A 114139-nucleotide genomic window follows, 5' to 3' on the forward strand; every position below is an offset into this window, starting at 1 on the left:
CTGGACGTGGACCTCGCCTTCGACCGGACGAAGTCGCTCAACGAGGGAGCGATCCTGCTGCCGGGCTTCCGGGCCGGCAACTGGCAGTGGAAGATCTACGCCCACTCGGGGCTGTTCGACAACGACAGGCCGCTGGCGGACTACACCGAGGGCGAGTGGGACACGCTGCTGCACGGGAGCGAGGCCGACGTCACCTTCGAGGAGCGGGGCGGTACGGCCCCGCAGAGATACGAGGGCGTGGTCGAGAGGTTCGACCGGCTCCACGTCAGGCGCGACGTCGAGGGCACAGCGAGCCGGGACGCGATGGCGGCGTTCACCTCGGTGCGCCCCTGCCCGCTGTGCGCGGGAGCCAGGCTCAACCAGGCCGCGCTCGCCTGCAGGATCGGCGGGCGCAACATCGCCGAACTGGCCGCTATGGAGGTCCGGCACCTGGTCGGCGTGATCGCGGAGATCGACGCCCCGGTCGCGGCGACGATGGTCCCGGCGATCCTGAAGCGGCTGCGGCACCTGGTCACCATCGGCCTGGGCTACCTCAGCCTGGACCGGCCGACGCCCACCCTCTCCGGCGGGGAGTCGCAACGGATCAAGATGGTCAGGCACCTGGGCAGCAGCCTGACCGACATGACGTACATCTTCGACGAGCCGACCATCGGACTGCACCCGCGCGACGTGACGCGCATGAACGAGTTGCTGCGCGAGCTGCGGGACAAGGGCAACACCGTGCTCGTCGTCGAGCACGACCGCGACGTGATCGAGGTCGCCGACCACGTGGTGGACGTCGGGCCACGCGCCGGGACGCACGGCGGTGAGATCGTCTACCAGGGCGGCGTCGAGGGCCTGCGGCGGGCCCGCACCCTCACCGGGCGGCATCTGCGCCGCAATCCGCCGCTCAAGGCCTCGTTCAGGGAGCCGACCGGCGCGCTCACCGTCACCGGGGCCACCGCGCGCAACCTCAAAGACGTCACGGTGTCCTTTCCCACCGGGGTGCTCACCGTGGTCACCGGGGTCGCGGGATCGGGCAAGAGCACCCTGGTCAACGAGGTGTTCCTCGGCGAGCATCCGAAGGCGGTGGTGATCGACCAGGCCGCGGTCGGCACCTCGATCCGCTCCAACCCGGCCACCTACACCGGGCTGATGGACGAGATCCGCGGGCTCTTCGCCGCCGCGGGCGGAGTCAGCCCCGCGCTGTTCAGCTTCAACTCCAAGGGCGCCTGCCCCGAATGCCAGGGGCTCGGGGTCATCCACACCGACCTGGCGTTCATGGACGCGATCACGTCCGTGTGCGAGGTGTGCCGGGGACGACGGTTCCGGCCCGAGATCCTGAGGCACACGCTGCGCGGCAGGTCCGTCTCCGACGTGCTGGAGATGACGATCGGCGAGGCCGCGGAGTTCTTCACCGAGCCGAGACCACTGCGCGTCCTGGAAACGCTGAACGAGGTGGGCCTGGGCTACCTCAGGCTCGGTCAGCCGCTCAGCAGCCTGTCGGGGGGCGAGTGCCAGCGGATCAAGCTGGCGGGGGAACTCCACAAGAAGGGCAGCGTGTACGTGATGGACGAGCCGACGACCGGGCTGCACATGTCGGACGTCGAGCACCTGATCAAAATCATGGACAGCCTGGTGGACGGCGGCAACACGGTCATCGTCATCGAGCACAACCTCGACGTGATCAAGCAGGCGGACTGGGTCGTCGACCTCGGCCCCGACGGCGGCGACCAGGGCGGCACCGTGATCTTCGAGGGCACGCCGTCCCGTCTCCTCGACGAGCCCGGCTCCTTCACCGCCGAACACCTCCGCCGCGACCTGGCCCGCCCTTGACACACGCCGCCCGATCGCCCGGGGCCGATCATCGGCCGCGTTCGCCCGCGGCGACGCGGCGCGTGCGGCCCGACACATCCCCGCGCGTCCCCGCGCGTCCCCTCAGGGAGCGCAGGTGACGCGGACGCGGGACCAGGAGGTGTTGGCGTACCCCTTGGGATTCCACACGTGCCGGGGCGATTCCGGCTGGGTGGCACCGGCGCTGTCCCACGCGCGGGCGACGATCACGGTCTCGCCCTCCCCCAGTTCGGCGACGGTGTGCCAGTGCCGCCACGCCCAGGGCCCCACCTGCTCGCCGAGGTCCGCCTGGATCCAGGTCTCGCCCTCGTCGAGGGAGACGTCGACGCGGGCGACGGTACGGCCGTCCCCCGCGTAGGCGTAGCCGGTGATCCGGGTGAGACCCGACCCGAGGCGGTCGCCGTCGCCGGGGCTCAGGATCGCGGTGTTGAGGACGACGGGCCCCAGGGAGATACCGTCACCGGGCCCCGCCTTCGCGGGATCGGCCCCGGAGGGCAGCAGGCGATAGGCGACGGCCTGGAAGTAGTTGTCGGAGGGCTCCTCCCGCGCGGTGACACGCTGGAGCCACTTGACGCTGCGGGCGCCGATCCAGCCCGGGACCACGACGCGGAGCGGGGCGCCGTGGGCCCTGGGCAGCGGCCGGTCGTTCATCGCCCAGGCCAGCAGGACGTCTCCGCCGACGGCCTTGGCCACCGGGATGGAGGCGCCGTAGGGCTGGGCGGGATCGGCGAGTTCGGAGACGTCGGGGGCGGCGAAGGCGATGTGCGCGGCCCTGGGAAGCAGCCCGGCGCGGGCGAGGACCTCGGCCAGGCCGACACCGCTCCAGCGCGCGGTCGAGGTGGCTCCGGGCCCCCACGGATCCTCACCGGGAATGTCGCGGACCTCGACCAGACCGGCACGGCGGTTGCCCGCGCACTGCAGGGTCGCCACCAGCGTGACCTCGGAGAACTCGGAACGCAGCTCCTCCAGTGACAGCGTCAGCGGGCGCTCGACCAGACCGTCCACGGTGAGGCGCCAGGAGGTCGGATCCAGGTCGGGGACGGGGCCGTGGTTGCGGCTGTAGAAGGTGTCGAGCGGGGTGAGGATGTGATCGGCGAGGGCGCCCGGCGGAGCCTCGGCGTTGTACGGCTCGCTGCCGTGGACCACCATGTCATCTCTTTTGCCCCACACGTTCACACGACTCGGAGTACCCGGGAACGAGGGCGTGACACGGCTCGCGGCCCAAGCGGAAGGAGACCATGGATCTCCCGATGCCGTCCGAGCGCCGCCCCGCCGTTCCGACGCCCCCGAGCACGGCCCCGTGACGACCGGAGTTCCGCCCCGGCCCCCGGTGTGACGGGCCGAGCCGACACCGAGGAGCACCGAGGGCCACCGAGGACCGCGCAGGACCGCAGAGGACCGCAGATGACTCCGTCGGAGACCCGGCTCGCCGTCGGCGTCAGCCGCCCGAGGTGTCGCTCTCGGCGTCGGCGCTGGGAACCGCGAGATCATAGGGGTCGTCCAGCCACCCGGCGGGCAGCTGGACGCGGTCGCGCGGGTTGGTCTTGCCCCGGGGGGTGTCCACGCCGTCGGGCCACGGCTGGGCGGCGTCGAGTTCGGCGAGCCCCTCGCGCAGGTCCGACAGGCTCTCCGAGGTGGCCAGGCGGCGGCGGAGGGCGGCACCGACGGTGAAGCCCTTGAGATACCAGCCGACGTGCTTGCGGAAGTCGACCACCGCGTGCCGCTCGCTCTCGAAGCAGTCGACCATCAGGGTCGCGTGCCGGTCCATCGTCGCGGCGACCTCGCCCAGCAGGGGCCTGCGCCGCTCCTCCCCGCCCTCGCACATGGTCGCCAGGTCCGCGAACAGCCACGGGCGGCCCAGGCAGCCCCGGCCCACGACGACGCCGTCACAGCCGGTCTCGTCCATCATGCGGCGCGCGTCGGCGGCGCTCCAGATGTCGCCGTTTCCGAGCACGGGGATCTCCGTCACGCTCTCCTTGAGCCGCGCGATCGCCTCCCAGTCGGCGGTGCCGCCGTAGTGCTGGATCGCGGTGCGGCCGTGCAGCGCGATCGCGGAGACGCCCTCCTCGACGGCGATCCGCCCGGCGTCCAGGTAGGTCAGATGGTCGTCGTCGATGCCCTTGCGCATCTTCACGGTCACCGGCAGCGTCCCCGCGTTGCCCACGGCCTCGCGCAGAATCGACCGGAACAGGTTCCGCTTGTACGGCAGCGCGGAGCCGCCGCCCTTGCGGGTCACCTTGGGCACCGGGCAGCCGAAGTTGAGGTCGACGTGATCGGCGAGGTCCTCCTGCACGATCATGCGGACGGCCCTGCCGACGGTCACCGGGTCGATCCCGTACAGCTGGAGGCTGCGAGGGCTCTCCTCGGGCTCGAACCGGATCATCTTCAAGGTCTTGGGGTTGCGTTCCACCAGCGCCCGCGTCGTGATCATCTCGCAGACGAACAATCCGCCGCCCTGCTCCCGGCAGAGGGTACGGAAGGGCGCGTTGGTGATCCCTGCCATCGGGGCGAGGACGACCGGCGGCCACACCTCCAGTGATCCCAGCTTCAACGACTCCACCTGGCTTTTCTACCGCACCGCGACGAGCGGGACGAATCGTCGCTGGGTATTGTGTCCCTGCGTGGATCAACGTGACATGGGAGGCCGCGGATGCTGCTGCGACTGCGGATCGCGCTGCCCGACCAGCCGGGCTCGCTGGGGAAGGTGACCCGCGTCCTCGGTGTCGCGGGCGCCGACATCACCCAGGTGGTCGTCCTCGACCGGGGCGAGGGCCAGGCCCTGGACGACATCACCGTCTACTGGCCCGACTCAGCCCCCAGGGAAAGCCTGGTCGAAGGGCTGGAGAGCGTTCCGGGAGTGAGGATCGAGGGCATCTGGGGCACGCGCGAGGCGCCGGGGACCTATCCGGAGCTGGAGATCCTCAAATACATCACCACCGCGGGCGACCGCGCCCTCGCCACCCTGATCGACTCCATGCCCGTGCTGTTCAGCGCCGACTGGGCGGCCGCGGCGACCGAGAAGAGCCCGCGCACGGTCGTCCACTCCAGCTGGCGCGCCCCCGAGCAGGTGCCCTTCCCCGACGAGACCCCCGCCCGTCCGAGGGCCTTCACCCTCGACTCCGGCCTGCATGTGATCGCCGCCCCGCTGCCCCCGCTCGCCCTCACCTTCCTGCTGGCCCGCGCCGACGGTCCCGCCTTCCACCGCATCGAGGTGCACCGTCTCACCCGCATCCTGGAGATCTTCCTCACCCTGCCCGCCGTGGAGCGCGTGGTCACGCGCCAGCTGCGCCGCCCGGCCGAGCAGGACGGCTGAGCAGGACGGCTGAACGAGAGGGCTGAACGCCCACCTGGCCGGATGCCCGCCTGGACCCGCACCGTGTGGGAGTCCGCGGACGGGTGCCGCCGCCCGGGTGCCGGTCGGCGGATTCGCGCGACGGCCACGGGGCCGGCGGCTGAACGCGCGGTTACACAACCGCCGGGAAAACCCGCTAGAGTTCTCTCGTCGCCACCGGGTACGAAACCCGGAGGAAACACGCGGAAGTGGCTCAGTGGTAGAGCATCACCTTGCCAAGGTGAGGGTCGCGGGTTCGAATCCCGTCTTCCGCTCGAAGGGTCTTCGGGCTCTCACTCCGGTGGAGTGGCCGAGAGGCGAGGCAACGGCCTGCAAAGCCGTCTACACGGGTTCAAATCCCGTCTCCACCTCTGGTCCTTTCCATGCGGACGATTAGCTCAGCGGGAGAGCGCTTCCCTGACACGGAAGAGGTCACAGGTTCAATCCCTGTATCGTCCACCACCGCCCATGACATCTATGGGCCGATCACGGCAAACGGCCGCCAAAGTCCCAGCTCGGGAGCCTTGGCGGCCTTCCGGCTTCTCGGGCCGACATTCGGTGTTCCGGCCCTCACATCGACTTCTCGGCGACGACGATGACGTAGTCCAAGCCGGCGAACTTCTGCCGCATACGCGTGTCGTCGGCCAGCTCGCGATGCAACCAGCGGCGGTAGACCCAGGTGACCTTCTGCTGAAATGCCTGGTCGTCCAGCTTCCGTTCCGCCCATTTGCACCACGGTTCGTAAACGTGGTCACGGATGGAGGTCAACTGGACATGGGCGAATCCGGCGGCCCGGAGGCGGGCGACATACTCGTTGCCGTCGTACAGGTTTTCTTCGGGGACCGAAGTGGAGAAAAGCTCTCGGCGGCCGCCGTTGTCGACGTTCAACGGCACGACATCCGCCGTCGCGAGCACCCCGCCCGGTCGAAGGACGTGGTGAGCCTGGCGGAAGAATTCGTCCCTGGTCCGGAAATGCAGGGCCGACTCCAGGGCGACCACCCGGTCGAAGCTACCGGGCTCGAACGTCATCGCGGTCGCCGACCCCTCCTGGAAGATCAGCCGATCATCCAGACCGCGGGCGCGGGCCTTCTCCTGAGCGATCCGCACATGCGTCGGCGTCACGTTCAATCCGACGATCTTCGCTGGATCGTGCCGCTCCAACCACATGAAGTCCTGGTCGCCGTATCCGAACCCGGCATCGAGAATGCGATCGCCCTCCCGAAAGCCCGCGGCGTCCCCCAGCTTCTCCGCCAGCGCCTCGCACGCGTCGTCGAGCGTGTCGGGCCCATCACGCCAGTAGCCGAAATTGAGGTACGAACTGTGCTCGTTCAGCGCGGTCCAGGTGCTCGGCGGAAAGATCTCGTAGGCACGTTTGGCACGGGTCTCCGGCGACGCCATGCTGAGCCTGATGCTTCGGCTAACGGCGAGCACGTCATGCCAGAGTGAGATCCGCTGCGGGGTGGTCATGGGGGACCTCCTGGGTGTGCTCATGCTTCAGGTACGACAGGGCGACAGCCTTGATACTGGGTACACCGGCGCTAAGGATTTCCACAGATATCGAGTTGTCCCGCACATCGGTGGGCTGATTTACCGGCCTTTATCCGGCGGTGCGGCTTTATCCGGCGGCGCGGCGAGGCCAGGAAGTTCGCGGTGCGCCGGGGAGCTCACGGACGATCCCTCGGTCACCAACTCGCCATGGGGAGCGCCGAGCCGTCCATCGGCCCCTGCGGGCTGTAGACCACGCACATGACGTCGCGGTCGCCGCCTGCCCAGGTCTTCCTGGTCGGCATGACCGGGTAGAAGTCCAGACCCGAGGCCGACGCGCCGCTCCAGTTGCCGTCGAACCCCCGCCGGCAACTCTCCCTGGCGAACACGGCCAGCGCGGCCGGATCCCATTCACCGTCGGGGGCGTGCACGAAGCCGTACGACTGGTTGGCCGCCCGCTCCTTGCAGGGCGTGTAGAGGACGACGACCTCGCCCGCCTCCGGGGAGTAGGCCGGGTCGGTGAAACACTCCCCCGCCTCGATGTGCAGAAGCCCGCCGGTCTCCGCGGTGACGAAGGTCTCGTCCTTGATCGTCGGTCCCGTCGAACCCGCCGTGGACGACGGCAGGAAGAGCGCGCCGAGCACCACGAGGCCGGGGAGCAATGTCCGGCGGGCTGACCGCCGGTCACCCGCCTGCCGGGGGCCGATCATCGAGCACCTCTCGTTCGGGAACGTCGGTCTCGCCCGCTCCGGGGAAACGGGGCACGACGCCGCGTACCGGACCCGTCGAAACCCGGGCGAGGCCACCTGCCGTGTGACGCGGGTCGTGAAGCGGGCGCACGCGTTCCGCCTCAGCCGAGCCCGCTCGCCCGAGGTTAGGGGTGTTCCAGCGAACGCGAGGGCAACGGAAGGCGTCGAGCGCATGACCTTCTGGCGACATCAATGGGGCTTTTGGGGCTAGAGATACATAAGAGGAGGTGTTCATCCTGATGTAACCCCCTATATGAGCTTTTGTCCTTCTTTTTTGGATCAATACCGACGTCCACCGCACTCCCTCGGTGGAATGCGATCCCTCCCTGGAGAAGAGCTCATGATGGGCGAAGCCAAACTGCCCCGATCCGCCGGATCCCGGCGTACCAGGCTGACGGCGGTGAGCGCGGGCGTGCTGATCGCCGGCGGCCTCGCGTTCAGCCCGGTGGCGTTCGGCGCGGCCGCGCCGCCGAAGTACCCCGCCGCCGATATCCACAAGCCCTCCCCCATGCCCGACCGGGTCATCCTCACCCCGACCACCACGCCGGCGGCCAGCCAGAAGGTCACCTGGCGGGCCGTGACCGACGCCGAGTCGGCTCAGGCCCAGATCCTCGAGGCCCCGCGCGCGCTCGGCGACGTCGCGCCGTCCGCGGGCGCGGTCGCCACCGTCAAGGCGCTCAGCACCACCCCGGTCAACACCACGCTGGGGTACGCCTCCGTCTACCACACCGTCGAGTTCACCGGCCTGAAGCCGAACACCCGCTACAGCTACCGGGTCGGCGACGGCACCAACTGGAACGAGTGGAGCGACTTCACCACCGCGGCGGCCGACCTCCAGCCGTTCTCGTTCATCTACTACGGCGACGCGCAGAACTACATCGACTCCGCGGTGCCGCGCGTCTTCCGCCAGGCGTTCGCCGACCGCCCGCAGGCGAAGGTGATCGTCAACGCCGGTGACCTCATCGACAACGCGAACAACGAGGAGCAGTGGGGCCAGTGGTACAAGGCCGCCGGCTTCATCGACAGCCAGGTCAACAACATCTCGATCCCCGGAAACCACGAGTACAGCGGCGGCCTGTCCACCTTCTGGCGTCCGCAGTTCCCCTATCCGGACAACGGACCGGGTAACCCTGAGCTGAAGCAGACCGCCTACACCGTCGACTACCAGGGCGTGCGCTTCATCGGCCTGGACACCAACGTGCAGAGCAACGCCACGCTGATGGCCGCGCAGACCACCTGGCTGGAGGGTCTGCTCAAGGACAACCCGAACAAGTGGACCGTGGTGACCTTCCACCACCCCGTCTACTCCACCACCGGCACCCGCAACAACCCCGCCGTACGCGGCCAGTGGGGCCCGCTGTTCGAGAAGTACGGCGTGGACCTGGTCCTCCAGGGCCACGACCACTCCTACGGCCGAGGCAACGTGGCGACCGCCCGCAAGTCCGTCACCGTCAACAACGGTGTCGCCTACGTCGTGTCCGTCTCCGGCGGCAAGATGTACGCGCTCAACAACGGCGAGAACTGGACCGGCAACGGCGCCGAGGTCGTCAGCAAGAGCCAGAACACCCAGCTCTACCAGCTGATCGACATCGAGGCCGACAAGATCACGTTCGAGGCCCGTTACGCCAACGGCGAGCACCACGACGGCTTCGTCGTCCGGAAGAACGCCAAGGGCGAGCGCACCGTCAACGAGGTCCGCACCGCGGAGAACACCGTCGGCGAGCAGGTCGCCGTCGACAAGACCGCCGTCGAGCACCGCGGCGAGCTCACGATCTCCGCGTACGGCTACGACCCCGCCGAGCGGGTGTCCGTCGTCATGAGGAAGGCGGGCGACGACAAGCGCGGAAAGGGGCACGACACCGTCCCCGTCGGCACGCGGGAGGCCGATGAGCTGGGTCGTCTCACCTACACCTTCAAGGTGCCGAGCAGCCTGAAGAAGGGCGAGTCCTACGTGGTCCACCTGGACAGCGCGAACCAGGAGATCACCAGCCCGGCCGTCACGGTCAACAAGAAGTAGCCCTTCCCGGGGACGGGGACGCCGCCGCGGCGGCCCCGTCCCTCGGACGTACCGGAGCCCCGTCGGACAGGAAACGCATTGAAAATCCACGCCCGTACGCTGGCGGGCGCGCTGCTCGTCGGCGCCCTGGTCGGCTGGGCCACCCCAGCCTCCGCCCATCCCTTCGGACCGCCGTCCACCGCACGGATCGGGGCCGACGGCTCGCAGGTGACCATCTCGTGGCTCCCCGCCGAGGATGACTGGGTCGCGCTCGGCCAGTCGCTCGGCGCGTTCGAGGACCCCTCCACCGGCACGGTCTCGACGGAACTGACCGGTGAGCAGAAACTGGAGCGCTCAACGGCCCTCCGCGACTACCTGCTGGAGAAGATCACCGTCGCCCAGGCAGGCCGGCCGTGCCGGAGCCGGCTGGAGGAACTGCGGGCGCTGCTCGTCGACGGCGCCCGGTTCGTCTTCGAGTGCCGGAGTCCGGTGACCGAGGTGGAGGTGACCGTCGCCGCCCTCACCGATCTCAACACGGCGTACCGGACGGTGCTCATCGCGGACACACCCGCCACCCCCGAACGGATCCTCTTCACCGAGGCGGCCGGCACCCAGCGCCTGATCTTCTCCGGCACGGCGGCGGCCGGCACGTCCTGGCAGACGACGGGCGTCGCCGTCGGCGCCGCGGTGCTGCTGGCCGGATCGGGCGCGTTCACCATGCTGCGGACCCGGCGCAGGACGGGCACGACGAGTACGGCAGGTAGGCGACCATGACGGAGCTCAGCGGCTTCGAGAGCCGGTTCATCTCGCTCTTCGACAACAGGGGCGTCTTCTGGGCGGTCCTCGCCGTCGCCCTCGTCGCCGGAGCGATGCACGCGGTCGCCCCCGGGCACGGCAAGAGCGTCACCGCGGCCTACCTGGTCGGCACCCGGGGCACCTACCGTGACGCGCTGCGCCTGGGAGTCATCGTCGCCCTGATGCACACCTTCTCGGTGCTGGTGCTGGCGTTCGCCTGGGTGGGGCTGAGCAGCGCCGCGAGTTTCGGCACGAAGAGCGTCACCGCCTGGATGCAGGTGCTGGCCGGCGTGATCACGATCTGCGTCGGTATCCACCTGACCTACCGCCACCTGCGAGGGCGTCGGCTTCGGGCGCAGGCCCAGCACGGCCACGGGCACGGCCACGGGCACGGGCACGGGCACGGCCACGGGCACGGGCATCAGTTCGAGGACGGGCCGGATCCCTGGTCGCGGCGTGGCCTCGTCGCCCTCGCCCTCTCCGGTGGGCTGCTGCCCTCGCCGTCGGCGTTCGTCGTCCTGATGAGCGGGCTGCTCACCGGCCGGGCCTTCGACGCCGTCACCCTCGTCGCCGCCTTCGGCGTGGGGATGGCCCTCACCCTGACCGGCGTGGGCATCGTGACGATCCGCGGCCTCACCCTGCTGACCCACGGAACCCACCGGTGGTCACTCGCCTCCACGGCGATGGCCTGGGCTCCGGCCGCCGCCGGCCTCGCGGTCTCCTCCGCCGGAGGCCTCTACCTCGTCGCGGCCCTCGGCACCATCACCGGCTGACAGCCCGGCCGCCCATCAGGGTGCCCTCAGAACCGGACCGCGGCGAAAAAGATCGTTCTCAAGGAGCTCTCGGCCGAACGGCTGGACATGACGCGTCCGGCGTTGCTAACTTGCGCCTATGTCCAGCCCCGAGGCATCCAGACGCTAGCCACCGGTCATCCGGTGGCCGGCCACCGTCGTCGCGTTGAGGCTTCGCGGCCAATGAGGCCGCGCTCACTGCCGTCCGCGACCACTGCCACTGGATCGCCATAGCGCAGGCTGTGCTCGACCTGGACCGAGCGTCACCTCCGTGACGTCGGCAGGGTCTCCCGCGCGATGGCCGCACCCCGATCGGACGGTTCCTCTCTCCGACGCCGGCGCGGCCCATCGCCTCCTTATCGATCCACAGTGTGGTCGCGGAGTTTTGTCATGCCATTCGTTGTTCACCTGCTCGGACTGGCGGTCTTCGCCCAGGCCACGTCCGAGTTCATGCTGTCCGGCCTCGTGCCGGGCATCGCACGGGACCTGCACGTGTCCATCCCCGCCGCGGGATTTCTGACCTCGGCGTTCGCGGTGGGGATGGTCGTCGGCGCGCCGCTGATGGCGATCCTGAGCCTGCGCCGGTCGCGACGTCGCTCGCTCCTCACCTTCCTCGTCACCTTCCTGCTCGTCCATGTCCTGGGCGCGGTCACCACCAGCTACGGGGTACTGCTGGTATCCCGGGTCGTCGGGGCGCTGGCGTGCGCCGGGTTCCTCGCGGTGGCCCTGGCGACCGCGATGAGCCTGGTCGCGCCGAACGCCAAAGGACGCGCCACCTCCGTCCTGCTCGGTGGGGTCACCGTCGCCTGTGTCGTGGGCGTTCCCGGCGGCGCGTTGCTGGGGCAGCTGTGGGGGTGGCGCTCGGCGTTCTGGGCGGTGGCAATCCTGTCGGTGCCGGCCATCGTCGCGATCCTGCGGTCGGTGCCGGCCGACGGCCCCGAATCCGACCGCACGAGCGCGCGTGACGAACTGCGCTCGCTGCGCGATCGGCGGCTTGTGGTGATCCTGCTGCTGGGATGCCTCGTGAACGGCGCGACGTTCTGCTCGTTCACCTACCTCGCGCCGCTGGTCACCACCGTCACCGGAATCGAATCCGCATGGGTGCCCGCCATGCTGGCCCTCTTCGGGCTGGGGTCGTTTCTCGGGGTCACCGTCGGTGGCCGGATGGCCGACGTACGACCCGTCGCGCTCCTGGTGAGCGGCGGGGTGGCCCTGCTCGTCGGCTGGACGGTGTTCGCGGTGGCCGCCGGGAGTCCGGTGGCGACGACGGTGCTCGTCTTCGTCCAGGGAACCCTATCGTTCGCCGTCGGGTCGACGTTGATCTCGCAGGCACTCTACGCGGCGGCCGAGGCACCGGCCCTGGCCGGTGGGTTCGCCACGGCGGCGCTCAACGTGGGCGCCGCGCTCGGTCCCTGGTTCGGCGGGATCTCGATCGGCGCGGGACTCGGTTATCGCTCGCCGCTGTGGGTCAGTGCGCTGCTGGTGGCCCTGGCACTCGCCGTCGCCGGTGTCGCCCGGGGGATTCGGCGCGGGGCGGCCGGCTCCCACGAGGAAGTCGTCGCGCCGTAGCCGACCGGGATCGAGGCGGCGCCGGGTCGATCCGATCGTCCGGCGGCGCCGACGGATCAACATGAGGGAAGCCCCCCGGCCTGGCCGGCCGGGGGGCTTCTCATCGGTGTGTCTCATATGCCGCCGAGGACGCTGCGAGAGTCCTCAGTTGCCGGTGGACAGTTTTTCCAGGTCCGATCGGGTGAGCTTGATCGTGTTTTCCCGGAGGGATTCCAGGTTGCCCGCCGCGTCGATCGGATACTTTCCCTGTTCCGAGTTGAGCAGGGCGGCCGGTGAGTTCGGGTAGGTCTCCAGGAACAGGACGTAGGTCCGGCTCCTCTGAAGTGACGAGGCGCCCGCCTCCTCGTACTTCGTGCCGTTGAGGGTGCCCCCGAGTTCTTTGACCTCGATGGTCTCCCCGGGCTTCGCCTCCCCCTTGAAGACCTTCACCACCTGGGCCGGATAGACCGTGGTGACCAGAGGCTCCTCCTGCGGGGCGGCCTCCGTCCCCGCCTTCGGCGCGTCGGCGTTGGGGTTGGAAAGCGGGTCGGTGTTCTGGCTGTCGGGGATTCCCTTCTCCAGGACGGTGCGCGCCGTGTCGCCGAGGCGGACCTCCACGACGAGAAGTGCCTTCTTGTAGAGCTCGGCGGCGCTCTGGTAGGCGGGATAGTCGACGTGATAACTCACCGTGGGCTGCTCGGCGGAGCAGGCGGTGAGAAGAACGGCGGCGAACGCGGCCGCGACGAGTTTTCTTGGAAGCGTCTTCATCCGTCTCACTCCCCACGTTTCCTAGTAGTAGGCGTTAACGTCGCTGACGTCATGCGACTGGGGTGTGGTCATAGTGTTCCTAGGGCGGCCGTGGTTCATTATGGATGTGAGGTCGTTGTGCGCGAGAGAAAGGGCGTGGCCCAGCTCGTGAACGAAGACGCTCGTCACGAAGTTCGAGAAGTTCGAGGCGTCGGCGCTGATCGTGCGCGAGTTGAGCTGGATTTTGAAGTAACTACCGTAGGACGTGTAGAGCCCGTACCAGGTGTTGCTGTAGGACGCCGCGACGATCGTCGACGAGGATCCGGAGGACTTCCCGATGTAGGCGGGGGTGGCGGTCGCGTTCCAGTTGCTCAGCGCCCGGTCCATGGGGCCCTGCCAGGAACTGTTGTAGCTGTACGGGCGGACCGTGAAGTTGGGTGCCGCCATGCCCACGTTGTAGTAGTGCGCGGCGGCCGGGGTGGCGCCGGCGACCACGCAGAGTGTTCCGGTGAGACCGATCGCCAGGATCTGCCCGGCCCGTGGCCTCACCTTTTTCAGAAATACTTTTGACAGCCTCATTGAATCAACTCCGTCCCGTGACGATGAATCGGGTGAACAGGGGAGCAAAAAACGGCCGACCCCGTATCGGCGATCACTCCCACCCGCGTTCACATGATCGAAAAAGTTTCGAAGAAAATCAAGGGATCTCAGGGGTTTCTTCCGGGCGGATTTCGGTGGACGGTTGAGGCCGAAACCTCATGCGCGACTACGCTGTGTTTCAGGTCGAACGCGTTTCGAGAAAAGAGGCCGACGTGCGCCCCGGCGTGCGTGGTCCGTCCGTTCGGAACCGGCCCGCGTGCGCCCCGCGTATGCGGTCGCCCGTTCGGAACCGATCCGCGCGTCCCGCCCCGTGGGGTCTGCCCGTTCGGAACCGACAGGAAAGGGGCCTCGACATCCGCTCTCCGATCCGGCCTCGCCTCTCTCCTCCCGCTCCGCCGCGGACGACCGCTCCAAGGTGCGGGCGTGCCCCCGTCGCGGGTTTTCCGAGGTCCTGGGGGTCGGATAGCGAAGGAATAGGGGGCCGATGCCAGGCTTTCCTACGTTTCGGACATGAGCACTCCGATCTTCGCGCTTTGCGATGAGTACGTCACCCGCTGGGCGGCACTGGACCCGATCGCGACAGGTGCCGAGGGCATCGTGTCCGACTTCGTAGCCGCCACCGACCACAGCCCCGCCGGGAGCGCCGCCCGGGCCGAGATGATCCGTTCGACCCTGAAGCGCCTCGACGAGCTGGTCCCGACCGGTGAGCCGGACGTCAGGGCGGCCACCCACCTGCGGGAGCGGCTGGAGGCCGAGCTCGCCTGGCACGACACGGGCGAGCCGCTGCGCTGGGTGGCGGCGCCGTACGGGCTGCCCTACCGGGTGCGCTCCAGCGTCGTCCTTCTCCCGCACGGCAACGACGACGAATGGCGTGATGTCGCCGCCCGCCTCGCGGCGATCCCGGGGATGCTCGCCGGGTGGCGGGAGAGCCTGGAGACCGGTCTGGCAATGGGGCTGCGGGGCGCCCGCAGGCAGGCGCTGGCCATGGCGGACCAGGCCGACCAGTTCTCCGGCGCCGGCGGGACTCCCCCGGCCCACGACGCCTTCGTCGCCACCTACGGTGAGGGCCCGGTCAAGGAGGAGCTGCTCAGCGCCGCGGCGGCGGCCCACGCCGCGTACGCCGACGCCGGGCGCTACCTGCGCGAGGAGTACGCCCCGAGGGCGGACGAGGCCGACGGGGTGGGCCCCGAGCGCTACGCGGTCGTCGCCAGGATCAGCCTGGGCGCCGACATCGACCTGCGCGAGGCCTACGAGTGGGGCTGGGCCGAGCTGGAGCGCATCGGAGCCGAGACGGCTGCCGAGGTCGAGCGGATCAAGCCCGGGGCGACCATCGAGGAGGCGACCGCGATCCTCAACGAGACCCAGGCCGTCGACTCGCTCGAGGAGTACCAGGCGTGGCTGCAGGAGCGCCACGACCGGGCGATCGAGCAGTTGAACGGCACGCACTTCGACATCCCCGAGCCGCTGCGGCGCATCGTGGCCGAGGTCGACGTGAGCTCCACCTCCGGTGCGGCCTCCTACAACGCGCCCAGCGAGGACCTGTCGCGGCCGGGTCGCACCCTGTGGCCGGTCGGGGGCCGGACCCGCTTCGCCACCTGGAGCGAGCTGACCACGATCTTCCACGAGGGCGTGCCCGGCCACCATCTGCAGTTCGGCGCGATGCGCATGGCCGGCGACACCCTGTCCAGGTTCTCCAAGGTCTCCTGGGTGGACGGCCACGGCGAGGGGTGGGGCCTGTACGCCGAGCGGCTGGCCGACGAGCTCGGCTGGTTCACCGACCCCGGTACCCGGCTGGGCATGCTCAACTGGTCGGCGCTGCGTGCCGCCCGGGTCGTCATCGACCTGGGCGTCCACCTCGACCTTCCGCTGCCCGACGGTTCGTCGTGGACCTTCGAGAAGGCCTGCGAGGTGCTGCGTGAGCAGGGCCGCTGCGAGCCGCATCGGGTCGAGGCGGAGGTGGTGCGCTACTTCGGCTGGCCTTCCCAGGCCATCTCCTACAAGCTGGGCGAACGAGCGTGGGTGCAGGCCCGCGAGGAGGCCAAGCTGCGCCTGGGCGACGCCTTCGACCTGCGTGCCTGGCACACCGCCGCGCTGGAGCTGGGACCTGTCGGCCTGTCCAGTCTCGCGGAGGCTCTGCGCCGCATCTGCTGAGCACCGGCGATCCGGCGCCGATGGTCTCGTGACCGGCCGGCACGACCGGTCACGACCGCCCGGAGAGGTCCCTTCCGGACCTCTCCGGCGGTTCGTCGCTCACGTCTTCGGAGTGCGACGGACCGCTCGGCTCAGGGCACCGACATCCCTTCGCTTTCGACCCGGTCGAGTTCAGGACATTTCGCCCCGGTCGGGTTCAGGACAACGATGCCCTCGCCCCGGGGCGCCCAGGAACTCGGAGCCCTCGACCGTACGGGGCTCAGGACGCCGGTACCCTCCGTGCCCGGCCGGGCAGGCGTGCATGACCGGGCGAAGGAAGGTTCTCCAGCTGGGCGCGCACCCTGGCGGCGATCGCGGGGGGCATCGTGTCCGCCAGTTCGAGCGCCTCCTCGGAGACGCTCCGCGCCGCCTCCTCCTCGTCGACGGCGAGGTACGCCGCGGTGAGCATGACCAGGACGCGCACCTGGTGGAGCGGCGCGTCGATCTTGTGGAACAGGCCGAGGGCCTGGTGGAAGCGGCCGATCGCCTGTTCGGTCTGGTCGCCCGCGAGCGCCAGCTCACCGAGCCCGAGCACGACCCTCGCCTCGGCGAGTCTCTCCCCCGCGGTGCCCGCCACCTCCAGGGCGTTCTGGAGAGTGGTCTCGGCCTCCTGGAGGTCCCCCTGGCGCAGCTTCGTGATGCCCAGGCCGTGCAGGGCGTACGCCTCGCCGGTCGGGTCGCCGATGTTGCGCACGGTCGTGAGCGCCTGCTCGAAGACCTCCGCCGCCGACGCGAACTCCTCCAGCCTGAGGTAGGTCTCGCCCAGCCGGTGCAGGACCTGTGCCTCCACCCTGCGGCTGCCACCGATCCTGCTGAGTTCCAGCGCCTCGCCCAGCAGACGTCTGGCCTCTTCGAGTTCGTCGCAGTCGAGCCTGATCTGGGCCATGCTGTGCAGCACGTAGGCGGAGGCGACCTGGTCGCCGGTGCCGCGGAAGATGCCCAGCGCGCGATCGTAGCGTTCCACCGCGTCGTCGAGCTGGCCGCTCATCCGGTCCAGGAAGGCGATGTTGCGGATGACGAGGGCAACCCCCAGGTCGTCCCCGGCCTCCTCGAACAGCTTGGCCGCCGACTCGAAGTCGCGCCGCGCGTCCCCGAAGCGCTGCTCGGCGATGTAGAGCGACCCTATTGAGTAGAGCATCGCCGCCTGCCCTCGGCGGTCCCCGGCCTGCCGGGTGGCCGCCAGCGCTATCTGGTGGGTCTCCCGCCAGTCGTCGAAGTAGATTCTCGACTCGAACAGGGTGACCGCGCTGATCGCGAGGTCCCAGCACAGCTCGACGAACCCGGCCTGCGCCGCCTGGCGGATGCCCGAGACCAGCGTCAGCCGCTCGCGCTCGTACCAGGGCAGCGGGGCCATGACCAGCTTCTCGACCAGCCGTCCCGGCAGCGGCCAGCGTGGTGCGTCGCTGTGGACCTGCACGTAGTCTCCGCCGTACTCTCGGCGGTGCGCCTCACCGGTCAGGAAGAGCAGGCCACCGAGCACTCTCTGCAGCGCGGCGTTGCGGTCGGCGATCGCCTCCTCGCCGGCGAGACGCTCGCGGGCGAACACGTGGATCAGGTCGTGGAAGCGGTACTGGCTCTGCACGCCGTACCCGGCGTCGGTCGTCTCGACCAGCTGGGCGTCGGCCAGGTCGTCGAGCAGGTCCTGCGCGTCGGAGGGATGGCAGTCGAGCAGCGCGGCGGCGACCCAGCCGGAGAAGTGCCGGGACTCCAGGATGGCGAGGCGCCTGAACAGGCGGCGTGCGTCCTCGCTCACGCTCTCGTACGTCAGCGAGATGCTCGCCCTGATGCCCAGGTCGCCGTGTTTGAGCTCGTCGAGCCTGCGGGTCTCGTCCTCCAGTCGTCCCACGAGCTGGTCGATCGTCCAGTGCGGCCGGGCGGCGAGCCGCGCGCCCGCGATGCGCAGCGCCAGCGGCAGGTGGCCGCAGAGGTCCGCCAGCTCGGCCGCCGACTCCCGCTCCGCCTGCACCCGCTCGATGCCCGCGATTCTGGAGAGCATGTCCACCGACTGCCTGGAGTCGAAGAGCCCGACGTCGAGGTGGGCCGCGCCCGGCAGGCCCGCGAGCCGGCTGCGGCTGGTGATGATCACTGCGGCCTCGGGGTTGCCGGGCAGCAGGGGCAGCACCTGGCTCTCGCTTCTGGCGTCGTCCAGGACGATCAACATCTTGCGCCCGGCGAGCAGCGCGCGGTACATCTCCGCCCGTTCGTCCACCCCGTCCGGGATCGCGTTGCCCGGCACGCCCAGCGCGCGGAGGAAGCGTTCGAGCACCTGCCCGGAACCGATCGGATGGGACTCCCCTCCGTGCAGGTCGGCGAAGAGCTGGCCGTCCTCGTAGCGTCCGGCGACGCTGTGCGAGACGTGCACCGCGATCGTGGACTTGCCGATGCCCGGTTTGCCGACGACGGCGATGACGGGGACGGCGAGCCGCTGGCGGTCCTCCGCGGCGAACGTGAGCTGGCGGCGGATGGCCTCGACCAGCTTGATCCGGCCGGTGAAGTCGGCGATGTCGGTGGGAAGCAGACGGGGAACCGTCCGGCGGGCGGCCGGCGCCTCCTGCGTCTCCGGGTGGCGCTGGGAGGTTTGCTGTTGCTGTTGCTGTTGTTGCTGCTGTTGCTGCCGCCCCGGCGCGTCGATGCTCTCGTCGGAGGTGAGGATGGAGTACTCGAGCTGCTGGAGGCTCTCGTTGGGTTCGATGCCCAGCTCGTCGATCATCGTCTGGCGGGCACGACGATAGACCGTGAGCGCCTCGGCCTGGCGTCCCGAGCGATAGAGCGCGAGCATCAGCAGGCCGCGCAGCCGCTCCCTGAGCGGGTGTTCCTCGACGAGCTCGCTGAGTTCGCCCACCAGCTCGTGGTGCCTGCCCAGTTCCAGTTCGATCTCGACGCAGTCCTCGTTCACCGTGATCCGGCGCTCGCTCAGCCTGCCGACCGCGGCCTGCACGAGCCGGCTCTCCTGGCCGTCGAGGGCGGGCCCTCGCCAGAGGGCGAGCGCGGTCCGATAGTGCCTGACGGCGTCCTCCAGCCGGCGGTCGTCGCGAGCCTGGCGGGCCTGGTTCAGCAGGCCCTCGAAGTTCTGGGAGTCGAGTTCTCCCTCGGCGACTCGCAGCGTGTATCCCTGGGAGTGGGTCGCGATGACGTCGGCTCCGCCATTGGCGGCGAAAAGCCGCCGCAGCGAGGAGATACAGATCTGCACCTGCGCGCGGGACGTGCTGGGAAGATCCTCACCGTAGATCGCGTCCGTCAGCCGTCCAATGGTGACCATTCGGTTGGCCTCCAGCAGGAGGCAGGAGAGGACGACCTGTTGCCGAGGCGCGCCCAGATCCAGGCGGCGCGCGTCGGCGAGGACCTCCAGGGGGCCGAGGATTCGATACTCCACCGAATCTCCTTGCAGAATCGCGGCCTGACCAGGAATTCTCCGCACGGTTGGCGTAAGGGAGACATCAGGGATCTAACCGCTGCCTTAAAGCAGGCAACAATAGACTCAACCCCCACCTCTCCGCGATCTTCGGACATATAACCCGGCGATCACGGCGAGCAATTTTATATGCATGAAACGTGTTCTGTCCGGGATCATACAACGTCACTGATGGGAGAACCAGTGGGGTTTGTGAAGGTCTGGCCCAACTTGCGACTAACGTGCGGGTTTGTGACATGAACAAGCGGCCGGGCCCTGGAAGGCTCCGACCGCTCCGGTGAACTCCCACCGCCGGCGACCCCGCCGGGTGGGGGTGTGCTTCAGCCCCAGGGGGTGTTGCTGGCGAGCACGGTGGTCTTCGCGGCCCCGTCGGCGACCGAGGGGACGACGGCGGCGAGACCGAGGCATCCGAGAACCGCGATGGCGGAGACGATGATCCGGAGGGTGTTGATGCTCGCGAATTCCCGCATTTCCTGTACCTCTTCTTCGTGTCTCGCAGGCCGTTCACTGCTGTCCGCCTGTCTGCTTCAAAACGTAAACAGCCCCCCTATCCACGCCTTATCCGATCTCTTCTGATCCGATATCCGGCGCAAAGATAGGCTCGGGTAGCCGATGGATAGCGGGCCGAAAGCGGACGGATAGCACTCCCATGGAGCCTGATAGGGCCGAGGTCGCGCGATACGGGTCACGCGGCCCCGAACCAGAAGATGGGTATCCTCACCATGAGCATCGCCACGCAGGCACTTGACGGCGTCTACGGCCGATCCGCGGCCGGTGTCCGAGCTCGCCTGGAGCGCGCCTCGGGTAACGGCTGGGAGCCGGTATCCGAGGGCGAGACCGACATCGACGGAAATGTTAAAGAATGGGTGGACGAATTCATGGAGCGCGGGCTCTATCGTCTCATCCTCGCCACCGACCACTATTTCGCCGGGCTCGGCATGACCACCTCCTACCCGGAGATAACGGTCATGTTCAGAATGCACGACGATCGCATGCCTTATCAGGTCCAGGTCGTGCTGGCTCCACACTCGTACTCGACGTGCTTCGGCGTCCGCGGGTGAGTCCGCGAGCGGCGGAGTCCGTCCTCCCAAGGGAAGCGAACATGCCCGTTCAACAATTGGCGAAAGCCGGCCCCCACAACCCCGGGCAGGACGAGGGCACCCCCTCGGTCATCGCCCGATGCCTGAGCAACTTCCGCCTGGAGGTCGACGGGCAGGCCGTCTCACACTGGCGGGCCGGCAAGTCGCGGGCCCTGTTTCAGTACATGCTGGTCAACCGTGAGCGGTTCGTCCACAGGGACCGGTTGCGCGAGGTGCTGTGGCCGGAGCGGGAGGGCCACCCCTCCAGCTCGCTCAAGGTCGCCGTGCACGGCGTGCGACGGGTGCTCAACGAGTTCGAGGGGAGGGACGGCTTCTCCCTGCTCCACCAGGACCACGGGTACGTGCTGCGGACGAACAGCGCGTGGGTGGACATCGAGGAGTTCCAGCGTGCCTTCGACCGAGGCCGGAGCGCGTGGGTGGCCAAGGACTACGACACCGCGATCGCGTGGTTCCAGCGGACCGCCGACCTGTACGTCGGGGACTTCCTCTCCGGCGAGACCGGCGGCTGGATCAACGAGCAGCGGCAGTGGATGCGCGCGACCGCCCTGCGTGCCCTGACCTCGCTGCGCACCGAGGCTCTGGAGCGCGAGGACTGGCCGGCCGCGATGCACTGGTGCCGCAGGGCCCTCGACGTCGATCCCCACCACGAGACCACCTACCAGACCCTGATGATGATGCACGGCGAGCTCGGCGAGCTCGGCCGCGTCCTGAGCTGGTACGAGGTGTGCCGCCACCGGTTGCGCACCGACCTCGACGTGGAGCCGAGCGAGCGCACCGAGCGGCTGCTGGCCACGCTCATGCGCGGCCGGAGCCGGCCGCCCCTGACAGGTCAGCACCGGTGAAGATGCCCGCGACCTCCCTTGACCGGGGGCCCGATCTGGAACGCCTGCGCGCGGCGGTCGGCGAGTTCGCCCGCTACGACGCGGCCGACAGGTCATGGGAACGGCTGCTGCTGGCGACCGGGCCGCGGGTCGACCCCGCGCTCGCGGCCCATCGCCGGGCACTGCTCGCCTGGTTGAACGCGTGGGGGTGCCGGCTGCGCTATCCGCGTGACGGCGAGCCCGATGTCTTCGGCGCGGAGACCGCGGCCTGGTGGGAGCGCTGGAGGGAGCACCTGCCCGGCCAGGACGCCACGCTCGCGACGCTGGGCGACCCGGAGATCGACGTGCTGGGCGGGTGTTACGCGGATCTGTCGGCGATGCGGGCGACTCCGGGGGCCAGACCCCGTTCCCTGGGGCCGACCGCCGCGACCAAGATGCTGCACGCCCTGCGCCCGGGGGCGCTGATGCCCTGGGACGCGGCCATCGCCGAGGCCCTGCACGGGGCGCGTACGGCGGACGCCTACCGTGCGCACCTGCGGATGGGCCGGGACTGGGCACGGCGTCTGCTCGAGGAGGCGGGTCTCGGCGAGCGGGAGCTGGCGGTGGAGCTGGGCCGCCCCGGGCGTCCGCTCGCGAAGATGCTGGACGACTACTGCTATCTCGCGTTCACCGCGGCGACCTGACAGTCCTCGCCGCGACCGGCGAACCCGCCACACGGCCGCGGAGACGAGCGACCCCACCGGGCTCCTCTGCACCGCGGCGCTCACGACCGGCGACCCCGCCGGATGGCCGCCGAGACAGGCGCCCCCACCGGGCTCCCCCTCACCGCGGCGCTCACGACCGGCGATCCCGCCGGATCCCGTCTTCGGAGCGGCGGGGACGCGACCCGCACGGGCCGCGTCCCCGCGCTCAACGCAGCGACCTGACCAGGCTTCGCGCGGCCGTGCGGCTCGCGGCGAGCACGGTCTTGCCCGCGCCGCCGCTCCCTCCGGTGAAGGTGTAGACGCCCTTGGCCAGGGGACGCAGTGACAACCCTCCCGTGGGGTGGTAGCACTCGACCGCGGTGACGGCCTTGACCGACCCGTCGGCCGGCCGGTATCCGATCCTGGCCTCGGCGACGTCGAGGATCCTGCTGGTGAGCACGGGGTCGGTCGGTACGGTTCCAGGGGTGATGTCCCATCTGTCGGTCGGCAGCCCGAGCAGGACCCGCCCCTCGGCGTAGGACCTGCCGTACAACCCGGACGTCTCGTCGACGAACGCGTTGGGTCCCCTGCCCGAGGTGGGGCCGAGCACGTACTGGATCACCTTGGTGCGCAGCCCCGCGTCCGACAGGCCCGTACGGGCGAGAAGGCTCTGGGTCCACGCCCCGGCGGCCACCACGACGGCGTCGAACCTGGCCGGGCTGCCCTCGGCGGGGCGGACCTCGGCCTCGGCGGTGATGCCCTCCACCTGCCCGTCGGTGACGAAGGCGCCCGACCTGGCGAGCTCCACCAGGAGCCGGTCGCGGAAGGCGTTCGGGGAGAGGTATCCGGCGCGCTTCTCGACGACGGCCACGCTCCCCTCCGGTAGTTCGCGGAACGTGCCGCGGCTGCTGAGCTCCTCACCGCTGACCAGGGAGATCGAGCCGGGCAGGCGGCTGCGTACCAGCTCGACCAGGCCCTCGGTGCCCGGCCCGAGGCCGGGCAGCAGGTACACCGAGCCGGTCTCCCGGTAGGAGGCCCATTCCCGCAGCTCCCGGTTCGAGTGGAGCTCGGCCAGGCTGTCGGCGGCCTCCAGGCACAGGGCGGGGTCGGGCTCGAAGGCCCTGGTCAGGCCCCCGGAGGCGGCGCTGGCGTCGGCCCTCCTGTGCGGTTCTCCGGTGTAGAGGTGGACGGAGCTGCCCCTGACGACCTCGCACAGGCGCCAGGCGAGCATCGCCCCGGCGATCCCACCGCCCACGACGGCGATTCTGATCATGTAACTCCTCCGTTCATGTCGCCGAGGCGGTCGCGGTGCGCGACTCGTCGGCCTTGTTCGGGTCCCGCATGCCGATCAGGCCCGCCACGGTCGCGATCGCGGAGAGCAGGGCGGCCCACAGCCACACCGAGCGCCCCACCTGGAACCACACCAGGGTGCCGATCACCGGCCCGATCGCGGTACCGAGCCCGAAGACGCTCTGCATGGCGCCGATGTAGCGTCCGCGGAGCCGCTCGGGGCCGGCCAGGGCGGGGTAGGCGAACGTGGTGGGTCCGCCGATGATCTCCGAGAGCGTCCAGACCAGGGTGCCGAGCATGAACCAGATCGGGAGCGGGGAGATCGCGTAGATGGCGTAGCCGACCGAGACGAGACCGAGGCCGAGCAGCGCGGTCAGCCGGATCGGCCACTTCTGCACGACCTTCGTCATCGCCAGCTCGCAGGTGATGACGATCAGGCCGTTCAGCGAGACGGCCGCGCCGTACCACCACAGGCTGAGGCCGGCCGCGGAGATGTCCAGCGGGAGGGTGGCCGTGTACTGGCAGTAGACGATGGAGGTGAGCAGCATCGCGAGCAGGTAGACGCTGTAGCGCCAGTCGGCGAAGACCGCGAGGTAGCCGGAACGGCCCTCCATCGCCCCCGCCTCCGCCGCCTTCGCCGCCTCGGCCTGCCTGGCCGCGACGCGCACGGCCTTCGGCGCGCGCCGGGGCAGCGCGAACATCACGATGCCGCCGAAGATCAGTGCCGCGGCGGCCTCTCCCCAGAAGAGCGCGTTGTAGGAGACGGCGAGCAGCGCGGCGCCGATGAGCGGGGCGGCGGTCATGCCGAGGTTCAGGCCGAGCCGGTACATCGCCGTGATCATCACGACCCGGTGTCTCGGGGTGAGCTCGGTGAGCATCGTCTGGGCCGCGGGCCGGTAGAACTGGCCGACCGTGCTGACCATGAAGACGGCGGCCAGCAGCAGGGCGTAGGTCGGGGCGTAGAGGATGGACACGATCAGCAGGGCCGAGCCGCCCATGCTGATCAGGGTGACCGCCCGGGCGCCGAGCCGGTCGGAGAGCGAGCCTCCGGCCAGCGAGCCCACCACCGCGCCGGCACCGTACACGCCCAGCGCGAGCCCCGCCTGGGTGGCGGAGAAGCCCCGGTCGGTCAGGAACAGCACCAGGTAGATCTGGATGAACGCGGCCAGCCTGCTGATGAAGCCGCCGAAAAGGAGTGCCTTGACGGCGCGCGGGGCCTCTCGCAGGGTGACGAACACCCCGTCGTCCTGCTTGCGCGGGGGTGTCCCGGACAGTTCGTTCTCGTTCTCGATAACGGCGGTCATGCGGCTGCCTTCACCTTCAGGTGTGCCTCGGCGGCGTCCAGCGCGGCCCGGCACTCGTCGACGGTCGGGGATAGCGCGGTGGCGTAGGCGATACGCCCCCACAGGGTGCCCTTGGGCGGTGGTGAGACGGTCGCGCCCGCGGCGACCACCGGGATCGCCCGGTCGATCTCCGCGGGCAGGCCGGTCTCGTCGAACTCGATCGACTCGATCGTGGTGTCGTCCTCGGCGACGTAGAAGAAGCGCACGCCGCCGACGAGCTTGCGCTCGGGGGCGATGTCGGGGGTGCGGCCACAGGCCACCGCCGCGGCGGCGAGGCCGGGGTCGATCCCGGTCGTGATCATCCCGAGGTAGGGGATCATGTCCCCGCCGAGGCGCGCGTTCACCTCGATGACGCGCAGTCCCCTGGAGGAGAGCTTGACCTCGGTGTGGGTGAAGCCGTCGGTGAACCCGAGCGCGGTGTGCGTGTCCTGCAGGACGCGGCAGAACTCGGGGTCCTGCAGCAGCTCGTCCTGGGCGTCGACGAAGTGGCCCACCTCCTCGCAGTAGGGCTCGTAGCCGAGGACCTTCCTGCCGAGGAAGAGCGGGGTCACCACACCGTTCTGGACGACGGCGTCGACGCTGACCTCGGGGCCGTCCGCGAACTCCTCGACCAGGACGGGGATCTCGAACGTCGCGCCACCGGGGACCCTCAGGTCGTGGACGAAGGCGAACCGCTCCGCCAGTTCCTCCGGGTCCTCGACCTTGATGACGCCCAGGCTGCCGCCGAGGCCGCGCGGCTTGAGGATGGCCGGGTAGCCGACCGTCTCGGCGGCGCGCAGGGCCTCGTCGAGCGTGGAGACCGCGAGCGACCTGGGCTGCGGGACGCCGAGCGCGTCGAGCGCGACGCGGGTGAGGTGCTTGTCGCGGCAGCGGCGCACCATCTCGGGGTCGCCGCCCGGCAGGCCGAGGGCCTCCGAGACGTGCGAGGCGGCCAGGATCGTCGCCTCGTCCCAGCAGAGCACCCCGTGCACGGGCTCGCGGGCGGCGAGCTCCAGCGCGGCGGCCGCCAGCGCGGGGCCGTCGGCCAGGTCGGCGACGACGGTCCAGCCGGTGACGTACTCCCGCTCCCAACCGGGCTCCGCGGTCACCATGAGGTGGACGCGGTACTCGGTGGCGATGGAGCGCAGCAGGTATTCGCGGTAGTGCCGCATTCCCGTCGCGACCACGAGGAGCAGCGGCCTGGTGTCGGTGATCATGTCACGCCTCCTTGGCGGTGGTCACGAGCTGTCTGTCGGCGCCGTCGGCGCCGTCGGTGCCCTGCAGGGTGTCGAAGAACTCCTCGCGGACGGCCTCGCCCTCGGTGGGGGCGATCCTGGCCGCCGCGAAGCGCAGCAGGGGCGGCGCCATCATCGAGGTCACGACCGCGACCAGGACGATGACCGTGTAGGACGCCGTGGTGAGCACGCCCAGGCGGAGGCCCACCATCGCGATGATCACTTCGATCACGCCGCGGGAGTTGAGGCCCGCGCCGAGCGCGAGGGCCTCCCAGCGGGTTCTGCGGGCGATGCGCGCCCCGAGGTAGGCGCCGCCGAACTTGGCGGCGATGGCGACGGCGAGCACCACGATCCCGGCCACCAGCACGACCGGGTTGGCCAGTTCCGTCAGGTCCATCCGCAGGCCCGCCGTCGCGAAGAAGATGGGTGCGAGCACCGCGGCGACGAGCGTCTGCAGGGGCGCCAGCCTGGCGACCTTCAGATCAGGAGAGGAGCCGACGAGCGCGCCGCAGACGAAGGCGCCGAGGATGGCCTCGAAGCCCATCGCCTGGGTGGCGGCGGCCGAGAGCAGGATCATGATCGTCACCGCGGCGATCGTGGTGACGCTCCCGCCCCTGTCCGCGAGGCGCAGCACCTTGGCGACCACCCTGCGGCCGAGCAGGACCGACACGACCACGAGCCCGACGAGCAGCGCGATCGCGGTGAGCGCGGCCTGCCCGGTGCGCGCCCCGGCGGTGGCGAGCGCGGAGACCACCGAGAGCAGGAACCAGCCGACCACGTCGTCGATGACGGCGCTGCTCAGGATGAGCTGGCCGATGTCGCGGTGCAGCAGGCGCATCTCCATCAGCACCTTGGCGATGACGGGGATGGCGCTGACGCAGAGCGCGACGCCGAGGAAGAGGGCGAAGACGGTGTGGTCGACGCCTTCGGCGATCATCTCGGAGGGGGCGAGGAACCCGATCCCGACGCCGAGGACGAGCGGGACGGTCAGTCCCGCACCGCTGATCACGGCGGCGGTCTTCCCCTGCCGGCGGATGAAGCCCAGGTCGAGGTGCATGCCCGTCAGGCCCACCAGCAGCAGGACGCCGACCTGGCCGACCGCGTCGATCATGTGGAATCTGGCCGGGTCGGTGGGCAGCAGCCAGGCGGAGAACTCGGGGGCGACGTTGGCGAGCAGCGAGGGCCCGACCAGGATTCCCGCGCTGAGCTCACCGAGCAGGGCGGGCAGGCCCAGCCGGACGGAGAGACGCCCCAGGACGGTGGCCAGCCCCAGGAGCAGCCCGAGCTGCAGCAGGAGGATCATGAGGTTCTCGGCGGGGATGACGGCGACGGGAGCCATGGCGATCGGCGCGGCGATCGGCGCGGGGATCGGCATGGGGATCAGTCACCGTTCTCGACGTAGTACCAGTTCTCCGGGCTGATCATCCCGAAGGGGTTGATCGGCTCGAAGCCGCGGAGGTTGTTGGCGACCTCGAACAGCCGCAGCGAGAAGTTGGGGATGAAGATGACGGGGACCTGCTCGGCGATGTAGTCCTGGTACTCGTAGAGCGCGGCGGGGTCGTCGCTGGTCAGGGTGCGGTCGATGAGCTCGTCGGCCTTCGGGTCGGTGTAGTGGCCGAAGTTGCCGCCGGCGTCGGTCCGGAAGAGGATCTCGCCGCTCGGGTAGTGGTAGACCCAGCCGCCGCCCCAGGTGCTCAGCTCCCACAGGCAGGGACTGTCGGGTCCGACGACGCAGGGGGCGTCCTCGGCGACCAGGACCGAGCCGTAGACCTCCTGCAGCCGCAGCTCGATGCCGGCCTTGACCGCGTCGTCACGGAACTGCTCCATCAGCCGGGTGAGCGCGGGACGGCCCTCGGCGTACCTCAGCGAGAAGCTGAGCTTGGTTCCGCCGGGGATGCCCTCCCCGGCCTGGCCGGGGCCGGTGCCGGGGTTGACGCAGACGGCCGGCGTCGTGCTGGTGTCCCAGCCGTTCGCCTCCAGCAGCTCGCGGGCCCGCTCGGCGTCGAAGGGCAGGATCGGCGCGCCCTGCAGGGTGGGCGAGACCAGGTCGCTCACCGGGTAGCGGGGCACCGGCCCGTCCTGCCGGTAGGCGTAGCCGTGGTAGATGTCGCGGGCCGCCCGGTCCTGGTCGAGCGCGTGCTGCATCGCCTGCCTGATGTAGGTCTGGGCGAGCATCTTCCCCGCGACGGTCGGGTTGTTGTAGTTGAGCGGGATGTAGCGGATACAGAAGGCCGCCTGCGGGACCAGCGTGTAGTTCTCACCCAGTGGGTTGGGGCCGCCCTTGGTGGGGTCGTCGGTCGGCTCGGTGCTGAAGCTCAGCGGGAGGTAGCCGACCTGGATGCCGTCGGGTCCGTCCGGTCCCTCCAGCAGTTTCTGGTACTCCTCCCCGTCGGACATGAAGGGGATCTGCCGGAACTCGTCCAGGTGCGGCTTGTTCGGCCCGGAGTAGTGCTCGTTGGGGACGAAGGTGACGACGCCCTCCATGGTGTAGCTCTTCAGCCGCCACGGGCCGCTGACCACGCTCCACACCGGGCTCGTCGCCCAGTGCACCCGGTCGGAGTTGTCCTCCTCGATGACGCCGCCGTTCTCGCCCATCAGGAAGTCGTAGACCGCGGCGACGTTCTCCAGGCTGTACGAGGCGTCGGAGGGCCCCTCGGCGGTGCGGTCCCAGGCCTTGGGCATCGGGGTGATGGTGCTGAGCTGGTTCATCAGCACCCAGCGCTTGGAGTAGACCTTGTCGAAGGTGAAGTAGACCTTGTCCTCGGCGAGCTTGCCGTAGGAGACGAGGTTGTCGGGGAAGCAGCCCGGCACGTACTCGCCGTAGCGCTCGCCCTTGACCGCCATCATGTTCACCCAGAACAGCACGTTGTCCGCGCAGATCGTCTCGCCGTTGGACCATTTCCAGGGCTTGACGGTGACGGTGACGGTGAGACCGTCCTCGCTCCACTGCGGGGGCTCGCCGATGCTGAGGTCGTAGTCGACCTCGGGGGTGCCGTGGGTGCCGAAGAAGTAGAGCGGCCGGTACATCAGGATCTGGAACTCGAGCAGGTTGCGGGTGCCGAAGCGCTCGGGCGGGGTGAAGGGGAAGATGATCGAGGGGGGGAATCCGGGGGCGCAGGCCCAGGTCACCGTGCCGCCCTTGACGGGCCGCTCCACGTTCGGACGGGCGATGGTGTTCAGGGTCATGATCAGCTCTCAGTCCTCTGGTGGGGCAGGGCGAAGGTCTCGGGGTCGATCTCTTCGAGCAGCGACACACCGCTGCTCGCGTGGGCTCCGTAGCGCTCCCACGTCTCGTGGAGCAGGACGCGGCCGTCCGGGAGGAGTTCGGGGGTGCTGCGGCAGTGGCCCGACACGACGGCGCCGGTGTCGAGGACCATGGTGTAGGCGAAGTCGAGGGTGCCGTCGGGGGCGCAGAGCCCGGTGAGGGTCCCCCGGCGGGCGTGGCCGCCGGAGAACTCGCCCCACAGCAGGTCGCCGTCCTGGCGGTACAGGGCGATCGGGTGCTCCTCCCCCGCCGGGACGCCGCCGGTGGTGAAGCGGCGTCCGTTGTAGTCGATCATGAGCGGGCCGCCCGGAGTTCGAGGGTGCAGCACTTGGCGCTGCCGCCGGACTTCAGCAGCTCGGAGAGCTCGACGCCGATGGGCTCGTAGCCGCGCTCGCGCAGTTCGCCCATCAGGTGGGTGGCCGCGGGCGGCAGCAGGACGTGGCGGCCGTCGGAGACGGCGTTCAGCCCGAACACCTCGGCGTCGGCCTCGTTGGCGATGATCGCGTCGGGGTACAGGACGCGCAGCACGCCCTGGCTCTCCCTGGAGAAGGCCCCCGGGTAGTACATGATCTGGTCGCGGTCGAGCACCGCGAGCGCGGTGTCGAGGTGGTAGAAGCGCGGGTCGACCAGTCTCAGCCCCGCCACGGGCATCCCGAAGAACCTCTCCGCCTCGCGGTGCGAGCGGATGTCGGTGCGAAAGCCGGTGCCGGCCAGCAGGTACCGTCCCGCGTGCAGGTAGTCGCCCTCGCCCTCGTTGACGAAGACGGCCTCGCGGGTCTGGTAGCCGCGGGCGCGGAACCACTCCAGGTAGGCGGGGCCTTCGGCGGCCCGCTCCTCGTGACGGAACCTGGCCGACAGCACCTTGCCGTCGATGACCGTCGCGCCGTTGGCGGCGAAGACCATGTCGGGGTTGCCGGGCAGCGGTTCGATGAACTCCACCTGGTGTCCCAGGGCGCGGAAGGCGCGCAGCAGGCCGTCCCACTGGAGCCTCGCCAGCGCGCCGTCGACCGGTTTGCCAGGGTTCATCCAGGGGTTGATGGAGTAGACGACGTCGAAGTGGGTGGGAGGGCACATCAGGTAGCGGCGGGTGCGGGCGACCCTCAGGGTCCGCTGCGGCGCCTCCTCGGCCAGCTGTGTCATGACGCTTCTCCGTCCTGGACGAACGTGACGTTGATCTTGGAGGCGTAGTCGAGCATCGTCTCCCTGGCGTCCTCCAGGGAGGTGCCGGTGGTGCCCAGGAAGCCGAGGATGCTGTTGCCCTCCGGCGGGCGCCGGACGACGTCCCCGGGCTTGGCGGTGATCTTGAGGAAGAAGACCCGCTCGGACTCGGAGACCTCCTCCGGCACGTCGATCGCGGCGATCTTGCCGGCGTCGCACATCAGGCACATCGCGGTGATGTGGACACCGGTCGGCCGGTAGTGGCGCACCCTCGGCGCCGCGCCGCGGGCCACGTCCATCACGGCGCGGATCGGGTTGTGCGCGGCGGTGATCCCGGCGATGAGGTCCAGCCCGCCGCCACCGGGCCTGATCGCGATCTCCAGCAGGTACGGCTCGCCCTGGTGGAAGCGCACCTCGGCGTGCAGCACGCTGCGGCGCAGCCCCTGGGAGTGAGCGCCGGCCCTGACCACGCGGTGGACCGCGTTCACCTGCTCGGGGGTGAGGGCGGTCGGCCCGTGGTGCACGTCGTCGTCGAAGGTGCCTCCCTCGACGGTGATGCGGTCCACGATGGAGCCGAGGTAGACCTCGCCGTCCCAGGCCACCGCCTCGATGAGGAACTCGTCGCCGTCGAGGAACGCCTCGACGAGCAGGCCGTGCGGGCCGAGATCGAGGCCGTGCGCCTCCATCTCGAACCACGACATCCCCTCGATGCCCTCCAGCGCCTGCGGGAACAGCTCCGCCATCTCCTCGGCGTCGTCGACCTTGAACACGAAGTTGCTCGCGGCACCCAGGGTGGGCTTGAGGATGACCGGGTAGCCGAAGTCGCCGGCCGCGCCGAGCGCGGCCTCCAGGTCGGTGACGAAGCGGAAACCGGGGTGCGGAGCGTCGTATTTGCGGTGCGCCTCGCGCATCAGCAGCTTGTTGCGGCTGGTCCTGGCCGCCTCGACGCCCACGCCCGGCAGTCCGAGCGCCTCGGCGACGGCCGCGACCGTGGTCACGGCCGACTCCGAGAAGGTGATGATCCCGTCGAAGCGCTCCTGCTCGTGCCACTCCTTGGCCTCGGTGATGAGGTCGTCGATGTTCTGGGAGCCCACGACGCGGTAGCGGTCCTCCGGCCAGAAGTCCGGGGTGCCGATGCCGTTGAGGACGTAGAGTTCGGCGCCGTAGTCCTGAACCTGCTGGTAGCGGGAGTGGTAGTAGGTGGCGTTCTGGCGTGCTTCCATGGCGAGGAGTTTCATCGGGGGCTCCCGGGCAGTCGCGGTAGCGTGAAGGCGTCGATCGTCTCCGCGGAGGTGTCGAGGGTGAGCTCGACACCGGCCGCCTCGGCCTCGGCCGCGACGTCGATGAGGACGGGGGCGGCGCAGGAGAGGAAGGCGCGCACCTCCATCAGGAGGTCGCCGGGCTCGTCGCGCTCGGCGGTCAGCAGCCTCGCGAGCTGGGTGACGATGTTGTCCGCCGCCCGGGTGAGGCTGAACGAGGTGAGGTCGTAGCAGAGCCGGAACCTCTCGACGACCACCGCGGCCCGGCGGCGTCCGGCGTCGGTGACCTTCAGCTCCTCCCCCGGGTCGGTGACGAGGGCGTCGAGGCGGTCGGCGAGCGCGTTCCACGGCTCGCGCAACCTGCGGGAGGTGACCTTGTCGAGCCCCTCCCTGGTGAAGTTGGCCCGCTGGTCCTCGGGGCAGGTCAGGGCGAGGTAGAACCGGACGAGGTCGCGCGGCACCTCGGCGACCAGGTCGGCGCCGCGGATGAGGTGGTTGCGGCTGGTGGAGAACTTCTCGTTCTCCAGCTCATAGAACTCGTTGCAGATGTTGGTGTCGGGGGTGATGTAGCGGTCGCCGTGGGCGAGCAGCATGACCAGGTCGACCATGCCCCAGAAGTAGACGTTGTCGAATCCGTGGAAGTAGACGAGGCTGTTGCCGCTCTCGGCGAGCCATGCCTGGTCGACGGGGCCCGCCGGCTCGCCGGCCGCCTTCCAGGTGCTGTAGATCGAGGCGGGCATCGCCTCGACCCACGGGTAGAGGATCTGGCCGGGCGTCTCGGCGAAGGGGGCGTCGATCCCCCAGCCCGGCGAGGGCACCGTGATCGGGATCTCGGGGAGCGGCCTGGCCAGGATCTCGCGGATGAGCTGCTTGCTGTGTCCCCTCCAGGTGCTCTCGCGGGCGGCGTAGTAGGCGGTGAGCTCCTCCCGGTAGTTCTCGATGGGCAGGACCAGGACGGTGACCTCGCGCGAGGTCACCGGGTCGGCGGGGTCGAGGACCGAGCGCGGGTCGCCCAGGTCGTCGAAGTGGTTGGGGTGGCCGCAGCCCTCGCACGACCCGCCGCAGCTCTCGGTCAGGCAGGCCGGGCACTCGCCCTTGACCAGCCCGTCGAACAGGTAGGTGCCCGCGTTCTCCGCGTACGGCATGCGCACGGTCCGCGTCTCGAACCGGCCCTGCTCGTGCAGGGCGGTGACGAAGTCGAGCACGGTACGCCGGTAGACGTCGTCGATGGGCGGCATCGGGGCGAGCGAGATGCCCATCGCCTCGACCGACCGCTGGATGCGGGCGGTGGACGTCGCGCACAGCTCGGCGGGCGTGGTGCCGTGCTTGTGAGCGGTCGAGATCATGTACGACTGGCTGTCGTCGGTGCAGGTGTTGTAGTTGACCCCGCGGCCTTCGGCCCGCAGGTAGCGGGCGTAGACGTCTCCGGCGACGTAGGGACCCGCCATGTGACCGACGTGCAGGTCACCGTTCGGCGTCGGCGTCGCGGCGATGACGATCGTCTCCGTCATCTCTCCTCCTGGTGGCGGTTCTCGAACGTGCGGGTCATGTCGTGGTCCCACCAGATGCCGTACATCTCGAAGCTGGCGGTGCCGTCGTTGACGACCCGGTGGTCGGTGCCGGGCGGGAAGTAGACGACGTCTCCGGCGGAGAAGGGGCTGCTCTCGCCCTCGCTCTCCAGAACGGCCTCGCCGGAGACGGCGATGAAGATCTCGTATTCGTGGTGGGCGTGCCGGGTCGAGGCGGTTCCCGGTTCGATGACGCACCAGGCGCCTTCGAAGGGGGCGTTCAGCGTCTCCCAGGGCAGCAGCCGCTTGGCGAGCAGCCCGTTGTCCTGGCGCAGGTGGGCGGGGTCAAAGGTACGGAGGTCCACGGGGGTTCTCCTCGAAGGTTTCCGAGAGGCTCGGCAGGGGTCAGGAGGCGATCGGGAGGGCGAACGGCGTGAGGAGCTCGGCGGCGGCGTTGTTGCCCTGGATGTCGTAGACGATCTCCTCCGCCCGGTTGGCCAGCGTGCTGAGCAGGGAGTCGGCGATGCCGTGCGTGTCCTCGTTCACGCCCTGCAGGTAGCAGGCGGCGCCCGAGCCGGTGGGCAGGGACAGCTTGTAGAAGCGATCGACGCCGATCTCGCCGAGGCCGGCCTTGGTGGCGAGGTCGCGGATCAGCGTGGGCATCCGGCGGTCGAAGCCGGTGCCGAGCAGCAGGACGTCGCAGGTCAGCTCGTCGTGGTCGCCGCTCTTCCTGTCCCGGAGGGTGAGGACGATCTCGTCGCCCTCGATCCTGGCCCGGGAGATCTCGGCCATCGTGATCATCCGGATCCTCTCCTGTCCGGCGAGGCGCTCCAGGTAGATCTGCCGGTAGAGGTTTTCGAGCAGGCCCGGCGACAGCCCGGCGTAGTTGGTGCGGTGCATCTCGCCGAGGAGCTGGCGTCGTGCCTCGGGACGCGACCGGTGGAACTCGTCGACGAAGGAGGCGTAGAAGAGCTCGTTGGTGAACTTGCTGCTCTCGTAGCCGGTGAGGCCGATGGAGCGCATGATCATCGTGCACTGGGCGTTGGGCATGCTCTGGTGGGTGGCCCACAGCATCTCGGCCGCGCTCTGCGCGCCGCCGATGACCGCGACCCGGTGCGGGGCGTCGTGGTCGATCTCGGTGATCACCTGGCTGTACTCGGTGCTGTGGATGATCCGCTCGCGGGGGAGCTCGTCGAACACCTCGGGGATGTGGGCGTCACGGCCCGCGCCGACCACCAGGGTGCGGCAGCCGATGGTCGATCCGTCGGCGAGCCGGACGATCCACCGTTCGACGCCGCCGTCCTCGGCCATGACCGGCTCGACCGCCACGCAGCGCCGGCCGTACTCGATGCGCACCTGGGCGAGCGACTCCGCCACCCAGAGCAGGTAGTTCGAGATCTCCGTCCTGTACGGGGTGAAACTGCCCAGATTGACGAATTCACTGAGCCTTCCCACGGAGTGCAGGTGGTTCACGAAGGAGAATCTGCTCTGCGGGTTTCTCAACGTGACCAGGTCCTTGAGAAAGGAGACCTGGCTCTGGGCCCAGGGCAGCAGCATTCCCCGATGCCAGACCACGTTCTCGTGCTGTTCTATGATCAGCGTTCTTGTGGCCAGTTCCGGAGCGAGCTCTTCGAGGGCCACGGCGAGGGCGAGGTTGGACGGCCCTGCGCCGAGAGCGAGTAACTCGACTTCCTGGTGCTTCACGATGGTCGCCTCCCGGACGACTTCTCGGGCTCGGTGCCCGTGACGAATGGTTTTCTGGGTTTCTCCTGGTCGGCTCACTGCCAGCCGGCGCCGCCCGCCGGGGTGCGGGCCGCGGTGTGGGCCGAGGTGGCCGCGAGGCCGGCCCTCATCCCGGGCACGGCCGCGGCGACGAGAAGGGCGGTGAGAGAGTGGGCGCCGAGTGCGGGGGCTATGCGACGGACCGTGGTGCTCATTGTTCTTCTTTCCTTTCGACCGGCGATTCTCGGCGCCCTTTTTCTGTTTCGCGGGCGATCTCCGAATTTCATTTCCGGATATTTCCCGCTTCGTTCTGACACTTCGATTCTTGGGCGATCGCGGTTGGTTGCGGAAGCCCTGGAGCCTGTCAGCGCGCTGCAATGGCAGGACGCTGACAGGCCTCCTCGTCGAAGGACTCAAGACGCCCGAGCGCGAGGTCGAGGTCGGTGCCGCAGGCCACCAGCGACCACCCGGAGAGTTCGGGAACGCCGTGCAGGGCACGCAGGCACAGCCGGGCCGCGGCGCTCTCGGCCTCGTCGAGGGTGGGCCTGCGGATGAAGAGACCGAGATGGATTCCGGCGGGATGCTGCTCGCTGTAGATGTGCTCTATCCCGTCGGCGGGCTCCGCCAGCACCAGAAGAAGGTGGCGGAGTTCACGCGCGGGCATCCACCCGCCGTCCGGGGCCAGGTGGCCTTCGATCTGGGGGGCACGCAGGCGCGCGTTGATGAGATACATGAATCGACCGTGGTTCGCGCGTGGCGAATCCACCAGGTGTTTCCCCTGTCAGGTCCATGGCGTGGCAGCATCATGCCAGCGCGCCCCGCTCCCGCGGCCCGGCGCCGGCGTCCCCGCACGGCGTCCCCGCGGACCCCGCGCACCGCCCCGGCAGGCCCCTCGGAGGACGCCCCGCCACACCCCGCGCCCGAAGGGCGATCCCGGCGGACCGGCACGCCCCGGCGGGGGCGGGGCGATCGCGTAACCCGGTCATCACTGCGCCCGGCTACTTTTCAGGCTGTGATCGTCGTGGGTCCCGCCCACCGGATCGTGTCTCGGTCATGCTCGAACCGTGGAGGAGTCGTGCTCATGCTGCTTGGCATCGGGTCCGCCGAGGAAACCGTCTACCGCACCATTCTGGAGAACCCCTCCTTCGGGGTGACCGAGCTGAGCCTGGAGCTGGGATGGCCGGTCCACCGGATCCGCGCCACCCTGGACGAACTGGCCAAGTTGTCACTCCTGCGCCCATCTTGGGAGGAGCCGGACGTGCTGCGCCTGGTCCGCCCGGAGGTGGGACTCTCCGCGCTGCTGGCCAGGGAGGAGGCCGCGCTGCTGGCCAAGCAGCAGGAGATCGAGCGGAGCCGGACGGCCGTCGCCCAGATGATCGCCGCCTACGGCGACCACCACCCGGCGCGCTCGGACGGCGACTCCGAGGCGCTCGTCGGCATCGACACGATCCGCGGCAGGATCGAGGAGCTGGTCGGCGGGTGCCGGCAGGAACTGCTCGGATTCGAGCCCAAGAGCGCCCAGACCCCGGAGAACATCCTGGCGAGCCGCCCGCTGGACGAGGCTCTGCTCGACCGTGGTGTGGCGATCCGCATCATCTACCCCGACAGTGTCCGCAACGACCAGGCGACCACCGGATACGCGACCTGGCTCACCGGTAACGGCGGCCAGGTCCGCACCACCCCCGGGCTCCCGCTTCGCATGCTCATCTTCGACCGCCGGACGGCCCTGCTGCCGACGGACCCGGCGGACAGCAGCGTCGGAGCGGTTCTGCTGCGCGGGGCGGGCGTGGTCGCCGCCCTGGTCGCCCTGTTCGAGCAGACCTGGGGGACCGCCGGCCCGCTGGGCGAGGAGCGCAGGCGCGACGAGAAGGGCCTCAGCGACCAGGAGCGCGAGGTGCTCCGCCTGCTCTCGACGGGGCTGACCGACGAGGCGGTGGCCCGCAGGCTCGACGTCTCGGTGCGCACCCTGCGGCGCGTCACCGCCGAACTGATGGAACGGCTCGGGGCTCGCAGCCGGTTCCAGGCCGGGTGCCTCGCGGCGGCCAAGGGATGGCTGCCGTCCTGCCCGTGACGGCGCGGGCCGGCCGTACGGCGATCGATCAGGGTTCGTAGGCACGCGAGCGGGGCCACCAGCCCGGCACCGCCGCACGGTATCTCTCGTAGTCGGCGCCGAACGCGCGGCGCAGGGTCGGCTCCTCGTACCAGCGGACGAACGCGACGACCGGCACGGCCACGGCGACGGCGTACAGCAGCAGGACGGGGCGGCCCAGGAGCAGCGCCTGCCCGCAGATGACCGCGAGGACCGACACGTACATCGGATTGCGGACGTGGGCGTACAGCCCGCCGACGACCAGGTGCTCGGTGGGCGCGATCGGGGCGGGGGTGCCGAGACCTTCCACGACGAACCGGACGAACGCCCTGACCAGCACCGCGGTCCCGGCGAGAACGAGTGCCGCGCCCGCCAGGCGCAGCGGCACCGCGCCCCGGAGCGGCGCCGCGCGCAGGAGGTCCCCCTCCTCCCAGCGGGTGATCCACCAGGGCAGGAACCCCGCGACGGTTCCCGGCGCCAAGGCGAAGAAGATCGTGGTCCCGACCGCGGCGGATGTCCTGCGCATGGCGTCACGCTCCCTTGCCGTGGCCGCCGCAGAGGTCCCGGCCTCGCCGTACGGCAGCTAATTCACTACGCGTTGAGTTTAAGATCGCACCGGAAGGGACGTCAACGCCCGGTAGGCCCCCACTGCCCTCTGGGTGAAATATGCCCGAAAGGGAAGGTTCGTGTGGGGTACGGCCTCACGGAGGAAATGCGTTAACCCCGTGCACGTAGGCTGTCCCGGGCCCACAGGGGGCGTACACATGGGGGAAGACAGTGATTCCGTTACCGGCCGGCACCGGTGTGCCGTCGCGAGCGCTCCTGCCCGGAGGGATCGCGCCGCAGGTCAGGACGTTGCTGGACATCCTCGACCAGACCACGCGACGGCACCCCCACGCGCTCGCCCTGGACGACGGCAAGACCCGTCTCGACTACACCGGGCTGCGGGCCGAGGCGAACCGGATGGCCCTGGAGCTGCGGGCGGCCGGGATCGGGCGCGGGGACCGGGTCGGGGTGCGGATCCCCTCGGGCACCGTCGGCCTGTACGTCGCGATCGTCGCCGTGCTCACCGCCGGGGCCGCCTATGTGCCGGTGGACGCCGACGACCCCGACGAGCGGGCTGACCTGGTCTTCGGCGAGGCGAATGTCCGCGCCGTCATCGGCGACGGCGGGAAGATCTCCCCCTACGGCGACCCGTACGAGCACCTGGGCGCCCCCTCCTCCGGTGACGGCGCGGCGCACCCGGCCGGCCGCGACGGGCACCCCGGTGAACCCTCCGCCGAGCAGGGTGTCGAATGTGAGATTCACCACCCTCACGGCCCCGAACACCTCACGCCCGAGCCCCGGCGCACCGGCGGCTCCGAACTCGACTACGCGGCCGAGTTGCACGGCGGGGGCCCGTACCGCGGGCGCGGCGCGGACGCGACGGGCGGGAGAGCGGGCGAGGAGCGAAGGCGGGTCGGCGAGCGCCCCGGCCCCGAGGACGACGCGTGGATCATCTTCACCTCCGGCTCCACCGGCAGGCCCAAGGGGGTGGCGGTGACCCACCGCAGCGCCGCGGCGTTCGTGGACGCCGAGGCGCGGCTGTTCCTCGCGAAAGAGCCGATCGGCCCCGGTGACCGGGTGCTGGCGGGGCTGTCGGTGGCGTTCGACGCCTCCTGCGAGGAGATGTGGCTCGCCTGGCGTCACGGCGGCTGCCTGGTGGCGGCGCCGCGCGCGCTGGTGCGCACCGGCATGGACCTGGGGCCGTGGCTGCTGGACATGGGCATCACGGTGGTGTCGACCGTACCGACGCTGGCGGCGCTCTGGCCCGTCGAGACGCTCGACGACGTACGGCTGCTGATCTTCGGCGGCGAGGCGTGTCCCCCGGAGCTGGCCGAGCGGCTGGCCGTGCCGGGCCGCGAGGTGTGGAACACCTACGGCCCGACCGAGGCGACGGTGGTGGCGTGCGCGGCGCCGCTCACCGGCGAGGGCCCGGTGCGGATCGGGTTGCCGCTGACGGGCTGGGACCTCGCCGTCGTCGGCAAGGACGGCGAGCCGGTGGCGATGGGAGAGACCGGAGAGCTGGTCATCGGCGGGGTCGGGCTCGCCAGATACCTGGATCCGGTCAAGGACGCGGAGAAGTACGCGCCGCTCACCTCGCTCGGCTGGGAGCGCGCCTATCGCAGCGGCGACCTGGTGAGGGCGGAGCCGGAAGGGCTCGTCTTCGTCGGGCGGGCCGACGAGCAGATCAAGCTCGGCGGGCGCAGGATCGAGCTGGGCGAGGTGGACGCGGCGCTGCAGGCGCTGCCCGGGGTCGCCGGGGCGGCCTCGGCGGTCCGCACGACCGGCGGCGGACACCAGTTGCTCGTCGGCTACGTCGTGCCCGGTGAGGAGTTCGACCAGCAAGACGCCAGAGACCGCCTCCGCCACTCCCTGCCCGCCGCGCTCGTCCCCAGGATCGCCCTCGTGGACGAGCTCCCGACCCGCACCTCCGGGAAGATCGACAGGGACGCGCTGCCCTGGCCGCTGCCCGGCAGACCGGGAACGCCGGAGACACCGGACGCCGGGGTGCCGGACGTCGACCCGTGGGTGACCGAGTGCTGGACGGACATCCTGGGCGGCGTCGAGGGCGACTTCTTCGCCGAGGGCGGCACCAGCCTCGCGGCGGCGCGGCTGGTCTCGGCACTGCGGACCCGCTACCCGGCGGTCACCGTCGGCGACGTCTACGACCACCCGACGCTGGCCGGGCTCGGCAGGCACCTGTCGGCGCTCGACGCGCCGGAGATCGTGACCACCGACCGGATCGTCACGCCGATGCCGCGCCGCGCCGCGATCGCGCAGGCGGCGCTCACCGTGCCGCTGCTCAGCGTCGGCGCGCTGCGCTGGGTGGTGGCGCTCGCCGCGCTGAACAACCTGGCCGGATCTCCCTGGGCTCCCGCCGTCTCGTGGTGGTGGGTGCTCGCCGGCGTGCTGCTGTTCGTCAGCCCCGCCGGGCGGATCGCGCTCGCCGCGGGCGGCGCCAGGCTGCTGCTGCGCGGTCTTGAGCCCGGCACATACCCCAGGGGCGGCGGCACGCACCTGCGGCTGTGGTTCGCCGAGCGGCTCTCCGAGCGGCTCGGCGTGGGCGAGGTCTCCACCGCCCCGTGGCTCACCCACTACGCGCGGGCGCTCGGCGCCCAGGTCGGCGACGACGTGGACCTGCACTCGATGCCGCCGATCACCGGAATGCTCAAACTGGGCAGGTACGCGGCCGTCGAGCCCGAGGTCGACCTGAACGGCTACTGGATCGACGGCGACCAGGTGCGCGTCGGCGAGATCAAGATCGGCGCCTCCGCCACGGTCGGTGCCCGCACCACCCTGTTCCCCGGCACGAAGATCGGCAAGAACGCCCAGGTGGCGCCCGGTTCGGCGGTGGCGGGCTCGGTGCCCTCCGGGGAGCGCTGGGCGGGCGTGCCCGCGAGCCGGACGGGCAAGGCCCGTCCCGCGGCCGTCGACCGCCCCCCGCGCTCATGGCCCTGGGCGACGGCGTACGGGCTGTCCGCGCTGGTCCTGAGCCTCTTCCCGGTGATCGCCGCGCTGCCGGGCCTCGCCGTCCTGCTGCGCGACGGCGCACCCTCCCTCGCCTCCGTCCTGTACGGGGTGCCGCTCGCCACCCTCGCCTCGGCGGCCACCCTCGCCCTGCTCACCGTGGCCTCGGTGCGGCTGCTCTCGGTCGGCCTGCACGCCGGGCAGCACCCGGTGCACAGCCGCCAGGCCTGGCAGGCGTGGGCGACGGGCCTGCTCATGTCGATGGCGCGGGTCTGGCTGTTCCCGCTGTACGCGAGCATGGTCACCCCCGCCTGGCTGCGCGCCCTGGGGATGAGGGTCGGCCGTGACGTGGAGCTGTCGACGGTGCTGGCGCTGCCGTCGATGACCTCGGTCGGCGACGGCGCCTTCCTCGCCGACGACACGATGGTCGCGCCGTACGAGCTGGAGGGCGGGCGGCTGCGGGTCGGCCACGTGCGGATCGGCAAGCGCGCGTTCCTCGGCAACTCGGGGATGACCGCGCCGGGGCGCAAGGTGCCCAAGGACGGGCTGGTCGCGGTGCTGTCCGCGGCGCCGAAGAAGGCCAAGGCGGGCTCGTCGTACCTGGGGATGCCTCCGGTGGAGCTGCGCAGGGCGGCCGAGGAGGGCGACCGGAGCCGCACCTACGACCCGCCGCCGAGGCTGAGGTTCGCCCGCGCCGCGGTCGAGGTGTGCCGCGTGGTGCCGCTGATGTGCACGGTCGCCGTGGCCGTGCTCGTCGCGGCGGCCGTGGAGTGGCTGGCCGGGGCGTACGGCTTCGCGGCGGCGGCGGCCCTGTCGGGCGTGGCGGTGCTGGGCGGCGGGGTGCTCGCCGCGGCGACGGCGACCGTGGCCAAGTGGGTCCTGGTGGGCAGGATCGCGGTGGGCGACCGGCCGCTGTGGAGCTCGTTCGTGTGGCGCAACGAGCTGGCCGACACCTTCGTGGAGGTGCTCGCCGCACCCTGGTTCGCCCGGCACTGGCTGGGGACGGCGCCGCTGAACCTGTGGCTGCGCTCCCTGGGGGCGCGGGTGGGCAGGGGCGTGTGGTGCGAGACCTACTGGCTGCCGGAGGTCGACCTGGTCAGCCTGGGTGACGGGGTGTCGGTGAACCGGGGATGCGTGTTGCAGACACACCTGTTCCACGACCGCGTGATGAGCATCGATACTGTCGTCATGCGGGACGGATCCACACTCGGCCCCCACGGGGTGGTCCTGCCCGCGGCGACGATCGGGGAGAACACCACGGTCGGACCGGCGTCCCTGGTGATGCGCGGCGAGTCCGTGCCCGCCGGGACCCGCTGGTTCGGCAACCCGATCGCGGCCTGGGCCCGGCGAGGATAGCGCGCGAACAGAGGAAGCCGGTGTGGCTTTGAGCACGACCTCCACCCTCCAGCTGTACTTCCCCACGCACGGCGACGACGGCTACCGGGTGGAGCACTACGACCTCACCCTCGACTACCGGGTGGGCCCCAACCGCCTGGGCGGGGTGGCCAGGATCTCCGCGGTGGCGCTGCGGCCGCTCACCCGGGTCGCCTTCGACCTCGGCGCCCTGCGGGTGAGCGGTGTGCTGGTCGACGGCGCGCCGGTGCGTTTCACCCACCGCGGCGGCAAGCTCCACCTGTCGCCCCCCGGGCTGCGCCCCGGCCGGTTCACCGTCGAGATCCGCTACGCGGGCACCCCCCGCCCTGTGAGCAGCCACTGGGGCGGGCTCGGCTGGGAGCAGCTCACCGACGGCGTCATCGTGGCCGGCCAGCCGATCGGGGCGCCCTCGTGGTTCCCGTGCAACGACCGGCCGGACGACAAGGCCACCTACCGGATCTCGGTCACCACCGCCTCGGTGTACCAGGTGGTCGCCAACGGCGAGCTCGTCTCCAAACGCCGGGCGGCCTCGACGACCACGTGGGTGTACGAGCAGGCCGAGCCGATGTCCTCCTACCTGGCGAGCGTGCAGATCGGCCGCTACCAGCAGGCCGAGGCCGGTCCGGGGACGCGGCTGGTCTTCCCCGCCGGATACGCCACGCGGGTGCGCCACGACTTCGGGCGCCAGGAGCGGATGATGGAGGTCTTCGGCGAGCGGTTCGGCCCCTACCCGTTCGGCTCCTACACCGTGGTGGTCGTGGACGACGAACTGGAGATCCCGGTCGAGGCGCAGGGCATGTCGATCTTCGGGGTGAACCACGTGGACGGCAGACGAAGCGAGGAGCGGCTGGTGGCGCACGAGCTGGCCCACCAGTGGTTCGGCAACAGCCTCACGGTGGCCGACTGGAGCGGCATCTGGCTGCACGAGGGGTTCGCCTCGTACGCGGAGTGGATCTGGTCGGAGAGTTCCGGCGGCCTGTCGTCCGACGACCACGCGCAACGCTGGCACCGCCGCCTCTCCGCGCTCCCGCAGGACTTCACGCTGGCCGACCCGGGTCCCCGGCGGCTGTTCGACGACCGCGTCTACAAACGCGGCGCCCTCACCCTGCACGCGCTCCGGCGCACCGTCGGCGACGACTCCTTCTTCGCGCTGCTCAGGGAGTGGACGGCCGGGCACCGCCACGGGACCGTCACCACCGACGCCTTCACCGCGCTCGCCGCGCGCCGCGCGACGCGGCCGCTGGACGACCTGTTCGCCGGCTGGCTGCACGGCCGCCCCCTGCCCGCCCTCCCCTGAACCTTCACGCATCGGACGACTCGATGGCCCTGATGGAAGATCCCTCCTCCCGCACGCGCCTGCTCGCCGCGTTCGCCGCCGTGGCGACCGTCGCCGCCGGGCTCACCGTCCGCGCGGTCACCGGCGGCTGGTTCGGCAAGTACGCGGGCGACGCCCTCTACACCGTGCTCGTCCACGCGCTGGTGGTGCTGGTGTGGCCCCGGATCACGCCGGTGCGGGCCGCGATCGGCGCGCTGGCGTTCAGCTGGGCGGTCGAGCTGGCCCAGCTGACGCCCGTTCCCGCCGCGCTCTCCGAGGTGAGCGTCGTGGCCAGGCTGGTGCTCGGCAGCACGTTCGGCGCGGCCGACCTCGTGGCGTACGCGGCCGGTGCCCTGCTCGCCGCGTCGGCCCACGCCCTGGCCCGGCGCCGTTCCCGGCGTCGGCGGGAGCGGGCGTCCGCGGTGCCCTGAGCATCGCCGCGCGGATCGTATGATTCTCACAATCATGCCTGAAGGACACACCATTCATCGCCTCGCCCGAGAGCACCGGCGGGCGTTCGGCGGGCGGGCCGTGCACGCGGAGAGCCCTCAGGGACGGTTCGCCGCCGGAGCCCTGCGGATCGACGGGCGGGTGCTCACCGAGGCCGACGCCCACGGCAAGCACCTGCTGCTGGGTTTCGACGACGAGCGGTGGCTCCACGTCCACCTGGGCATCTACGGCAAGTACGCCTTCGGCCCGGTCCCCGTGCCCGCCCCGACGGGGATGGTGCGCCTGCGCCTGAGCAACACGGGCGAGTACGCCGACCTGCGCGGCCCCAACACCTGCGAGCTGCTCGACCCCGAGGGAAAGGCCGCGCTGCACGCCAGGCTCGGGCCGGACCCGCTGCGCGCGGACGCCGACCCGGAGATCGCCTGGCGGCGGATCAGCCGCAGCCGCGTCTCCGTCGGGGTCCTGCTGATGGACCAGTCGGTCGTCGCGGGGGTGGGCAACATCTACCGCGCCGAGGCGCTGTTCCGCCAGGGGGTCGACCCGTCGCGGCCCGGCCGCGACCTCACCCACGACCGGTGGGAGGCGATCTGGGCGGATCTGGTGCTTCTGATGGCCGACGGCGTCCGGGTGGGCCACATCGACACGGTCAGGCCCGAGCACACGCCGCAGGCGATGGGCCGCCCGCCCCGCGTCGACGGCCACGGCGGCGAGGTCTACGTCTACCGGCGCTCCGGCATGCCCTGCTTCCTGTGCGGCACCGAGGTCCGCACGAGGGTGCTCGCCGGGCGCAACCTCTTCTGGTGCCCTGCCTGCCAGGTCGGCTGACCTCCTCCTCGGTGGGGAGGTGCGCCGCGCGGGCCGCTGACGAGCGCGGGCGTCGGAGAATCCGGAGGATCCCGGAGGATCCCGGGGTGAGGCGCCGGGAAGCGCCTCACATCAGGGTTCTGGCCGTCCAGAGTTCGGGGAAGATCTCCCGTCGCATGCTCCGCTCCAGCCAGCTCAGGCCGCTCGACCCGCCGGAGCCCGGCTTGGCGCCCATCGAGCGGCGCACCGCCATCAGGTGCCGGTAGCGCCACTCGGAGAACTGCTCGGCCAGGTCGGTCAGCGCCTCGGCCAGCGGGGCGAGCGGACCGCCGTACACCTCGACCCAGACCGCCTCGACCTCGGGGACGGGCTCGTGCTCGGTGGCGAGGTCGCGATCGAGCACCGCACGGGGGACGGCGTGGCCCGCACGGGCGAGGAAGGCGAGGACCGAGTCGTAGAGGCTCGGCCGGTGCAGGGCCTCCACGAGCTCCTCGTACGCCTCGGGGTTGCGGCGGTGCGGCCGGATGAGCGCCTCGGACTTGTTGCCGAGCAGGAACTCCACGTGGCGGTAGAGGGCCGACTGGAAGCCGGACCCCTCGCCGAGCGCGTCGCGGAAGGAGTTGAACTGCGCGGGGGTCAGCCAGCTCAGCGCGGCCCAGGCGGCGTTGAGCGCCTCGAAGTGCCGTACGGTGCGTTTGATCGTCGAGATCGCGGCGTCGGCGTCGTCCTCGTCGAGCTGCCGCTGGGCGAGGTGCCACTCGGTGCGGAGCAGTCCGAAATAGAGTTCCATCACCTGGGTGGTGACCAGGAACGGCAGTTCCTCCGGAACGTCGGTGAGGGTGCGCTGGATACCGCGCAGGGCGGCGGTGCCCACGTAGTCGTCGTAGGGCGTGCCCTCTTCGAAGCCCAGCGTCGGCAGCCCTTCGTTGGCCTCGGCGCGCGCCTTACGGTCCTGCTCTGTGAGCTGCTTGATGCCGGTCATCACTCCTCCTCCGCCTGATACCTCCATGGTGGTCTGTATCGGTCTGTACGGAAATAATGGAAGAAAGGTGATTATTGGACTGAGCCTTCGGAACGTAAGGCATCGGGCAGATCAAGTTACGACGTGACGGAGCGTGACCGTGGACGCGATGGATTGGGCGCTGCTGGCCGAGTTGCAGGACGACGCGCGCCTGTCGTACAGCGAGCTCTCGCGCCGGGTGCACCTGTCCGCTCCGGCGGTGGCGGAGCGGGTGCGGCGGCTGGAGGAGACCGGGGTGATCACCGGCTACCACGCCCGGGTGGACGCGGCGCTGGCCGGGCGCGGGGTGGCCGCGCTGATCAGGATGTCGTGCTACGGGCCCCGCTGCGTGCTCCGCGACGATCAGGCGCTCGCCTGGCCGGAGATCCTGGAGGTGCACCGGGTGACCGGTGACGCCTGCTGCCTGCTGCGGGTGGCCGCCTCCTCGATGACGGCCTTCGAGGAGATGATCGACCGGCTCGCCCCCTACGGCCACCCGTCGAGCATGATGGTGCTGTCCAGCCCGGTCCCCTGGCGCCCGCTCTCCTCGCTCTGACGGGCCGCCGACGGGCCCCTGGGGGGCCTCTGGCGGGATGGACAGCGGGTGGTTCCGCCTGGTCGGGCGACTCGGCTCGGTGGACCTTCGCCGGTCGGCGCCGACCTTCTTCCTGCCGGGCTGCCGGGCTTCCTGCCGGGCTGCCGGGGGGACCTTTCAGGAGTCCTTCGACCGGCGAAGGCGCGTCAGGAGGGGGTGCTGTGCTCGGCGACCGCCCCGGCGGTGGCCCGCCAGATCGGTGAGGCGGGGTCGATGACGTCAAAATGATCGCCCGACATTTCGAGATATGTCACTTGATCGCCCGCCGCCTGGGCGGCTCGCGCGTAGCGGCGGCTGAAGTCCACCAGGTCCAGGTCGTCCCCGCCGCCCTGCACGATGAGCTGGGGCACTCCCACCGGAAGCCGTTCCAGCGGCCCAGAACTCCGATAGACGTCGGGCACCTCGGCGAGGGATCCGCCGAGCGCGGCGGCGACCGCGCCGGTGCCCGTGTGCCTGCGATCCCCCTCGGCCAGGTCGAGCACCCCCGCCAGGGAGACGGCCAGGGTGATCCGGTGGTCGTCGGCGGCGGCGCGCAGCGCGAGCTGTCCGCCCGCCGAGTGGCCGATCACCACGAGCGGGCCGTTCGCGTTCTCCGCCGCGAGGGCGACGCCCCGGGCGACGTCCTCGGTGGTCGCGTCCCAGCCGTGCAGGTCGGGGCGGCGGTATTCGAGGTTCCAGGCGACGAACCCGCGCTCGGCGAGGTCGACGGCGAGCGCGTCCATCAGGTCCGCACCCCAGACCGAACGCCAGAAACCACCGTGCAGCAGCACCGCGGTAGGCACCTGTTCGCCGCTCTCCCCCGGCGCCGCGAGGGCCTGCCCGTCGCCTCCGTACGGGGAGCGCACCTCCGACCACTGGTCGGGGTGGTCGCCGTAGGCGATCCTGCGCGCGGGCCGGCGCAGGCGATGGACGGCGTGCCTGATCGCCCAGGTCAGTCCCCAGATCCCCCGCCCGTGCATGTGGGTGCCCGACACGGCCCGGGTGGCTCCGGTGGCGCCCGCGCCACCGGTGGCCCCCGTGCCGCCCGTGGGGACCGCGCCGTCCGCGGTCCCGGTGCCCGCCTCGGCCGCCGGAAGGGGCGCGTCGGCCTTCGCCGGGTGGGGCCTCATCGTCAGGTCGAGCCAGACCGCGTCGGGACGCTCGGAAGCCAGGCGGCGGGCCTCCGGATCCGGGCCCGGCAGGACCACCAGGACGTCCCGCGACTCCAGCGCCGCCCGGAAGCCGGGCACGTCCGGGGTCGCCGACACCGTACCGCCGACACCGAGCGCCGCGAACTCCCGATCGGCCACCTCGGTGAGCAGGCGGAGGTCCGCGACCACACCGGGGCCGATGAGCACGATCACACGCGGATTCGGAGGAAGCATCCGCCCATTGTGCCGCATTACACCCCATTTACGGCTAGGGGATATATGCCTTTATCAGTAGTTTCTCGGCGTCGTCCAGGTAGGCCTCCAGTGCCTGCTCGGCCTCGGCCACCCGTCCGGCCTCCATGAGCTCCACCAGCTCCATGTTGCGGACCACGAAAGGCTCGTGGAAGGCGCGGGGGTTCTTCATGACGTGGAAGACCAGGCGGAGCTCGGCCAGCAGCTGACGCATCACCTCGTCCAGGCGCGGGCTGCCGTTCAGGGCGGCGAGGTTCTGGTGGAAGCGGATGTTGGCCGTCCCGACGTCCTGCCAGCGCCCCTCGCCGGCGGCACGGGACGCCTCGGCGACGGCCTCCCTGATGACGGCGAGAGTCTCCCGGGTGGCGTGCGCGCTGTTTCGCACGGCGGCGCCCTCGATCACCCTGCGCATCCGGTAGAGGTCGGCGACGTCCTCCGCCGACAGCACGCGCACGAACACACCCCGGTTGAGCCGATGCTCCAGCAGGCGCTCGTGACCGAGCAGCCGGAACGCCTCGCGCAGGGTGTTGCGCGAGACTTCGAGCGCCGCGCCGATGCTCTCCTCGGACAGGCGCTGACCTGGGACGAAGAGTCCTTCGGCGATCCGGTCACGGAGGATGTCGGCGACCACCTCCGCCGCACTGCTGCGCCCGAGACGACCGCGATCGCGTTGTAGCGCTGCGGTGACGTTTTCCACGCCCCCAAGAAATCATCAAACAAACCTATTGTCGAATTGTTGAACGATTCTTATGTTGATGGGGACCGCAACACGAAGCGAACTCACGGGACCTCCCCCGACGAGAAGCTAAGGAGCACATGCGATGGCAAGCTCCCAGACCAGACGGGTCATCGTGGCCGGGCTGGTCGGCACCTCCCTGGAGTGGTACGACTTCTTCCTCTACGGTTCGGCCGCGGCTTTGGTCTTCAACAGGCTCTTCTTCCCCACCTTCGAGCCGCTCACCGGCACGCTGCTCGCGTTCCTCACCTACGCGATCGGGTTCGTCGCGCGGCCGCTCGGCGGCATCGTGTTCGGCCACTTCGGCGACCGGGCCGGCCGCAAGAACGTACTGGTGGTCACCCTGCTGCTGATGGGCGTCGCCACCTTCCTGATCGGCCTGCTGCCCGGCTACGCCACCATCGGCGTGGCCGCCCCGCTGCTGCTCGTCACCCTGCGCTTCCTGCAGGGGCTCGGCCTGGGCGGCGAGTGGGGCGGAGCCGTCCTGATGTCCATCGAGCACGGCGACTCCCGCCGTCGCGGGTTCAACGCGAGCTGGCCGCAGGTCGGCGTACCCGCGGGAAACCTGCTGGCGGCGGGCGTGCTCGGGGTGATGTCCGCGGCGCTTCCCGAGGAGGCGTTCCTGTCGTGGGGATGGCGGGTGCCGTTCCTGCTGTCGGGCGCGCTCGTCGTCGTGGGCCTGTGGATCCGCCTGCGGATCGTGGAGTCCCCGCTGTTCGCCCAGGTCGAGCGGGCGGGCGCGAAGGCACGGATGCCGCTGCTCGAGGTGCTGCGCACGCACCCGCGCGCGCTGATCTCCGCGGGCCTCGCGCGCATCGGCGTGGACGTCGCCTTCTACATCTTCGTGACCTATGTCCTGGCATACGTCACCGGTCCCCTCGCACTCGAACGCGGGGTCGCGCTGAACGCGGTGCTGATCGGCTCCGCCTTCCAGCTCTTCCTGATCCCGCTGTTCGGCGCGCTCTCCGATCGGGTCGGCCGCCGCCCGGTCTACCTGGCGGGCGTGATCGGGGCCGCGATCTGGGTGTTCGCCTTCTTCCCCCTGCTCGACACCAGGTCCTTCCCGCTGATCGTGCTGGCCTCCGTCGTCGCCCTCGCCTGCCACGCGGCGATGTACGGGCCGCAGGCGGCCTTCATCGCCGAGCTGTTCAGCACCCGCCTGCGCTACAGCGGCGCGTCCATGGGTTACCAGGTCGCCGGGATCTTCGGGGGCGCCCTCGCCCCGATCATCGCGTTGTCGCTTTTCGACCGGTTCGGCGGCACCCTCGCCATCTCGCTCTACGTGGTCGCCGCGCTCGCCGTCACCGCCGTGGGCCTCGCCATCGCGCCCGGGACCCACACCGACCTCCCCGGAACCCCCGACCTCGGCGGAGCCCAGGGCGGGGATTCCGGCGCCACCGGCGACGGCGTTCCGGGAACGCGCACGGGGACCGCTTCCCGGGACGCCTGAGCCCTCTCGCGGCCACCGCCCCTCCGCGGTGGCCGCGACCTTCTCCGAAGCAGGAGAACCACCCGGTGAATTCGCCGCGATTCACCGAACTCGCCGACCCGCCGGCTCGTTGTAACCCCATACAGGCCTATCGGAGTACGTCAGAACCACCAGAGCCCGCCACGAGGGGAAGCCGGGCGGGCCGGTGGCAGGGGACGGCCATCCCCGGCCACCGCCCTCCGGTGCCCTCCCCGCGAAAAAGGAGGATCGACATGTCCGTCGAAGACGGCGTCGCTCCCCGCGAAGTGAAGCGGACCCCCACGCGAGGCCGACCGCACGGGAGCCGGCCCGTGTCCGATTCCGGACACGGGCGAGACCGTGTCGCCTGAGTCATGGCACAGGAATCCTGGCCCTGGGCACATACGGAGCCATGCGTATAAGATCACTAAAATGATGGTATGTCCGCTTACCGGAAAGATCTCTAGCCGTAGGCGCTCCGAGACGTTAGCGTCTGCGCATGCGCCACGTTGAGATCTCGGGCAAGAGACTCCGGCTCAGGGAAATCACCATCGATGACGTGGACGCCCTGCACGCCGTATACGGTGACCCGACGGCCACCGAGCACCTGCCGTTCGACCCCCGCACGCGCGAGGAGGTCGAGGAAACGATCATCGAGGCGATCAAGGCCGCGGAGGTCGAACCTCGGCGTCTCTACGTGCTGGCGGTGACCGACCTCGACAACAGCGAGGCCTTCGGCGTCGCCCGGCTGCACATCGAGGCCGACCACCCGCACAGCGCGGAGATCGGCCTCGGGCTCCGTCCCGACCACTGGGGCCGGGGCATCGGCACCGACCTGATCCGGCTGATCCTGACGTTCGGCTTCCGCGATCTGCGCCTGCACCGCATCTGGGGCGCCCGCTCCCCCGCCAACACCGCCGCCCAACTCGCGATGCTGGTCGCCGGGATGGTCGAGGAGGGCAGGATCAGGCACCACGTGCGGGCCCGCGGGGTCTGGCGCGACTCCATCGTGCACTCGGCGCTGGAGGACGAGTGGGAGGGGCACCGTGACGTCTGACCTGACGGGTTTCCCGGCCGCGCACCGCCCGCCCACCCACCATGAACCGGTCACCCGCCGGCGCGCCGGTCGTGACCCGGTCGCACGCCGGACATGAGCTCACCCCGTACCGGCCGCGAGCCGGTCGCATACCGGCTGTGAGCTGGGCGCACGCCCGGTCACCGACCCGCCCGGGGGCGGGTTCCCCACCCCTTTCCACAAATGTTGTGACGGAAATGCTGCCGTTTCCGGTCACGGGAAGTGTCAAATGCCCCTAGAGTCCGCGCATGTGAGCGAGAGTCCCATCCTCCCCGTACGAGGGCGCCCGGTACGGCCCTCCGGAAGGCACCGCAGGCCCGTGCCCTCCCAGCTCCCGCCCGAGGCGCCGGCGCTCGTGCTGGCCGCGCTCGGCGACGCCTCCGGTACCGCCGCGGAACTCGCGGCCCTCATCCGAGGGGACAATCCACAGATCCAGGTCCGGTTGGCCGCGCTCGGCGAGGACGGCAAAGGACTGACCTCCGAACTGGAGGCGGCGGCGAGGGAGCGTCCCGAGGACGCGACGGCCGCCATCGTGGTTCCGCTGCTGACCGGCCCGCATCCGGTCGCCGACCAGCTGATCTCCGCGGCGGTCGCCGCCGGCAAGGTCCCGGTGACGGTCACCGACCCCCTGGGGCCGCACCCGCTGCTCGCCGAGGCCCTGCACATCCGCCTGTCGGAGCGAAGCCTGGCGCGGGCCGACCGGATGCGGCTGCTCAACGTCTCCAGCCCGGTCGACGCGGTCATCCTCGCCACCGTCGGCGGCGAGATCGCGGCGGCGGAGGCACAGCCGACGGCGGTGCTGCTGGCCTCGCGGCTCACCCTGCCCGTCCTGGTCGCCTCCCTCGACAGCGCGCCCACCGTGGCGGACGCGGCCGGGCGGCTTCGCGGCATCGGCGCCCAGCGCATCGCCGTCTCACCCTGCCTGCTGGGCCCTGAGGCGCCTCCAGGGCTCGCGAACGCGGCCGCGGAGGAGGTCGGAGCCGAGTGCGCCGAGGTTCTCGGCGCGCACGATCTGATCGCGGACCTGGCCGCCCGCGCCTACGGGAGCATCCTGTCGGCGGATTGATCGACCCGGTGTGATGGATTCCCTCTGTCGATTATTGACCCGCGTAATCGTCAGAGGGAATAGATCACACTGTCGGGCATCGACCCGCGCAATCGTCAGAGGGGATAGATCATGCTGTTCGGAAAAGAGCATGTGGCGAGATATCAGGCGACCGACGGCGCCGAGGGACACGAGTGGCAGGGCACCACGACCCTGATCCTCACCACCGTCGGCCGCAAGTCCGGCGAGCGGCGCTCCACCCCGCTCATCTACCAGCGTCACGGCGACGACCTCCTCGTGGTCGCCTCCAAGGGGGGCGCCGACGATCCGCCGCTGTGGTACCTCAACCTCCAGGCGGATCCCGAGGTCGAGGTCCAGGTGCTGGGCGACCGGTTCAAGGCCAGGGCACGCACCGCCACTCCGGAGGAGAAACCGGAGATGTGGTCGATCATGGCCGCGGCCTGGCCCGCCTACGACGAGTACCAGACGAAGACCGAGAGGGAGATCCCGGTGGTCGTGCTGGAGCGTGCCGCGGCCTGACGGGCACCGCGTGACCGGGAAGGGCCGGGCGGGTCCCGTGGGCGACCTGGACCGGCCTTCCCTCCGTACGCGGGCCGGGACCGGGGTGAGGGCGGGTCAGACCTCCAGCCAGACGTAGCCCGCGAACCTGCCGGTCGTCCCCTCCCCACGATGGGAGAACAGGTCGGGGCTCTCGATGGTGCAGCGGGTGTCGTGGGTGATCTCCCCGACACCCGCCTTGCCCAGTTGCGAGGTGATCGCGGCCCGCAGGTCGAGGGCCGGGGTGTCCTGGCGGGTGATCGACCACGCCTCGGGAAGCATCACCGCGACCTCATCACGCATGTCCGCGGGGACCTCGTAGCAGGTGCCGCAGGCCATCGGGCCGATCAGCGCGGTCATCCTCGCCGGGTCCGCTCCGCGTTCGGCCATCTCCTCGACCAGGGCCGTGACGACGCCGGACATGGTGCCGACCCGGCCCGAGTGCGCGGCGCCGACCAGTCCGGCCTCCGGCTCGGCCAGCAGGACGGGCGCGCAGTCGGCGCAGAGCGCGGCCAGGCCGAGGCCGGGAACGTCGGTACAGACCCCGTCCAGCGGCGGCGGGTCGTCGCCGAAGGGTTCCCTGACATATTGGACATCGGCGCTGTGGACCTGCCGCATGAACACGACCCGCTCCAGGCCGAACTCGGCGGCCGTCCGCGCCCTGTTCTCCGCGACCGCGTCCGGCTCGTCGCCGCACATGCCTCCGAGATTGCGACTGCGGTACGGATCGGTGCTGACACCACCGTGACGATCGGTGATCCTCATCTGAAAGTTCACGGGCCGACCTTACCCGCCCAGGAACCTGACCCCCGGGACGTTCGTTTCACAGAGACACAGATCCCCCTACAGATTGCGAACGTCATGGCTCAGGTTGTGTACGACCGCAAGGAGCAGTACCAGCAGATCGAGAGCGGCCTCATGCCCGGCGAGCAGATCATCGCCGTCTACGACGCCATCGGTACGGGCACCGGTTTCCTGGGGCTCACCGACAAGCGGGTGATCGTGCAGGACAAGTCGTTCGTCGGCAAGAAGATCGCCATCACGAGCATCCCCTACGACAAGGTCTCCGCGGTGAGCGTGGTGAGCAACAAGTCGATCGCGGGCTCGTTCTTCTCCTCGGGGGCCATCGCGATCCACGTGGGCACCCACACCTACGAGGTGGAGTTCCGGGGCGACAACAAGGCGCATCACGTGCACAACGTGATCCTGCACTTCATCACCGCCTAGGACCCCACCTCGTCACCGCCGGAGACCACCGGGGAACCACCGGGGGAGACCACCGCCGTAGACTCCGCCCCGCGAGGGACCGTCACCCGGCGCAGGCCCGCGCCTACCGGCGGGCGACCTGCCGGTAGAGCTCCATCGTCCGCTCGGCGATGCGCTCCCAGGAGAAGTGCTCCACCGCGCGGATCCTGCCCGCCTCGCCCATCCTGGTGGCGAGGGCGGGGTCGGCGAGCAGCCGGTTGACCCGCTCGGCGAGGTCGGCGGCGAAGGCGTCGGGGTCGTGCGGGGTGCCGTCGGCGGCCTGGTCGATCGGGACCAGCAGACCGGTCGAGCCGTCGGCCACGACCTCGGGGATGCCGCCGGTGGCGGTGGCCACGACGGCGGTCTCGCAGGCCATCGCCTCCAGGTTGACGATGCCCATCGGCTCGTAGACGGAGGGGCAGACGAACACGGTGGCATGGGTGAGGATCTGGATCACCTCGGGGCGGGGAAGCATCTCCGAGATCCACACGACGCCCTCGCGGTCGAGTCCGCGCACGAGCGCGGTCACCTCGGCGGCGATCTCGGGAGTGTCGGGGGCTCCCGCGCAGAGCACCAGCTGGGCGTCGGGGTGGAAGTCGCGTGCCGCGTGGAGCAGGTGCACGAGACCCTTCTGCCGGGTGATGCGCCCCACGAAGACGACGTAGGGCCTGCTCGGGTCGATGCCGTGCCGCTCCAGGACGTCGGTGTCCCGGTCGGGGGCGTACTCGCCGGTGTCGATCCCGTTGTGGATCACGGTGACCCTCTCCGGCGTAATCTCCGGATAGCTCGCCAGCACGTCGCGGCGCATCCCCTCGGAGACCGCGATGATCGCGTCGGCGCTCGCCAGCGCGCCGCGCTCGGCCCACGACGACAGCGTGTAACCGCCGCCCAGCTGCTCGGCCTTCCACGGCCGCAGCGGCTCCAGGCTGTGCGTGGTCACCACGTGGGGTGTCCCGTACAGCATCTTGGCGACGTGGCCGGCGAAGTTGGCGTACCAGGTGTGGCTGTGTACCAGGTCGGCGCCCTCACACCCGGCGGCCATCTCCAGGTCGACGCCGAGCACCTGCAGCGCGGCGTTGGCCGTCTCCAGCCCGCCCGGCACCCGGTAGGCCGCGACGCCCTCCTCCGGTCGTGACGCTCCGAAGCAGCGGACCCGGGTGTCGGCGAGCCTGCGCAACTCCCGGGCGAGGTATTCGACGTGAACTCCCGCCCCTCCGTAGACGTCGGGGGGGTATTCACGGGTCAGCAGATCCACTCGCATGCGATCAGCCTAGTGTTTCATCCCTGTTCATCAGGTTAAGGTCCACCTATGAGAGTCCTCGCGATCGTGCTCGCCGGTGGAGAAGGTAAGAGGCTCATGCCTCTGACAGCTGATCGAGCGAAGCCTGCGGTGCCTTTCGGGGGGATATACCGGCTCGTCGACTTCGTACTGTCCAATCTCGCCAACGGCCACTATCTCCAGATCGTTGTGCTGACGCAGTACAAGAACCACAGTCTCGACCGGCACATCTCCCGGACATGGCGCCTGTCGGCGATGCTCGGCAACTACGTCACCCCGGTCCCCGCCCAGCAGCGCCTCGGGCCGCACTGGTTCTCCGGTTCCGCCGACGCGCTGTTCCAGAATCTGAACCTCATCTACGACGAGATGCCCGACCACGTCATCGTGTTCGGCGCCGACCACATCTATCGCATGGACCCGCAGCAGATGGTGCGTCAGCACATCGAGAGCGGAGCCGAGGTGACCGTGGCCGCGATCCGGCAGCCGCTCTCGCTCGCCGACCAGTTCGGAGTCATCGAGACCGACCCCGCCGGACGCAAGATCACGGCCTTCCGCGAGAAGCCGAAGGACGCGGTGGGCCTGCCCGACGCGCCCGACCAGGTCTACGCCTCGATGGGCAACTACGTCTTCAAGACCCAGTCGATGATCGACGCGCTGAGGGAGGACGCGCTCGACCCGACCAGCAAGCACGACCTGGGTGGCAACATCATCCCGATGATGGTGAAGTCGGGCAGCGCGGAGGTGTACGACTTCGCCGACAACATCGTGCCCGGCTCCACCGAGCGCGACCGGGGCTACTGGAGGGACGTCGGAACGCTCGACGCCTACTACGAGGCCCACATGGATCTCATCTCGGCGCATCCGGTCTTCAACCTCTACAACAGCCGCTGGCCCATCTACACCGGCCACGATCCGCTCCCCCCGGCCAAGTTCGTGCACAACGACGGCGACCGGGTGGGCAGGGCGATCGACTCCCTCGTCTCCGCGGGCGCGATCGTCTCCGGCGGGCTCGCCGAGCGTTCCATCCTCTCCCCCGGCGTGGTGCTGCACTCCCACTCCCAGGTCGAGGACTCGGTCCTGATGGGCAACGTGAAGGTGGGCCGCGGCGCCATCGTCCGCAAGGCCATCATCGACAAGAACGTGATCATCCCGGACGGCGCCAGGATCGGCTTCGACCTGGAGTACGACCGCAGCCGCTTCGCGGTGACCAACGGCGGCATCGTCGTCATCGGCAAGAACGAGATCGTCGAGCGCTGACCTCTTCACCGGACACCGGCACGACCCGCGTCACCGGACGTCGGCGGCCTCGTCGAGGCCGCCGACGACGTGCGGACGCACGTCGTGGCCTTCGTCCGCGAGCCGGCCGCCGTAGCGAGGGCCGGCTGCGCCGCAGGCTCCGGCGGAGCTTCCCGAAACAGAACGAAGCGGATGCCCCGGCCCCCCTGTCGTCTCAGACCGGATCCGGCTGGTCTCCGCCCCGCTGGGCGAAGCCGTCCCGCTCGCCGGTGTCCCCGCCCAGGCCGCGGGACATGAGCCCCGCGCCCATCAGGCCGGTGAGCGTCCCGGGAACGGTCGCGGACGGGGGTGGGGTCTCGACCCGGAAGCGGGGCAGCGCCTCGGGATACCTGTCGCGGACGAAGGCCACCATGTGCTCGCGCATGTCGCACTTGAGATCCCAGGCGCTGGCGGAGTCGGCGGCGCTCATCAGCGCGCGCAGCTCAAGCAGCCCGTTGGGAAGGGTGTCGGTGACCTGCAGGGTCCAGTCCTTCTGGTCCCAGAGCGGGTGCTCGCGCAGGGCCCGGTAGAGCTCGGCGCGCAGCTCGTCCACCGGCACCGACCAGTCGACCCGGATCATCACGTGACCGATCACCCGGCTGCTGTGCCGGGTCCAGTTCTCGAACGGGTTCGCCGTGAAGTAGGAGACCGGCAGGACGAGCCGTCGCTCGTCCCACAGCCGCAACACCACGTAGGTCAGGCTGAGCTCCTCGATCCGCCCCCACTCCCCCTTCACCACCACGACGTCGTCCAGGCGGAGCGCGTCACTGAAGGCCAGCTGGAGCCCGGCGAGCATGTTTCCCAGGGTCGACTGGGCTGCGATGCCGACGACCACCCCGGCGATACCGGCCGAGGCGAGAAGTCCGGCTCCCAGCGCCCGCACCTGCGGGAAGGTGAAGAGCATCGCGCCCAGAGCGAGCACGATGATCACCGCGGAGGCGACCCTGCGGACCAGGGTGATCTGGGTGCGGATGCGGCGGGCCCTGCGGTTGGCCTCGCCCTCGACGGCGATCAGACGTTCCAGCACCACGTCGGTGACCGCGTAGGCGGCCTGGATGACCAGCCAGGTGGCACACCCGATCATCGCCAGGCTGAGAGCGCGGTCGATCACCTGGCTGAGCGCGCCCTCCACCATCTCAGGTTCGTAGATGGTGTGGGCCGTCGCCACGGCGGCCGTGGCGAATCCCGGCCAGGCGCAGCGGTGCACGAGCGGACCGGCGAGAACCCACTTCTCGCCGATCAGCCGCGAGCGCAACACCCGTCGCACCACCTCCACCGCCACGACGGCGGCGACGATGGAAACGATCATGATGATCCAGCTGGACACGTGAGGCGTCCCCCTCGACGTCTTTCTGCCTCGTCGTTCTCTTTTCCGGACCAACAGCTAATCAGAAGGATTCGTCGAACGTGACATTCCCTTCGACGGCTACCTGGTAGGCGGAAACCCGGCGTTCGAAGAAGTTGGCCAGCTCCTGCACGTCCTGCAACTCCATGAACGCGAACGGGTTGGCCGTGCCGTACCTGACGGGCATCCTGAGCCTGACCAGGCGCTGGTCGGCCACGTACTCCAGATAGCGGCGCATCTGGTCCACGCTCATCCCGAGCAGGCCGTCACCGCACAGGTCGGCCGCGAAGGCCAGCTCCGCCGCGACCGCCTCCTCGATCATCCGGGTGACCTGTTCGACGAGCTTGTCGTCGAACAGGTCGGGCTCCTCGGCCCGTACGGTCTCCACGACGCCGAAGGCGAACTCCATGTGCATGGACTCGTCGCGGAAGACCCAGTTCGTCCCGGTGGCCAGGCCGCCGAGCAGGCCCCGGGAGCGGAACCAGTAGACGTAGGCGAAGGCCCCGTAGAAGAACAGCCCCTCGATGCACGCCGCGAAGCAGATCAGGTTGAGCAGGAACGCCCGCCGGTCCTCCCTCGTCTCCAGCCGGGTCAGCCCGCCGAGCGAGTCGATCCAGCGGAAGCAGAACTCCGCCTTGTCGCGGATCGAGGGGATGTGCTCGACCGCGGCGAACGCCTTGACCCGCTCGTCGGGATCGGGCAGGTAGGTGTCCAGCAGGGTGAGGTAGAACTGGACGTGCACCGCCTCCTCGAACAGCTGCCTGCTGAGATACAGGCGCGCCTCGGGGGCGTTGAGGTGCTGGTAGAGGTTGAGGACGAGGTTGTTGGCCACGATCGAGTCGCCGGTGGCGAAGAAGGCCACGAGACGGTTGATCAGGTGACGCTCCTCGGGCGTCATCCTCGCCAGGTCCGCCAGGTCGGAGGTGAGGTCCACCTCCTCGACCGTCCAGGTGTTGCGGATCGCGGCCCGGTAGCGCTCGTAGAACTCCGGGTAGCGCATCGGCCGCAGGGTGAGATCCATGCCGGGGTCGAGCAACATCGGAAGAATCGCCTTTCTGAAGGCTGCTGAGGACTGCTGAGGGTTGTCGACGGACCGGACGGCTACTGGCAGGCGTCGCAGTACTCGGGGTTCTCCAGGGAGCAGGCGACGGCCTCGGACACGACTTCGGACACGACCCCGGACACCGCCCCGGGCTCGGCCGCGGCCCGTTCCGCCGGGGCCGCCACGGTGGCCTGCGCGATCCGGGTGGCCGGGCGCGAGCGCAGGTAGTAGGTGGTCTTCAGGCCCGACTTCCACGCGTAGGCGTACATCGAGGAGAGCTTGCCGATGGTCGGCGTGGCCATGAAGAGGTTCAGCGACTGCGACTGGTCGATGTACGGGGTGCGCGCGGCGGCCAGGTCGATCAGCGCCTTCTGCGGCAGCTCCCAGGCGGTCCGGTAGAGCAGCCGCAGGTCGGCGGGGATCTCGGGGATGTCCTGGACCGAGCCGTCGGCGCGCTTGATCGCGTCGCGGATCGGCGCCGTCCACAGTCCGCGGGCCTGGAGGTCGCGGACGAGATAGCGGTTGACCTGGAGGAACTCCCCCGAGAGGGTCTCGCGCTTGAAGACGTTGGAGACCTGCGGCTCGATGCACTCGTAGCAACCGGCGATGGAGGCGATCGTGGCCGTCGGCGCGATCGCGATCATCAGCGAGTTGCGCAGGCCGGTCTCCGCGATCCGCCCCCTGAGCTCCGTCCACGCGGCCGACGTCGCGGCCCCGTAGTGGTCGGGGTGCAGCACCCCGGCGGCGGCCCTGGTCTCCTCGTACGAGGGATGGCGGCCACGCTCGACGGCCAGGTCCGAGGAGGTCCGGTAGGCGGCGAGCGCGATCTCCTCGGAGATCCGGGTGGACAGCTCCAGCGCGCGCGGCGAGTCGAACGGCAGCCGCAGCGCGAACAGCACGTCGGCCAGGCCCATCAGGCCGAGCCCGATCGGACGCCACCGCCGGTTGGCCGCCTCCGCCTCGGGAGTCGGGTAGAAACCCAGGTCGATGGTCCGGTCGAGGAACCGCACCGCGGTACGGACCGTCGCGCGCAGCCGCGCCCAGTCGATCCCGTCCTCGAGGTCCCCTGACAGGTGGGCGGCGAGGTTGATCGAGCCGAGGTTGCAGACGGCGGTCTCGGCGTCGCCGGTGACCTCCAGGATCTCGGTGCAGAGGTTCGACAGGTGGATGACGTTCTCGGGCCTCGCCGTCTGGTTGGAGGTACGGTTCGCCGCGTCCTTGAAGGTCATCCAGCCGTTGCCGGTCTGGGCGAGCGTGCGCATCATCCGCCCGTACAGGGTGCGGGCGGGGATCCGCCGGGTGAAGCGGCCCTCGGCCTCGGCCACCCGGTAGGCGTCGTCGAACGCGGCGCCGTACAGGTCGGTGAGGTGCGGGACCTCCTTGGGGTCGAACAGCGACCAGAGGCCGTCGGCCTCGACCCGGCGCATGAACTCGTCGGGGATCCAGTTGGCCAGGTTCAGGTTGTGCGTGCGGCGGGCCTCCTCGCCGGTGTTGTCGCGCAGTTCCAGGAACTCCTCGACGTCGGCGTGCCAGGGCTCCAGGTAGACGCAGGCCGCGCCCTTGCGGCGGCCTCCCTGGTTCACCGCGGCGACGCTGGAGTCGAGCGTGCGCAGCCAGGGCACGATGCCGTTGGAGTGTCCGTTGGTGCCCCGGATCAGCGAGCCCCGCGAGCGGACCCTGGTCCAGGCGATCCCGATGCCCCCCGCGTACTTCGACAGCCGCGCGACCTGCCCGTAGCGCTCGTAGATGGACTCCAGCTCGTCGCGGGGCGAGTCGAGCAGGAAGCACGAGGAAAGCTGGGGCCTGCGCGAGCCCGAGTTGAACAGCGTGGGCGAACTGGGCAGGTAGGACAGAGTGGCCATGAGCGCGTACAGCTCGGCGGCCTCCTCGACGGTCTCGGCCAGGCCGCAGGCCACCCGCAGGAAGAAGTGCTGCGGGCGCTCCAGGACCTTGCGGGTCCTCGGGTGGCGCAGCAGGTAGCGGTCGTAGACGGTGCGCAGCCCGAAGTACTCGAACCTGGCGTCCGCCTCCGGATCGACCAGCGCGTCCAGGACCGCGGCGTGGGCGGACACGAACCTCGCGAGCCCGTCGGCGACCAGCCCCGCCTCGTGGGTCGCGGCGACGGACTCGGAGAAGGCGCGGACGCCGTGCTCGGCGGCCTCGTCGGCGATCAGCTCGGCCAGCATCGCGGCGGCGACCCTGGAGTTCTCGGGATCGGTGATCACCCGGGCGGCGGCCTCGTCGATGGCCAGCCTGCGGGCGTCCGTGGCGCTCCCGACGCTCCCGACGCTCCCGGCGCCGTCGTCGCCCGTCGCGGCCACCGCGGCGCTCCGCGCGTTCCCGGTGTTCCCGGTGTTTCCCGTGCCGCCATGGCCCGACGCGGTCACCACCGCGCCTTCGACGCCGCTGTCGCCCGTCGCGGTCGCCGCCGTGCTCCCCGTCGCGGTCTCCGCCAATGCCTGTGTCACCTGGTGCCCCTCGCTCGATCGGACTCGCCCCAGGCTCCGCCGGATGGCACGCGTCCGCGAGCGATCCCGGGCACGCCGGATCGCCTCGTTCCGCGGGCCCTCCCACGAGGCCCTGGACATTCACGTCACCGGCAGGTCTTCGGACTCACGGGCGCGACGCGCATGCCTACCGGCCGTCGCTTCCCAGGTATGGATCACCCAGTGCTCAATGACGGCTTTCGTTCCCGTTCACCGCTGCGGGGCAGTCCCGGAATCTCACCGGGTTCCCTCTTGCCTCGCCCCCTGCGGGGCGAACCAGCAACGAGCAGGATCCTACATCTAGGGGCGCCTGACGCAACTACCCCAACAGGTTGTGTCGGAGGACTTCAGTAGCCCGAGCTCGTGAAGCACACCGCGGGTGCGGGCCGTCTCGGTGGCGAGCCACTGGCGAAAGTCGTCGCCGCTGAGATAGACCCGGCTCCAGCCGTGGGCCGCGCACAGGGAGCGCCAGCGTGGCGCGGCGTCGAGCCTGTCGCACAGGGCGATCGCGGCGTCCCTGTCCTCCGGGCTCATGTCCTTGGGCCCCAGCAGGCCGCACCAGTCGCTGTACTCCAGCCGGACGTCGACCTCTCTGAGCGTCGGCGCGTCGATCCCGTCGATCCTGTCGCCGGAGGAGACCGCCAGGGGCCGCATACGGCCCGCGGCGATCTCGGAGCGCAGAGCACGCGCCGATCCCAGCAGGGCCGCCACCTGGCCCGCCTGGAGCGCCTCCACGGCGTCCTCGGGGGTAAGGTATCCGGCATACTCCAGCAGCCGGGTGTCCACCCCGAGGCACTTGCCGATCATGCCGTAGAGCACGTGCTCGGAGCCCCCCTCCGACCGGCCGCCGACCGCGAGCCCCGCCGGGTTCCGGCGCAACCCCGCGGCGAAGTCCTCGAAGGTCAGCAGGCGGGAGTCGGCGGGGACGACCAGGACCGCCCAGTCGCCGACCAGGCGGGCGATGGGGGTGGCGGCGTTCACCACGGCGACGGTGTTGGCGATCTCCGCGGCCGCCACCATCGGCATCGCGGTGACGAGCAGCCTGCCCTCTCGCGCGAAGGGGCCGCCGAAGGCACCGAAGGCGCCGAACGCGTCGCGAGGGGCGGAGCCCAGGGCGCCGCCCCGCTCGACGGCCATCGCGGTGCGCGCCAGTCCCGCCTGGACCGCGACGGTCGCCAGCCTGCCCGCGATCCTGTCCCAGCCGTGGCCGTCGGCGGTCGGTTCGAGGAGGAGCAGGCGCTTCACCACCGAGCCGGCGTCGTTCGCGCCGCACCCCGCGGCGAGCAGCACCCCCGCCGCCAACGCGAAAAACCCCCTACGGCGCATAAGCGCCCCTTCCCCCAAGAACCCCCTATACCACAGGTTAGTACTCCATCACTATCTGTGACGAGACGGGGGGGAGGGAAAGGGCGCGGGGCTCACTCCACCGTGACGCTCTTGGCCAGGTTCCTGGGCTTGTCGACGTCGCGGCCCAGGGCCACCGCCGCGTGGTAGGCGAAGAGCTGCAGCGGGATCGAGAGCAGGATCGGGTCCAGCTCTGTCTCGTTCTTGGGCACCACGACGCAGTCGTCGGCGAGCTTGGGGTCGGCGTCGCGGTGGCCCACCATGAGCACCCGGCCGCCCCGGGCGCGGATCTCACCCAGCGTGGTGAGGTTCTTGTCCAGCAGCTCGTCGTCGGGAACGATCGCCACCGTCGGCATGTCCGGGCCGATCAGCGCCAGCGGCCCGTGCTTCAGCTCGCTCGCCGGATAGGCCTCGGCGTGCACGTACGAGATCTCCTTGAGCTTCTGCGCGCCCTCGCGGGCCACCGGATAACCCCTCACCCGGCCCACGAACATCATGCTCGGCGACTCGGCGTACTTGCCCGCCAGTTCCTTGATCTGCGACTCCAGCGCCAGGATCTCCTTGATCTGGTCCGGCAGCCTGCGCAGGCCGTCACAGATCCTGCGGCCGTCGGCGGGAGACAGGTCGCGCACCCGGCCCAGGTGCAGCGCGAGCAGCGCGAAGGCCACGGCGGTCGAGGTGAACGCCTTGGTGCTCGCCACCGAGACCTCGGGGCCCGCGTGCAGGTAGACACCGCCGTCGCACTCGCGGGCGATCGCGCTGCCCACCGTGTTGACGATGCCCAGCACCCGGCCGCCCTTGCGCTTGAGCTCCTGCACGGCGGCGAGGGTGTCGTAGGTCTCACCGGACTGGCTGATCGCCACGTAGAGGGTGTCGGCCTCCACCACCGGGCTGCGGTAGCGGAACTCGCTCGCCGGCTCCGCGTCGGCGGGGATGCGCGCCAGTTCCTCGATGAGCTGCGCGCCGATCTGGCCAGAGTAGTACGCGGAACCGCAGCCGATGATCTTCACTCGGCGGAACGAGCGGCTCTCCCGCGCGTCCATGTTGAGACCGCCCAGGTGGGCGATGTGGAAGCGGTCGTCCAGCCGCCCGCGCAGCGTCCTGGCCACCGTGTCGGGCTGCTCGGAGATCTCCTTGAGCAGGTAGTGCTCGTAGCCGCCGGTGTCGTAGTGCCCGGCCTCCCAGTCGACGGTCAGCGTCTCCTTCGCCGTCTCCCGCGCGTCGCTGGCGAAGGTGTTGAACCCGTCGGCCCGCAGCACGGCGATCTCGCCGTCCTCCAGGTGCACCACCTGGCGCGTGTAGCGGACCAGCGCGGCCACGTCGGAGGCGGCGAACATCTCCTTCTCGCCGATGCCCAGCACGATGGGGCTGCCGTTGCGCGCCACGACCACCTCGCCGGGACGCTCGGAGTCGATCACCGCGATCCCGTACGTGCCGACGACCCGCTTGAGCGCGGTCCGCACGGCCTCCTCCAGCGAGTCGGCCTCCTTGACCGTGCGGGCGATCAGGTGCGACAGCACCTCGGTGTCGGTCTCCGACAGGAAGATCGCGCCGTCGGCCTCCAGCTTGGCGCGCAGCTCGTCGGCGTTCTCGATGATGCCGTTGTGCACGACGGCGATGCGCTCGTCGGTGGACAGGTGCGGGTGGGCGTTGACGTCGCTGGGCGCGCCGTGGGTGGCCCAGCGGGTGTGACCGATGCCCAGGCCGCCCTTGAACCGCGAGGGCACGACCGCCGCCAGGTCGGCCACCCGGCCCTTGACCTTGCGCATCTTGAGGCCCTTGTTGGAGATCACCACACCGGCCGAGTCGTAGCCCCGGTACTCAAGACGCTGCAGGCCCTCCAGCAGGATGGGCGCCGCGTCCTTGGGCCCTACATAGGCCACGATTCCGCACATGTAACCGCTCCTTATCCATGAACATCGCTAAACGATCGAGGTGCCGTCGCCTGCTACCCATAGACGATCCGGCGAAGCTGTCGCAGGGAGAGCTCGGGTGCCGCGACACGGCGTACCGCCAGCTCGGCGGCGACCCTGGGGAAGATCTCGTCGTTGACCAGCCCCCTGGCCCTGAGCTCCGTGTGGCGCCGCCGGACGAACTCGTCGACGGGCTCGGAGAAGTAGGCCAGCACGTCCGCGACGACCCGCGCCGCCTCACCGGGACCGAGCGCGCTCGTCCGGATCAGGTGGGTGATCAGATCCTCATGCGGATTCCGTGCCGTGGACACAGATCAGGACCATACGCATCCGGGGGGGAACACACCAAGTTTCCTGCCCGATTTCGGGCAGAGAATCTCTTCGACATCACAACCCCACCGCAATGCGCGACAGTCGGTAATCTCTGATAACTCTAAGTAGTTGCCAGAGGGGGAGGAACCGCCATGCGCCGCCTGCCAGGGATCACCGTCGTCACCGCTCTCACCGTCCTCGCCTCGGTCGCCCCCGCGCAGGCGGCACGTCCCGAGGACCGGCCGGCGCACCCCCGGACGTCCCCGGCCCTCTCCGCGACCACCACACCGCCCGGCACGACGACGACGGGAACGAGGACGCGGTCCGGCAGGCAGGCCGCATTCACCAGGGCCGCACGGACGTACGGGGTGCCGGAGAGCGTGCTGCTCGCGGTCTCCTACCTGGAATCCCGCTGGGAGGGCCACGACGGGCGGCCCAGCGTCTCCGCGGGATACGGCCCGATGCACCTGGTCGACGGCCGGGCCGCACCCGGACGGCCCCACGGCACCGGGGAGGACCCGCGTGGCGACGAGACCCGGCCTCGCCTGATCGCCGTTCCTTCCGTCGCGAAGGACCGGCCGCGAGACACCCTGCGGCGGGCCGCCGAACTGACCGGCCTGCCCCCCGACCGGCTGCGCGAGGACGCCTCCGCCAACATCATGGGCGGCGCCGCGCTGCTCGCCGACTACCGGCGCCGTGCCGGCGGGAACCCTCGCGACGACCCGGCCGGCTGGTACGAGGCCGTCGCCCGATACCCCGGCACCCGGGAGAGGGGCGCGGCGGACGAGGATGCCGCGTTCTCCTTCGCCGACGAGGTCTACGCGACGATCAGGGCCGGTGCCGCCCGGGTGACCGACGACGGCGAGCGGGTTGTCCTCCCCGCCACACCCGACCTGCCCGCGCCCCTCTCGCCCCCTGCGCCTCCTGCACCTTCTGCGCCTCCCGCGCCCTCCACGCCGCCTTCCGTGTCTCCCGCGTCGTCTCCCGCGTCGTCTCCCGCGTTCCTCGCGGCCTTCGCTCGGCCCGCCCCGGCGAAGCCCTCGGGACCGTCCGATCCGCGAGCACCGCTCTCCCTGGAACGGCGCGCCTCGCCCACCGAACCACCCGCCGTGCCACCCACCGAACCACCCGCCGTGCCGCCCTCCGCGTCACCCACCCCCACTCAGGCCGCCACCCCGACGCCCATCCCCGCCAAGAAGATCGCCATGATGCCCGCTCCGGGGCCCGACTGCCCGAAGAGCGTCTCCTGCGAGTGGCTCCCCGCCGCCTACGAACGGCTCCCCGGCGGCGGGTACGGCAATCACGACCGCTCCGACGGCCCTCGGGAGATCGACTACATCGTGATCCACGACGGGGAGACGAGCTACGACGCGATGACCCGCCTGGCCAAAGACCCCACCTACCTGAGCTGGCACTTCACCATCCGCTCCGCCGACGGCCACATCGCCCAGCACCTGCGGGCCAGGGACATCGGCTGGCACGCGGGAAACTGGTACGTCAACTCCCGTTCCATCGGCCTGGAGCACGAGGGCTACCTGGCCAAGGGCGGCGCCTGGTACACCGAGGCGATGTACCTCGCCTCGGCCAGGCTGGTCCGCCACCTCGCGGCCAAGTACGACATCCCCCTCGACCGGGCCCACATCCTGGGACACGACAACGTGCCGGCCACCACCCCGGAGACCGTGGCAGGCATGCACGAGGACCCCGGCCCCTACTGGGACTGGGCCCACTACTTCGAGTTGCTCGGCAGGCCGCTGCGCGCCTCGGGCGGCGACGCCGCGCGCTCGGTGCTGATCAGGCCCGACTACGGCACCAACAGACCGGGGTTCACCGGCTGCGGCGGGGGGTGCCGTGACCTGGGCGCCGCCTCGGTCTGGCTGCGCACGCGCCCCTCCGCCACCGCGCCGCTGGTCAAGGACATCGGCAAGCACCCCACCGGCGACTCCACGTACAGCGTCTACGACCACGCCGCCCGCGCCTCCACCGGCCAGCGGTACGCGCTCGCCGAACGCAGGGGCGACTGGACCGCGATCTGGTACCTCGGCCAGAAGGCGTGGTTCCACGACCCGGCCACCGCCCCCACCTCCGTGCGCGTGTCCGGCCCCCTGGTGACGCCCAGGCCGGGCCGTTCCCCGATCAAGGTGTACGGCAGGGCCTATCCGATGAAACCCGCCTACCCGAGGGGCGTTCCCGCGCAGGCCCTGACCCCGCTGCAGTACTCGATACCGGCCGGGCAGGCCTACAGCTCCGGCCCGGCGACACGGGGCTCGTACCTCAGGGCGGCCTCCTTCGACCCGTCGGAACACCGCGTCGTCACGGGCGACGCCCGCTACCGGCAGATCCAGTTCGGGCACCGGATCATGTTCGTCCGGGCCTCCGACGTCCGATCGGTCACCGGATGAGGCTCTCCGATGATCCGGCCCGTTGCGCACATCCGCCCTGCGGAGGCGCTAGAGTTTTCACGTGCCCCGGAGCCGTTTCCCGGGGATCACGCGGAAGTGGCTCAGTGGTAGAGCATCACCTTGCCAAGGTGAGGGTCGCGGGTTCGAATCCCGTCTTCCGCTCCGGCGGGCCTCCAGGGGCCTGACCGGTGGAGTGGCCGAGAGGCGAGGCAACGGCCTGCAAAGCCGTCTACACGGGTTCAAATCCCGTCTCCACCTCAACGCACGACCATCGGACCCTCCGGGATCCGGTAAAGTGGTGCGAGCGCCGAGGGGAAACCCGAAGCGAATACGCGGAAGTGGCTCAGTGGTAGAGCATCACCTTGCCAAGGTGAGGGTCGCGGGTTCGAATCCCGTCTTCCGCTCTGATTCACCCGAGGACGATTAGCTCAGCGGGAGAGCGCTTCCCTGACACGGAAGAGGTCACAGGTTCAATCCCTGTATCGTCCACCACCCCCATGGAATCCATGGGTCGATCACGTCGAATGGCCGCCAAAATCCCTGCTCAGGGGCGTTGGCGGCCTTCTGCTTCGTATAGCCCGCCGGAATCCGGCCACCCCCGTCCGGCGGGGACGCCCCCTGGAGCCGGCCCGCCGAGGGCGGACCGGCTCCGGAGTCACGTCACATCACGGTCACACGCGGTTCCATCTCTGGTTGGTGCTGCCCTGACAGGTCCAGATCTGCACCCTGGTGCCGTTGGCCGTGCCGGAGTTGGACACGTCCAGGCACTTGCCGCTGCCGATCGCGGTGATCGTGCCGTCCGAGTTGAAACGCCACTTCTGGTTGTTCTGACCGTTGCAGTCCCAGATGATCACCACCGTGCCGTTCGCGGTCCCGGCCCCGTTCACGTCCAGGCACTTGTTGCCGTACACCCGCAGCTCACCCGAACTGGTCGAGGTCCACCGCTGGTTGGCCTGGCCGTTGCAGTCCCAGATGTTCACCGCCGCACCGTTGCTCTGCGAGGCGCCGCTGACGTCCAGGCACCGGTTCGACGCCACCCCACGCAACGCGCTCGTGCTCGCGGTGGGCGTCGGCGAGGGCGTCGGGGTTGGCGTCGGGGTCGGGGTCGGGTTCGGGGTGGTCAGTTCCTTGATGCGGATGTTGCGGAACGCCGCCACGTCGCCGGACCCGTGGTTCTGGATGCCGATGTAGCCCTGCTGGAGCGAGCGGACCGGGTCGGTGTTGGTGAAGTCGTTGATCTTCGCGCCGTTCAGGAACACCTGCAGCCGCTCACCCTCCACCAGCAACTCGTAGGTGTTCCACTGACCCGGCGGGTTCAGCGCCGCGTCACGTGCGGCGATGTCCGCCGCCTTGAAGCCGTAGATCGCACCTGTCGTCTTGTCGGCGCTGTCGGTCGCGTCGATCTGCACCTCGTGCCCGGTGTTGAGCGCCGCGTTCGGGTCACTGGTGGCCGGGAACCCGACGATCACCCCCGAGTTGGAGTCGCCGGTCAGTCTCCAGTCGAGCTTGAGCGAGTAGGAGCCGAACTCCTTGGCGCTGTACCACAGCATGCCCATGCCACCCTGGGAGGTCAGCGTGGCGTTGCTGTTCGCGAACGACCCCGGACCGGCCTGCGACCAGCCCGTCGTCGACCCGTTGTACAACGCCGTGTAGCCGGTCTCCGGGCGGCAGTCGGCGTTGACCGCCTTGGCCGCGTACCGGATTCCGCCCAGCAGCAGCGTGCGGAAGTTCGAGTCCGAGTACGACGCCTGGGTGTGGCCCAGCCCGGTGTAGAACGAGCGGCCGGAGGCCTGGGGACGGCACCAGGTGATCGGGTGGTCACCCATGCCACCGCCGCTGTAGCTGCTCTCGTCCAGGTTCTGCAGGACCCGCACGTTCGGACGGGGGTTGCTCCGATAGCTGTACCACTCGTCGGACCGGGACCATGTCGTCCCCAGATGGGCGGTCGCGGCGTGCGCCCGGTCCTCGTTCCGCACCGTCGCCTGCTGGATCGCCGGATGGCTGTTGAACCAGGCACCCACCAGCTGCCCGTAGTACGGCCAGTTGTACTCGGTGTCGGCGGCCGAATGCACTCCCACATATCCGCCGCCGCCGTCCACGTACGACTGGAAGGCGTTCTGCTGGGTGTCGTTCAGCACGTCACCGGTGGTGTTGAGGAACACCACCGCCTTGTACTGGGCGAGGTTGGACCCGCTGAAGGCGTTGGAGTCCTCGGTCGCGTCCACGGTGAAGTCGTTGGAAGCCCCCAGGTCGCGGATGGCCTGGATGCCGACGGGGATCGCGTCGTGCCGGAACCCGGCCGTCTTGGAGAAGACCAGCACCTTGAAGGCGGCGGCCTGGGCGGGGACGGCGGGGACCATCATCGTGGCGGCGGCGGCGGTGAGCGCCACCGCGGCGGCCGAGAGGCGTCGCAGCACGGGTGTCCTGCGGTCGCCGCCCGCGGCGGATATCAGATGTCGAAGCATTGGTCGTCCTTCCATCGTGGCGCCCGGCGGGGCCTTTTCGGCGATGAGCCGGGCCGCGCCGGGCGCCACATCGATGAGGTGCTCGTGGAGTGGTCGGGGTCGCGTAGGAGGCGGACCGCCTCAGACGCGGTTCCATCTCTGGCTGGTGCTGCCCTGGCAGGTCCAGATGTGCGCTCTGGTGCCGTTGGCCGTACCGGAGTTGGACACGTCCAGGCACTTGCCGCTACCGATCGCGGTGATCGTGCCGTCCGAGTTGAAACGCCACTTCTGGTTGTTCTGACCGTTGCAGTCCCAGATGATCAACACCGTGCCGTTCGCCGTCCCGGCCCCGTTCACGTCCAGGCACTTGTTGCCGTACACCCGCAGCTCACCCGCACTGGTCGAGGTCCACCGCTGGTTGGCCTGGCCGTTGCAGTCCCAGATGTTCACCGCCGCACCGTTGGTCTGCGAGGCACCGCTGACGTCCAGGCACCGGTTCGACGCCACCCCGCGCAACGCGCTCGTGTCACCGGAAGGCCCGGAAGGCGTCGGCGTCGGCGTCGGGTTGGGCGTCGTACCGGTGCCGAAGGTGAAGGAGTCCAGGTCGAACAGGTAGCCCTGGCCGGTCGCGCCGCGGAAGACGAGGTACAGCGTCGTGGCGCCGCTCGGCCCGCCGCTGATGTTCGCCGAGACGTTGGCGAAGGTCTCCCAGCTACCGGTGCTCGTGACGTTCACCGATCCCAGCAGCGTGCCCGTGGCCGAGCCCGCCCGTACCTCGATCCGGCCGCCCGCGCCCGCCGAGGACACCCGCGCGGTGAAGCTCGTGACGTTGCTCAGGTTGTACGGCTGGAAGGAGATCCAGTCGCCGTCGTCGACGAAGCCGGCCGTCCTGCCGCCATCGGCGCCGGCGTGGTCCGCCGTCTGCACGCCCTGCTGGGCGCCGAAGTGCTCGGCCTGCCGGTACCGTGGCTGCAGCGTCCGGCTGCTGGTGGCGGTCAGGCCGCCCCCGTCGGTGTAGGAGGCCACGAAGACACCGAAGATGTTCGCCGCGGAGTCGTGCTCGCCGTCGACCGGCACCGCGATGGAGCCGCTGCAGCCGTTCCTGGAGGTGATCTGGTGAGCGTGGCTGTCATGGCCGAGCGAGTAGGTGACCGTCACCTTCGAGCAGTCGATCGTGCCGTCCTCGGGGTCGCTCACGCTGACCTGGAACGGCACCGTGTCGCCGAAGGAGAACAGCTGACCGTCGCCCGGCGTCGTGAGCGTGACGGACGGGGCGGTGTTGCCGACGGTCACGCTGACACTCGCGCCTCCGGTCAGCCCCTGCGGGTCGCGCACGGTGAGCGTGGCGGTGTACGAGCCGTTGGTGGTGTAGGTCTTGGTCGGGTTGGCGGCGGTGGAGGTGGTGCCGTCGCCGAAGTTCCACGAGTACGTCAGCGCGCCGCCCTCGGGGTCGGAACTGCCCGACGAGGAGAAGTTCACCGTCAGCGGAGCCGCTCCCGAGGTCTTGTCGGCCGAGGCCCTCGCGATCGGGTTGCGGTTGGCCGCCTGGCCGATGTACTCGATCCGGTAGAGCGCCTGGTTGTTGCTTCCCGTGCCGTAGTCCAGCACGTACAGCGCTCCGTCGGGACCGAAGGCCATGTCCATCACCTGCGTCCCCGACCAGGGGAACGAGGAGATCTCGCCGTAACCGCCGTCGCTCTTCACCTCGATGGCCTTGATCCAGCGGCGGCCGTACTCGCCGGCGAAGAACCGTCCGTTGAGCGTCTGGGGGAACTTGACGCTTGAGTTCAGGTTCGCGTCGTAGCGGTAGACCGGGCCGCCCATCGGCGACTCCGAGCCGCTGCCGAACTCCGGCGGCGAGCCGGAGTCACCGGCGTACTTGATCCACGCCGGCTTGGCCGGGGGCAGCGTGGTCAGTCCGGTGTTGCGGAAGGAGTTGTTGGTCGGGCCTCCCGAGCAGTTGTACTTCGGGCCGGTGCTGTTGGAGGCGAAGTCCCACTCGTTGTAGGTCTCGCTGGTGGTGTTGCTGCCCGTGCAGTAGGGCCAGCCGTAGTTGCCGGCGGAGGTGATGCGGTTGAACTCCACCTGACCGCTCGGTCCCCGGTTGGAGTTGGTCGACCCCGCGTCCGGCCCGTAGTCGCCCAGGTAGACGACGCCGGTCGCCTTGTCGACGCTCATCCGGAACGGGTTGCGCAGGCCCATCGCGTAGATCTCCGGCCGCGTCCTCGCCGTCCCCGGCGCGAACAGGTTGCCGCTGGGGATCGTGTAGGTGCCGTCCGCCTGCGGCGTGATCCGCAGCAGCTTGCCGCGCAGGTCGTTGGTGTTGCCGGCCGAGCGCTGGGCGTCGTACTGCGGGTTGCGGTTGGTCCGCTCGTCCAGCGGGGAGTAGCCGCTCGACTCGAAGGGGTTGGTGTCGTCGCCGGTGGTCAGGTACAGGTTGCCCTGCGCGTCGAAGTCGATGTCACCGCCCGCGTGACAGCACTGACCGCGGTCGTTGGCGACCCGCAGGACCACCTTCTCGCTGGCCGTGTCGAGCGTTTCATCCGACCTGAGGGTGAAACGGGACAGGTAGAACTCGCCCTTCCACTGGTCGAACTGCGCCTGGGTGCCGGTAGCCGGGGCGTCGCCGTTCGGCGTGCTCAGCCGGGGTGAGTAGTACAGCCAGACGTACCGGTTCGTGGCGAAGTTCGGATCGACTCCGACCCCCTGCAGGCCCTCCTCGTCATGGGTGTAGACGTTGAGCCTGGCGGACACCTTCGTGTTGCCGTTGACGTCGGTCACGCGCAGTGTGCCGTCGCGGGCCGTGTGGAGGACCGATCTGTTCGGCAACACGGCCAGTGACATCGCCTCGCCGATCTCGTTACCGCCCGACGCGAGTGAGATCTGCTGGTAGTCGGATGCCGGGATGTTCAGCGCGAGCGCCTGGTACGACGAACCCGCTCCGTTGACGCCGGATGATGACGCGTGCAGGGCCGGGGTGGCCGCGAGGGTGGAGGTGACGGGGGCGACGAGGGTGAACGCCGCGGCCAGCAACCCGGCGACGATACCGGTCAGGACCGGTCTGCGCGCCGTAGCAGGCGAAGATGGTTGCACGGTGGTTCCTTCGGGGGGTGGGGGGTGTGGGTCAGGTCACGCCCTCCGCCTCAGGTGGGTGACGCCCTCCCGAGGTGGAGACCGTCGCCGAACGAGGAGACGTACGGCGACGGCCGACTGCGCGGATCCAGGTCGGGGATCGTCCGGATCATGCCGTTCCGTGGCATGGTGACCGCGATCGGCGGGGCGGCGGAGGCGGTCTCCTGGCCATCACGACACCGATGGGGACGGCCACGCCGGGCCGAGGCGGGCCTCGGCCGCGGGGCTCGTTCGATCGGTCACGTGCTTCTCCCAGGAGGGTGCGCCTCACCGGTGACACCACGAAAGAAGGCATGGTGCGGCGAGGTGGTGAATGTCGACATGGCCGATCACGACGTGGAGGGCGCGAAGCGTCCCCACATCCCGCTCATGTGATCCAGCCGCGGAGGCACCGGAAGGATCACCCCTGGGACCTCACTACCCATTACGTTCCGGGCGCTTATCCCCGTCAAGACTTTAAGCCTACTTATTTCGCAAATAGCACACCGCCGTTCCGGGCATGGTGAGCCGTTTTCCGCCTCTACCTGGGACGATGCCTGTCGCGCGGTCACCTGTGCCGACCAGCCCGCATGAAACGTTCAGATGTGTCGTACTGATGGGAGGTCTTCGATCTCGGCGAAGTGCCCCGTGTCCTCGCCCCCGGCGAAGCGCCCCCGCCCTCTCGGCCCCGCGTCGCGGGGGAATAATCGGCATCCGGTCGCGCCTTGGCCCTGAGCATGACCGCCACACCATTCGATCCGCGCGCACTGCTCGCGGAAAGCCGCCTCGGTGTCCTCGCGACGATCAAGTCCGACGGCCGCCCCCAGCTCTCCCCCGTCATGCCCTTCTACGACCCGGAGGCCAAGGTCGTCTACGTCTCGATGACCGAGGGACGCGCCAAGACGGCGAACCTGCGGCGAGACCCGCGCGCCACACTGGAGGTGACCGCCCCCGACGGTCTGGCATGGGTCACCGCCGAGGGCACGGCGACACTCACCGGGCCGGGAAACGATCCGCACGGTCCCGAGGTCGAGGCACTGGTGCGCTACTACCGCCTCGCCGCCGGAGAGCACCCGGACTGGGACGAGTACCGGGCGGTGATGGTCTCCGACCGCCGGGTGCTCATGGTCATGACGGTCGACCACGTGTACGGCGAGAGGATCGGCTGACGGCGTCCGGGAGAAACGCCGAACGTCCGGGGCCGCGCCCTCGGTAGCGTGGACGAGATCAGGTAACAGGCTGGGAGCACACCGCATGCGCTGGCAGGTCCACTCAGAAGAACCTCTCTACACCGATCGGTGGCTCGATGTCCGGGTCGCGGACGTGGAGCTTCCCGACGGCAGGCGCCTGGACTACCGGCTGATCCGTACCGCGCCGGGGGCCGGGGCCGTCGTCACCGACGATCGGCGGCGGGTGCTGCTGATCTGGCGGCATCGCTTCATCCCCGATTCGTGGGGCTGGGAGATCCCCATCGGCGGGATCGAGGACGTCGAGGAGCCGGCGACGGCCGCCGCCCGCGAGTTCGAGGAGGAGACCGGATGGCGGCCCGGACCGCTGCGCCCGCTGCTGCGCGTCCAGCCGAGCAACGGGCTCTCCGACTCGGTCCACCACATCTTCCGCGCCGACGGCGCCGTCCACATCGGCCCACCGACCGACCCGTGGGAGGCCGAGCGCGTCGAGTGGGTGCCACTCGACGACGTCCGCGACATGGTCGGCAGGGGCGACGTCACGTGCGGCACCAGCATGGCCGCGCTGCTCTACGTCCTCACCGAACCGTAGGACACGAAACGATCTGTCCAGGCGGGACCGTGAGCTGCGGATATCCCGGGCGCGAAGCGAACCGTGGGACACGAGGCGATCCGCCTCCCGGGCCGGCTCTCGACGGCCGCGACCACCTTGAGGCTCCCACCGGCCCGTCTACCGGGACGGATCCTTCTCAGCCCCTGGTCGGCCCGGGAGGACCCCCTTCCCACCTGGGACGATCTCCGGACAATCATCCCGATCTTCTTTTCGGCACGCGATACTTGATGATAGGGAGCACCATGTAAGGAGGCATGACCTGAAACATGGTTAATCGCTATGCTTTTGAAACACGGCAAAGGGGGCGCCTGTGCAGCGCGTGGTGGTCGATCCTGAGGTGCCCGGGGAGGTCGCCGACCTCTTCCGCCAGAACGGCCCGTTGCTTTATCGCCTCCGCACCAAACGCCCGCCCAGGGACGTGGACGCCCCCAGGGTTCCGGGAGTGCTCATGGGCTTCTTCGGCGGGTCGGTCGCCGTCGTGGGGGGCGGCCTCGTCTTCGCCGGCGCTCCGATCCCCCAGGCCGTCGTCCTGCTCATCCCGCTGATCATCTTTTATCTCTTCATCCTCGGGGTGGTCTACCTCGCCAGGAAGCCCTCTCCCGTCGACTCCGTCGAGCGGCTGCTGTACGCGCACTCGCGGCACTGGCACGGGCGCTTCCTGATCCTGGAGGACTTCGACTACGACGCCAGACACCAGCTCGGCCGGGTCCAGAGGGCGATCGACCACATCCTGCGCTCGCGTGTCAACGCGATGGGCATGCTCGACAGCGTGCGCAACTCGGTGATGCTCCCCGCCGAGGAGTGGGAGATCGCCCGGCTGCTGAACAAGCTCTCCTCGCTGCGGGCCAAACACCGCCACCTCGCCAAGGGCGGCAGGAGCCCCGAGGTGCTCGCGGCCATGGCGCCGCTGGAGCGGGCGCTGGCCGCGAGCGAGGCCGCCGTACTCGCACGGGTCGAGGCCCTGGAACGCTACGCCGGCCACGTGTCCGACGCCGAGCGGGCGCTGCGTTCCCAGGGACAGATCGAGGTCCTGCGGGCGCATCTGCCCGAGTACGAGCAGCTCGTCGCCGAGACGGGCGCGGCCAGATTCTCCGGGCCGGAGATCAGGCATCTCAGCGGTGACGCCGACATGCTTCAGCGAGCACTCCGCGAGAGCGTACGCTCGGCACACGAGGCTTTCCGCCATCTCGGCTGACGTGAAATGTGATCGAACGGAGGGACGAGCCTGTGCGGTCAGTGGTGGTCGATCCTGAAGTTCCCCCCCGGACCGCCGACCTGTTCCGCCGGCACGCGTCGATGTTGTCGCGCGTCCGCGCCGGTTGGACCCCCGAGCCCTCACCGCCCAACTCCCGCCTGACCGGACGCTTCCTGAACGCCGGCGGAGGGGTGGCGGCGCTCTTCCTGGTGTGCCTGATGTTCCTCGCCGACGTCGGGCAGCTGCTGTTCTTCATGCTCTCGCTGCTCGTCTTCGTGGTCTTCGTCGGCCTGCTGGCCGCCCGCGAGCCCGCGGAGCCCGAGACGGTCGAGCAGGAGCTCTACCGCGAGGCCCGCTGGTACGAGGGCCGCTACCTGCTCCCGGCCGAGGACTTCGACTACGCCGCCGGACAGTTGCTCGACCGGACCCAGCAGGCGATCGACTACATCCTGCGCTCGCGCGTCAACGCGGCGGGCATGCTCGACAGCGTGCGCAACTCGGTGATGCTCCCCACCCAGGAGTGGGAGATCGCCCGGCTGCTGAACAAGCTCTCCTCACTGCGCAACGAGCACCAGGAGTTCGTGTACGGCGGGAGCACTCCGGAGGTGGCCGCCGCCATGGCGCCGCTGGAGCGGGCGCTGGCCGCGAGCGAGGCCGCCGTACTCGCGCGGGTCGAGGCCCTGGAACGCTACGCCAGCCACGTGGCCGACGCCGAGCGGGCGCTGCGCGCCCATGACCAGATCGAGGCGCTTCGCGCGCGGCTCCCCCGCTACGAGGAACTGCTCGCGGAGTCCGGCGCCGACGCCTTCGCCGTACCGGAGATCGGGAGGCTCACCGAGGACGCCGATCAGCTGGAACAGGCGTTGCGCGACAGTGTCCGCTCCGCGCACGAGGCGTTCCGCCACCTCGACCCCTCTTCCTCTCCTGCCGCGGACCCGGATTCGCCCGGAGAATCGTCACAGGAGCCCCCGGCTCGCTGAAGGGCTCCGGCTCCGGCTCCGGCGAGGTCGTCTCCCCCACGGGGGCGACGCTTCGGGCAGGTCTCGCCCTTGTCATGGGCGGCGAAGAAGGCGAGGATAGCTCGCGTTCTTGGGAGGTAGCATGCGGATCCGCCTGGACGTGACCCTCGGCGTGGTCGTGCTCGTCGACGTGCTCCGGGTCTTCCTGCCATCGCTGATCACACTCTTCGGCCGGGCGGGAAGCACCCCGGCGGAGATGATGGGCCTGTTCGCCGTCTCCTGGTTCGTCCTGGCCTTCCTGACCGTACCGCTCGCCAGATTCGTCCGCCCTCCGCTGATCGCCCTCGGCGCCGCGGGCCTGCTGCTCCTGTCCCGGCTCGCACTCCAGCTCACCGACGGCGGGGGGCCGCAACTGTACGTGGCCGGTCTCGGCCTGCTCGCCGGGTTGGTCTGGCTGGTGGCGATCGCGATGAGCGGCATCGACGCCCGGCCCGTGATGGGTGGGGTGATCACCGGCCTGGCCGCCTCCACGGTGATCCACGCGGCGCTCGACGGCATCGACCTGATGTGGCGGCCTGGAGCGGTCCCGTGGCTGCTGCTGGTGGTGGAGCTCCTGCTCTTCTGCGCGTTCACGGTCCGGGCCGAACCCCCGGACGAGGAGTACTCCGGGGCTCCCCGCGCCTGGCTGACGCTCGGCCCCGCCCTGCTGCTCTGGGGCCTCTACACCGGCAACACCGCGCACGCCCAGGCGGCGACCGTCTCCGCGCAGCAGGCCGCGGCCGTGATCGTGGCGGCGTTCGCGGTGGTGTCGGCGGCGCCCGCCGCGCTGCCGGTGCTGCGCCGCCCGCTGCTGCCCGCGGTCGCCCTGGTGGCCTCGGCGGTGGCGTTCACATTCGGCAGGGCCACCGTGGACGGCGTTCACGGGGTGGCGCCCGGCTGGACGATCGTCGCGCAGATCGTCGGGCAGGTCGCGCTGGGGGCCTGCCTCGCGCACGCCGCGACGACCTTCGGCCGGGATCGGCCGGCCCGGCGGGGCCTGGCGACGGCCGGGGGCATGCTGCTGTTCGTCGTGTTCGTCTTCGGCTACTACGCCGCCTACGACCTCTACCTGCCCAACGCGTGGGTGCCGATCTGCGCGGCGCTCGTCGTCGCGCTCGGCGGCGTGACGGGAAGCGCGGGCCTGCCGCGCCGCTCCTACGACCGGCGGTTCGCGGCGGCCTCCGTCGCCGCGGTCGCGCTGGTGGCGGCCGTTCCCCTGTGGCAGGGTGCCCACCCCGGCTGGAAGGGCCCCGAGGACGGACTGCGGATCGCGGCGTACAACATCAGGATGGGCTACGGCGAGTCCGGCAGGCTCTCGCTGGAGCAGCAGGCCGACGCGCTCAGGGAGCTGAGACCGCACGTGGTGGTGCTGAGCGAGGCCGACCGGGGCTGGCTGCTCAACGGCGGCCACGACGGGGTACGGCTGATCGCCGAACGGCTGGACATGCACTACATCTGGGCCCCGGCGACCGACGAGGTGTGGGGCGACGCCCTGCTCACCACGCTGCCGATCACCTCGATCAAGAACCACGTGCTCGTCCAGGGCGGCCCGACCGGCGCGCAGGCGCTGGAGGTCGGACTGCGGTGGCGGGGCGAGGACGTCACCGTGATCGGCACCCATTTGCAGCCTCCGCCGGGCTGGCGCGAACTCGACCAGGTCGAGCAACTCGGGGAGATCGTCAGGAACGCCGCGAGGGGTGACACCCCGGTGATCGTGGCCGGTGACCTCAACCTCCAGCCCGGCGATCCGGCCTGGCGGGTGCTGACCGACGCCGGCCTCACCGACCCCTTCGCCCCGGTCAGGCCGTTCAACACCATCCCGTCCCGGAGCGGGCCCGCGCAGCAGATCGACCACGTGCTCGTCACCCCGGGGTTCACCGGAAAAGACCAGGCCAACCCCGATGTGCCGCACTCCGACCACCGTCCGGTCGCGGTCACCCTGGTCGCCGGGCCTTGATCGGGTCCTCCTGGGTAATGTCAGGTGCATGACGGAAGAACCTGTACTGGTCTTCGACGGCGACTGCGGTTTCTGCACGACGAGCATCCGGTTCGCCGAGCGTCGCATCGGGGTGCGCGCCCGGGTCGTCCCCTGGCAGTTCGCGGATCTCCGGGCGCTGGGTGTCACGCGCGAGCGGGCCGAGCGTGAGGTGCTCTGGGTCGAGGACGGCCGGGTGTACGGCGGGGCGCAGGCGGTGGCCAGGCTGCTGATCGCCGCCGGTCTCCCGTGGAGCCCGCTGGGGTTCGTGCTGCGGATCCCGCCGTTCCGGTGGGTGGCCCGGGGGGTCTACCGGCTCGTCGCCGCCAACCGTCACCGCCTGCCGGGCGGCACCCCCGCCTGCGCCCTGCCCTCGAAGCCCTCGAACTCCGGACCTGCGGTCTCGGAGCACCGATGAAGGGCGTCCTGCTCGCCGGGCTGGAGCCGCTCGACGGCGCCGCGAACCCGTCGTGGGAGGCGATCGGGCTCGTCCCCGGAGTGCGGACCGCGCTGCTCCCCTGCGCGTTCGGCGGGTCGCTGGAGCACCTGCGCGCGGCGATGGTGGAGCACGATCCAGCGGTGGTCGTGTGCGTCGGGCAGGCCGGAGGGCGACCCGACGTGACGGTGGAGCGGGTGGCCGTCAACCTCGACGACGCCTGCGTCCCCGACGGCACGGGTCACCGGCCGATCGACGAGCCGGTGGTGCCCGGTGGCCCCGCCGCCTACTTCTCCACCCTGCCGGTGAAGGCGTGCGTGGCCGCGGCGCGGGCCGTCGGAGTCCCGGCGAGCGTCTCACAGAGCGCCGGGACGTGCCTGTGCAACCATCTCTTCTACGGCCTCATGCACATGATCACCACCGAGCGACCGGCGGTTCGCGGAGGCTTCGTGCACGTGCCGTTCAGCCCGGAACAGGTCCTGGGCGAGGCCATGCCCTCCATGCCCGTCGCACTGGTCGCCCAGGCGCTCACCGCGATCGCGACCACCGCCGTCTCCGTCTCCCTGGGCGGCGATCTCCGCCTGCTCGGCGGCTCCCCCCACTGAAAGGGCCCACGGTCTCGGAGCGGCACACCGTACGACCACCCCCAGCGGCCTCGGGAACGTCGAGCACCACGCCCTCACAGCGACCCCGGGCACGCCGGTGCCGTCGAAGCGACCAGCAGCGCGGGCGACCCGCGGTGGCGCCGGTGCTCGCCGCCGTCCCCGGGCGCACCGGTCATCGAAGTGGCTCCTCAGAGCGGCACGCCGTACACCACGCGACGGCCCGCGAACTCGCTCACGCTCCACAGCGTCCTCTTGCCCCGGACACAGGTCAGATCCTCCGGCCCCACCGGATAGGGCCGCTTACGCACCGTGTCGCCGACCACGATCAGGGTGCCGTTCCTGGTGGAGCCCGCCGCCTGGCTGAGATACCAGACGCCCTCGTAGGAGAGCGCGCCCTGGATCTTGTCCCCCGGCAGCGCGTAGGCGTCCATCGCCTGGACGACGCCCCCCGCCGGGGCGTTCAACGTCCCCTCCGCGGTCAGCGGCCAGCGGGCGACCCGTCCGACCGTGCCCGCGGTGTCGACGTACTCGCCGGAGATCAGCACATCGGGATCGGTGCTGCGGTCGACGGCGGCGAAGGAGAAGCGGACGCTGCCGCTGGTGGTGGTCCAGGCGTCGGTCTGCGGCATCACGTACCGGTAGCCGAACGCGTCGTACACGCCGGCCTTCCTTCCGATGGTCTCCGTACCGCTCCCGTTGATCTCGAAGATCTGCCGGGTGTCGAAGACCCGCAGGCCCCGGGTGGTGTCGGCGACATACAGCAGGTTGCCGTACCAGGCGACGCCACCGGCGTGAATGTTGATCGGTGTGATGCCTCCGTCGGCGCCGGCCCGCACCAGCAGGACGTGCCGGTAGCGGAGCGTCGCGGGATTCACGAAGGTCAGGCGTACGCCCCGCTCCGCCCCCGACGACGGCGTGTGGTACCAGCTCACCACGAACGCGCTCCCGGCGATCCCGGCGTCGGAGGCGCAGGTCAGGCCCTGGGGATACCACTCCTTGGTGGCGTTGTCCCCGGCGTCGAAGGTGTACCAGTCAACCGGTTTCGGCTTCATCGTGCCGAACGCCCCGGTGCCGGCCGACCCCTTCCTGACCGTGACCCGGTTGGCCTTGGCCAGGACGGTGTCGAGTGATGCCCGCTTGAGGTCCTTCTCCAGAATCTTGATTCCGGCCGTGAGGCCGCCTCCGTCCCGCTTCAGCCCGAACGGTTCGGCCGATACGACCTTCATCTGACTCATGAGGGGGTCTCTTCCTGTCCGGTTCCGCCAGGATCGGCGGATCAAGATGCGGAGTTCATGAGTATGCCGGTACTCAAATCCCTTTGCGGTTAGAAAGGCCAGGTGTGGACGGGCTCCCCGCCCAGCGACAGCTCCCGGTACCGGCTCACCACGCGCGCCGCCGCGGCCTGGTCGCCGCCCTCGCGAGCCAGCGCCTCCCGCTGCCAGATCGCACCGGTACGGCGGCGGATGACGCGTTCCCGCACGATGTCCAGCGCCCACCGGGCCTCGTCCGGGTCCACCCCCATCCTGTCGAGCCCGGCCTCGGCGACCGGCAGCAGCTCAAGGGCGAGCCGTTCGGCGGGGATCTCCTCGTCCAGGCCCGGCCAGCTCAGCGGCGCGTCCAGACCGTGGATCGCGGCGCGGTAGAAGTTTCGGTAGGCCCCGGCGAAGGGGAAGTCCTCCACCGGCTGGACCGCCAGGGCTGCGGTGAGCCCGAGCAGGAAGGCGCTGTTGGCCGCCATGTCGGGCGCGCTCGGCCCGGCGGGCAGGGCACGCATCTCCACCCGCAGGTGGCCGCCGTCACCGGGGTCGTAGACCGGCCGGTTCCACTGCCACACTGTGCCCTGGTGGAGCCGGAGCTCGGCCAGTCCGGGGACGCCGCCGACGGGCACCTCCTCCGGCGCGAAGGTCATCGGCAGCACCGGCTCGTAGTCGCGGACACACGTCTCGAACATCTCCTCGGCGCTTCGCACCCAGCCGGAACCGAACCCCACCCGCCGGTCCCGGCGGTCGAGCCGCTCCACGTCCCGGTCGTCGGCGGCCTCCTCGAACAGCGCGATCCTCGTCTCCTCCCACAGCCTCCTGCCCAGGAAGCAGGGCGAGTTCCCGCTGACCGCGAGGACCGGGCCGATGGCCAGTTGGGCGGCGTTGTAGACGCGGGCGAACTCGGCGGGGGCCGTACGGAGATGAACCTGCCAGGAGGTGTTGGCGCTCTCCAGGATCACCCCCTCGACCTCCAGTTCCAGCAACTCGACGCCCTCGACGCGCACCCGGAACGGCTCCGTGCGCAGCCGCCGCATGCCCCTGGCCAGCGCCCGGTAGCGGCCATCGCCGCTCAGCGCCTCGTGGGTGAAGTCGAACTCGCTCAACGAGGGCAGGATCCCGATCACCACGGCCTGCCCGCCCTGCGCCGTGGCCGCCGCGTCCACCACGGTCATGATCTCCCGCATCTCGCTCACCAGGGCGGTGAACGGCCGCCCGGCGATCGGCAGCGGAGTCAGGTTGGCCTCCAGGTTGAACCTGCCCAGCTCCAGCGTGAGCCGGTCGTCGTCCGCGGCGACCCGCACCTCTTGGTTACGGGGAAGCGGCCTCCCCTCGGGCGTTATGAGAAACATCTCCAGCTCGGCCCCGATGGTCGCGGGACCGGCGCCGAAACCCGGCCTTGCGAGCACCTCGCGAAGGGTGTCGAGCTGCTCCGTCAGCTTCCCCCTGAAGCTGAGGAACTCCGCCTCGGAATAGCGGTCCTTGTCGACTTGCTGCCCCATCACACCGTCCGATCAGTTGACCCTTGTGCCCCTCCCTCTCTCCCAGAGTGCACCTTCTAATCAGGAGACCTCACGACCGGCCGCGGACACGGCGTATCGGGAGGTCCCACGCCCCTAGAAACGATCCCGGAAATGCCCCCTGACCTGGCCGGGCCCTCGGCCGACCGGACCCGCCGACCGTCCGGAGCCGCCGGCCCCACCACCCGGCCGACCTGACCGAACCGGCCAGGCCGAGCTGGCCGACCGCCGAACAGGACCGGCCGACCGGACCCGCTCACCGACCGAATAGGCTCACCGGTCAGGTGGGCCCACCGGCGGAAAGCGCCGGAGACCACGGGCCGGGGCAGAGGAGTGTGGGCGGGTGCGAGCGGTGCTTTTCGACGCCTTCGGGGCCGATCCAGAGGTCCGGGAGGTGCCCGCCCCCGAACCTCCGCCCGGTGGAGCGGTGATCCGGGTGGAGGCCACCGGGCTCTGCCGGAGCGACTGGCACGGCTGGCAGGGCCACGACCCCGACATCCGGGTCCTCCCCCACGTGCCGGGGCACGAGTTCGCCGGGGTCGTCGAGGCGGTGGGCACGGGCGTCGCCTCGTGGCGGCCGGGCGACCGGGTGACCGTCCCCTTCGTCTGCGCCTGTGGCTCCTGCCCTGCCTGCCTCGCCGGTGACCAGCAGGTCTGCGAACACCAGACCCAGCCGGGGTTCACCCGCTGGGGCTCCTTCGCCGAGTACGTGGCCGTCGATCACGCGGACGTGAACCTCGTACGGCTCCCCGAGGAGATGGCCTTCACCACCGCCGCGAGCCTGGGCTGCCGCTTCGCCACCTCCTACCGCGCCGTGACCGCCGTGGGCCGGGTACGGCCGGACGAGTGGGTGGTCGTGCACGGCTGCGGCGGCGTGGGGCTCTCCGCCGTCATGATCGCCGCCGCGGCCGGAGCCCGGGTGATCGCCGTGGACGTCTCGCCGGGAGCCCTGGAGCTGGCCCGGCGCTTCGGCGCCGTCGCCTGCGTCGGGGCCGGAGCACCCGAGGCCGACGTCCCCGCGCGGGTCAGGGAGCTGACCTCGGGCGGCGCCCACGTCTCCATCGACGCGCTCGGCAGTCCCGCAACGTGCGTGGCCTCGATCGAGAGCCTGCGCCGCCGTGGACGCCACGTGCAGATCGGCCTGCTGCCGGGACTCACCCCGCTCCCGATGGGCCGGGTGATCGGCTACGAGCTCGAACTCCTCGGCAGCCACGGCATGGCCGCCCACGCCTACCCGGCGATGCTGGAGGCCGTCGCCGACGGCGCCCTGAGCCCGGACGCCCTCCTCACCCGCTCCATCGGCCTGGAGGAGGCCGGAGCGGCGCTCGCCTCGATCGGCTCCGTTCCCGGCGTCACGATGATCCTGCCGTCCCCGCGCTGAGGAGAGCAGGGACCCCGGGGAACCCTCCGGCACGGGCGGAAAGCCGCCCGAGAGCGCGCCCGCCAAAGCGCACCTTGGATAGCTTTACTGGTTATGCGCCCTGAAGACCTCGCCCAGCTCACCGTTCCCGGGAGTGTCACGCTCCACGGTGATCTCCTCCTCGTCGACCTGGCCACCCCCGACCCGGAGGCCGACGCCTACCCGGGAAGTCTGTGGCGGGTGCCCGCCGACGGCCCGCCCGTCAGGTTCACCTTCGGCGAGCGCGACAGCGCGCCGCGCATCTCCCCCGACGGCGCCCGGGTCGCCTTCCTGCGCTCCGACGCCACCGAAGGGAGCCGCCCGCAGCTGTACGTGATGCCCACCGGCGGCGGCGAGGCCCGGCCGATCACCGATCTGCCCCTGGGCGCGGGCGTCCCGGTCTGGGCGCCGGACTCGCGCAGGATCGCGTTCGTCGCCCGGATCGCCGAGCCCGGCCGGTACGGCACCCAGGAGGGGGTGAGCGCCGCGGCCGAGGCACCTCGCCGGATCACCGGGCTGCGCTACCGGACCGACGGGGCCGGCTTCACCCTCGACCGGCCACAGAGCCTGTTCGTGGTGAACGCCCTCGCCGACGTCCCGCGACCGGTACGGCTGACCGAAGGTCCCTACGACGTGGACTGCCCCGGCTGGACCACGGACGGCGAGCACGTGCTGGTCTCGGCTCCCCGCGACCTCGACGGCGAGAGCCTGCACACGGACGTGTACGCGGTCCCCTCCGGTGGGGGCGCCCCGATCCTCGTGGTGCGCAGCGGCGGCTCCGCCGAGCATCCCGTCGCCCTGCCGGGCGGGGAGGTGCTCTATCTCGGCACGGAGTTCTCCGGCATCGACGCGGTGGCCCGCAACACGGGCCTGTACCGCGCGCCGCTGCGGATCGGCGGCGCCGGCGAGAGCGGCGGGGCGGCGGCCGGGACCCGGCTGACCGAGGAGGAGTCGGTGGACTGCGACTCGCTGCCTCCCGCGCCCGGAAAGGACGGCGTCCTGGTCGCGGTGCGGACGCGCGGCGCGGTCGAACTGCGCCTGGTGCCCTCCGGCGCCCTCGACGCGCCGCTGGAGGAGCTCGTCGTGGTCCTGGGCGAGCGGGCGAGCGTGAAGGCGTTCACCGTCTGCGGGGAGAAAGTGGTCGCGGTGGTGTCCACGCCCGCGAGCCCCGGCGAGGTGGTCACCCCCGACGGGGCGCTGACCGACTTCTCCGGCGCCCTCACCGGGATCAGGCCGCTGCGTGAGATCACCGCCGTCTCCGCCGACGGCCACCCGGTGCACGGCTGGCTCGCCCTGCCCGAGGGCGACGGGCCGCACCCGGTCCTGCTGAACGTGCACGGCGGCCCTTTCCACCAGCACGGGTGGGCGTTCCTGGACGAGACCCAGATCTACGCGGGCGCCGGGTACGCGGTGGTCCTGCCCAATCCGCGCGGCTCCTGCGGGTACGGCCAGGCGCACGGCCGATCGGTGGTCGGCGCGCTGGGCACCGTGGACGCCGACGACGTGCTCGCCCTGCTGGACGCGGCGCTGGCCACTCCCGAGTGCGACGCTGAGCGGGTGGGCGTGATGGGCGGCTCCTACGGCGGCTTCATGACGAGCCATCTCGCCGCCCACCACGGGAGCCGGTTCAGGGCCGCCTGGAGTGAGCGCGCGGTCAACGCCTGGGACTCCTTCACCGGTTCCTCCGACATCGGCTGGTTCTTCGCCGACGCCTACTGCGGACCCGATCCTGAGGCGCAGCGCGCGATGAGCCCGCTCTACCGGGCCGACCGGATCACCCTGCCGTTCGCCGTGGTCCACTCCGAGGACGATCTGCGCTGCCCGGTCGAGCAGGCGCAGCGGATGTTCGTCGCGCTGCGCCGCAACGGCGTCCCCGCCGAGTTCCTGCTCTTTCCCGGCGAGGGCCACGAGCTCACGCGCAGTGGCCGCCCGAGGCACCGCCTGCAGCGCTTCGAGGCCGTCCTGGAGTGGTGGTCCCGCCACCTGTCCTGATCTTCCTGCGTGGAGTACGAGTCCAGGAGAGCGCTGGGCGGGAGAACCACCGCCCCGGGTCCGCGCGCCCATCCGCGGGGAACGGCGGCGGGTGGGCCGAACCACTCGGAGGCCGCGGTCGTAGGGTGGGCTCAGGCTCTTGAAGATCGGGAGGTTTGACATGGAATACGTGCGCCTGGGGTCCACCGGTTTGAAGGTGTCGAGGATCTGCCTCGGCATGATGAGCTACGGCGACCCCGCCAAATGGGGTGAGTGGGTTCTCGACGAGGCCGCGGCCGAGCCGATCGTGCGCCGGGCCGCCGAGGCGGGGGTGACGTTCTTCGACACCGCCGACGTCTACTCGTTCGGCGCCAGCGAGGAGGTCACCGGCCGCCTGCTCGCCAGGATCTTCCCTCGCAGGGACGACTACGTGCTCGCCACCAAGGTGTGCCTGCCGATGAGCGAGGGCGTCAACGACGGCGGCCTGTCGCGCAAGCACATCCTCGCCTCGATCGACGCCTCACTGCGCCGCCTGGGCACCGACTACGTGGACCTGTACCAGATCCACCGCTGGGACCCCGACACGCCGATCGAGGAGACCATGGAGGCCCTGCACGACGTGGTCCGCGCGGGCAAGGCCCGCTACGTCGGCGCCTCCAGCATGTACGCCTGGCAGTTCGCGAAGGCACAGCACACCGCCGAGATCCACGGCTGGACAAAATTCGTGTCGATGCAAAATCATCAAAATCTCCTTTACCGGGAGGAGGAGCGGGAGATGAACCCGCTCTGCCTCGACCAGGGCATCGGCCTGATCCCGTGGAGCCCGCTGGCCCGAGGTCTGCTGGCCCGCGCCGGATCCGAGGAGGTCACCACCCGGGCGGGCAGCGACCCCCGGATCGAGGCCCTCTACGACGACGCCGACAACGACCGTCTGATCCTCGACCGGGTCGCCCAGCTGGCAGGGGAGCGCGAGGTCGCTCCCGCGCGGGTGGCGCTGTCCTGGCTGCTGCACCAGCCGGGCATCTCGGCCCCGATCGTGGGCGCGACCAAGGCCGGGCATGTGGACGACGCGGTCGCCGCGGTGGACCTGTCCCTCACCGAGAAGGAACTCGCCTTCCTCGCCGAGCCGTACCGTCCCCGGGGCGTCAGGCTCTGACGTCTCGCAGGAGTGTCAGGAGTCGGCGGGCAGCTCGAACTGGACGCACGTCATGCCGCGCATGTCCAGCCATGCCCGCCCCGGTGCCCTCACGAGCCGGAAGACGACCTCCTCGCACCCGGGGCAGCGGGCCACCAGACCCGGGGCGTGGGTGTAGAGGAGGGCCTCGGCCAGCGTGAGGCTTCGCGCGCAGCCGGAGCACCGGCCGGTGGCGGCGGTCAGGTCGACGGCGAACACGTCGCGCAGTGCTCCGCCCGCCGCGTTCCCGTCGAGGTGGTCCTGGCTCATGATGGTCCTCCACTGGGGCCGAAGCGTTCCGTGCGGATCAGGCGGGGGTCGTGCCCGGCCGAGACGAGCAGGCCCGCGACGGTCTCGACGAATCCGGTGGGACCGCACACGAAGACGGCCGGTTTCCGTTCGACGGGCCAGACGGCCTCGGCGAGCAGGGCGGCGTCGACCCGCGCGGGCGGGCGCGCCCAGCCGTCGGGCACCTCGCGCGTGTAGGCGTAGGTGACGTCCAGGCCGGAGCCGTCGGCGCTGTGGCGCTCCAGCTCGGCGCGGTAGAGCGCGGAGCCGGGCCCGCGCGTGGAGTACAGCAGCCGGAACGGTGTGCCGACCCCGGCCGAGGCGCGGGCGCGGATCATCGCCATGAGCGGGACGACCCCCGAGCCTCCCGCGACCAGTTGCACCGGCTCGGACGCCTCCGGACGCCAGACGAACCAGCCGCCGATCGGGCCGCGTATCTCCAGCGGGTCTCCGGGCGAGAGGACCTGGGCGAGGTAGGGGGAGACCTCACCGTCGGGCAGCGGCTCGACGGTGAGCTCCACGCGTTCCCCGTCCGCGGCGGAGGCGATGGAGTAGGAGCGCTGGGTGGAGTAGCCGTCGGGGGCGGTGAGCCGTACGTCGACGTGCTGGCCGGCGAGGTGGCCGGGCCAGCCGGGGACGTCCAGGGTGATCGTGCGTGCTCCGGAGGTCTCGTCGCGCACGGCGGTGACCGTGGCGACCCTCCAGGTCAGTCGCCCCAGTACCGTTGCTCGCGCCATGGGTCTCCGTAGTTGTGGTAGCCGACGCCCTCCCAGAATCCCGGCTGGTCCTCGTCGAGGAGCCGGATGCCGCGCACCCACTTGGCGCTCTTCCAGAGGTAGAGGTGCGGCACGAGGAGCCGGGCGGGCCCGCCGTGCTCGGGGGTGATGGGCTCGCCCTCGTAGCGGACGGCGATCCAGGCCCGGCCGTCGAGGAGGTCCTCCAGCGGGAGGTTGGTGGTGTAGCCGCCGCCGTAGGAGGTCGCCAGCGCGTATTCCGCGGAGGTCTCCACGCCGTCGAGGAGGGTGTCGAGTGACACGCCCTCCCAGGTGGTGCCGAGTTTGGACCACTTGGTGACGCAGTGCAGGTCGACGGTGAACCGCTCCACGGGCAGTGCGTTGAGCTCCGCCCAGTTCCAGCGGACGACCTCGCCGGTCTCGGTGGTGACGCCGAGGCTCCAGTCGTCGGTGGAGACCAGGGGCGTGGGTCCGGCCGACAGGACGGGGAAGTCCTCCGTGAGGTACTGCCCCGGCGGCAGGTCCGGGTTGCCGGCGCGACGGCGGCCGAAGAACCCGGGCGAGACGATACCGATGACGCCCACCTCCCACTGTCCGGCCGCTGTCCGGCAGGTCATGACGGTCGTGGTGTCCCCCTCGAACGAGTCTCGAGCGGACGGATCACGCGAACAGGGTAAATCTCATCACATTTAGCCACGGCCCATGTCACCCGGGTGGGGTTCTGCGCGTTTTCCGGGTATCGGCCCGGACATCCCCCGCCAATTCGCTCGGACACGCGGGCGCGGCGGGATCGCCCCTCTCTATCAACGGCACCATATGCGTACATTTCATAATGTTTACTGCTTATGGCGCTATATCTACATAAATGTGTACATATGGGAGAGAGGTGATAGTTCCGACCATGGATTGATCGACGGAGGATCCGAATGGTTCGAAAGATGATCATCCTGTTGGCCGTCGTCGTGGCCGTGACGGGCGGCACGGCCTACGCTGCCGTCACGCCCACCCCACATACCATCAGCCGACAGGACAAAAATTTCCTCGTCCAGGCGCACCAGGCCAACCTGGCCGAGATCGAGGGGGGTAAAGCCGCCGAGGCGAAGACCTCGGCTTCCGGAGAGCAGGAGAGCTCCAAGGTCGTCCGCGACCTGGCAAAGAGGTTCGTCGCCGACCACACGAAGCTGGACCGGGCCGTACGGCAGGTAGCCGACCGGCTCGGTGTCAAGCTCCCCGACCGTCCCACCGCCGCGCAGCGCGAGCAGCTCGACAAACTGGCGGCACTGAGCGGCGCGGCGTTCAACAGGACCTGGATCAGCGAGGAGCTCGAAGGCCACCGCGAGACCCTCGCCGCCATAGAGAAGGAGATCGAGAGTGGCTCCTCCCCCGAGGTGAGAAAGGTCGCCACCGACGCCAAGCCCGTCGTGCGGGAACACATAGAGCTGCTCCTGCATGCCGAGAAGAGGCCCGCGCCCGCCCCTTCGAGAAGCTGAGACAGGCCTCCTCGGGCAACGAGGGCACGTTCAACCCGCGTGTCTTTCACGAGAACGACGAGCCGACCGGCTACCGCTCGGTCCCGCGCGCCTCGAAGCTCGCCGGGACGACGGGCGTCTGCTGCCGGGCGGTGTGGGAAGCCGGACGGCACCATCGGTGAGACGGGCACGCCCCGGTAGGCGGATCAACCCCGGCCGGAGAGGGCTCCGGGCGCGGTGGTCGAGCCGCGCACAACCAGTTCGGTGGCGAGTTCGACGTGGTGGGAGTCGACCCGCTCCCCCGCCGCCAGGCGCAGGGCCGTGCGTACGGCGACCCCGCCCATCTCCCGCAGCGGCTGGCGCACGGTCGTCAGCGGAGGCGAGGCCATCTTGGCGACCTGGGTGTCGTCGAAGCCGACGATGCTGAGATCCTCGGGCACCCGCACCCCTCGCGCCCTGGCCGCCTCCAGCACGCCGAGCGCGATCTCGTCGCAGCCGGTGAAGATGGCGGTGGGGGCCTCGGGCAGGTCGAACAGGGCCGCGCCGCCCCTCACCCCCTCCTGGTAGTGGAAGGGCCCCTCCCGTACGTGACTCGGGGGGACCGGGGCGCCCGCGGCCTCCATCGCCGCGCGGTAGCCGTGGAGACGGGCCTGGTTGCAGGCGGCGGTGGCCGGGCCGCCGAGGTAGGCGATACGCCGGTGCCCGAGCGCGAGCAGGTGCTGTGTCGCGACCAGTCCCCCGGCGAAGTTCGTCGAGCCGACGCTGACGACCCCCCTGGTCTGCGGCATGTTCAGCGGGTCGATCACGACCAGCGGCAACCGGGCCCGGGACAGGGCGCCGAGCTGCTCGGCGGTCAGCTCGCTGGTGATGGCGATCACGGCCCGCCGCCCGGCCGCGGCGAGGCCGCGCGCCCAGGTCCCGGCGCGGTCGGCGTTCGTGCGGATGCTCACCACGATCGCCGCGTCGGCCTCGGCACGCACCGCGCCCTGGACGATCTCGGTCGAGTACGGGTTGAGGTCGGCGTTGAGCTCCACCTCGAGCGTGGCCGGCACGGCCGCGTCGCCCCGGCGGCGCTGCGACAGCGAGACGTAGTCGTGCTCCTCCAGCAACGACTCCACGAGGGAGCGGGTCACCGGGGAGACGTCACCTCGGCCGTTGAGCACCTTGGACACGGTCGCGACCGACACCCCCGCCGAGGCCGCGACCGTGGCCAGCGTGGCCCTCCTAGGACTTGCCGGCATCTGTTCTCCCTTGCTGTGCGGCGGAAGCGCCCGGAGCCGGTTCCACGTCCACCCGGGTGACCAGTCGCCGGTCCACGCCGACGTGACGCGGCGGACCGGTCAAGGTCACGCGGCCCCGGCAGGGCAGGTCGGACGCCGACGCGCCCACGAACACCTCAAGATCCCCCGGCTCCACGACGCGCCGCAGGTCGCGACCGGTGAACGCGGTCCTGTCGGCGGACACGGTGAAGGTCGCCGTCGCGCTCGCGCCGGGTTCCAGCCTGACCCTGGTGAATCCGGTGAGCTGCAGCACCGGCCGGGTGACCTGGGCGATCACGTCGTGCAGGAAGAGCTGCACGACCTCCTCGCCCGCCCGGCTCCCGGTGTTGCGCACCCGCACCGACACGGTGAACTCCCCGTCGGTGGGCACCTCGGCGTCGCTGATCCTCAGGGAGTCGATCGCGAAGGTGGTGTACGAGGCGCCGTGCCCGAACGGGAACAGCGGGGTCGGGTCGAGGTTGCTGATGCCCTGGCTGTTGGCGCCCAGCGGCGGCTGCAGGTAGGTGCCGGGCTGCCCGCCGGGGCCGTGTGGGATCTGCACCGGCAGCTTCCCGCTGGGCTGCACCCGGCCGGACAGGACTCCGGCGATGGCCGCTCCGCCCTCCTCGCCGGGCATGAACGCCTGGACGAGCGCGGCGGCCGTCTTCGACACCTCGCCCAGCGCGTACGGGCGGCCCGAGACGACGACCACCACGACCGGCGTGCCGGTGGCGGCGAGCTCGGCCAGCAGGTCCTCCTGCGCACCGGGCAGCCGCAGGTCCTCGGCGTCGCAGCCCTCGCCCGACGTGCCGAGCCCGAACATCCCCGCCAGGTCGCCGACGACGGCCACGCACACGTCGGCCTCGCGGGCCGCCCGGGTCGCGGCGGCGAAGCCGGAGCGGTCCTCGCCCCGCACCTCGCAGCCCTGCTCGTGGATCAGCTCGGCACCGGGAAACTCGGCCCGCAGCGCGTCGAGCAGGCTGGGCGCGTCCACGCCGAGCCCGAGTTCCGGGTGGCGGGGCAGCACGTGGTTGGGGAAGGCGTAGCAGCCCATGAAGGTGCGCGGGTCGTCGGCACAGGGGCCGACCACGGCCACCCGGCGCGGCTCAGGACGTCCCTCGCCGAGCAGCGGCAGCGCGGTGCCCGCGTCGAGCAGCACGATCGACCGTTCGGCCAGCTCCCTGGCGAGTGCCCGGTTGTCCGGCGAGTCGAGGTCCACGTCCGCCGCCTGGGCGACCGACCTCTCCGGGGTCCAGTCCGGATCCAGCAGTCCGAGCGTCACCTTCTGGGTGAGCAGGCGCCGGGCGGCCCGGTCGATCAGGGACTCCGGAAGCTCGCCCCGCCGCACCCGTTCGACGAGGTGCCGGCCGAAGCCGAGCGTGTCGGGAAGTTCGACGTCGATGCCCGCGCTCAGCGCCTGCACCCCGGCCTCGTCGGTGTCCGCGGCGACCTGGTGCATCGTCGCGAGGAACGGGATCGCCCAGTAGTCCGAGACCACCGTCCCGGTGAAGCCCCACTCGTCGCGCAGCAGGTCGTTCAGCAGCCACGAGTCGGCCGCCGCGGGGACACCGTCCACGTCGGAGTAGGAGTTCATCACCGAACGAGCGCCCCCCTCGACGAGAGCGGTCTCGAAAGGCGGCAGGACGATGTCCATCAGCTCACGCCGCCCCATCGACACCGGGCCGTGGTTGCGGGCCGCCCGGGAGGCGGAGTAGCCGGCGAAGTGCTTGAGGGTGGCGATGATCCCGGCGTTCTCCAGGCCGCGCACATAGGCCACGCCGAGCATCGAGACGAGGTACGGATCCTCGCCCATCGTCTCCTCGACCCGGCCCCAGCGGTAGTCGCGCACCACGTCCAACACCGGTGACAGGCCCTGGTGAACGCCCACGGCGCGCATGTCCCGTCCGATGGCGGTGGCCATCCGCTCCACCAGGTCCGGGTCGAACGTCGCCCCCCAGGCGATGGCAGCGGGGTAAACGGTCGCGCCATAAGTAGTGAAACCGGTCAGACACTCCTCGTGGACGAGCGCCGGGATGCCGAGCCGGGAGTGCTTCACCACCTCGGACTGCAGACGCACCACCTCCGCGGCGCCCTCCGCCGCGGTCACCGGAGCACTGCCGAACACCCGCGTCAGATGACCGAGCCCGTGGCGGATCGTCTCCTCGAAGGGCACGCTTCCCGAAGCCGCGAAGACGTCCTGCATCGGGGCGACGTTCGCCGTGCCCTCCTGACTCTCCTGGGGCTCCCCGCCCTGCTCAGCCCCCATGACGTTGCCCGGCCACCGGCTGCCGAGCTGGCCGACCTTCTCCTCCAGGGTCATCTCCGCAAGAAGGGCGTCGACCCGGTCGGCCACGGGAAGTGCCGGGTCCTGCCACGGACGGAGGCTCCGGCCCGTCGTGGGGGTCCCATCTAGCGCCGTCATCTGCTCTCCTCAAGAAAAACCCGCACCGCAACCCATTCGAAACTTTTCGGTGTGCCACGAAAGCTCTACCCGAATCCTGCCGCAAACGATACGACCAGGAAAAGTCCAGATGAGAGTACCTTACATACCGCACATACCAAGCTCGTCCCGACATGCGATGACCTCTTGACACGCAACTATCTGAAATCTAAATTGACGTGCCACGCGGTCTGTTTCGGAAATGTTTCGACATGTCGGGCGCAAGAGCGGATGCCTGACAGCGGGGGTGCTGATCCACGACCTACGGCCGCCACCGATTTTTCACACGGAGCCTCGCCCAGCCTCGGCATTCGACATACGGAGATCAGCGTGGAGTCAACGACACCATCTCGCCGCACCTTCCTCGCCCTTTCCATGGGCCTGCCTATGGGAGCCGCGCTGGCCGCCTGCGGCACTTCCGGCCCCACCCCGGCGGGAGGGACCGGGACCGGCGGCAGCGGCGGGAACGCCGCGAGCAAGGCCACCTACTGGTTCCTGTCGAACCAGCCGCAGGAGGGCGTGCGCACCAGGGCCGTGGAGCGGTTCAACAAGGCCAACCCCAACGGTTCGATCGACTTCACGGCCATGCAGAACGACGCCTACAAGACGAAGATCAAGACGGCGATCGGAGCCGGCCAGGCCCCCACCATCATCTGGGGCTGGGGCGGCGGGACCCTGCGCACGTACGTGCAGGCCAACCAGGTCGAGGACCTCACCTCGTGGTTCGAGGAGAACAAGGCCGTGAAGGACCGGCTGTTCGCCTCCTCCTTCGGCGCGGCCACGATCGACGGCAAGATCTACGCGATGCCGGCCGAGACGATGCAGCCCATCATCCTGTTCTACAACAAGAAGGTGTTCGAGCAGGTCGGCGTGGAGCCGCCGAAGTCGTGGGGCGACATCATGGCCCTCGTCCCCAAGTTCAACGCCGCGGGCATCGCCCCGTTCTCCCTCGGCGGCCAGTCGCGCTGGACGAACATGATGTGGCTGGAGTTCCTCTTCGACCGCATCGGCGGCCCCGAGGTGTTCCAGGCCGTGTTCGACGGCGAGAAGGACGCCTGGTCCCACCCCGCCGCCATCGAGGCCCTGACCAAGATGCAGGAGCTCATCAAGGCGAACGGGTTCATCAAGGGCTTCTCCTCCATCACGGCCGACTCCAACGCCGACCAGGCCCTGCTGTACACCGGCAAGGCCGCGATGATGCTGCACGGCGGCTGGACGTACGGCAGCATGTCCGCCGACGGCGGCGACTTCGTCTCCGGCGGCCACCTCGGCTACATGAACTTCCCGCCGGTCGAGGGCGGCAAGGGCGACCCCGGCAACACCGTCGGCAACCCCGGCCAGTACCTGTCGATCTCCTCCAAGGCGACTCCCGAGCAGAAGGAGATCGCCAAGAAGTTCTTCGCCACCGCCGTGCTGAACGACGAGGACGTCAAGGAGTGGGCGGGCACGGGCGCGGTGCCGATCGTCAACGGCGCCGACAGCGCGTTCGCCGGTTCCAAGGACGAGGAGTTCCTGAAGTTCGTCTACGGCATCGCCAGCAACGCCAAGGCCTTCGCCCAGTCCTGGGACCAGGCGCTCAGCCCCACCGCGGCCGAGGTGCTCCTGGACAACATCGCCAAGCTGTTCCAGCTGTCGATCACGCCTGAGGAGTTCGCCTCCAACCTGAACGCGGTCATCGGCAGTTGAGCACGCTAACCTCCCCCGCCAGAAGAGGGAGGCCGTCGGCCGCCACGCGAAGGAACCACAGCGCCATCCTTCCGTGGCTGGCCGTACCGGCCCTGCTGATCTTCACCGCCTTCGGGGTGATCCCGCTGCTCGGGGTCCTGTTCCTCAGCTTCAGCACCTGGGACCAGGTCGGCGACATCCAGATGTCCGGGCTCACGAGCTGGCGGGCCGTGCTCAGCGACCCCGGTCTCCCGCACGCCCTGTGGGTGACGTTGCTGGTGATGGTCGCCTCCTGGGCGGTCCAGACGCCGGCCAGCATCCTGCTCGGGGTGTTCCTGGCCGGGCGGCAGCGCTACCGCGCACTGCTGGCCGTGCTGTACTTCATCCCGCTGCTGCTGAGCTCGGCCGCCATCGCGATCGCCTACAAGGCGCTGCTCGACCCGAACTTCGGGCTCGGCGCCGGGCTGGGCATCGACCTGCTCGTACAGGACTGGCTCGGCGACCCCGTCCTCGCCTTCAGTGTTGTGATCTTCGTGGTGTCGTGGCAGTTCATCCCCTTCCACTCGCTGCTCTACCAGGGCGGCGTGCGGCAGATCCCGCGCTCCATGTACGAGGCCGCCGAGATAGACGGCGCGGGCCGCACCCGCAAGTTCTTCAGCATCACGCTGCCGCAGCTCAAGTACACGATCATCACCTCCTCCACCCTCATGGTCGTCGGATCCCTGACCTTCTTCGACCTGATCTTCGTGCTGACCGCGGGCGGTCCCGGCGACGCCACCCGGGTGCTCGCCCTGGACATGTACAAGCGCGGGTTCCAGGCCAACCTGATGGGGCCGGCCAGTGCCATCGCCGTCATCCTCGTCCTCGTGGGCCTCGCCCTGGCGTTGTTCCTGCGCAGGCTCGGCGGCCGCGACGCCAACGCCAGCCAGATGGAAGGGGCCTAGAACCATGAGCTTGACGACCCCCACGGGGCTCAAGCGGACCGAGACGCTCGGGGCGGGACACCGGCGCCGGCCGCCGGCACGCAACGGGAAGCAGTCGCGGGCACTCGGTGAGCGCCCCAACTGGCTGGGCGGGATCGCGGGCTGGCTGTGGCTCGCGGTCGTGATCGTGCCGATCTACTGGATCGTCATCACCAGCTTCAAGGCCCAGAGCAGCTACTACGCCAGCAACCCGCTGGCGCCGCCCACCGAGCCGACCCTCGACAACTACCGGATGGTCGTCGAGTCCGACTTCCCGCTGTACTTCCTCAACAGCCTCATCGTGGCCATCGGCGTGGTCGTCCCCGCGGTCGCGGTCGCGTTCATGGCGGCGTACGCGATCGTCCGGGGCAGCACCATCTTCGGCTTCCTGCGCAGGGTGAACTCGCTCTTCCTCATGGGCCTGGCCATCCCGTTGCAGGCGACCATCATCCCGATCTACCTGATCATCATCCGGCTGCAGCTCTACGACTCGCTGACGGCGCTGATCCTGCCGTCGATCGCCTTCGCGATCCCGCTCTCGGTGCTGGTCCTGTCGAACTTCATCCGTGACGTGCCCAAGGAGCTGTTCGAGTCGATGCGGCTGGACGGCGCGAGCGAGATGGCGACGCTCTGGCGACTCGCCCTCCCGCTCACCATGCCGGCCGTCGTGACGGTGACGATCTACAACGCGCTGACGGTCTGGAACGGGTTCCTGCTGCCGCTCATCCTCACCCAGAGCCCCGACAAGCGCACGCTTCCGCTCGCGCTGTGGACCTTCCAGGGGCAGTACAGCGTGAACGTGCCGGCCGTGCTCGCCTCGGTCGTGCTGACCACGCTGCCCATCCTGATCCTGTACGTGGTCGGCCGCCGCCAGCTGCTCAGCGGCCTGACGGCAGGGTTCAGCAAGTAGCCACATCCTGCCGTCCGTTCCCTTGCCGTCGATGAGCGGACGGCAAGGGAACGGACGGTTCAGGCGCGAAGGAGACGGATCACGTTCCACGAGACGGCGGGCAGCGTGATCTCCAGGGTCCCGGCGTCCAGGCGGGCCTCGGTGTTCGTACGGGGGGCCACCGTGTCCGGGGCGTCGGCGGTGTTGCGGGCGTAGGGGTCGGGACCGGACAGCACCGTGGCTCCGGCCAGCCGCACCGGGCCGAGGGCTCGCAGGTCGGCGGTGAGGGTGAGCGGACGGTCGGTCGAGCGGTTGACGGCGAACAGCGTGGTGGCGCCGCTCTCCTCGTCGTGGGTGGCGACGGCGTCGAGGGCGGCGACCTCTCCGAACCTCGCGGTCTCGTGGGTGGGAGAGGCGGGCTCGACCCGCAGCACCTGACCCGCCGCGTACCGGGATGCCTGGGCGAAGGGGTGGAAGGTGGTCTGCCTCCAGGCCCTGCCGCCCGGTTCGGTCATGATGGGGGCGATCACGTTGACCAGCTGGGCCAGGCAGGCGGACGTCACCCTGTCGCTGTGGCGCAGCAGCGAGATCAGCAACCCGCCGAAGGTCACCGCGTCGGCCAGGTGGTAGTGGTCCTCGAGCAGCGGCGGGGCGACCGGCCAGTCGCGCGGCGGTTCTGCGTTCTGGAAGCGGGACAGGTACCAGACGTTCCACTCGTCGAACGAGATGTTGATCTTCTTCTTGCTTCTGAGCCGGGCGCCCACGCTGTCGGCCGTCGCCACCACCGCGTCGATGAAGTGGTCCATGTCGGCCGCCGAGGCGAGGAAGCTCGCCAGGTCGCCGTCGTGCTCCTCGTAGTAGGCGTGGCAGGAGATGAAGTCCACCAGGTCGTAGGTCTCCTCCAGCACGGTGGACTCCCACGCGCCGAAGGTGGGCATGCCCGAACCCGAGCTCCCGCAGGCGACGAGTTCCAGGGCCGGATCGATCATGCGCATGGCGCGGGCGGTCCCGGCGGCCAGCCGCCCGTACTCGCGGGCGCCCATGTGGCCGATCTGCCACGGGCCGTCCATCTCGTTGCCCAGGCACCACATCCGGATGTCGTGCGGCCTTTTGGAGCCGTGGGCGACGCGCAGGTCCGACAGGTGGGTCCCGGACTCGATGTTGCAGTACTCCAGCAGGTCCAGCGCCTCGGCGACTCCCCGGGTGCCGAGGTTGACGGCCATCATCGGCTCCAGCTCGGCCTTGCGCGTCCAGGCGACGAACTCGTCCAGGCCGAACTCGTTGGTCTCCGTGCTGTGCCAGGCCAGGTCGAGCCGCCGGGGCCGTTCGCTCCTGGGGCCGACGCCGTCCTCCCAGCGGTATCCGGACACGAAGTTCCCGCCGGGGTAGCGGGCCGTGGTCGCGCCCAGCTCACGGGTGAGCTCCAGCACGTCCCCCCGGAAGCCCTCCTCGTCGGCCGTGGGGTGGCCGGGTTCGTAGATGCCGGTGTAGACGCATCGGCCGAGGTGTTCGACGAACGTCCCGAAGGTGCGCCGATGGACGGGGGCCACCCTGAACGCGGGGTCGAGGGTGAGGTGCGCGGACAGCACGAAGGTCTCCTCATGTGCGACTCATACTGCGACTCGTGTGCGACTCATGCGCGACCCGCGCCGGCCTCCGGCGCGAGATCGCCAAACTCGTGGATCACCGCAAAGGCGGGCGACTCCAATTGTTGGCGATAACAAGAGCGAAAGGCCAGCCGTTGGCCAAGGGAAGAGATCTGCGGACCGGGACCTCCCGGGACCTCTCGAAGCCCGCGGCCCGGCGAGTGACCTCCCGGGGCCTCCCGAAGCCCTCGGCCCGGTGAGAACCTCCCTCTCCGGCTGGCCGGGGTGAAAGATCCACAAACCGGGGCCGCCGTCCGTATCATCTCCCCATGGCGCTGAATCCGGAGCCGCGGTTCAGCCGGAGGGCGGTGCTCCTGGCCGCCGGAGGGCTGCTCGCCGGCTGCTCCCGGCAGCCCGAGGCCGACACGGTCCACCTGCGCCTCGCCACCGGACCGGCCGGGGCGGTGTACCGGCGCATCGGCGGCGCGCTCGCCGAACACGTCTCCGAACGGGTGCCGGGCGTCACCCTGGTCACCGTGCCGAGCCGGGCGTCGGCCGACAACATCCGGATGCTGCGGGCCGGCGAGGTGCACCTCGGGCTGACGAGCCTGGACGCGCTGATCGCGACCGACGGCAGCGCGCCCGCGGGGCTCTCGGCGATATGCCGGCTCTACGACAGCCACCTGCATCTCGTGGTCATGGCCGGTTCCGAGATCGGAGAGTTCCGGGATCTCCACGGCAGGCGTGTGTCCCTCGGCGCTCACGAATCGGGCACCGAGTTCACGTCGCTGCGGGTTCTGGAGCTTGGCCGGATGAGGACCGACGGCCGCTACCTCAGCCAGGCCGAGTCGGCGGCGGCGCTGCGCGACGGCGAGATCGACGCGATGTTCTCCCTGACCGGCGTCCCGACACCCGCCGTCACGGAGCTGGCGCGACGCCACCCGATCCGGCTGATCCCCCTGGACGCGCAGGCCGACGCGCTCTTCTCCGCGTTCCCCGGCCCCTACGCTCCGGCCACGATCCCCGCGACCGCCTACACCGGCGTCCCGGCCACCCGCACCGTCGCCGTGCCGAACGTGCTCCTCGTACGCGACGACCTGCCCGACGGCCTGGTCCACGCCATCACCGACACGATCTTCACGCACACCGGCACGATCATCTCCGCCAGCCGCGACGACGCCGAGGCCGTTCCGGAGGCGTGGCAGATCAACGTGCGTACCGGGATCTCCACCGCGTCGATCCCGCTCCATCCGGGAGCCGCCGCCTGGTTCCGCGACCGCAAGCGCTGACCCCGGACGGCGGCGGGCCCGCGACGGAGCCTGAGCCTCCTCAGGCGCACGGCCTCGGACGCACGAGGTAACCGAGCCTCAAACGCACGACCTCGGACGCGCGACGGAACCGAATTCTCAGACACACGACCTCGGACGCGCGACCTTGGACGCGCGACCTCGGACGCGCGAGGGAGCCGACCCCTCAGGCACGCGAAGGAGCCCGGTCCTCAGGCGGCGGCTCCTGCCCCGGGACGGCCGGCAGCGCGACCACCGCGGCGAATCCGTACCCGGTCCCGTCCGGACGCGGCAACCCGTCCTCCAGCCGCAGCTCGCCCCCGGCAGCCCCGACCAGGTCGGCGCAGATCGCCAGCCCCAGGCCGGTCCCCGGCACGTTCTGGTGCCGCGGTGACCGCCAGAACCTGCCCAGCGCCTGGGCCCGTTCGGAGGCGTCGATCCCCTCGCCGTCGTCACGGACGGCGATCGTGACCACGTCTCCGGCGCCCGTACCTCCGGGGACGAATCCGGCCCGCACCTCCACCACCCGCGCGCCCGACAACCGCAACGCGTTGCTGATCAGCTCGTCCAGGATGCTGCCCAGCCCGCCCGTCGGCTCCAGCAGCCGTAGCCCCGACGGCACGTCGACCGCCAGCCTCTGCCCCGCCGTCGCCGTCAGCGCCTGCCACCGGTCCACCCGGGTCGCCAGCACCGCGTCGAGATCCACCGGCGACGCGGTGCGTATGCTCTCCATCCGCGCGCTGGCCTGCAGCGAGTTCAGCATCCGCTGCATCGCCTTCAGCTCGTCGACGGCGACGTCGTAGACCTGCCGCCCGCCGCCGGCCTCGCGCAGGTGCGGCTCCAGGCTCTCCACGGCGAGCCGGAGGCTGGTGAGCGGATTGCGCAACTGGTGTGAGGCGTCGGACACGAACGCCCGCTGCCGCTGCACGGCGTTCTCGACCGCGTCCATCATGGTGTTGAACGACTCCGCCAGCCGCCGCAGCTCGACCGGACCGGCCTCGGCGTCCGCCCGGATGGTGAGGTCGCCCCGTGAGATCCGCGAACTCGCCGCGTCCAGTTCCCGCACCGGGCGCAGCACCCACGCCGACACCGGCCAGGCGACGGCCACCAGCGCGACCAGCGGAAGCAGCCCGAGCCCCGCGAGCCAGGCCCATCGCACGAGGATGCGATGGCGCGTCTTCGACAGGCCGGAGATCGTCACGACGGCTCCGACGACCTCGCTGTCCCTGCCCACCGGCTCCGCGACCACGAGCGCGGAGCCGTCCCACGGCGCCCACTCCCCGGAGGGCTCGGACCTCGCCCCGGCCAGCGCCGCGGTCACGATCCTGGGCAGCGCCCGCTCGGCCCGCGCGGCCCGCCGGTACGCGGCGGCCGGCCCGAGCAGCACCGTACCCGAGGTGTCGATCACCGCGGCCGGGATGCCGTACAGCTCGTGGTAGCGCGCCAGCTCCTGTTGGAGCGCCTCGGTCCGCCCGGTCGTCAGCGCGGTGTCGGCGAGCGAGGCGAACCGGCCGACGTCGTTGAGCCGATCGACGTAGGTCTCCTGCATCTCCCGCTCGGCCACGGTGACGCCGAGCGGCACCCCGAGCGCCGCGACGAGCAGCACCGCGAGGGGGACGAGGACGACGAGCAGGCGACGGTGCACGGCGCGTCAGCCGATCAGCTCCGGCTGGTCGGCCAGGAGCCGATAGCCGACCCCGTGGATCGTGCGGATGAGCACGGCCGGCCCGATCTTGTGCCGCAGCGCCGCGATGTGGGTGTCCAGGGTGCGGCTGGAGGACTCCCAGGTCGCACCCCAGATCTGGTCGAGGATGACGTCGCGGCTCACCACGTTCGGAGCCCGCCGGGCCAGCAGCAGGAGCAGCTCGAACTCCTTGCGGGTCAGCGTCACGGGCGTGCCGCCGACGGTGACCTCGCGGGTGCCGACGGCGATCCGCATCGGGCCGAGGACGAGCGGCTCGTCGGGGTGGCTCAGCGCACGGGCCACCCGGGTGCGCCGCAGGACGGCGTCGATCCTGGCCAGCAGCTCCGGTATGCCGAACGGCTTCACGATGTAGTCGTCGGCGCCGGCGCGCAGGCCGCGGACCCGCTCGTGCTCCTCCGATCGTGCCGTCACGGCGATGACCGCGGTCTCCGGGCGGTCGCGCAGCCTGCGGATCACGTCGAGCCCGTCGCCGTCGGGCAGGCCCAGGTCGACGAGAACCACATCGGAAGGGGCCGCGCGTACGGCCTCCGCGGCGGTGGCGACGCGGTGGACCTCGAAGCCCGCCTGGGCCAGGACGGTGACCAGACCCCGCGCCACGCGGTCGTCATCCTCAATGATGGTGATCCGCATACCGGCGGATTTTACGGTGAGGATCGGCTTTTGGTCATCCCTTCACTTTTTTGGATTTCTCTGACATCCATCGCATTCTTTGGATTTCTCTGACACTATTCGCGCCCTCGTCGGTCGAGACTGAGGCCGCGCGCATACCGGCAGATGCGCGTGCGCCAACGAGGAGGCCTCGACATGAGAACGACCGGCAGACATCGGGCCATCGCACGGCTGATCGCCACGATCGGCGTCGTCTCACTTGTCGCCGCCTGCTCGGGTAACGGGGGCGCCACCGGCGGAGGCACCGCCGCCGGTGGCTACCCGGACCAGAACATCACGTTCGTCGTACCGTTCAGCGCGGGCGGCCCGACCGACACCGTCACCCGCATGATCGCCGAACCGATGGCCGCCAAGCTCGGCGCCAAGATCGTCGTCCAGAACGTCGAGGGCGCGGGCGGCACGGTCGGCGCCGGCGAGGTCGCGCGGGCCGCCCCCGACGGCTACACGGTGCTCATGCACCACATCGGCATGTCGACGGCGCCCGCCCTCTACCAGAACCTGGGCTACCGGCCGCTCGAGGACTTCGAGATGGTCGGGCTCGTCACCGAGGTGCCGATGACGGTCGTCGCCCGCAAGGACTTCGCGCCCGCGACGCTCCAGGACCTCGTCACCCATGTGAAGGCGAACGCCGGCGAGGTCACACTGGCCAACGCGGGCATCGGCGCCGCCTCCCACCTGTGCGGCCTGCTCTTCCAGACCGCCGCGGGCGTCAAGCTCCAGGAGGTTCCCTACCAGGGCACCGGCCCCGCGCTGACCGACCTCGTCGGCGGCCAGGTCGACTTCATGTGCGACCAGACGACCAACACCAGCGGCCAGATCTCCGCCGGTGAGGTGAAGGCGTACGCGGTCACCACGCCGGAGCGGGTGAAGAGCCTGCCGGAGCTGCCCACCACGGCCGAGGCCGGGCTGCCCGCACTCCAGGTCAGCGTGTGGCACGGCCTCTACGTCCCGGCCGGCACCCCGCAGGACGCCGTTCGGAAACTGTCCGAGGCGCTGAAGACGGCACTGGCCGACCAGGGGGTCGTCGAGCAGATGGCCAAGCTCGGCACCGTGCCGGTCCCGGCCGAGGACGCGACCCCGCAGGCGCTACGGGCCAAGCTCGAAGAGCAGCTCGGCACCTGGGCCAAGGTCATCGCCGACGCCGGCGTCAAGGCCTCCTGAGGTGGAGCGCCGCAGATCCCTCCCCGACGTCCTCGCCGGGGGAATCTTCGTGCTGATCGGTGGCGCGTTCGTGGCGGGATCGCTCGGCCACGAACCGGGCACCCCGCTGCGGATGGGTCCCGGCGCCTTCCCGCTGCTGGCCGGCGCGATCGTGACGGTCCTGGGCCTGGCGATCGTCGTCAAAGGGCTCGTCGCCGGCGAGATGATCTCGTTCGGGCCGGTCCCCTGGCGTGCGGCCGCCGTCATCACGCTCGCGCTCGTGTTCTTCGGCCTCACCGCCCGGGGCCTTGGATTCGTACCGGCGTCGGCGGCGACCGCCCTGCTCACCGCGCTGGCCGACTCGCGCGTACGGCCGCTCACCGCCGTCGCCGTGGCCGCCGGGCTCACCGCGGCCGCCACGCTCATCTTCGTCGTCGGACTTCAGCTGCGGATCCCGCTGTGGGGCCCGTGGCTGGGGTTCTGACGCGGCATCCGGATTGAGGCATGGAACTTCTCGACAACCTCGCGCTGGGCCTCTCCACCGCCCTGCTCCTGCAGAACGTCCTCTACTGCTTCGTCGGGGTGCTGCTCGGGACGGCGGTCGGCGTACTGCCCGGCATCGGGCCGACGGCGACGGTGGCGATGCTGCTGCCGATCACGTTCGGCTTCGAGCCGGTGACGGCGTTGATCATGCTGGCGGGCATCTACTACGGCGCGCAGTACGGCGGCTCGACGACCGCCATCCTGATCAACCTGCCCGGCGAGTCGTCGGCGGCGGTCACCGCGCTGGACGGGCACGAGATGGCCCGGCAGGGCCGGGCCGGCTCGGCGCTGGCCACCGCCGCGATCGGATCCTTCTTCGCGGGCACGGTCGCCACCGTCGTACTCGCCGTCGCGGCCCCGCCGCTCGCCCGCGTCGCGTTGACGTTCGGCCCCGCGGAGTACTTCTCGCTGGTGCTGCTCGGCCTGATCGTGTCGATCGCGCTGGCGCGCGGCGCGGCGCTCAAGGCACTGGCGATGATCGGGCTCGGTGTCCTGTTCGGCACGGTCGGCCAGGACATCTACACCGGCACGCCCCGGTTCGTGTTCGACCGGCGCGAGCTGTACGGCGGCATCGACTTCGTGTCGGTCGCCGTCGGGGTGTTCGGGGTCGCCGAGATCCTACGCAACCTGGAGAACGGACGGACCACCGCGGCGATCGCCGACAGGGTGAGGAACCTCTGGCCGACCCGCGAGGACCGGCGCCGGATCGTCGGCCCGATCCTGCGCGGCACCGCTCTCGGCTCCGCGCTCGGCGTCCTGCCCGGCGGCGGCCACGTGCTGGCCTCGTTCACCTCGTACGCCGTCGAGAAGCGGATCTCAAGGCGGCGGCAGGAGTTCGGGCACGGCGCGATCGAGGGCGTCGCCGGCCCCGAGTCGGCGAACAACGCCGCGGCGCAGACGTCGTTCATCCCGCTGCTCACCCTGGGCCTGCCCGCCCACCCGGTGATGGCGCTGATGGTCGGCGCGTTCATCGTCCACGGCATCACCCCCGGCCCGAACGTCATCACCGACGAGCCGGCGCTGTTCTGGGGCCTGATCGCGTCGATGTGGATCGGCAACGTGCTGCTCGTGCTGCTGAACCTGCCGCTGATCGGCCTCTGGGTGCGCATGCTGCGCATCCCGTACCAGGTGCTCTTCCCGATGATCATCCTGTTCGCCGCGATCGGCACGTACTCCCTGGCGTTCAACGCCTACGACGTCTACGCGATCGTGTTCTTCGGGATCCTGGGCTACCTTCTGATCAAGTGTGGCTGCGAACCCGCGCCACTGCTGCTCGGCTTCGTCCTCGGCCCGCTGCTCGAGGAGAACCTGCGGCGGGCGCTCATCATCTCCCGCGGCGACGCGTCGGTCCTCCTCACCCGGCCGATCTCCGCGACACTCCTCGCCCTGGCCGCGGCGGCGCTCGTCGTCACCGTCCTGCCGGCGATCCGCAGGCGCCGCGAGATCGTGTTCACCGAGGAGGAGTAGGAGCCCTCCCCCGGCGGCCGGGGTAAGGCGCTCGTCTCCATCCGCCTGGCAGGCAGCCGGATATCTACCTAATTCGCCAGACATTCCACTTTATCGTGGGCGGCATTCCCGGCACCGGGTGGCCGAACTCGGCCGGCGGGCGCCGTCCAGGCACGACCCGCCAGAGAAGGAGGCGACAGCGATGTCAGCGATGTCAGGGCCCCTCTTCAATCCCGACCTGCGCATGGCGCGGTTCCTGCCGCGCTCGGTGGTCAGTCCGCGTACCCTCGGCCTGGTCCGCAGGCTGGAAGGGCTCAGCGGGAGCAGGCCCCCCTCGAAGGGGACGATCGTGCGCGTCGACGCCGACGTCTCCGTGCGCGTCTTCCGGCCGGCGTCGGCCAGGAACCCCGCACCGGCTCTGCTGTGGATCCACGGCGGCGGATACGTCTCGGGCACCGCCGCGATGGGAGACTCCATGTGCCGCCACGTCGCCGAGCGGCTGGAGGTCGTCGCGGCGTCGGTGGAATACCGGCGGGCGCCGGAGCACCCGTTCCCGACACCGCTGCACGACTGCCACACGGCGCTGCGCTGGCTGGCCGGACAACCCGACGTCGACCCGGCGCGCATCGCGATCGCCGGCGAGAGCGCCGGCGGCGGGCTCGCCGCCGCGCTGGCGCTGCTCGCCAGGGAGCGCGCCGAGGTGAAGCCGGTGTTGCAGATGCTGTCCTACCCGATGATCGACGACCGGACCACGGCGCGGACCGACGTCGACCGGCGCGGGCTGCGCATCTGGAGCCAGGAGAACAACCGCTTCGGCTGGCACGCCTACCTCGGCCCCGCGGCCACCGGCGAGGTGCCTCCGCTGGCCGCGCCGGCCCGCTACGAGGACCTCGCGGGACTTCCGCCCGCCTGGATCGGCGTCGGCACCAACGACCTGTTCCACGACGAGAACGTCGCCTACGCCGAACGGCTGCGGCAGGCCGGCGTCCCCTGCACGCTGCACGTGGTGCCCGGCGCCTACCACAGCTTCGACGTGATCCAGAGCAAGGCCGCCGTCTCACGCGCCTTCATGCGACACCAGGTGGCGGCACTGAACGACGCGCTCAACGGCACCGGCCGGACACCCGCCTGACCGGTTTCCTCGACACACGGGGGCGTCGACAGGCCCTTCAGGGTCGCCGCCCCTTCAGGGTCGCCGTCCCTTCGGAAAAGCCAGAGCCCCGGAAGTCCTCGGCCCCTTGAACCACTTTCGCGATCCGTCATGCCACAATCGCGGGCGTGAGACCTTGGGAACGATCCATCTGCTTTCCGAAGCCCGGGACAATCACCTGTGATTCCATGTTGGGCCTGTCCCGCACCGCGGGCTACTCAATGAATTCTCACACCCCCGCCCCCTTTCCGGTCAGGACGACAGGGGGGTTGCGGGCAGAAACCAGAGATGCCATCCTTGCCTGGGCAAGGCAAACCCGCCGGTAACAAGAAACGGGAGGTAATCACACGGTTCAAAAAACATTTCATCGCACCAGCGACCGTCGTCAGGTGGAACCGCAGTAGCCACCGGCGTAGCGCTGTTTGTGTCGGAGGCCCGTCCGGGCTGGTCAACCGTGACTCATACACGGCAGGGGCGACGACCGGCTCAGATCGAGCAAACACTTCGATTCACCGGAATCGGTGATCGATCCGCCACGCGATGAGTTTTCTTCGGACGACATCGGGATCGCCGATGCCGTCATATCATCCTGCCGGCGCCACCCTACGGCTAAAACCGGCAACGCCTTTTATTGCCTTGGGTAAATCGCGCACCTGGGGTGCTCGCGCATGCGCCCAGGGTTCCATCACGCCAATTCCAGCCCAGCTGCACAAAGGCGTGTTCTCTACGGAGCGGAGCTTTTCTTTGAAGAAGACACTCGGCCGCGTCTGCGCAATGGCCGGTATTCTTGTCGGTATCACCATGATGCCCGCCTCACCCGCTTCGGCGGCCAGCGCGAGCTGCGGCATTCCCGAGGGCGGCTACGGCTGCTCCACCGGCTACCTCGCGGCCAGTTCGAAGATCGCCCTGACCACCCGGGGCACCAACAACTACAAGACCGTCACCTGCCGGGCCATCGACCCGGGCGGCACCACCCGCGCGACGCTCTCCAACTCCAGCCCCAACGCCACCTCGAAAAACTTCACCGTCCCGAACAACAGGTACTTCCTCTCCTGCACCCGGACGGTCACGACCGGCGGGGGCGGCGGGGCGCTCTACAACACCCACGTGTAGGCGACTCGATGTCGACGGAGGCGTGACCGGCCGGTTTCCGGACGCGTTCCCGACGTAGGAGGCCGCTGCCGGCAGGTCCACCGCCGGCAGCGGCCTTTGCTCATCCATCAAGTGGCTCGATGCGCGGCCCTTCGACCGTCATGACTACGACGCTTTGGTTCAGGGATCCACCGCCGTCCCCGGCGTGACCACCGACACGCCGAAGGCGGCGGTGTCCAGAGCCGGCTTCGAACCAGGACCTCCGCTGGCCGCGGCGTGGACGCCGGAGGATCTGCCGGCCGCGTGGCGGCACTGAGAGACCTGCCGGCCGGCCCCGTCCCCCCGCGGTAGGACAAACCCAGCGGGTGGGAACGAGGCACGTGCCAGGTGTCGCCGCTCGGGCTCTCACCCGCGCGGGTTCTCACCCGTCCGGGTTCTCGCCGCGCAGGTTCTCGGCGAGCAGGTCCAGCAGCGGCTGCCGCCGGACGCACCGCTCCAGCGCGAAGGAGTCGGCCAGGGCGGTGAGTTCCTCGTCGGAGCAGCCGCGCAGCAGTTCGGCGTACTCGGGCAGCAGCGCCTGGGCGATGAGGATGTGCCGGATCAGGTCGTCGATCTGGTAGCGGGCGCCCCACGGGTAGGGATTCCAGGTGGGGAACTCGGTCTCCATCAGCCGATGCAGGGGGGCGAGCTCGCTCGCCGACTCCTCCATCGTCGAGCCCCACCGGTCGGCGCCCAGCCGTCCCTTCTTGGCGATGAAGGCACCGAAGCGGCTCATGTACGGCTCACCCGCGCTGACCAGGCCCTGCAGCCCGACGTCCTTGTAGGTCCACAGCGACCAGCCGGCCTCGTAGGAATCGAAGATCTCCAGCTGGTCGCGCAGGATCTGGTAGCGCTGCCGGTCGATCTCCGGGGTGCCGGTGTAGACGGGGCCGAACTCGCCCACCCAGATGGGCGTGCCGGTCTCCCGCTGGAAGATCGTCCGTCGCTCGAAAGAGCGCTCCAGCTGGTCCCGGTCCACCCACTCGCCACGGGTGTGGCCCGGGTAGGGACCTCCGTGCGCGAAACCGGCCAGGGCGTAGTCGTGGCAGACGAAGACCGTGTTCTCGTACACCTCGCGGAAGATCGAGAAGTCGGTGGAGTAGGTGTTGCCGTCCAGGAACAGCACGTGCTTGGGGTCGACGGCGCGGATGGCCTTGACCAGGCGGTCGTAGAAGGGTCCGATGACCCGCCCGCTGGAGTCGCCCGGCTCGTTCATCGGGTTGTATCCGGCCACCCAGGGGTTGTCCCGGTAGCGGTCGGCCACGACCTCCCACAGGTGGACGGCACGGTCCTGGAAGTACCGGTGCTGCCAGAACGCGGCGATGTGGGTGGGGTTGTCGGAGTGCCAGTGCTGGTTCTGCGCTCCGGGCAGGGCGTGCAGGTCGATGACACTGCGGATGCCGTGCTCGGCGAGCAGGCCGATCACCCTGTCCAGGTGACGGAAGCCGTGCTCGACGATCTCGAAGGGGCGGTCGTCGGACTCCAGGTGACGGTAGTTGATCGGGATGCGGACGCAGTTGGCGCCGAGGCCGGCCAGCAGCGCGGCGTCGTCCGCGCCGAAGAACGAGGTGAGCAGGCGGTCGAAGAACAACTCGGCCCGCTCCTCCCCCAGCACCTCCCGCACGGCCTCGCGCATCGCGGACTCGTTGGCCGGGTAGCCGGTGATGAAGTTCTCCATGTTCAACCAGCCCCCGAGGCCCACTCCACGCAGCCGTACCGGGGTGCCGGCCGAATCGACGAGACGGGATCCGGCGACACTCAGGGTCATGGTGTCTCACTCTCTACACGATGGGATTCGGGTCAGCCCTTGGTGGCGCCCGCGGTGAGGCCGCTGATCAACTGACGCTCGGCGACGGCGTAGAAGGCGAGCGCCGGAACCATGGAGACCATGACGTAGGCGAGGATCCTCGCGATGTCGGACATGTATTGTCCTCGGAACTCCTGGACACCGAGCGGGAGGGTCCACAGGTTCGGATCGTTGAGGACCACCAGCGGCAGGAAGAAGTTGTTCCAGCTCGCCACGATCGCCAGCACCGAGACGGTGGCGAGGGCGGGCCTGGCTATCGGCAGCAGCACTCTCCAGAAGAAGCCGAAAGGACTGCAGCCGTCGATGATGGCGGCCTCCTCGACCTCCTTGGGGATGGATCGGAAGAACGTCCGCAGGATGATGACGGTCAGCGGAAGTCCGAACGCGGCCTGCGGCAGGATCACCCCGAGAGGGTTGTCCAGCAGGCCGAACGTGCGCAGCAGGACGAACAGCGGCAGGATCGCCACCGCGAAGGGGAACATCAGCCCGATGGCGAACAGCGTGAACAGGAACTCCCTGCCTCGGAAGGCGAACCTGGCGAAGGCGAAGGCGGCCATCGCCGACAGGCCGACCACCAGCACGGTGGTCGTGACCGCGATGAACAGGCTGTTGAGGAGCTGGCGCCAGAACACGCCGGAACCGATCACGTCGGTGTAGTTCTCGGTGACCCACGGGGAGGGCAGGCCCAGTGGGTTGCCGGAGAGCTGGCTGGAGGACTTGAAGCCGCCGAGCAGACCGTACAGGAAGGGGACGACGACGAAGACGGCCGCGACCCAGATGATCACGTGCGTCGGGTACGTCCTGAGCCGGGCGATCATCGGCGGTCTCCCATGGTGGTGCTCGCCCCTTCCAGGTCTCGGCGCAGGACGAACCGCTGGTAGCCGAGGGCGAAGACGAGGCTGATCAGGAACATGACGACGCTGATCGCGCTGGAGTAGCCGATCTGGGTGCGTTTGAAGCCGTACTCGAACATGGTGACGGCCATGGTCTCCGAGGCGTGCGAGGGGCCGCCTTCGGTGAGGATCCAGACCAGGTCGAAGAGCTGGATCGTGCCGATGACGGACAGGAACACGCTGACCCGGACGGTGGGGCCGAGCAGCGGCAGGGTGACGTGGCGGAACACCTGCCAGCCGCCCGCGCCGTCGATCCTGGCCGCCTCGCCCAGCTCCTTGGGGATGCCCTGCAGCCCGGCCAGATAGATGATCATGTGGAATCCGAAGTACTTCCAGGTGATCACCAGGAAGAGCGAGAACATCACGGTGTCCGGTTCGGACAGCCAGGACCACGGCTCCAGCCCCCAGGAGGTGAGCAGCTGGTTGGCCAGGCCCGCCTCGGGCGACAGGATCAGCGAGAACAGCACGCCGGTGATCGCCTCGGAGAGCATGTACGGCGCGAAGAACAGCAGCCGGTAGAAGGCGCGCCCGCGAATCCTCTGGTTCAGCATCACCGCCAGGCCCAGCGAGAGCGGTAGCTGCACTCCCAGGCCCAGCACGATCAGGAAGGCGCCGTTGCGCAGGTCGCCGATGAAGATGTCGCTCTGGAACAGCCGGGTGAAGTTGTCCAGGCCGATGAAGTTGCTCGGCGGGCCGATGCCGTTCCACTTGTAGAGGCTGGTGTAGCCGGCCACCAGGATCGGCGTCAGCACCAGCAGGACGAACAGGACGAGGGCGGGGAGCACGAACAGGATCGCGGTGAGCCAGCCGCGCCCCCGGCGGGGGCCGTCGGCCCCCCGCCGGGCGGCGGGTTTTTCCGCGTGAGGGGCCGGACGTGCGTCCGGCCCTGTCATCGTCTTCATCCGGGCGGTTACTCCGACTCCGCCTTGGCCGTCTCGGTGATGACCTTGACGACCTCCTCAGGCGTCTTGGTGCCTCCGATCAGCTCGGCCACGGCGTCGTTGACCTCCTGGCCGACGGCCGGCGGGTACTCCTGGTCGAGGTAGAGCTGGAAGCCGCTCGCCGCCGCCAGCGTCTCGGAGACCGTCTTGATGTGGGGGTCGGTGACGGCCGCCTCCTCGCCCTCCTTGAGCACGGGCAGGACTCCGCCGGCCTTCACGGCCTTGCTGTGGTTCTCCGCCGTGAGCGAGAACTTCAGGAAGTCCAGCGCGGCGGGCGGGGCGTTCACGCCCACGGCCATACCGCCGCCGCCGCCGAAGGCGTCGCCCGCCGATCCCTTGCCGCCCTCCACCGCGGGGAAGGTGAAGAAGCCGAGGTCGTCGCCGAGGCCCTTGCCCGAGTCCTTCTGCACGGCCGGGGCCCACTGGCCCATCAGCTCCATCGCGGCCTTGCCGTTGCTCACGCTGGCGGCCTGGCCGTCGGGGGTGGAGTAGTCGGCGCCCAGGAAGCCCTTCTGGAACGGCTGGAGGTCGACGAGTTCCTTGAGCCGCTGCCCGGCGGTGACGAAGTCGGGGCCGGTGAAGTCGTTGGTGGTGCCGGCCTGCTTGAGCGCGTCCAGTCCGGCTATCCGCATGGCCAGGTAGGCCCAGTAGTAGTGGCCCGGCCACTTGGCCTTGCCCGCGAGCGCGATCGGGGCGGTGCCGGAGTCCTTCAGCTTCTTGACCGCGTCCAGGAACTCGGTCCAGGTGGCGGGCGGGGTGGTGATGCCGGCCTTCTTGAACAGCGCCTTGTTGTACCAGAAGCCGACCATGCCGATGTCGACGGGCAGCCCGTAGGTCTTGCCGTCGAACTGGTAGGCGGACAGTGACGCCGGGGTGAAGCCGCCGATGACGTCGCCGGCCTCCGCGGACAGGTCCTTCACCAGGCCCGCCTCGATGTGCTGCTTCAGGACGCCGCCGCCCCAGGTGGAGTAGAGGTCGGGCGCCTTGCCCGACTGGGTGAGCGTGGCGAGCTTGGGCTTGTAGGAGTCGTTCTCGATCGCGACGTTCTTGATCGTGACGTTCGGGTGGGCCGCCTGGTACTCCTTGATGCGATCGGCCCAGAAACCCTTGAGGGGTTCCGCCGTCGCGAAGTTCCAGAACTCGAAGGTGACCTTGTCCGAGCCGGCGCTCGCGCCAGATTGGGCTCCGTTGCCGTCTCCGGTCGTACTGCAGGCTCCGAGAAGCAGTGCGGAGACCGCAAGAGCCACCACGCCTCGCCGACTCAACATGGAGATCCCCTTTCGGGAGGTAAGGTGAAAGATTTCATATTTTCCCCGAATATTTCGTGATCCGGAGAATAGGTAAATTCGCGGTTACACGTCAATAGCCCGGCGGTAGTGATCCCGAACAGCAACGACCACCTCCACCGGAGGGTCTCCGAAAGGTTTCAGTTAGTATTCGCCACATGCCAACCAAGCCGCGCGTGACGATCGCCCTCATCGCCGAGGAGGCCGGGGTCTCCGCGCCCACGGTCTCGAAAGTGATCAACGGACGGCCCGAGGTCGCGACCGAGACCAGGCAGCGGATCGAGCGCCTGCTGCACAAGCACGGCTACCAGCGCAGGACCGGTCAGGGTGACGTCCCGGTCGGCCTGGTCGACCTGGTCTTCACCGAGATCGAGAGCCCGTGGGCGATGGAGCTGGTGCGCGGCGTGGAGACCGCGGCCCGCGAGGTCGACGCCGGGGTGGTCGTCTCGGTCCTGCACAGCCACGCCGGACCGGGCAGGGACTGGGTGGAGCGGATCGCCGCCCGGCGCACCGACGGGGCCATCCTGGTCGGCTCCCGCATCAGCGTCGACCAGCACGGCCAGCTGGCCGCCAGGTCCATCCCGTTCGTGGTGGTGGATCCGGAGGGCGAGCCGCCGCCCGGGGTCGCCTCGGTCGGCGCCACCAACTGGAACGGCGGCCTGGCCGCGACCCGCCACCTCCTGGAACTGGGCCACCGCAGGATCGGGATGATCGGCGGTCCGGCCACCATGCTGTGCAGCAGGGCCCGCGTCGACGGCTACCGGGCGGCGCTGGAGACCGCGGGGATCGCGGTGGACACGCGGCTGATCAGGTACGGCGACTTCCTGGTCGGTTCCGGCCGCGACCACGGCCACGACCTGCTGTCCCTGGACGAGCCGCCCACCGCGATCTTCGCCGGCAGCGACATGCAGGCGTTCGGCGTCTTCGAGGCGGCCAGGCAGCGTGGCCTGCGGGTCCCCGACGACCTGTCCGTGGTGGGCTTCGACGACCTGCCGTTGGCACGTTCCGCGTGGCCGCCGCTGACCACCGTGCGCCAGCCGCTCCAGGAGATGGCGGAGCTCGCCACCCGGATGGTGCTCGCGCTCGACCGAGGCGGGCACGAGCCCCGGCGGGTGGAGCTGGCCACCGACCTTCTCGTCCGCGAGAGCACCGCCCCGCCGGCCGGCTGACCTCGCCCCGCCTCCGCCGCGATCGGCCTCCCCCGCCCGCGCCCGGCCCGGTGCGCCCTCACCCCCGCCACCACCCCCGCGGCGCCGCGTTCCGGCCGCGGGCCCTGCCGGACCTCGCCGCCCTCCTCCCCCACCGTGCCCTGACCGGCTGTTGACGGCCGCCCTCGAAACATTTACGTTACTTGCCACGAAATATCTCGGTAATCTTGGGAAAGTTTCGGAAAGCGGGTTTCCGCATGTCTCGACGCCACAGGGCACTGCTGGCACCGATCCTCACCCTCCCCCTCCTCGGAATCAGCCCATCCACCATGGAAAACGTCTCTCACGTCCGGGTGGACCACCACGGCGTTATGCAGCGGATCGACGGCTTCGGCTTCTCACAGGCGTTCCGGCGCAACGAGCTGGTCCGCGCGCTGCCCGTCGCCAAGCAGCGGGAGATCCTCGATCTGTGGCTCAGCCCCGAAAAGGGCGCGGGGCTCAGCATCCTGCGTCTGGGCATCGGCTCCTCCCCGGCGGGCAGCCCGTACGACCTGATGACCTCCATCCAGCCCGAGGATCCCGGCGGGCCGTCCGCGCCCCCGAGGTACGTCTGGGACGGCGACGACGGCGGCCAGGTATGGCTGGCCAAGGAGGCGAGGCGCTACGGCGTGAGCCGCTTCTACGCCGACGCCTGGAGCGCCCCCGGCTACATGAAGGACAACGGCTCCGACAGCGACGGCGGGAAACTGCTGCCGGAATGGCGGCAGGCGTACGCGAACTACCTGGTCCAGTACACGAAGTTCTACGCCAGGGAGGGCATCAGGATCACCGACCTCGGGTTCACCAACGAGCCCGACCTCACCGTCTCGTACGCCTCGATGCGGTTCACCCCCGCCGAGGCCGCCGAGTTCGTCAAGGTGCTCGGCCCGGTCGCGGCCCGCACCGGGCTCAA

General features: G+C 70.2%; 94 protein-coding genes, 7 tRNA genes and 1 riboswitch (2 of these 102 cut by a window edge). Of the genes, 52 read left to right on the forward strand and 49 right to left on the reverse strand.

The window, feature by feature from the left end; translation table 11 throughout:
- Positions 1-1815, forward strand: partial view of an ATP-binding cassette domain-containing protein gene (locus ABT352_RS09175; protein WP_350943793.1) — the 3' portion only. 438 nt of this gene lie to the left of the window's left edge; only the last 1815 of its 2253 coding nucleotides appear in the window; its start codon lies beyond the left edge, outside the window; its stop codon occupies positions 1813-1815.
- Between the two features lie 102 nt (positions 1816-1917).
- Here the strand turns inward: ABT352_RS09175 and ABT352_RS09180 are convergent, their stop codons facing one another.
- Both ABT352_RS09180 and dusB read right to left on the reverse strand, forming a co-directional pair.
- Positions 1918-2982: a sulfite oxidase gene (locus ABT352_RS09180; protein WP_350943795.1), complete on the reverse strand. Its 1065-nt coding sequence runs from the start codon at positions 2980-2982 to the stop codon at positions 1918-1920.
- 289 nt (positions 2983-3271) lie between these two features.
- Positions 3272-4393, reverse strand: a complete 1122-nt coding sequence (gene dusB / locus ABT352_RS09185) for a tRNA dihydrouridine synthase DusB (RefSeq protein WP_350943796.1) — start codon at positions 4391-4393, stop codon at positions 3272-3274.
- Positions 4394-4483: 90 nt separating this feature from the next.
- On the opposite strand from dusB, the gene ABT352_RS09190 reads away from it, so the two are divergent.
- From ABT352_RS09190 to ABT352_RS09205, 4 genes are all read left to right on the forward strand, one after another.
- On the forward strand, positions 4484-5146 hold the full coding sequence (locus ABT352_RS09190; protein ID WP_350943798.1) for an ACT domain-containing protein: 663 nt from the start codon (positions 4484-4486) through the stop codon (positions 5144-5146).
- A 221-nt stretch (positions 5147-5367) separates the two neighbouring features.
- Positions 5368-5439: transfer RNA gene (locus tag ABT352_RS09195), tRNA-Gly, on the forward strand.
- A 25-nt stretch (positions 5440-5464) separates the two neighbouring features.
- A tRNA-Cys gene (locus ABT352_RS09200) sits at positions 5465-5535 on the forward strand.
- Positions 5536-5551: 16 nt separating this feature from the next.
- Positions 5552-5626, forward strand: a tRNA-Val gene (locus ABT352_RS09205).
- A 108-nt stretch (positions 5627-5734) separates the two neighbouring features.
- On the opposite strand, the gene ABT352_RS09210 is transcribed toward ABT352_RS09205, so the two are convergent.
- Together ABT352_RS09210 and ABT352_RS09215 are read right to left on the reverse strand one after the other, a co-directional pair.
- Complete coding sequence (locus ABT352_RS09210) at positions 5735-6631, reverse strand: SAM-dependent methyltransferase (RefSeq protein WP_350943799.1); 897 nt, start codon at positions 6629-6631, stop codon at positions 5735-5737.
- A 215-nt stretch (positions 6632-6846) separates the two neighbouring features.
- Positions 6847-7359, reverse strand: coding sequence for a hypothetical protein (locus ABT352_RS09215; protein ID WP_350943800.1), 513 nt, complete (start codon positions 7357-7359; stop codon positions 6847-6849).
- A gap of 379 nt (positions 7360-7738) precedes the next feature.
- On the opposite strand from ABT352_RS09215, the gene ABT352_RS09220 reads away from it, so the two are divergent.
- From ABT352_RS09220 to ABT352_RS09235, 4 genes are all read left to right on the forward strand, one after another.
- Positions 7739-9415, forward strand: coding sequence for a purple acid phosphatase family protein (locus ABT352_RS09220; RefSeq protein WP_350943801.1), 1677 nt, complete (start codon positions 7739-7741; stop codon positions 9413-9415).
- Positions 9416-9493: 78 nt separating this feature from the next.
- The gene (locus ABT352_RS09225) at positions 9494-10168 is read left to right on the forward strand and encodes a hypothetical protein (protein WP_350943803.1); all 675 of its coding nucleotides are present in this window, start codon (positions 9494-9496) and stop codon (positions 10166-10168) included.
- A complete protein-coding gene (locus ABT352_RS09230) occupies positions 10165-10962 on the forward strand; it encodes a nickel/cobalt transporter (RefSeq protein WP_350943804.1) in 798 nt (265 codons plus the stop codon). The genes ABT352_RS09225 and ABT352_RS09230 overlap by 4 nt, the downstream gene beginning before the upstream one ends.
- Before the next feature lie 408 nt (positions 10963-11370).
- Entirely contained in the window at positions 11371-12549 is a 1179-nt protein-coding gene (locus ABT352_RS09235; protein ID WP_350943805.1) for a Cmx/CmrA family chloramphenicol efflux MFS transporter, read from the forward strand.
- Positions 12550-12693: 144 nt separating this feature from the next.
- Here the strand turns inward: ABT352_RS09235 and ABT352_RS09240 are convergent, their stop codons facing one another.
- Positions 12694-13296 carry a hypothetical protein gene (locus ABT352_RS09240; protein WP_350943806.1) on the reverse strand — a complete coding sequence of 201 codons (603 nt, stop codon included), beginning with the start codon at positions 13294-13296 and terminating at the stop codon, positions 12694-12696.
- Between the two features lie 21 nt (positions 13297-13317).
- Complete coding sequence (locus tag ABT352_RS09245) at positions 13318-13824, reverse strand: zinc metalloprotease (protein ID WP_350943807.1); 507 nt, start codon at positions 13822-13824, stop codon at positions 13318-13320.
- 561 nt (positions 13825-14385) lie between these two features.
- Here ABT352_RS09245 and ABT352_RS09250 point away from each other — a divergent pair.
- Positions 14386-16026, forward strand: coding sequence for a DUF885 domain-containing protein (locus tag ABT352_RS09250; RefSeq protein WP_350943808.1), 1641 nt, complete (start codon positions 14386-14388; stop codon positions 16024-16026).
- A gap of 259 nt (positions 16027-16285) precedes the next feature.
- Here the strand turns inward: ABT352_RS09250 and ABT352_RS09255 are convergent, their stop codons facing one another.
- Positions 16286-19438, reverse strand: a complete 3153-nt coding sequence (locus tag ABT352_RS09255) for an AfsR/SARP family transcriptional regulator (protein WP_350943810.1) — start codon at positions 19436-19438, stop codon at positions 16286-16288.
- A gap of 359 nt (positions 19439-19797) precedes the next feature.
- The gene (locus ABT352_RS09260; RefSeq protein ID WP_350943812.1) at positions 19798-19947 is read right to left on the reverse strand and encodes a hypothetical protein; all 150 of its coding nucleotides are present in this window, start codon (positions 19945-19947) and stop codon (positions 19798-19800) included.
- Positions 19948-20199: 252 nt separating this feature from the next.
- Between ABT352_RS09260 and ABT352_RS09265 the strand changes: the two genes are divergently transcribed.
- Genes ABT352_RS09265 through ABT352_RS09275 form a run of 3 tightly spaced genes read left to right on the forward strand, consistent with a single transcriptional unit; the run spans position 20200 to position 22081 of the window.
- Complete coding sequence (locus ABT352_RS09265) at positions 20200-20538, forward strand: hydroxyisourate hydrolase (RefSeq protein WP_350943813.1); 339 nt, start codon at positions 20200-20202, stop codon at positions 20536-20538.
- A gap of 41 nt (positions 20539-20579) precedes the next feature.
- On the forward strand, positions 20580-21419 hold the full coding sequence (locus tag ABT352_RS09270) for an AfsR/SARP family transcriptional regulator (protein ID WP_350943815.1): 840 nt from the start codon (positions 20580-20582) through the stop codon (positions 21417-21419).
- Positions 21416-22081: a hypothetical protein gene (locus ABT352_RS09275; protein ID WP_350943817.1), complete on the forward strand. Its 666-nt coding sequence runs from the start codon at positions 21416-21418 to the stop codon at positions 22079-22081. Before ABT352_RS09270 ends, ABT352_RS09275 begins: the two co-directional genes overlap by 4 nt.
- 226 nt (positions 22082-22307) lie before the next feature.
- Here ABT352_RS09275 and ABT352_RS09280 read toward each other — a convergent pair whose 3' ends face one another.
- The 13 genes from ABT352_RS09280 to ABT352_RS09340 form a co-directional block, all read right to left on the reverse strand.
- Positions 22308-23354: an FAD-dependent oxidoreductase gene (locus ABT352_RS09280; protein WP_350943818.1), complete on the reverse strand. Its 1047-nt coding sequence runs from the start codon at positions 23352-23354 to the stop codon at positions 22308-22310.
- A 13-nt stretch (positions 23355-23367) separates the two neighbouring features.
- Positions 23368-24675 carry an MFS transporter gene (locus tag ABT352_RS09285; RefSeq protein WP_350943819.1) on the reverse strand — a complete coding sequence of 436 codons (1308 nt, stop codon included), beginning with the start codon at positions 24673-24675 and terminating at the stop codon, positions 23368-23370.
- Positions 24672-25910, reverse strand: coding sequence for an ATP-grasp domain-containing protein (locus ABT352_RS09290; RefSeq protein ID WP_350943820.1), 1239 nt, complete (start codon positions 25908-25910; stop codon positions 24672-24674). Before ABT352_RS09290 ends, ABT352_RS09285 begins: the two co-directional genes overlap by 4 nt.
- A 1-nt stretch (position 25911) precedes the next feature.
- Positions 25912-27303, reverse strand: coding sequence for a cation:proton antiporter (locus tag ABT352_RS09295; RefSeq protein ID WP_350943822.1), 1392 nt, complete (start codon positions 27301-27303; stop codon positions 25912-25914).
- Positions 27304-27308: 5 nt separating this feature from the next.
- Entirely contained in the window at positions 27309-29114 is a 1806-nt protein-coding gene (locus tag ABT352_RS09300; protein ID WP_350943823.1) for an ABC transporter substrate-binding protein, read from the reverse strand.
- A gap of 2 nt (positions 29115-29116) precedes the next feature.
- On the reverse strand, positions 29117-29488 hold the full coding sequence (locus ABT352_RS09305; protein WP_350943825.1) for an avidin-fold protein: 372 nt from the start codon (positions 29486-29488) through the stop codon (positions 29117-29119).
- Complete coding sequence (gene ddaH / locus ABT352_RS09310) at positions 29485-30333, reverse strand: dimethylargininase (RefSeq protein ID WP_350943826.1); 849 nt, start codon at positions 30331-30333, stop codon at positions 29485-29487. The genes ABT352_RS09305 and ddaH overlap by 4 nt, the downstream gene beginning before the upstream one ends.
- Positions 30330-31574, reverse strand: a complete 1245-nt coding sequence (locus tag ABT352_RS09315; RefSeq protein ID WP_350943828.1) for an ATP-grasp domain-containing protein — start codon at positions 31572-31574, stop codon at positions 30330-30332. Before ABT352_RS09315 ends, ddaH begins: the two co-directional genes overlap by 4 nt.
- Before the next feature lie 11 nt (positions 31575-31585).
- A complete protein-coding gene (locus ABT352_RS09320; protein WP_350943830.1) occupies positions 31586-33121 on the reverse strand; it encodes a class I tRNA ligase family protein in 1536 nt (511 codons plus the stop codon).
- Positions 33118-33483, reverse strand: coding sequence for a cupin domain-containing protein (locus tag ABT352_RS09325; protein ID WP_350943832.1), 366 nt, complete (start codon positions 33481-33483; stop codon positions 33118-33120). The genes ABT352_RS09320 and ABT352_RS09325 overlap by 4 nt, the downstream gene beginning before the upstream one ends.
- A 40-nt stretch (positions 33484-33523) precedes the next feature.
- A complete protein-coding gene (locus ABT352_RS09330; protein WP_350943834.1) occupies positions 33524-34822 on the reverse strand; it encodes a SidA/IucD/PvdA family monooxygenase in 1299 nt (432 codons plus the stop codon).
- 74 nt (positions 34823-34896) lie between these two features.
- Positions 34897-35055 (reverse strand): hypothetical protein, encoded by a 159-nt coding sequence (locus ABT352_RS09335; protein ID WP_350943836.1) that lies wholly within the window; start codon positions 35053-35055, stop codon positions 34897-34899.
- A 149-nt stretch (positions 35056-35204) separates the two neighbouring features.
- Entirely contained in the window at positions 35205-35573 is a 369-nt protein-coding gene (locus ABT352_RS09340) for a hypothetical protein (protein ID WP_350943838.1), read from the reverse strand.
- Positions 35574-35921: 348 nt separating this feature from the next.
- Here ABT352_RS09340 and ABT352_RS09345 point away from each other — a divergent pair, with 348 nt between their 5' ends.
- Complete coding sequence (locus tag ABT352_RS09345) at positions 35922-36911, forward strand: LuxR C-terminal-related transcriptional regulator (protein WP_350943840.1); 990 nt, start codon at positions 35922-35924, stop codon at positions 36909-36911.
- Between the two features lie 28 nt (positions 36912-36939).
- Here ABT352_RS09345 and ABT352_RS09350 read toward each other — a convergent pair whose 3' ends face one another.
- A complete protein-coding gene (locus ABT352_RS09350; protein WP_350943841.1) occupies positions 36940-37455 on the reverse strand; it encodes a methyltransferase family protein in 516 nt (171 codons plus the stop codon).
- A gap of 251 nt (positions 37456-37706) precedes the next feature.
- Between ABT352_RS09350 and ABT352_RS09355 the strand changes: the two genes are divergently transcribed.
- Genes ABT352_RS09355 through ABT352_RS09370 form a run of 4 tightly spaced genes read left to right on the forward strand, consistent with a single transcriptional unit; the run spans position 37707 to position 44403 of the window.
- Entirely contained in the window at positions 37707-41795 is a 4089-nt protein-coding gene (locus ABT352_RS09355) for a Pls/PosA family non-ribosomal peptide synthetase (RefSeq protein WP_350943843.1), read from the forward strand.
- A gap of 22 nt (positions 41796-41817) precedes the next feature.
- Positions 41818-43110 (forward strand): M1 family metallopeptidase, encoded by a 1293-nt coding sequence (locus ABT352_RS09360; protein ID WP_350943844.1) that lies wholly within the window; start codon positions 41818-41820, stop codon positions 43108-43110.
- Between the two features lie 32 nt (positions 43111-43142).
- Positions 43143-43559 (forward strand): ribosomal maturation YjgA family protein, encoded by a 417-nt coding sequence (locus ABT352_RS09365; protein WP_350943846.1) that lies wholly within the window; start codon positions 43143-43145, stop codon positions 43557-43559.
- Between the two features lie 34 nt (positions 43560-43593).
- Positions 43594-44403, forward strand: a complete 810-nt coding sequence (locus ABT352_RS09370; RefSeq protein ID WP_350943848.1) for an Fpg/Nei family DNA glycosylase — start codon at positions 43594-43596, stop codon at positions 44401-44403.
- A 106-nt stretch (positions 44404-44509) separates the two neighbouring features.
- On the opposite strand, the gene ABT352_RS09375 is transcribed toward ABT352_RS09370, so the two are convergent.
- Positions 44510-45364, reverse strand: a complete 855-nt coding sequence (locus tag ABT352_RS09375; protein WP_350943850.1) for a tryptophan 2,3-dioxygenase — start codon at positions 45362-45364, stop codon at positions 44510-44512.
- Positions 45365-45512: 148 nt separating this feature from the next.
- Here ABT352_RS09375 and ABT352_RS09380 point away from each other — a divergent pair, with 148 nt between their 5' ends.
- Positions 45513-45938 (forward strand): Lrp/AsnC family transcriptional regulator, encoded by a 426-nt coding sequence (locus tag ABT352_RS09380; RefSeq protein WP_350944243.1) that lies wholly within the window; start codon positions 45513-45515, stop codon positions 45936-45938.
- A gap of 185 nt (positions 45939-46123) precedes the next feature.
- Here the strand turns inward: ABT352_RS09380 and ABT352_RS09385 are convergent, their stop codons facing one another.
- Complete coding sequence (locus ABT352_RS09385; protein ID WP_350943851.1) at positions 46124-47341, reverse strand: alpha/beta hydrolase; 1218 nt, start codon at positions 47339-47341, stop codon at positions 46124-46126.
- A 34-nt stretch (positions 47342-47375) separates the two neighbouring features.
- A complete protein-coding gene (locus ABT352_RS09390; protein WP_350943853.1) occupies positions 47376-48056 on the reverse strand; it encodes a GntR family transcriptional regulator in 681 nt (226 codons plus the stop codon).
- 124 nt (positions 48057-48180) lie between these two features.
- Here ABT352_RS09390 and ABT352_RS09395 point away from each other — a divergent pair, with 124 nt between their 5' ends.
- The 4 genes from ABT352_RS09395 (at position 48181) to ABT352_RS09410 (ending at position 52202) form a co-directional block, all read left to right on the forward strand.
- Positions 48181-49545, forward strand: a complete 1365-nt coding sequence (locus ABT352_RS09395) for an MFS transporter (protein ID WP_350943855.1) — start codon at positions 48181-48183, stop codon at positions 49543-49545.
- Between the two features lie 496 nt (positions 49546-50041).
- Positions 50042-50599, forward strand: coding sequence for a GNAT family N-acetyltransferase (locus ABT352_RS09400; protein ID WP_350943857.1), 558 nt, complete (start codon positions 50042-50044; stop codon positions 50597-50599).
- A gap of 268 nt (positions 50600-50867) precedes the next feature.
- Positions 50868-51683 carry a sirohydrochlorin chelatase gene (locus ABT352_RS09405; protein WP_350943858.1) on the forward strand — a complete coding sequence of 272 codons (816 nt, stop codon included), beginning with the start codon at positions 50868-50870 and terminating at the stop codon, positions 51681-51683.
- Positions 51684-51794: 111 nt separating this feature from the next.
- Complete coding sequence (locus ABT352_RS09410) at positions 51795-52202, forward strand: nitroreductase family deazaflavin-dependent oxidoreductase (protein ID WP_350943860.1); 408 nt, start codon at positions 51795-51797, stop codon at positions 52200-52202.
- A gap of 96 nt (positions 52203-52298) precedes the next feature.
- Here ABT352_RS09410 and pgeF read toward each other — a convergent pair whose 3' ends face one another.
- Positions 52299-52985 carry a peptidoglycan editing factor PgeF gene (gene pgeF / locus ABT352_RS09415; RefSeq protein ID WP_350944244.1) on the reverse strand — a complete coding sequence of 229 codons (687 nt, stop codon included), beginning with the start codon at positions 52983-52985 and terminating at the stop codon, positions 52299-52301.
- Positions 52986-53081: 96 nt separating this feature from the next.
- On the opposite strand from pgeF, the gene ABT352_RS09420 reads away from it, so the two are divergent.
- Positions 53082-53447 carry a PH domain-containing protein gene (locus ABT352_RS09420; RefSeq protein WP_350943862.1) on the forward strand — a complete coding sequence of 122 codons (366 nt, stop codon included), beginning with the start codon at positions 53082-53084 and terminating at the stop codon, positions 53445-53447.
- A gap of 103 nt (positions 53448-53550) precedes the next feature.
- On the opposite strand, the gene glgA is transcribed toward ABT352_RS09420, so the two are convergent.
- On the reverse strand, positions 53551-54726 hold the full coding sequence (gene glgA / locus ABT352_RS09425; protein ID WP_350943864.1) for a glycogen synthase: 1176 nt from the start codon (positions 54724-54726) through the stop codon (positions 53551-53553).
- A 48-nt stretch (positions 54727-54774) separates the two neighbouring features.
- Between glgA and glgC the strand changes: the two genes are divergently transcribed.
- Positions 54775-56001: a glucose-1-phosphate adenylyltransferase gene (gene glgC, locus ABT352_RS09430; protein WP_350943866.1), complete on the forward strand. Its 1227-nt coding sequence runs from the start codon at positions 54775-54777 to the stop codon at positions 55999-56001.
- Positions 56002-56194: 193 nt separating this feature from the next.
- On the opposite strand, the gene ABT352_RS09435 is transcribed toward glgC, so the two are convergent.
- The 6 genes from ABT352_RS09435 to ABT352_RS09460 all read right to left on the reverse strand — a co-directional run bounded on the left by ABT352_RS09435 (position 56195) and on the right by ABT352_RS09460 (position 64460).
- The gene (locus tag ABT352_RS09435; RefSeq protein WP_350943868.1) at positions 56195-57346 is read right to left on the reverse strand and encodes a mechanosensitive ion channel family protein; all 1152 of its coding nucleotides are present in this window, start codon (positions 57344-57346) and stop codon (positions 56195-56197) included.
- A 61-nt stretch (positions 57347-57407) separates the two neighbouring features.
- Positions 57408-58403: a ribonucleotide-diphosphate reductase subunit beta gene (locus ABT352_RS09440; RefSeq protein ID WP_350943870.1), complete on the reverse strand. Its 996-nt coding sequence runs from the start codon at positions 58401-58403 to the stop codon at positions 57408-57410.
- A 62-nt stretch (positions 58404-58465) separates the two neighbouring features.
- Positions 58466-60874 carry a ribonucleoside-diphosphate reductase subunit alpha gene (locus ABT352_RS09445; RefSeq protein WP_350943872.1) on the reverse strand — a complete coding sequence of 803 codons (2409 nt, stop codon included), beginning with the start codon at positions 60872-60874 and terminating at the stop codon, positions 58466-58468.
- A 113-nt stretch (positions 60875-60987) separates the two neighbouring features.
- Positions 60988-61188: riboswitch (cobalamin riboswitch) on the reverse strand.
- 4 nt (positions 61189-61192) lie between these two features.
- Positions 61193-62218: a tripartite tricarboxylate transporter substrate-binding protein gene (locus ABT352_RS09450; protein WP_350943873.1), complete on the reverse strand. Its 1026-nt coding sequence runs from the start codon at positions 62216-62218 to the stop codon at positions 61193-61195.
- A 92-nt stretch (positions 62219-62310) separates the two neighbouring features.
- Positions 62311-64131, reverse strand: a complete 1821-nt coding sequence (gene glmS / locus ABT352_RS09455) for a glutamine--fructose-6-phosphate transaminase (isomerizing) (protein WP_350943875.1) — start codon at positions 64129-64131, stop codon at positions 62311-62313.
- Positions 64132-64184: 53 nt separating this feature from the next.
- A complete protein-coding gene (locus ABT352_RS09460; protein ID WP_350943877.1) occupies positions 64185-64460 on the reverse strand; it encodes a hypothetical protein in 276 nt (91 codons plus the stop codon).
- Positions 64461-64613: 153 nt separating this feature from the next.
- Between ABT352_RS09460 and ABT352_RS09465 the strand changes: the two genes are divergently transcribed.
- The 5 genes from ABT352_RS09465 to ABT352_RS09485 all read left to right on the forward strand — a co-directional run bounded on the left by ABT352_RS09465 (position 64614) and on the right by ABT352_RS09485 (position 67355).
- Positions 64614-66863 (forward strand): N-acetylmuramoyl-L-alanine amidase, encoded by a 2250-nt coding sequence (locus ABT352_RS09465; RefSeq protein ID WP_350943879.1) that lies wholly within the window; start codon positions 64614-64616, stop codon positions 66861-66863.
- Between the two features lie 90 nt (positions 66864-66953).
- Positions 66954-67025: transfer RNA gene (locus ABT352_RS09470), tRNA-Gly, on the forward strand.
- Between the two features lie 25 nt (positions 67026-67050).
- A tRNA-Cys gene (locus ABT352_RS09475) sits at positions 67051-67121 on the forward strand.
- Positions 67122-67195: 74 nt separating this feature from the next.
- A tRNA-Gly gene (locus ABT352_RS09480) sits at positions 67196-67267 on the forward strand.
- A gap of 13 nt (positions 67268-67280) precedes the next feature.
- Positions 67281-67355: transfer RNA gene (locus ABT352_RS09485), tRNA-Val, on the forward strand.
- A 179-nt stretch (positions 67356-67534) separates the two neighbouring features.
- Here ABT352_RS09485 and ABT352_RS09490 read toward each other — a convergent pair.
- Both ABT352_RS09490 and ABT352_RS09495 read right to left on the reverse strand, forming a co-directional pair.
- Complete coding sequence (locus ABT352_RS09490; protein ID WP_350943881.1) at positions 67535-69328, reverse strand: lectin; 1794 nt, start codon at positions 69326-69328, stop codon at positions 67535-67537.
- Positions 69329-69448: 120 nt separating this feature from the next.
- Positions 69449-72400, reverse strand: coding sequence for a lectin (locus ABT352_RS09495; RefSeq protein ID WP_350943883.1), 2952 nt, complete (start codon positions 72398-72400; stop codon positions 69449-69451).
- A gap of 755 nt (positions 72401-73155) precedes the next feature.
- Between ABT352_RS09495 and ABT352_RS09500 the strand changes: the two genes are divergently transcribed.
- From ABT352_RS09500 to pcp, 7 genes are all read left to right on the forward strand, one after another.
- Positions 73156-73587: a PPOX class F420-dependent oxidoreductase gene (locus tag ABT352_RS09500; RefSeq protein WP_350943884.1), complete on the forward strand. Its 432-nt coding sequence runs from the start codon at positions 73156-73158 to the stop codon at positions 73585-73587.
- Between the two features lie 85 nt (positions 73588-73672).
- Complete coding sequence (locus ABT352_RS09505) at positions 73673-74197, forward strand: NUDIX hydrolase (RefSeq protein ID WP_350943886.1); 525 nt, start codon at positions 73673-73675, stop codon at positions 74195-74197.
- A gap of 331 nt (positions 74198-74528) precedes the next feature.
- Entirely contained in the window at positions 74529-75413 is an 885-nt protein-coding gene (locus tag ABT352_RS09510; RefSeq protein WP_350943887.1) for a hypothetical protein, read from the forward strand.
- Between the two features lie 32 nt (positions 75414-75445).
- The gene (locus ABT352_RS09515) at positions 75446-76393 is read left to right on the forward strand and encodes a hypothetical protein (protein WP_350943889.1); all 948 of its coding nucleotides are present in this window, start codon (positions 75446-75448) and stop codon (positions 76391-76393) included.
- A 121-nt stretch (positions 76394-76514) separates the two neighbouring features.
- Positions 76515-78368 carry an endonuclease/exonuclease/phosphatase family protein gene (locus tag ABT352_RS09520; protein WP_350943890.1) on the forward strand — a complete coding sequence of 618 codons (1854 nt, stop codon included), beginning with the start codon at positions 76515-76517 and terminating at the stop codon, positions 78366-78368.
- 28 nt (positions 78369-78396) lie between these two features.
- On the forward strand, positions 78397-78804 hold the full coding sequence (locus ABT352_RS09525; protein ID WP_350943892.1) for a thiol-disulfide oxidoreductase DCC family protein: 408 nt from the start codon (positions 78397-78399) through the stop codon (positions 78802-78804).
- A complete protein-coding gene (gene pcp / locus ABT352_RS09530) occupies positions 78801-79427 on the forward strand; it encodes a pyroglutamyl-peptidase I (RefSeq protein ID WP_350943894.1) in 627 nt (208 codons plus the stop codon). Before ABT352_RS09525 ends, pcp begins: the two co-directional genes overlap by 4 nt.
- 188 nt (positions 79428-79615) lie before the next feature.
- Here pcp and ABT352_RS09535 read toward each other — a convergent pair whose 3' ends face one another.
- Together ABT352_RS09535 and ABT352_RS09540 are read right to left on the reverse strand one after the other, a co-directional pair.
- Positions 79616-80662, reverse strand: coding sequence for a hypothetical protein (locus ABT352_RS09535; protein WP_350943896.1), 1047 nt, complete (start codon positions 80660-80662; stop codon positions 79616-79618).
- Between the two features lie 89 nt (positions 80663-80751).
- A complete protein-coding gene (locus ABT352_RS09540; RefSeq protein WP_350943897.1) occupies positions 80752-82188 on the reverse strand; it encodes a glutamate-cysteine ligase family protein in 1437 nt (478 codons plus the stop codon).
- A gap of 361 nt (positions 82189-82549) precedes the next feature.
- Here ABT352_RS09540 and ABT352_RS09545 point away from each other — a divergent pair, with 361 nt between their 5' ends.
- The 3 genes from ABT352_RS09545 (at position 82550) to ABT352_RS09555 (ending at position 86732) form a co-directional block, all read left to right on the forward strand.
- A complete protein-coding gene (locus ABT352_RS09545) occupies positions 82550-83587 on the forward strand; it encodes an alcohol dehydrogenase catalytic domain-containing protein (RefSeq protein ID WP_350943899.1) in 1038 nt (345 codons plus the stop codon).
- A gap of 93 nt (positions 83588-83680) precedes the next feature.
- Positions 83681-85597: a S9 family peptidase gene (locus ABT352_RS09550; RefSeq protein WP_350943900.1), complete on the forward strand. Its 1917-nt coding sequence runs from the start codon at positions 83681-83683 to the stop codon at positions 85595-85597.
- Positions 85598-85757: 160 nt separating this feature from the next.
- On the forward strand, positions 85758-86732 hold the full coding sequence (locus tag ABT352_RS09555) for an aldo/keto reductase (protein WP_350943901.1): 975 nt from the start codon (positions 85758-85760) through the stop codon (positions 86730-86732).
- A gap of 15 nt (positions 86733-86747) precedes the next feature.
- Here ABT352_RS09555 and ABT352_RS09560 read toward each other — a convergent pair whose 3' ends face one another.
- Genes ABT352_RS09560 through ABT352_RS09570 form a run of 3 tightly spaced genes read right to left on the reverse strand, consistent with a single transcriptional unit; the run spans position 86748 to position 88347 of the window.
- The gene (locus ABT352_RS09560) at positions 86748-87020 is read right to left on the reverse strand and encodes a DUF6510 family protein (RefSeq protein WP_350943902.1); all 273 of its coding nucleotides are present in this window, start codon (positions 87018-87020) and stop codon (positions 86748-86750) included.
- On the reverse strand, positions 87017-87775 hold the full coding sequence (locus ABT352_RS09565; protein WP_350943903.1) for a ferredoxin reductase: 759 nt from the start codon (positions 87773-87775) through the stop codon (positions 87017-87019). The genes ABT352_RS09560 and ABT352_RS09565 overlap by 4 nt, the downstream gene beginning before the upstream one ends.
- Entirely contained in the window at positions 87745-88347 is a 603-nt protein-coding gene (locus tag ABT352_RS09570) for a sulfite oxidase-like oxidoreductase (protein WP_350944245.1), read from the reverse strand. Before ABT352_RS09570 ends, ABT352_RS09565 begins: the two co-directional genes overlap by 31 nt.
- A 363-nt stretch (positions 88348-88710) precedes the next feature.
- Between ABT352_RS09570 and ABT352_RS09575 the strand changes: the two genes are divergently transcribed.
- Positions 88711-89262 carry a DUF4142 domain-containing protein gene (locus ABT352_RS09575; RefSeq protein WP_350943904.1) on the forward strand — a complete coding sequence of 184 codons (552 nt, stop codon included), beginning with the start codon at positions 88711-88713 and terminating at the stop codon, positions 89260-89262.
- A gap of 185 nt (positions 89263-89447) precedes the next feature.
- Here the strand turns inward: ABT352_RS09575 and ABT352_RS09580 are convergent, their stop codons facing one another.
- On the reverse strand, positions 89448-90482 hold the full coding sequence (locus tag ABT352_RS09580) for a LacI family DNA-binding transcriptional regulator (RefSeq protein WP_350943905.1): 1035 nt from the start codon (positions 90480-90482) through the stop codon (positions 89448-89450).
- Positions 90466-92922 carry a beta-xylosidase/alpha-l-arabinosidase gene (locus ABT352_RS09585; RefSeq protein ID WP_350943906.1) on the reverse strand — a complete coding sequence of 819 codons (2457 nt, stop codon included), beginning with the start codon at positions 92920-92922 and terminating at the stop codon, positions 90466-90468. Before ABT352_RS09585 ends, ABT352_RS09580 begins: the two co-directional genes overlap by 17 nt.
- A gap of 348 nt (positions 92923-93270) precedes the next feature.
- On the opposite strand from ABT352_RS09585, the gene ABT352_RS09590 reads away from it, so the two are divergent.
- From ABT352_RS09590 to ABT352_RS09600, 3 genes are read left to right on the forward strand one after another with little or no spacing between them, the layout of a single operon-like run.
- On the forward strand, positions 93271-94626 hold the full coding sequence (locus tag ABT352_RS09590; RefSeq protein WP_350943907.1) for an extracellular solute-binding protein: 1356 nt from the start codon (positions 93271-93273) through the stop codon (positions 94624-94626).
- Positions 94623-95549, forward strand: coding sequence for a carbohydrate ABC transporter permease (locus ABT352_RS09595; protein WP_350943908.1), 927 nt, complete (start codon positions 94623-94625; stop codon positions 95547-95549). Before ABT352_RS09590 ends, ABT352_RS09595 begins: the two co-directional genes overlap by 4 nt.
- Positions 95550-95553: 4 nt before the next feature.
- The gene (locus ABT352_RS09600; RefSeq protein WP_350943909.1) at positions 95554-96477 is read left to right on the forward strand and encodes a carbohydrate ABC transporter permease; all 924 of its coding nucleotides are present in this window, start codon (positions 95554-95556) and stop codon (positions 96475-96477) included.
- Between the two features lie 59 nt (positions 96478-96536).
- Here the strand turns inward: ABT352_RS09600 and arfA are convergent, their stop codons facing one another.
- Positions 96537-98045 (reverse strand): arabinosylfuranosidase ArfA, encoded by a 1509-nt coding sequence (gene arfA, locus ABT352_RS09605; RefSeq protein ID WP_350943910.1) that lies wholly within the window; start codon positions 98043-98045, stop codon positions 96537-96539.
- 326 nt (positions 98046-98371) lie between these two features.
- Here arfA and ABT352_RS09610 point away from each other — a divergent pair, with 326 nt between their 5' ends.
- Positions 98372-99331: a TAXI family TRAP transporter solute-binding subunit gene (locus ABT352_RS09610; RefSeq protein WP_350943912.1), complete on the forward strand. Its 960-nt coding sequence runs from the start codon at positions 98372-98374 to the stop codon at positions 99329-99331.
- A 184-nt stretch (positions 99332-99515) separates the two neighbouring features.
- On the opposite strand, the gene ABT352_RS09615 is transcribed toward ABT352_RS09610, so the two are convergent.
- Together ABT352_RS09615 and ABT352_RS09620 are read right to left on the reverse strand one after the other, a co-directional pair.
- A complete protein-coding gene (locus ABT352_RS09615) occupies positions 99516-100973 on the reverse strand; it encodes a sensor histidine kinase (protein WP_350943914.1) in 1458 nt (485 codons plus the stop codon).
- 6 nt (positions 100974-100979) lie between these two features.
- On the reverse strand, positions 100980-101663 hold the full coding sequence (locus ABT352_RS09620; protein ID WP_350943915.1) for a response regulator transcription factor: 684 nt from the start codon (positions 101661-101663) through the stop codon (positions 100980-100982).
- 174 nt (positions 101664-101837) lie between these two features.
- Here ABT352_RS09620 and ABT352_RS09625 point away from each other — a divergent pair, with 174 nt between their 5' ends.
- The 5 genes from ABT352_RS09625 (at position 101838) to ABT352_RS09645 (ending at position 107094) form a co-directional block, all read left to right on the forward strand.
- The gene (locus tag ABT352_RS09625; protein ID WP_350943917.1) at positions 101838-102863 is read left to right on the forward strand and encodes a tripartite tricarboxylate transporter substrate-binding protein; all 1026 of its coding nucleotides are present in this window, start codon (positions 101838-101840) and stop codon (positions 102861-102863) included.
- Position 102864: 1 nt separating this feature from the next.
- Positions 102865-103326 carry a tripartite tricarboxylate transporter TctB family protein gene (locus ABT352_RS09630; protein ID WP_350943919.1) on the forward strand — a complete coding sequence of 154 codons (462 nt, stop codon included), beginning with the start codon at positions 102865-102867 and terminating at the stop codon, positions 103324-103326.
- A gap of 20 nt (positions 103327-103346) precedes the next feature.
- On the forward strand, positions 103347-104852 hold the full coding sequence (locus tag ABT352_RS09635; RefSeq protein WP_350943921.1) for a tripartite tricarboxylate transporter permease: 1506 nt from the start codon (positions 103347-103349) through the stop codon (positions 104850-104852).
- A gap of 181 nt (positions 104853-105033) precedes the next feature.
- A complete protein-coding gene (locus ABT352_RS09640; RefSeq protein ID WP_350943923.1) occupies positions 105034-105963 on the forward strand; it encodes an alpha/beta hydrolase in 930 nt (309 codons plus the stop codon).
- A gap of 792 nt (positions 105964-106755) precedes the next feature.
- Positions 106756-107094, forward strand: a complete 339-nt coding sequence (locus ABT352_RS09645) for a hypothetical protein (protein ID WP_350943924.1) — start codon at positions 106756-106758, stop codon at positions 107092-107094.
- Positions 107095-107494: 400 nt separating this feature from the next.
- Here the strand turns inward: ABT352_RS09645 and ABT352_RS09650 are convergent, their stop codons facing one another.
- Genes ABT352_RS09650 through ABT352_RS09665 form a run of 4 tightly spaced genes read right to left on the reverse strand, consistent with a single transcriptional unit; the run spans position 107495 to position 112021 of the window.
- Positions 107495-108880, reverse strand: coding sequence for a glycoside hydrolase family 5 protein (locus ABT352_RS09650; RefSeq protein WP_350943926.1), 1386 nt, complete (start codon positions 108878-108880; stop codon positions 107495-107497).
- Between the two features lie 32 nt (positions 108881-108912).
- Positions 108913-109737 carry a carbohydrate ABC transporter permease gene (locus ABT352_RS09655; protein WP_350943928.1) on the reverse strand — a complete coding sequence of 275 codons (825 nt, stop codon included), beginning with the start codon at positions 109735-109737 and terminating at the stop codon, positions 108913-108915.
- Positions 109734-110714 (reverse strand): carbohydrate ABC transporter permease, encoded by a 981-nt coding sequence (locus tag ABT352_RS09660; RefSeq protein WP_350943929.1) that lies wholly within the window; start codon positions 110712-110714, stop codon positions 109734-109736. The genes ABT352_RS09655 and ABT352_RS09660 overlap by 4 nt, the downstream gene beginning before the upstream one ends.
- A gap of 8 nt (positions 110715-110722) precedes the next feature.
- The gene (locus ABT352_RS09665; protein ID WP_350943930.1) at positions 110723-112021 is read right to left on the reverse strand and encodes an extracellular solute-binding protein; all 1299 of its coding nucleotides are present in this window, start codon (positions 112019-112021) and stop codon (positions 110723-110725) included.
- Positions 112022-112197: 176 nt separating this feature from the next.
- On the opposite strand from ABT352_RS09665, the gene ABT352_RS09670 reads away from it, so the two are divergent.
- Together ABT352_RS09670 and ABT352_RS09675 are read left to right on the forward strand one after the other, a co-directional pair.
- Complete coding sequence (locus ABT352_RS09670) at positions 112198-113208, forward strand: LacI family DNA-binding transcriptional regulator (protein WP_350943931.1); 1011 nt, start codon at positions 112198-112200, stop codon at positions 113206-113208.
- 308 nt (positions 113209-113516) lie between these two features.
- Positions 113517-114139: the beginning of a glycoside hydrolase family 30 protein gene (locus tag ABT352_RS09675; RefSeq protein WP_350943932.1), read on the forward strand. 691 nt of this gene lie beyond the right edge of the window; only the first 623 of its 1314 coding nucleotides appear in the window; the start codon lies at positions 113517-113519; its stop codon lies beyond the right edge, outside the window.

The organism is Streptosporangium sp. NPDC000563, from assembly GCF_040299985.1.
Lineage (GTDB): Bacteria > Actinomycetota > Actinomycetes > Streptosporangiales > Streptosporangiaceae > Streptosporangium.

What these genes read in the sequence shown, in the direction of transcription:
- ABT352_RS09180 (WP_350943795.1), bottom strand. Translation starts at nt 2,982, where the DNA reads ATGGTGGTCCACGGCAGCGAGCCGTACAACGCCGAGGCTCCGCCGGGC.
- ABT352_RS09190 (WP_350943798.1), top strand. Translation starts at nt 4,484, where the DNA reads ATGCTGCTGCGACTGCGGATCGCGCTGCCCGACCAGCCGGGCTCGCTG.
- ABT352_RS09210 (WP_350943799.1), bottom strand. Translation starts at nt 6,631, where the DNA reads ATGACCACCCCGCAGCGGATCTCACTCTGGCATGACGTGCTCGCCGTT.
- ABT352_RS09215 (WP_350943800.1), bottom strand. Translation starts at nt 7,359, where the DNA reads ATGATCGGCCCCCGGCAGGCGGGTGACCGGCGGTCAGCCCGCCGGACA.
- ABT352_RS09220 (WP_350943801.1), top strand. Translation starts at nt 7,739, where the DNA reads ATGATGGGCGAAGCCAAACTGCCCCGATCCGCCGGATCCCGGCGTACC.
- ABT352_RS09230 (WP_350943804.1), top strand. Translation starts at nt 10,165, where the DNA reads ATGACGGAGCTCAGCGGCTTCGAGAGCCGGTTCATCTCGCTCTTCGAC.
- ABT352_RS09235 (WP_350943805.1), top strand. Translation starts at nt 11,371, where the DNA reads ATGCCATTCGTTGTTCACCTGCTCGGACTGGCGGTCTTCGCCCAGGCC.
- ABT352_RS09240 (WP_350943806.1), bottom strand. Translation starts at nt 13,296, where the DNA reads ATGAAGACGCTTCCAAGAAAACTCGTCGCGGCCGCGTTCGCCGCCGTT.
- ABT352_RS09250 (WP_350943808.1), top strand. Translation starts at nt 14,386, where the DNA reads ATGAGCACTCCGATCTTCGCGCTTTGCGATGAGTACGTCACCCGCTGG.
- ABT352_RS09260 (WP_350943812.1), bottom strand. Translation starts at nt 19,947, where the DNA reads ATGCGGGAATTCGCGAGCATCAACACCCTCCGGATCATCGTCTCCGCC.
- ABT352_RS09265 (WP_350943813.1), top strand. Translation starts at nt 20,200, where the DNA reads ATGAGCATCGCCACGCAGGCACTTGACGGCGTCTACGGCCGATCCGCG.
- ABT352_RS09270 (WP_350943815.1), top strand. Translation starts at nt 20,580, where the DNA reads ATGCCCGTTCAACAATTGGCGAAAGCCGGCCCCCACAACCCCGGGCAG.
- ABT352_RS09280 (WP_350943818.1), bottom strand. Translation starts at nt 23,354, where the DNA reads ATGATCAGAATCGCCGTCGTGGGCGGTGGGATCGCCGGGGCGATGCTC.
- ABT352_RS09285 (WP_350943819.1), bottom strand. Translation starts at nt 24,675, where the DNA reads ATGACCGCCGTTATCGAGAACGAGAACGAACTGTCCGGGACACCCCCG.
- ABT352_RS09290 (WP_350943820.1), bottom strand. Translation starts at nt 25,910, where the DNA reads ATGATCACCGACACCAGGCCGCTGCTCCTCGTGGTCGCGACGGGAATG.
- ABT352_RS09295 (WP_350943822.1), bottom strand. Translation starts at nt 27,303, where the DNA reads ATGCCGATCCCCGCGCCGATCGCCGCGCCGATCGCCATGGCTCCCGTC.
- ABT352_RS09300 (WP_350943823.1), bottom strand. Translation starts at nt 29,114, where the DNA reads ATGACCCTGAACACCATCGCCCGTCCGAACGTGGAGCGGCCCGTCAAG.
- ABT352_RS09305 (WP_350943825.1), bottom strand. Translation starts at nt 29,488, where the DNA reads ATGATCGACTACAACGGACGCCGCTTCACCACCGGCGGCGTCCCGGCG.
- ddaH (WP_350943826.1), bottom strand. Translation starts at nt 30,333, where the DNA reads ATGACACAGCTGGCCGAGGAGGCGCCGCAGCGGACCCTGAGGGTCGCC.
- ABT352_RS09315 (WP_350943828.1), bottom strand. Translation starts at nt 31,574, where the DNA reads ATGGAAGCACGCCAGAACGCCACCTACTACCACTCCCGCTACCAGCAG.
- ABT352_RS09320 (WP_350943830.1), bottom strand. Translation starts at nt 33,121, where the DNA reads ATGACGGAGACGATCGTCATCGCCGCGACGCCGACGCCGAACGGTGAC.
- ABT352_RS09335 (WP_350943836.1), bottom strand. Translation starts at nt 35,055, where the DNA reads ATGAGCACCACGGTCCGTCGCATAGCCCCCGCACTCGGCGCCCACTCT.
- ABT352_RS09340 (WP_350943838.1), bottom strand. Translation starts at nt 35,573, where the DNA reads ATGTATCTCATCAACGCGCGCCTGCGTGCCCCCCAGATCGAAGGCCAC.
- ABT352_RS09345 (WP_350943840.1), top strand. Translation starts at nt 35,922, where the DNA reads ATGCTGCTTGGCATCGGGTCCGCCGAGGAAACCGTCTACCGCACCATT.
- ABT352_RS09350 (WP_350943841.1), bottom strand. Translation starts at nt 37,455, where the DNA reads ATGCGCAGGACATCCGCCGCGGTCGGGACCACGATCTTCTTCGCCTTG.
- ABT352_RS09365 (WP_350943846.1), top strand. Translation starts at nt 43,143, where the DNA reads ATGGAAGATCCCTCCTCCCGCACGCGCCTGCTCGCCGCGTTCGCCGCC.
- ABT352_RS09370 (WP_350943848.1), top strand. Translation starts at nt 43,594, where the DNA reads ATGCCTGAAGGACACACCATTCATCGCCTCGCCCGAGAGCACCGGCGG.
- ABT352_RS09375 (WP_350943850.1), bottom strand. Translation starts at nt 45,364, where the DNA reads ATGACCGGCATCAAGCAGCTCACAGAGCAGGACCGTAAGGCGCGCGCC.
- ABT352_RS09380 (WP_350944243.1), top strand. Translation starts at nt 45,513, where the DNA reads ATGGATTGGGCGCTGCTGGCCGAGTTGCAGGACGACGCGCGCCTGTCG.
- ABT352_RS09385 (WP_350943851.1), bottom strand. Translation starts at nt 47,341, where the DNA reads ATGCTTCCTCCGAATCCGCGTGTGATCGTGCTCATCGGCCCCGGTGTG.
- ABT352_RS09395 (WP_350943855.1), top strand. Translation starts at nt 48,181, where the DNA reads ATGGCAAGCTCCCAGACCAGACGGGTCATCGTGGCCGGGCTGGTCGGC.
- ABT352_RS09400 (WP_350943857.1), top strand. Translation starts at nt 50,042, where the DNA reads ATGCGCCACGTTGAGATCTCGGGCAAGAGACTCCGGCTCAGGGAAATC.
- ABT352_RS09410 (WP_350943860.1), top strand. Translation starts at nt 51,795, where the DNA reads ATGCTGTTCGGAAAAGAGCATGTGGCGAGATATCAGGCGACCGACGGC.
- pgeF (WP_350944244.1), bottom strand. Translation starts at nt 52,985, where the DNA reads ATGAGGATCACCGATCGTCACGGTGGTGTCAGCACCGATCCGTACCGC.
- ABT352_RS09420 (WP_350943862.1), top strand. Translation starts at nt 53,082, where the DNA reads ATGGCTCAGGTTGTGTACGACCGCAAGGAGCAGTACCAGCAGATCGAG.
- glgA (WP_350943864.1), bottom strand. Translation starts at nt 54,726, where the DNA reads ATGCGAGTGGATCTGCTGACCCGTGAATACCCCCCCGACGTCTACGGA.
- glgC (WP_350943866.1), top strand. Translation starts at nt 54,775, where the DNA reads ATGAGAGTCCTCGCGATCGTGCTCGCCGGTGGAGAAGGTAAGAGGCTC.
- ABT352_RS09440 (WP_350943870.1), bottom strand. Translation starts at nt 58,403, where the DNA reads ATGTTGCTCGACCCCGGCATGGATCTCACCCTGCGGCCGATGCGCTAC.
- ABT352_RS09450 (WP_350943873.1), bottom strand. Translation starts at nt 62,218, where the DNA reads ATGCGCCGTAGGGGGTTTTTCGCGTTGGCGGCGGGGGTGCTGCTCGCC.
- glmS (WP_350943875.1), bottom strand. Translation starts at nt 64,131, where the DNA reads ATGTGCGGAATCGTGGCCTATGTAGGGCCCAAGGACGCGGCGCCCATC.
- ABT352_RS09465 (WP_350943879.1), top strand. Translation starts at nt 64,614, where the DNA reads ATGCGCCGCCTGCCAGGGATCACCGTCGTCACCGCTCTCACCGTCCTC.
- ABT352_RS09490 (WP_350943881.1), bottom strand. Translation starts at nt 69,328, where the DNA reads ATGCTTCGACATCTGATATCCGCCGCGGGCGGCGACCGCAGGACACCC.
- ABT352_RS09500 (WP_350943884.1), top strand. Translation starts at nt 73,156, where the DNA reads ATGACCGCCACACCATTCGATCCGCGCGCACTGCTCGCGGAAAGCCGC.
- ABT352_RS09505 (WP_350943886.1), top strand. Translation starts at nt 73,673, where the DNA reads ATGCGCTGGCAGGTCCACTCAGAAGAACCTCTCTACACCGATCGGTGG.
- ABT352_RS09520 (WP_350943890.1), top strand. Translation starts at nt 76,515, where the DNA reads ATGCGGATCCGCCTGGACGTGACCCTCGGCGTGGTCGTGCTCGTCGAC.
- ABT352_RS09525 (WP_350943892.1), top strand. Translation starts at nt 78,397, where the DNA reads ATGACGGAAGAACCTGTACTGGTCTTCGACGGCGACTGCGGTTTCTGC.
- pcp (WP_350943894.1), top strand. Translation starts at nt 78,801, where the DNA reads ATGAAGGGCGTCCTGCTCGCCGGGCTGGAGCCGCTCGACGGCGCCGCG.
- ABT352_RS09535 (WP_350943896.1), bottom strand. Translation starts at nt 80,662, where the DNA reads ATGAGTCAGATGAAGGTCGTATCGGCCGAACCGTTCGGGCTGAAGCGG.
- ABT352_RS09540 (WP_350943897.1), bottom strand. Translation starts at nt 82,188, where the DNA reads ATGGGGCAGCAAGTCGACAAGGACCGCTATTCCGAGGCGGAGTTCCTC.
- ABT352_RS09550 (WP_350943900.1), top strand. Translation starts at nt 83,681, where the DNA reads ATGCGCCCTGAAGACCTCGCCCAGCTCACCGTTCCCGGGAGTGTCACG.
- ABT352_RS09555 (WP_350943901.1), top strand. Translation starts at nt 85,758, where the DNA reads ATGGAATACGTGCGCCTGGGGTCCACCGGTTTGAAGGTGTCGAGGATC.
- ABT352_RS09560 (WP_350943902.1), bottom strand. Translation starts at nt 87,020, where the DNA reads ATGAGCCAGGACCACCTCGACGGGAACGCGGCGGGCGGAGCACTGCGC.
- ABT352_RS09565 (WP_350943903.1), bottom strand. Translation starts at nt 87,775, where the DNA reads ATGGCGCGAGCAACGGTACTGGGGCGACTGACCTGGAGGGTCGCCACG.
- ABT352_RS09575 (WP_350943904.1), top strand. Translation starts at nt 88,711, where the DNA reads ATGATCATCCTGTTGGCCGTCGTCGTGGCCGTGACGGGCGGCACGGCC.
- ABT352_RS09580 (WP_350943905.1), bottom strand. Translation starts at nt 90,482, where the DNA reads ATGCCGGCAAGTCCTAGGAGGGCCACGCTGGCCACGGTCGCGGCCTCG.
- ABT352_RS09585 (WP_350943906.1), bottom strand. Translation starts at nt 92,922, where the DNA reads ATGACGGCGCTAGATGGGACCCCCACGACGGGCCGGAGCCTCCGTCCG.
- ABT352_RS09600 (WP_350943909.1), top strand. Translation starts at nt 95,554, where the DNA reads ATGAGCTTGACGACCCCCACGGGGCTCAAGCGGACCGAGACGCTCGGG.
- ABT352_RS09610 (WP_350943912.1), top strand. Translation starts at nt 98,372, where the DNA reads ATGGCGCTGAATCCGGAGCCGCGGTTCAGCCGGAGGGCGGTGCTCCTG.
- ABT352_RS09620 (WP_350943915.1), bottom strand. Translation starts at nt 101,663, where the DNA reads ATGCGGATCACCATCATTGAGGATGACGACCGCGTGGCGCGGGGTCTG.
- ABT352_RS09625 (WP_350943917.1), top strand. Translation starts at nt 101,838, where the DNA reads ATGAGAACGACCGGCAGACATCGGGCCATCGCACGGCTGATCGCCACG.
- ABT352_RS09635 (WP_350943921.1), top strand. Translation starts at nt 103,347, where the DNA reads ATGGAACTTCTCGACAACCTCGCGCTGGGCCTCTCCACCGCCCTGCTC.
- ABT352_RS09640 (WP_350943923.1), top strand. Translation starts at nt 105,034, where the DNA reads ATGTCAGCGATGTCAGGGCCCCTCTTCAATCCCGACCTGCGCATGGCG.
- ABT352_RS09645 (WP_350943924.1), top strand. Translation starts at nt 106,756, where the DNA reads ATGGCCGGTATTCTTGTCGGTATCACCATGATGCCCGCCTCACCCGCT.
- ABT352_RS09650 (WP_350943926.1), bottom strand. Translation starts at nt 108,880, where the DNA reads ATGACCCTGAGTGTCGCCGGATCCCGTCTCGTCGATTCGGCCGGCACC.
- ABT352_RS09655 (WP_350943928.1), bottom strand. Translation starts at nt 109,737, where the DNA reads ATGATCGCCCGGCTCAGGACGTACCCGACGCACGTGATCATCTGGGTC.
- ABT352_RS09660 (WP_350943929.1), bottom strand. Translation starts at nt 110,714, where the DNA reads ATGAAGACGATGACAGGGCCGGACGCACGTCCGGCCCCTCACGCGGAA.
- ABT352_RS09665 (WP_350943930.1), bottom strand. Translation starts at nt 112,021, where the DNA reads ATGTTGAGTCGGCGAGGCGTGGTGGCTCTTGCGGTCTCCGCACTGCTT.
- ABT352_RS09670 (WP_350943931.1), top strand. Translation starts at nt 112,198, where the DNA reads ATGCCAACCAAGCCGCGCGTGACGATCGCCCTCATCGCCGAGGAGGCC.